Below are 112,978 nucleotides of genomic sequence, written 5' to 3'. Positions count from 1 at the left end.
GGGAAGGCTGCATCAGTCTTCTCACCGCGGAGCAGGGCTTTCGCCAGATTCAGCTGCACGTCTTTGTCTTTGTCTTGCGGCACGTAAGCCTGGCTACCAGAACCTTCATCGCCTTCTTCAGCCTGAAGGTGACCACGAAGACCAGCTTCGCCTTTGGTTTCTGCACGGCCCTTCAGCTCATCTGGCAGTTCCTGCAAGGAGACGATGTCAGGGCGGATACCCTTCGCCTGAATGGAATTGCCGGAAGGCGTGTAGTAGCGTGCAGTTGTCAGGCGGATAGCACCATTTGCACCCAGTGGAATGATGGTCTGAACAGACCCCTTACCAAAGGAGCGGGTGCCCAGAATGGTCGCGCGGCGATGATCCTGCAGCGCACCAGCCACAATCTCGGAAGCTGAAGCAGAGCCACCGTTCACCAGAACGATCACAGGCGCACCTTCAGTCAGGTCACCATTGCGAGCGTTGTAGCGCTGGGTTTCTTCAGCATTACGGCCACGGGTGGAAACAATTTCACCACGGTTCAGGAACGCGTCAGAAACAGCAATCGCCTGATCCAGCAGACCACCCGGGTTGTTGCGCAGATCCAGCACAAAGCCCTTCAGGTTGTCCTCACCGATTTCAGCGGTCAGCTCATCAACAGCGGTTTCCAGACCGTCAAAGGTCTGCTCGTTGAACTGGGTGATGCGGATGTAACCGATGTCTTCTTCTTTGTTCCAGCGAACAGAGCGAATGCGGATCACATCACGGGTGATTGTAATATCGGTCGGCTCATTCAGGCCTTCACGACGTACGGTGATGGTAATGTCTGTATTAACCAGCCCGCGCATCTTCTCGACAGCTTCGTTCAAGGTAAGGCCCATAACCTGTTCCCCATCAAGATGGGTAATCAAGTCACCTGCCTGAACGCCAGCTTTAAATGCCGGAGTGTCATCAATTGGAGCGACAACCTTCACGAGGCCGTCTTCCATGGTCACTTCAATGCCAAGCCCGCCAAACTCACCGCGGGTCTGCACCTGCATATCGCGGAAGCTCTTTGGGGGCAGATAGCTGGAATGCGGATCAAGGCTTGTGAGCATGCCGTTGATGGCGGTTTCGATCAGTTTGGAGTCTGCTGGCTCCTCAACATAATCAGAGCGTACACGCTCAAACACATCGCCAAACAGATTAAGCTGATTGTACGTATCAGCAGACGCAGCTGAAGCTGGTTCAGTAAATCTGAATGGGGCCTGAGAGTATGTTACGACCGCCGTAGCCCCCATGACCACGCCAACCAGCAAAAGCGATGCTTTCCGTATCATCCGCGAACCTTTTCGTTTTCGGCGCGTGACCACCATGGGTTGGGGTCGATTGCAGTGCCGTCTTTCCTGAATTCTACATATAAAACCGGCTGGTCCAAACTAAAATTAAGGTTATTAGCGCTCGCAAGGCGCGTTTCTCCCATTTTAGCGATTGGCTCTCCAGCTAGAATAAACTGCCCTAACTCCACCATGACGTTGTCCAGACCGGACAAAAGCACATGGTATCCGCCGCCTGCATTAACAATTACCATCTGCCCGTATGAGCGGAAATCCCCTGCATACACCACCCAACCATCAGTGGGGGAGGTGACCTGGGCATTCGGGCGTGTCGCAATGGATTGGCCAGTGGTTACGTTACCAAATCCATCTGCAACCCCAAAGTCTTGCAGGAGCGTGCCGGAAACCGGATCAGGCAACAGCCCAAGGGTCTCCGAAAAAGCAACAGCCGGTTTCAACCGGCTCGGATCAGCAAACGGATCCCCGGAAGCAATCCGGTTCTGCCGCTCAATGTCCGCTAGCCGCGCTGCTTCTGCTGCCCGGCGGCTGCTTTCCACTTCTCGCTCAAGGTTAGCAAGCAACTCTTTCAAAGAGGTTGCCTTCTCGGCAAGTTCCCTGGCGCGAGCCTTCTCGGCTTCCAGCGCTGCAAGGCTTTCCTGCCGTGCTGCCTTCTTCTTTTCTAAAAGTAATTCAACACGATGGCGCTCCTCCGCCATCTGTATTGCACCACTTCGAACCCTGTTACGCTCTGCTTCAATTTTTGCTCGAAGCCGAGACAATTCTGCAAGATCACTTGCCAGTGCTTCCGCCTCAATCCGCACTTCCGGCATGATTGAGTTCAACAGGATCGCGCTGCGTACCGCGCCAAGAGCATCCTGAGGACGCACGACCATGGCTGGCGGCGGGCGATGCCCGATCCTTTGCAAAGCACTTAAAACTTCAGCTAAAACATCTTTACGTTCATTCAATGACGCACGTACAGATTGTTCATTTTTTCTGTGGCGACCCAGCCGGGCTTCGGTGGCTTCCAGCTGGTTTTCCAGCTTCTTCATGCGCTCACCGGTGCGGATCAACTCCCCGCTCAGGCTCTCACCATCGCGTTCTAGCGCACGAATAGACCGTTGAATTTCCTCCCGCTTCTCTTTGGAAAGCGAGATATTCTGGTTCAGATCACGAAGCTCTTTCTCCCGCGCCTGCTTCTGACGCAATGCCTCAGCAGCCGGATCCTCAGGATCAATCGCATCCTTCTCAATTTTAAAGGAGACATTCGTCAGTTTTTGCGCAGTACTTTGCAGCGGCAACGCGAAGGCAGCCACAAAAAACAAGGCAAAGCTTGTCAGCAATTGGAGGAGCAGATTTCCCCTAAAACGCAACAACTGAACTCCCAAAGTGCAGCGCCGAGCAAAACGCTGACTTTCTCAATACTATGGCGTATTCCCGAAAAGTGGTCCCGGCTTTCGGGTAAGAATACGCTTCAACAAAGTGTTAGAGCATGATGCGCGAGCGCAGCTTGCTCTAAACGTCGACGCAGGCCAATCCTGCAGAAAACAGGCACACGGCCTCAAAGTTAACGCCGAGGATAATGCTCCACACAGCGTTAAGGAAGTGTCAACCACGTTGCAGGCTTAGCGACTTCCAGTAAAAACATCAATATCCACGATGCGCAAACAGCCCAGCCCACTCGGAATGGGCAAGCAGAAAACACAGTTTGTCGAGGATCTTGGAGAAAGAAAGGCAACTCCACGCCAATCAGGCGCGGTGATAGGGATGTCCAGTTAAAATGGTAATGGCGCGGTAGATTTGTTCGCCGCACATGATGCGGACCAGCTGGTGGGGCCATGTCATGGAGCCGAGGGCCAGCTTCAGGTCTGCGCGTTGCAGCAGCGCCTGTCCGTGCCCGTCTGCACCACCGATGGCAAGAACCACATCGGAGATACCCTGATCAGCCCAGCCGCCAACCTTTTTGGCAAAGGCCTCACTGGAAAGTGCCTTGCCATGCTCATCCAGTGCGATAAGGATCGCGCCAGAAGGAAGCGCATTGAGCAGAAGTTGCGCCTCTTCGTCTTTTCTGTCTTGCGTGCGGGAAGCCCGGCTCTCTGAAAATTCAACCACGGACACAGAGGTGATGCCAACAGAACGGCCAGCTTTACGAGCTCGGTCCAGATAGCGTTCGTACATGTCCTTTTCCGCGCCAGCTTTCATTTTGCCAACGCAGGCAATCGTGACTTTCATAAAGTCTCCGGGTTTAGTTCAGAGTTGCCCGCAAGAAGATCTCATGCAGATGGTTCAACACCTGCATCAGCGGCAATTGTCCAGACTCCCTCATTCCCTGAAAGGGCAGAGAAACTGGATACTGCAATACTCAGTGCTTCAAAGAAGCACTGATACTATCCGATGAACTGCGTTGGTGCAGAGCTATCCGCAGACCACATCTTTTCTACATTGTAGAAACTGCGGACTTCTGGGCGGAAAATGTGAATGATTGCATCACCGATATCGATGAGCACCCAGTCACAATGCGGCATACCCTCTACGCGAGCGTTACCGTAGCCAGCATTTTTCAGATCACGGAGCAAGTGGTCAGCAACAGCGCCCACATGGCGGTGAGAGCGGCCAGAAGCCACAACCATGTGATCAGCCAATGCAGACTTGCCAGCAAGATCGAGTGATACGATGTCCTCAGCCTTGGAATCTTCCAGACTGTTGAGGATCAGTGCAAGCACATCCCCATCCTTGGTGGGATCGTGCGATTGAAGAGGAGCGATGGTGTCCGTCCCTTCATGTTGAGTTGTCATGGTCAGCTTAAGAGCCCTCGCCATGGTTAGAGAAAGCAGTAGTCTGCTGTTAGAGAAAGCTTGAAATGCACAAACTCAAGCCTTCCGTCAAGAAGAATACTCAGGTCCCTATGGCATTTTCAAGACACTAGTTTCCGCAAAAAGCGCAAAGTTACCCTGGGGTGTGTCCTCTATTCCTCAGTAGAGTGGAAGAGGTTTCGTCCAGAGGACCGCGTAAAATGGTCCAGCACGGGGCTTTGCACTCAGGCAGTTGGTCTGCACTTTTTTCTTTTAGTTGAGCAAAGGCATACCGTTGGCAAACTTGAGCGGAAAGCGACGAAAGGGTCGCTTTGGGCCGGTCAACAATTGCCACCGGCACCCCTTCTATAATGCTCTGCCAGTTTTGCCAATGGTGAAAATTGGAGAGATTGTCTGCACCCATCAGCCAGACAAACTTGAGATGCGGCCGCCGCACCTGCAGTTGCTGAACTGTGCTTGCAGTGTAGGAGGTGCCCAGCACTTTTTCAAAGGCAGTCACCTTCATCTGCGGGTGCCGCGCAAGGTCTTTAACCGCAGCAACGCGCTCTTCCAATGGTGCTAAATCACGATGAGATTTGAGCGGGTTGCCCGGAGTAACGAGCCACCAGACCTGATGCAGCTTCAATCGCCGCAGAGCAGTTTCCGCCACAAGCAAGTGGCCGGGATGCGGGGGATTGAACGATCCCCCAAACAAACCAATGCGATTTCCATCAGCCGCATAGGGAAGGCGCATCCAGTCCGGCTGCACGTTCCCCAACTTGCCCCAAAGCTTACCTTGGTTTTCTATCGCGTGCGGTTTGGTGTTCGTCATGGACGTGTTTGGCCGTTCCCGCGAACAACGTATTTGAAGCTGGTCAGCTGCTCGACGCCAACGGGACCGCGCGCATGCATGCGGCCTGTTGCTATGCCAATTTCAGCACCCATGCCAAACTCACCGCCATCCGCAAACTGTGTGGATGCATTGTGAAGAACAATTGCTGAGTCCACCTGAGCAAAGAATTTGCGGGCTGCGATCTGGTCTTCAGTGATGATGCAGTCGGTGTGGTTGGAGCCATAGGTGCCGATATGTTCAATCGCTTCTTCCAGACCACCAACAATCTTCACGGAGATGATTGCGTCCAGATACTCGGTTGACCAGTCGTCCTCTGTCGCCTCAGAAGCAGTTGGGCACAGCATCATGACTTCTTCATCGCCGCGGATCTGACAGCGCTTCTCCTGAAGCGCCGCTAGAATTGGCGGCAGAATGGTTGCTGCGACAGCTTCATCAACAAGAAGGGTCTCAGCAGCACCGCAGATACCTGTCCGACGCATCTTGGAATTGACGACAATGTCGATCGCCTTATCCAGATCAGCTTTTTTGTCGATGAAGATGTGAACCAGACCCTCAAGGTGCGCAAACACTGGCACGCGGGCTTCATCCTGAACGCGGGCAACAAGGCTCTTGCCACCACGTGGAATGATCACGTCCAGGTTTCCATCCAGACCCTTCAGCATCTCACCAACAGCCGCACGGTCTTTCACTGGAACAATCTGGATCGCATCAACTGGCAGTCCAGCATCCGCAAGGCCAGCCTGCAAGGCTTTGTAGATCGCAAGATTGGAGTTGATGGTGTCAGAGCCGCCACGCAGCACAACTGCATTGCCCGCCTTCAGGCACAGGGCACCTGCATCTGCTGTCACGTTTGGGCGGCTTTCGTAAATCACGCCAATCACACCAAGGGGCGTGCGCACGCGGGAAATGTCCAGGCCATTCGGGCGCTGCCACTCAGCAATGGTGGAGCCAACAGGATCGTCCAGATTTGCAATGTCTTCCAGCGCGCAGGCGATTGCCTCAATGCGTTCTTCATTCAGCGTACCGCGATCAATGAAGGAAGCCAGCTGGCCGTTGGCTTTCATGCTCTCCAGATCGACAGCATTCGCTTTCAGGATGTCCGGGGTCGCAGCGCGAACGGCAGCAGCCATCGCTTCCAGGCCTTTGTTCTTCTGGCTTGTGGGGGCAATTGCAAGAACACGTGCAGCAGCGCGTGCTTTCTTGCCAATGGTTGCCATCAGGTCGCGAACATCGGTGTTGTCCGCATTTGCCACTTCAGAAGTATTCAGCATCTGCAAAACCCTTAAGTCATCACTGGTTGAACTTGCTCAACCTAAACAGTTTCTATGAATTGTCCAAATCAGATGTAGAGAGCACAAGGTCGTCCGTATGGATCATCTCGGCACGTCCCGGGTAGCCAACAATAGCTTCAATTTCCTTGCTGTTGCGTCCAATGATGAGAGAGGCCTCACCATAATCGTAGGCAACAAGACCGCGTCCCACATCATGGCCGTCCGCATCAACAATGCGCACCGCATCACCACGGGTGAAAGTGCCGTCCACCTTGGTCACACCAGCGGGCAACAAGCTCTTGCCAGCCTTCACGGCCTTCAGTGCACCTGCATCCAGCTGGATAGTGCCATGCGGCTTCAGATGGCCGCTGATCCACGTTTTGCGAGCGCGGGATGGAGAAGATGGGGCAGGGAACCATGTGGCCCGTGCGCCGTTCTCAATCGCATCCAGCGGGTTCAGCGTCTTGCCGCTGGCAATGATCATTGTGGTGCCAGCGCTCTGCGCAATCTTGGCCGCGTCGATCTTGGTCTTCATGCCGCCGGATGAGAATGCGGAGCCAGGTGCACCAGCCATTGCCTCAATCTCTTGCGTTACCTGAGGAACCTCAGGCAGGAAGATCGCATTCGGATCAGTTTGCGGAGCGGCAGTATAAAGCCCATCCACGTCAGAAAGCAGCACCAGCAGGTCCGCACTCGCCATGGTCGCCACACGGGCGCCCAGACGGTCGTTGTCGCCATACCGGATTTCGGAGGTCGCGACGCTATCGTTCTCGTTGATGATCGGCACAGCACCCATCTTGAGCAGGGTGCTGATTGTCTCGCGCGCATTGAGATAACGGCGACGCTCTTCTGTGTCGCCAAGGGTCAGCAGAATCTGACCAGCCGTCAAACCACGCGCACCAAGAATTTCAGAGTAAGCCTGAGCAAGTGCAATCTGGCCCACAGAAGCGGCGGCCTGCGCCTGCTCCAGCTTCAAGGGGCCAGCGGGCAAACCAAGCACACCACGACCAAGAGCAATAGAACCGGAGGAGACCACCAGAACCTCTTTCCCAGCTTCGGAAAGAGCCTGCAGATCATCCGCCAGAGATTCTAGCCACTCCCGCTTCAACCGGCCATTCTCTACCAGCAGGGCAGAGCCGATTTTTACGGTGATGCGCTTATAGTCGCTCAGACTTCGGGCCATTATGGGCGCCACTCCTCGATTCCATCAGAAGGAACGGAATTAGCCTCTTCTTGCTTATCCTTGTCAATGGCACGAATGATCATTCGTTGCGCAGTGTCGATGTTCTCACCACTGGCCGAAGAAATAATCAATGGTTTCTGCCCGCAAGCCTCTTCCAGTGACTTAAAGCGCTCTTCACGCAGCTCATCAGTCAGCGCATCTGCTTTGGAAAGGCAAACAATTTCAGGCTTCTCGTCCAGGCCATGGCCATAAGCTTCCAGCTCACCACGAATGGTGCGGTATGCATCGCCCGGATCTTCCTCACCAGAACCATCCACCAGATGCAGAAGCACGCGGGTACGCTCTACGTGACCAAGGAAGCGGTCGCCCAGACCATGCCCTTCGTGTGCGCCACGGATAAGACCCGGAATGTCAGCCAGTACAAAGCCGCGACCGTCCAGCTCACAAACACCAAGGTTTGGATGCAGTGTGGTGAACGGATAGTCCGCAATCTTCGGGCGGGCTGCGGATACAGCAGAAAGGAAGGTAGACTTACCTGCGTTTGGCAGACCAACAAGGCCAGCATCCGCAATCAGCTTCAGGCGCAGCCAGATCCACTTCTCTTCGCCTTCCTGACCAGGGTTCGCGTGACGCGGTGCCTGGTTGGTAGAGGTTTTGAAGTGCGCGTTACCAAAGCCACCGTTACCGCCGCGCATCAGCAGCAGGCGCTGACCTTTTTCGGTCAGATCAGCAACAACGGTTTCGTTGTCTTCTTCCAAAATTTGGGTGCCCACTGGCACGCGCAGCACAACATCGTCGCCTTTAGCGCCGGTTCTGTTGCGGCCCATGCCATGCATGCCGATTTTCGCTTTGTAGTGCTGGGCATAGCGATAGTCGATCAGCGTGTTGAGGCCTTCAACGCACTCAACCCACACATCACCACCACGGCCACCATCACCACCGTCGGGACCACCTTCGGCAACATATTTCTCTCGGCGGAAGCTGACGCTACCCGCGCCACCATCGCCAGACTTTACAAAGATCTTTGCCTGATCGAGGAATTTCATTTTATTCTCTTTCGTCCACCTGTGACGTTCTTTGGAGGACGTCATAAAGCCCTATTGCGCTCCCGCCAAGGGTGGAACAGCAAATCTGGCTAATTTTGTTGCTTTGCGTACTCCCGAAAAGTGTTTCGCGGTTTTCGGACAAGAGTACGCAACTGATAAAGCGTACCCCCGAAAAGTGCTTCGCGGTTTTCGGACAAGAGTACGCAACTGATAAAGCGTACTCCCGAAAAGTGCTTCATGGCTTCTGGGTTACTGTACGCTGGATGTATAAAAGCGCGCGCTGAAACAGCCAAAAGGCTCGCGAACATCAGTTCACGAGCCTTCCGAAATGAAGATAAGCTGAGATGGGAGGGTTTTAGGCTGCAATCGCCTGCATGGATGCCCATCTGTCCCGGGTCAGTGTGACCGTCGTATAATCCATTTCGATGTCGCCGCGTGCGCGGTTCTTTTCTTTGGTCTCTCCGGTAACCTCAAACCCGTTCTTCTGAAGCACATTCAGAGACTTTGGGTTGATGGTGAACAGACCGGTGTTCATTGCACCTGCTTTCAGCTGGTTGAACACATAATCACAAACCAGATTGGTTGCTTCACTGGCATAGCCTTTGCCCCAGTGAGACTTCGCCAACCAGTAACCGAGGTGAGGCACTGTCGACACATTGCGAATGCCGATCACGCCGACCAGACCTTCACCATTGTCGATGACCCAGTTGATTTCTTCGCTATGCGGTGTGGTGCGGCAGTGGTCAAACCACCAGTCGCCATCATCCTTGGTGTAAGGATGCGGAACCACGGTCAGCATCTTGCTCACGTCGAAATCGTTCAGAAACTCGTTATGAATATCAAAATCACCCTCGCGAAAATCGCGTAGGATCAAGCGCTCGGATTGCAACTCCGGGAACATGACAAACTCTTCTTATTCTTCTTGGAGCGCTTGGCTTATTTTTGCTGGCGCTCTTAATTCAAGTACACGAAGATAGCGTCAAGCCCGTCAGTCCACATGCCTGCAACGCGCCGGTGCTATCCAAACCACGCTTTAAGTTCCTGAATTTCAAATCTCTGAGTGCGATGCGCAGCCAAAAAACTGGTGGATGATCAACCAGATGGACGAGGGAGCAAAAGGCTGTTGCCGCAACCTTGCTCAAGACCCTTATCCTGCCATCTGCTGAAAGTCGCGGAACGCATAAACTGTCGCGCCAGCCAGTACAGAATGAGCAAGACCCATCTTCAATCTCCTTGATCCAAAAAGAACCAGCAGGAAACTGAAGCTGATCAACACCTGCGTCTCGCTTCAAACTGAAGGAAACCGGCCAGGTAACAGTATCTTGGAGATTTCAAAATCCGAGAGGAACTTTAAAAGCTTGGGGGCGGTCAGTATCTCGGACAGAACCCGATTGCAAGCACTTAGAGCGTGTTTTTGGAAATTTTTTCACTGAGTGAGGATTATTTGAGAATGCCGATACGCATCCCTGCATCTCTCAAAGAAGAGAAACCGCCTACAGGCCTTGTGTGTGAAGATCAAGACCTTAGTGAAAACCCCAAAGAAAATCTTAGGAAAGAGTTCAGCACACCCACATTGTGCGTATGAAAAATGCGTGAGCTTCGCTCTTTATGAAATGCCGGGCTTTACTTGAGGGTAAATATATGGAATGCCCTCTGTACGTTAAGACTATCGACTCCCTGTCTCCTTATGGCGTCAGTGCACTCGATTTTGCCCTGACGCTAAAGCTGCTTGCATGTCGCAACAGCATATCCAACAGGAGATATCACGATGGCTAAAGGCACCGTGAAATGGTTCAACACCACCAAAGGTTTCGGTTTCATCGCACCTGAAGATGGAAGCAAAGACGTATTCGTTCACATCTCAGCTGTAGAGCGCTCCGGTCTTTCCACTCTGGCAGACGGCCAGGAAGTGACTTTTGAACTGGAAACAGGCCGCGACGGCCGCCAGAGCGCTGTAAACCTCGAAACCGTATAATTCGAGCGACACAGTTTCTAAAAAGAGAGCGTAGCAATACGCTCTCTTTTTTTGTTTGGAGTTCACTCCGAACTTTGGGCGCCGATCTTGAGAGCATCGATTGAGTTACTCATGGGATCCCAACCTGCCCACTTCGTTTCTTCTTGCCAATCCACTCAGAAGCTAGTGTAAGGTACGGTATCGTACTTGCCTGAGAGTTGGAAGCATTGCATGGAAACGGAAAAAAAGGTGTCACGTGGCGAGAAGCGCAGAAATGAGCTTCTGGAAATAGCAGCTGACACGATTATCGAACTTGGCTATGCCAACACCTCGATGGATGAGATCGTCAGGCGCGCCCGCGCCTCCAAAACCACGGTCTATAGACACTTCAAAAACAAAGAAGCAATGCTGGCAGAGATTGTCAGCAACCTGTCGGAAGGGCCAGTCCTCTCGATCAAGCCGTTGGATTCTCATGCCGACGGCGGATCTCTTCAGGAGCTGGAAGAGACACTCTTTGTCTTTGGCAAAGCAGTATTGACCTTAATCTATGACGACAGAACCTTAGGACTTTGGCGCATGCTCATCGGAGAGGGCAGTCGCGCGCAGCATATCACGAAGTCCTTCTTCCAGCTCGGCCCCAAGCGCGCAAGCTCCAGCATCGCACAGCAACTGCAACTCGCCAATGAGCTTGGAATTATCTCAGTTGAGCACGCTGAAAAGGCAGCGAGCATATTCATGGGCATGCTGCGCGAAGACACGCACCTTGCGTTGCTATTGGGCGTTCAGTCAGCACCGAGTGAAGAAGAAATTTCATCTCATGTTCGCCAATGCGTAGGCGACTTCATGAAAGCTCACAGGGCCTAGCTGCACCCACGTGGAGGCAGCTCGAAACCTGTGAAGCTTGACGAAAGCAATTTTTATCTGCTAAGTGTACGGTACGGTATCGTACACTTATGGAGGTAGAGATGCTTGACAATAACACTGTTGCACATTCCATCGTAACCCGCGCCGAGGCCATGCCAACGCCGCAGCACATCAGTCTGAACAAAATCAGGAAGTCAAAAGACGGTCTGGAGCTTGAGGTTGATTTGATCGCTGAGCTCACAGGCGATGGTCTGGTCAAGAGCGGCGTGGTGCAGCCCAACGTTCCCGGTTTCGGCGCTTTTGAACTCCTCTGCGATGAAGGCTCATCCATCGGTGGAGCAGACACCGCGCCCGCTCCGCTGTCTTATCTCGCAGCTGGTATAGGCTTCTGCCTGCTGACCCATGTGCATGGGCTGGCCCAGTCCCGGAAGCTGAACATCTCCTCCATTAAGCTGGAGCAGAAGATGAAGTTCCAATCCAAAATTCCGGGAATGACGGCGGAAGAAGGCTCGGAAATGCTCGGCGTCTCAAAAGGCATTGAGACCGTCATCATTATCGAGTCGCAAGAAGATCCATCGCTTATCGCTTTACTGGTGGAGGCAAGCGAGAAGGCATGCATGGCACTTCAAACCGTCGTAAATGCAATTCCGTCATCGACCACAATCATCAACAATGGCCAGAAACTCTGAGCCAGACCTGATGCGTAGGGCTGCCTGCAAAATGAAATAGCTTAAGAGGCAGCCCTCTACTCCAACTCACCTTCTGAATATTGAAGCAGAGAAGGGCGGGGGAAACACAATGATGTCCTCGAAAAATCCCACCTACTATCCCACCACGTTCCGTAACCCGCTGATGGCGACAATTGTCTGGGCCCAGCTCTTTGTTCTCTATTGCATCACGCTTCTGGCCTTCAGCACGCAGAATGAAAGTCATGTGCTTTGGGCTGATCCATTTATCAAGATCATACCAATCTATGCCTCAACCTGGCTCGTCATTCTCACGTCTCTGCTCTTGGGCTGGTATTGTTTTAAAAAGCTAGGCTGGGCAGGGTTGAAAACGCATACACCTGTCACTCAGATCATTGCTGGTGCAGGCACAGCTGTCATCGTGACCTGCATAATTTGGAGCATCTTCGGAAGCAAACTGCCGGACTTTGTTCCAGCCGAAGAAAGCTCACGCCCCGGTTTCCTCTTTGGTATGGTTGCCGGATACGGTGAAGAGCTGTTGTTCCGTATGCTGATCAGTGCGCCTGTCTTTTTCGGCATGTTCAGGCTGCTGGCAGGCGTAAAGCACAGCTATCGTGTATTTTGGTCTGCGTTAACTGCGGTTCTCATCGCCGCGATTGCCTTTGTTGTCTTTCACGAGCTAGGCGAAACAGATCACACATTGATGTGGAACTTGATAGCCACCCGCATGCTTGTGCCGGGGCTGATAATGGGAAGCCTGTTTTTCCTGCTCGGGCCGGGATTTGTCATTTTTATGCATGCCTCAATGCACATAATGATACCGCTGCTGTTTAACTGACTGTGCTCACGGGCAGGTATTCTATCGCGCGAGTGAAACGGCCTGTCGTGTACATGCTTTGATACGCGACAGGCCAATAGACAATCAAACAGCCACTGCCCGCATGGCTTCCCATAGATCGCGGGTGAGTTCTACATTGATCAGGGGGATGTCTTCCTCACCACGGGCGCGGCTTTTGTCAGGTTGGGTGCCGACGGTCTGGAAGCCGTTTTTGGCCAGCACGTTCAGTGAGCCATCATTTTCCTCAAAGGCGCCGGAGGTAACCTTGGTGGCCCCAAGCGTTTCAAAGCAGTAGTCGACAACAGCCTCGGTTGCTTCGCTCATGTAGCCTTTGCCCCAGAACGGTTGGCCCAGCCAGTAACCGATGCGTGGGTAACCATCTTCCGCAATGCGGATTCCGATAACACCCGCAAATCCGTGCTCAGATTCAATAACCCAGTTGGTCTCTTTAGTCAGAGGCGTCTCGCTGATGTGGTTGAGCCACCATTCGCCATCTGCCTTTGTGTAGGGGTAAGGAACCACAGTCAGCATTTTACTGACTTCAAAATTATTGATGTTCTCACAAATCGGCTCCAGATCATCCTGCCGAAACTGGCGAAGGGTGAGACGACTGGTGTTAAGTTCAGGAAACATTTTTTGTCCAATTTCTTGTATTTAGGAGCGCTCACCATTTGGTCTTAAACGCTCAGGAATTTCGTTGGTTGCTGATGTTCTCAGGCAATCGTAAGCCGTTCTGCCCACTGTTCTTTTGTCAAACTGAAAGAGATACTCGGCAGTGTTTCACCTTCGCGAGATCGTGGTGTAGAAAAGCCTCTACCGACTTCGCGAAAACCCAGCTTGTTCAGAACACGTAAGCTGGCAGGGTTTTCTTCTAGCGCGGAGGTATAGATCGTTGGCAAGTCGAGCGTTTCAAAGCCATATTTCACAACAGCTTCAGCGGCCTCACTCATATAGCCTTTGCCCCACAGATGCTCCGCAAGCCAGTACCCCAAAATAGGTTTACCGCTTTGCAGCTTCATCAGCGTGATCGCACCTGAAAAGCTCGCCGGCCCCTCAATAACCCAGGCAATCTTTTCAGTGAGCGGAGTGGTGCGGCAAAAGTTGATCCACCACTCTCCATCCTCTTTGGAATAAGGATAGGGCACCTCGGAAAGTGTTTTCACGACTGCAAAATTGTTGATGTGCGTACAAAGCGGCTCCAGATCTGTGTGCTTGAACTGGCGCAGTGTTAGCCTGTCTGTTTTAAGTTCAGGAAACATCTTAAATACTCATGTGCTCGCGTCTGTGCTGGTCAGACGAAGAAAGTCATCGCGGGTTATCTGAAGTTGGATCTCATCCAGCTCTGCATTGTCCCGTGCACGGCAAACATGTTTGGCCTCTCCGGTGATTTTGAAGCCGTACTTGGTCAGCACGCGTAAAGAGGCCGGGTTTTCCTTGAAAACACCGGTGCGCACCACATGAAGCTCTCGCTCTTCAAAGAGATAAGCAAGAACAGCCTGCAAGGCTTCACTCATCAGGCCTTTGCCCCAATGCTCTCGCCCAAGCCAGTATCCAACACTCGCAGCCCCTTGCAGTTCCTTGGCTTTAAACCCACCACAAAACTGCCCATCAAGCTCAATGGCCCACGTCACGTTTTCAGCAGAATTGTTCGCAAGCGCCTGCGCAATGTAATCCCGCCCATCCTCTTCAGAAAACGGATGCGGCTGACTGCTCAGTGATTTAGAGACCTCAAAGTCCCCCAAATAAGCACAGAGCCGCTCAAGATCTCCTGCCTGCATCTCCCTCAGCACAAGTCGGTCGCTGCGGAGCACTGGGAAGGTTGAAAGGGTGGTGTCTCGTGGGCTCATTGCAACAACCCTTTATCTTCAAAAGGCAAATCGACATCAATTGCTGTGCTGAACTGCTCAGATGAAATCATAAGAAATGCTTCCTCCAGCTCTTCACCACCCCGTGCATTGCAAGTGTTAGTGCGCAGCTTTTTGATAGTGAAACCAGCTTTCTGCAGCACTCGCAAAGAAGCAGGATTGCAGCAAAACGCTCCGGTTTGCAGTGTTTTAAGGCCTCGGTGCTGGAATAGATAAGTCAGCACCAAACGTATTGTCTCGCTCATGAAGCCTTTGCCCCAATGTGGCTTTCCGAGCCAATAGCCGATACCAGGATAGCTGTTCAGGTAGTTTGCTTTAAAATACCCGCAGAACTGCCCTTCATGCTCAATCGCCCAATGGATCTCGTCATTCAGATCACCGCTCAGCGCTCGCATAAGATACTGCTGCCCGTCCTCAAGGGAGAAGGGATGCGGCGGACTGCAAAGCATCTTCGCCACATCATAATCACCCAGATACTCAGTCAGTAGTTCCAAATCGGTTTCCCGCATCTCCCTCAGCACAAGTCGGTCGCTGCGGAGAACTGGGAAGGTGTTTTGGGTCTTCATGACGATCAGCTTTCTGCTTCTGCAAGATCCACGAAATCGGCGAGAGGCAAGGCAAGCCGGATATGAGGAACCATCGTATCACCACGTCCTTTGGAGGGGATAGATTCTTCTCCAATTTTGCTGAAGCCCATTTTATCCAACAAGTGAGAAGAGGCAGGATTGTCTGCAAAGACACCAGCCTCAAAGCGTGTCACAGCGCGGTGTTCAAACCCAAAACGCAAAACCGTACGCAGAGCTTCACCCATGTAGCCACGGCCCCAATAGGGTTCACCCATCCAATAACCGGTCCAGCCAGTGCCATCCTCAAACTTGGCCCAGATACAGCCAACCAAGCCAGTTCCATTATCAATCGCCCACAACACCACACTGGCAGGATCATTGGTCCGGCCACGACTGATATAGAACCTAGCAGTTTCCTCCGTAAATGGATGCGGCATGCCTGAAAGCATGCTCGCAATCGCGAAGGAGTTTGCCAGTTGAACAAGGCGATCGAGATCACCGTCGTCGATCATGCGCAATCGGAGACGGTCTGTTTTCAGCTCTGGAAAAACCACTTTATCTTATCCCCGCCACAGCAAGTTGTGGTTGCTCCACCGCCTGACCCAGATTGAGTTCGAAGTTCTGAGTCTCCACCTCGTCAGTTCCTCTGGAGACGCAGGAGTGCGTGCAAACGGATGTCGGAACGAAGCCATTTTTCAAAAGAACGCGAAATGACGCAGGATTCTCCAAAAAAACGCACGCATCAACGTTTTCGACGCTCCGCTCATTTTGCAGATAGTTTACAACGGCTTGCACCGCCTCACTCATGTAGCCCCGCCGCCAGTAGTATTTTCCAAGCGCATAGCCCAGAGACGCGGATTCTCCAATCCGGTGCGCACCAATGGACCCGATGAAGCCGGTACCATTGTCAATCGCCCAAACCACATCCGTCTTCAGATCAAAAGAATGGCTACGAGAGATAAACTCATGCGCCCACTCATCCGTGATCGGGTGCGGAAAACTGGCGGTCATCCGTGCCACGTCATAATCAGAGAACAGAAACCGCAGCCGAGGAAAATCGTCTGGCTGAAGTGCTCTTAAAATCAACCGGTTGGTCTGTAGTTCAGGGAAGATCATTGTGCTGCCTCCTGCACTCTGAGCTGTTGTGCTGCGATGAAATCACTAGGGGATATGCGGAACTCTACTGTGGGATAATTCCCGGCAAGACGGGCGCGGCTACGTCCCTCATTTCGCCCCGTATGGACAAAACCAAGCTTTCTCAGCAGGGCCTGTGAGCCAGCATTGTCACTGAAGGCATCCGCGCAAATGGAAGGGACTTCGCGCTCCAGCAAAAGGTAGTTGAGCGCTGCACTAACTGCCTCGTACATAACGCCTTTCTTCCATTTTTCTTCGGCGAGCCAAAAAGCGATATCCGGTGTCTGCTGCAGATAACCAACGCCCACTCCGCCAATCACGCCCCCCTGAAGCTCCACGGCCCAGTTCACAGCATGACCTAAATCACCGGGCATAAACCTTTGCAGAAACACCTCAGCGTCTGCCTTTGTGAAAGGGTGGGGCTGCGATGCCAGCATGCGCGTAATGTTCTGATTTTGCAGCAGTTCCACGAGGCGCGGCGCATCCGTCTCTCTCCATTCCCGCAGTGTCAGGCTTGCTGTTCTCAAACGAGGGAAAGTGGTCATTGTGCTGCCTCCTGCACTCTGAGCTGTTGTGCTGCAATGAAATCCAGCGGGGATATAGCGAACTCTTCTGTAGGATAATCTCCAGCCAGACGCGCCGCGCTGCTCCCCATTCCTTGCCCGGTATGAACAAATCCAAGCTTACGCATCAGCGCTTGCGAACCGATGTTATCGCTGAATGCATCCGCAACGATCTTGGGGAGTTCGCGTTCAAGAAGAAGGTAGCGCAAGGCTTCACTAACAGCCTCAAACATAATGCCTTTTCTCCAGTGCTCCTCAGCCAGCCACCATCCGATGCCAGGTGTGTCATTCAAAGGTCTGGCGCCAACGCCGCCGATCACCTCTCCCTGAAGTTCAACGGCCCAGTTCACAGCCTCGTTCAGATCACCGGGGATTGCCGTCTGCAGAAAAGCCTCTGCATCCGCTTTGGTAAAGGGATGTGGTTTCGAAGTCAGCATGCGCGTAATGCTATGATTTTGAAAGAGTTTCAGTGCACGCGGCGCATCCGTCTCTCTCCACTCCCGCAGTGTCAGGCTGGTCGTTCTTAAGCGAGGAAAAGTGGTCATAGCGCAGCTCCCATCATCACATGCGCATCACCATGCAATGCCTCAAACCGATCCCGCGGCAGATGCATGATGATATTCTCAACGTCTTGTTGCAGAGGTTTAGAGTAGCGAAGGCAAACACCAGCAGGCTCAAAGCCTAGCTTTTTCAAGGTCTTCTGAGAGGAGTAGTTCGTCGCAAATACACGAGCGGCAAACACATCACATGCCTCGCGCGAAAAGCCCCAGTGGAGCGCGGCAACACATGCTTCAACCATAAAGCCTTGCGCCTGAGCTTTCTGAGAAAGCCAGTACCCAATGGTTGGCAGCTCCGGGAACTCCTTGAGATCGCCGGGCTTTTCAATCTCAACGCCGCCAATGAGTTGGCCGTCAAGTTCGATGGCAAACGGAAATGGGTCCGTTTTTGGATTTGCTGCACTGGCCTTTTCGATAAAGGCTTCAGCCTCCATCATAATTGGAGGCCACGTTAACCCGGTAAGCCAACGTGCAATCTCATAATCAGAGTGGCCGATCTCCCAAAATCGGGCGAGATCGTCAGATTGGAATGGGCGCAGCTGCAGCCTTTGAGTATCTAAAGTTGTGGTGAGCATCGTAAAAGGCCTTGTAAATCAAACGCATATTTCTCTGGTCGTTATTTGAAATGGATAAGTGAAGGTAAAACGCAGCAGCCCCCGATGACCCGGAATGCAGACATAACGAATGCATCAGGATCAGAAGGATCGCTGGTTTGTGTGGTTGAAGGTATGCCGTTACAGGCAAACAACAATCACGCTGCCGGAAGCAGGTTGCTTTCGCTACAACCTGCTGATCTGGCATCACTTAACCAGCAGATCCCCATCGCGTATTCGCGATCCATTGGGTGCGGGTCAGTGTAAAGCGTGTGGCATCCACCACGGCCATAGCGCCGAGAGAATGCAGCTTTGTTGTTCCATCCTGCTTAAAGCCGCACTTGGTCAGCACGCGGTGCGAGGCAGGGTTGCTCACACGGCAAGAAGCGGAGAGCTCCTTAACGCCGTTGGCAAACGCGAATTCGATAACAGACTGAACTGCTTCTGTCGCATATCCCTGGTTCCAGAATGGCTCGCCTACCCAATAACCCAGGTGCACAGCACCAAAGTCTTCGGCAAGCGGATTGAAACCGATAGCGCCAATAAAGCGGCCAGTGTTCTTCATGCGGATCGCGAATGTCGCTTGAGACGGTAACTGAACTTCACACCGCTTTACGAGCGCTTTAGCGTCTTCGTACGTGAAAGGATGCGGCATGTTCGTCAGTTTCTCAGCGATCCGACGGTTGTTGGCCAAAAACAGGATGTCAGCCAAATCATCCTTGCGCGCTCGGTCGATGACGAGACGCGCGGTGTCCTGCGGCGACCCGGCCGCAAAGCAACTGCTTTCTTCTGGGATCTCTTCGTATTCAACTACCATGGTTCTTACTCCGGTCTTGCTGCCCGTCCCACAGGGCAAAGAAAAAGGGGAAGACGGTGTCCCATCTACCCCTTAATCTTGATCTTTTTGATCTTGACCGGATTTTCCTAAATCCGCCGGGGTCTTGATGAGACGCCGACGATTTGGATTTCCACGTCAGCGTTACTCAGCGGCGAGCGCCACTGGCATCACATTAATAAATGTTCGGCCGTTGCGTTTTTCTTCAAACGCAACTTTGCCTTCTACGGTCGCAAAGATAGTATGGTCTTTACCCATGCCTACACCTGCGCCTGGGTGCCACTTAGTGCCACGCTGACGTGCAATGATGTTGCCAGGTACGACAGCTTCGCCACCGTATTTTTTGATGCCAAGGCGGCGACCAGCTGAATCGCGACCGTTGCGGGATGAACCGCCAGCTTTTTTATGAGCCATAACGAAGTACTCCTCGTTTAATCTCTAGGATAGCAACTGCGCGAATTACTTCGCTGCGAGTTCCTTAGCCTGTTCAACCCAGTTATCGCGTTCAAAACGGCCTTTCAGACCAGCTTCTTCTTCAACGCGGGCGATATCTTCAGCGGAGAAAGCTGCGATCTGTGCGAAGGTGGAAACACCTGCTGCATTCAGCTTTTTCTCGATTGCTGGGCCAAGACCCTGCAACTTCTTCAGATCGTCGGAACCTTCAGCAGCTGGTGCAGCAGCAGCTTTCTTAGGAGCCGCAGCTTTTTTAGCTGGCTTCGCGCCACCGGTCAGGATGTCAGTGATTTTCACAGTAGTGAATGCCTGACGGTGACCGTTGCGACGACGGGAGTTCTGACGACGACGCTTTTTGAAGACGATGATCTTACGATCACGACCCTGCTCAACAACTTCAGCTACAACAGATGCGCCTTCAACGGTTGGTGCACCGATGGTGGTTTCAGCATCTGAACCAACCATGAGAACTTCGTCGAAAGTTACTGTTTCACCAGCTTCAGCAGAAACTTTTTCGATCTTCAGGAGATCGTCAGCAGCAACAGTGTACTGTTTACCGCCTGTTTTGATGACTGCGAACATGCGCATGTCCTTCTTATCTAAGCGCACCCTTCGGCGTCGCAGGTATCTGCGAACTTGTTCGACCGTTTCCCTAATTGCTCTGGGAACGTCCCTCTGTGGAGAGATCGACCGCAAACTCTGGAAAAACCAGAAGGCGATTTCGATGTCTTGCCTCGGACAGCGCGGAAAAGCGGGATTACCCGCAATTTATTGAGCTGCTGGAATATACGCAGGCATTCTGGAATGTCAACGCAGAATCTCGCCAAAAATATTAGAAATACGAGTGGTGAGATCTATGTCACATAAGATCAACTTTCAAAGAACGCTCTGGTGTCGGAGTGATTCGCGCTATGGTTGCGCAAACAGATTTATACCTACGATCTAATTGTTACGTCCAAATACCTATTCCGCTGCGTTTAAACGCCCATTCTACGATTGGTTTAAGGATCGATAAACCTTCGCCAGCCAACAATAGGGCAACGCGATTTGTGCATGTTCCATACAAGTGCCAGGGGGGGATTGGGCGCTCAATATGGAATGACTGTGACAATCTCGCGATCATTATCATCCAATGAATTAAACCGCATACGTGCGGGGGGCATAAAATGCGCATTCCAAAGTTCGCCTGGATATATTCCGTCGTAACGAGAGTTACGGCCCTTGGATTACTGCCGATACTTGTGCTGGGTGGGGCACTGATTTCCCTCTCCCAAATGAATAGTCAAAATGATGAGTTCCAAAAAAACACGCAGACCTACAATCAGCTGATGCAAAACGCTCAGGCGATTAGTGCTGCGGTTGACCGTATGCGCGCAATTGGGGGAGAGTTTTTGCTCCACCCGAAAGCTGAGGCCGCTGATATTGCTGCAGAGGCCCGCGAGCGCGTTGTTGTATTGGTTGAGGAAACACGCGAACTGAACGTTCCGGGCATCGAAGATGAGCTCTACGACAATCTGGAAGGCTATGCCTACGGGTTCTCAGAGACATTCGGCGCCGTTGTCGAAGCGACGCTGGAGCGTGGCACCAACTCTGACGGAGGTCTTATTTCAGTCCTCCAGGGTGCAAGCTCCACAATGCAGCTGGAAATCAACAAGGCGCGCCGTCAGCTGAACGTCAGCAAAGACACCCACCGTGTTGCAGGCTTGTTGAAAGATCTTCAGGCCATGGAGTGGACCATTGGCGTTGATGGCTACGAAATTGAAAAGAGCACCTTTAAGAGCCGCATCGAGCAGTTTGGCATGGTTATCCAAACCGCGAAGATGCCAGAAGAAACATCTGCCAAGGTCAATGAGCTCTGGGCTACTTACACTGAAACACTGGACGAAATCGAAACCCTGAATGCAGATATTCAGGAGGAGATGGTCTTCGCGCTGGAACAGCTGGATGAGATGATCCCGGCAGCACAGCAGCTCAATGACTTCGGTGTTGCAGGAGAACAAGAAGCAACAGCGCTGCACCATGAAGCTTCAGCTGCCAGCATGCAGCGCTTTTTGTTGCAGGCCGGCGCAATGGGCGTCATCGGTCTGATGATCGCTGGTTATATTGCGTGGCGCATCTCTCGTCCGCTGGCTAATCTGCATCAGGCCATGAGCGTGTTGGCAAAGGGTGATGTCTCAATCGATATCGAAGGCACCAATGGCCGCGACGAGTTCGCCAAGATGGCAAAGATCCTCGAAGTGTTCCGTGCCAATGCGATCGAACGCAATCAGCTCAACGATGAACGGGATGAAGACAACAACCGTCGTCAGGAGCGTGAGCAGAAAGTGGCCATGCTGGTGCGTGAGTTTGAAAGAGCAGCAACAGCTGCAGGCGATGGTTTCAACTCAGCAATCCAGTCATTGCACGAAGCTTCATTTGCATTGAACGTCACTGTAGAAAGCGTCTCCGACAAAGCTGGTAAGGCTGGTGAAGCCGTCAGCCATGCCTCTTCCTCTGTTGCAACAGTGGCATCCGCCAGTGAGGAAATGTCTCTCTCCATTAAGGAAGTGGCTTCCGAAGCCGTAAACTCCAAAGACGTTGCGGATGAAGTTGGTAGTCTTGTCATCAATACCTCCAAGACAATTCAGGAGCTTGCAGAGTCTGCATCTCGCATTGGTCAGGTCGTCAACCTCATTAAGGATATTGCCGACCAGACCAACCTCCTTGCACTCAACGCGACCATTGAAGCGGCTCGTGCAGGTGAAATGGGCAAAGGCTTCGCAGTTGTAGCATCTGAAGTGAAGCATCTAGCAAACCAAACCACCACTGCGACTGAGGAAATCTCTCAGCAGATCCATGCAATCCAGCAGGTGTCTACAGATGCGGTTGGTTCCATTGAAAAGGTAACCAGCATGATGGAAAAGCTGTCCACCAGCTCCTCTGCCGTAGCAGCAGCCGTGGAACAGCAATCTGTAACTGTGGGTGAAATTGCCCGCTCTGTCACAGACGCCTCTGATCAATCCCGCATTGGTGAGTCTGAAATGGTTGAAGTTGCCAACACCATCGAAAACTCCACCAAAACGGCTGAGGACATCAACAATCAGGCAGACAACATCTCTGAAGAAGCTGATCAGTTTAATCGCTCGATCAAAGCCTTCCTTGAGGATGTTCAGGCAGCCTAAGCCTCTTAAAATTTGCAATTATTTCAACGCAGTGGGCTCGCTCACTGCGTTTTTTAGTGCTTGAGTAAGGTCAGCTGTGAGTTATATGCGGCATAGAGGCCGCAGGGCTTGCCCAAGGGAAAGCTTCTTTATAAGGTCCGGCAATCCTCAGGCATGAGGATCAAGCGGGAGAGTTGCCGGAGTGGTCGAACGGGGCGGTCTCGAAAACCGTTGAGCACGCAAGTGTTCCGAGGGTTCGAATCCCTCACTCTCCGCCATTATCTCTTTGCCTTATCAGCCTTTTTTCCCAATAATCATCGACAGCCACTTCTCATCCTTACTGTAAGGCTTGTTGCTCAGTGTGATACGAACATCTTGTAGCTCTAAGCTGGGAACATCTTCGAGGATGGTTTTGAACCGGTCTTCGGTCATCATGGAGAAGCGGCGACCATCATCTCGTGAGATTTCGCCGTCCCCCAGCTTGAAGGATGCGAAGAGAGTACCGCCGTCTTTGAGTGCATTGCTGAGGTTGGTGAGTGCCAGAGGAAGTTCGGCATAGGGAACGTGCAGCAGAGAAGCGTAGGCCCAGATTGCATCGTAGATTGGGGGACTGTCGAACGCCTGAAATGTGTTCTGTTGAACCTCAATCCCTATGAGTTTGCTCGCAGATTTGGCCATCTCACTTGAGGCGTCAAAAGCATCCACTTCAAAACCCATCTGCTTGAAAGCGTGAGCATCACGGCCTGAGCCACAACCTGCATCAAGAACGCGGCCACCAGCAGGAACTCTACTCAGAAAACGCTGATAATGCTCAGTCATATCCAGATGCAAGGTGCGGGCGATGAAGCTCTCGGCATACTCCTCATAGTAAGCTTGTGTGGTCTCTTGCGTGTTTGACATGAGAATTCGTGTCCTCGCCTCAGCTTGCAGCAAATCAGATGCAGATTTTGAGATAGTTTCCCTGAAAACACCATCACTTTTGCGAAAGACCATTTGCAATTGAAGATCACACACCTAATGATCCTACAGGCTCTGGTAGTGTTGAGGCGCTATTAGATGTTTGAGAGCTTAGGAAATGTGGAGAATGCATAATGACCGTTGAAGCAGCTGAATCACAACAAGTTTTAGATGCTCCAAAGAAACTGGGACGTCGGTTGCGTCTGGGTATGATTGGTGGTGGTCAGGGCGCATTTATCGGTGCTGTTCACCGCATAGCGGCACGGTTGGATGACCGCTATGAGCTGGTTGCCGGCGCATTGTCTTCAGATCCTGAGCGGGCCAAAGCTTCGGCAGAAGAGCTCTTTATCGCACCAGACCGTGCTTACACTTCTTTCGAAGAAATGGCAGCAAAGGAGCCGCTTCGGGATGACTCGGTGGATGTGGTGGCGATTGTTACGCCAAACCACATGCATTACCCGGCTGCTTGCGCAATGCTGGAAGCTGGCATTCATGTGATCTGCGATAAGCCAATGACTACCACAAGCGAGGAGAGTGAAAAGCTTGTGCAGCTGGTTGAAGAAACCGGCAAGCTCTTCCTGCTTACGCATAACTATACCGGGTATCCAATGGTACGGCAGGCGAAAGCCATGGTGGAAGCAGGTGAACTTGGCAAAATTCGTCTGGTGCAGGTGGAGTATCCGCAGGATTGGCTGACTGAGCCGATCGAGCAGTCTGGTCAAAAGCAAGCGAGCTGGCGCACCGATCCAAAGCGCTCCGGTGCTGGTGGATGTATCGGAGATATTGGTACGCACGCCTACAATCTCGCGTCATTCGTTTCCGGAATGAAAGCCACGGAAGTGCTGGCCGAACTCACCAGTTTCGTTGAGGGCAGAGTGCTGGATGATGATGTCCAGATGCTGCTGCGCTATGAGAATGGTGCGAAAGGAATGCTCTGGGCTTCTCAGGTTGCTCCAGGAAATGAGAACGGCCTGAGACTGCGCGTTTATGGTGAAAAAGGCGGTCTCGAATGGGTGCAAGCGGATCCGAACCATCTGGTCTACTCACCCTATGGCAAATCAAGCTATCGCATTACCCGTGGTGGACCAGATGCAATCGATGCGGCGAACTCTGTCTCGCGTATTCCAGGTGGACACCCGGAAGGATATCTGGAAGCTTTCGCAACACTTTACAATGAGTTTGCAGATGTATTGAGTGCGCGGATTTTGGGTCAGCCAGAACCGGATTGCAGCAAACATCTGCCAACTGTTGCAGATGGCCTGGATGGATTGAAGTTCATCGAAACCGCCGTGAAAAGCTCTCAAAACGGCGGTTCCTGGCAAAAACTTTAGAAACAACGCCCCTCGCCACCTGTAAGCGGCGAGGGGCGTTTCTTTAGGCTTGGGAGCCTGCCGGTTTCATTGGGGCATCATCTTGCGATGCCATACCACCTGAGACTTCTTCTGTTGCCTCAGCTGAAAGCTCTTCTGGCAGAACAAGATTCAGCACAATCGCGATGAGTGCTGCTGGAAGCAAGCCGCTGGTCATCAAGATGCGCAGGGTGTCTGGAAGATATTGAACAGCTTTTGGATCCAGCTGCAATCCAAGACCGATGGAAAGCGAGATTGCAAAGATCACCATATTCCGTCGGTTCCAGTTCACGTCAGATAGCATAGAGACACCTGCCGCAACCACCATGCCAAACATGACGATCACACCGCCGCCGAGCACTTCAATCGGAATAGTGCGGATGATCGCGCCAACTTTTGGCACCAGCCCGCATAGGATCAGGAACAGAGCCCCAATCGTCACAACATGGCGGCTCATAACGCCAGTCATCGCGATCAGGCCAACGTTCTGACTGAAGGACGTGTTGGGCAAACCACCAAAAACACCGGCAATCGCAGTGCCAAAGCCATCTGCATAAGTTGCGCCCTGGATTTCTTTGTCAGAAGCTTCACGGCCTGCACCGCCTTTAGTGATGCCGGAAACGTCGCCAACAGTTTCAACGGCACTCACAAATGCCATCAGGCAGAAGCCGATGATTGCCGCAAGGCTGAAGTCGAAGCCGTAAATAAATGGCATTGGCAGAGCAAAAGAAGCGGACCGGCTCACACTTGCGGCGACACCGTCCACGGTTACCATGCCCACCATCATCGCATAAAGATATCCGGCAAGAATGCCGATCACGACGGCTGAGACAGCGAGTATCCCACGGGCATAGAACTTGAGGCCGAGCGTCACAAGTATAACAATCAGCGCAGCTGACCAGTTCAGCATGCTACCATACTCAGGCTTGCTAATCGCAGGTACACCGCCAGCCGCATACTGAATACCCACTTTAACCAGCGCCAGACCGATCATGGTCACTACAAGGCCGGTTACAAGTGGTGGCAATGCAAAACGAATGCGGCCAATGAACATGCCGAGAAATGCGTGAAACAACCCGCCAATCAGAACACCACCAAACAGTGCAGGCAGCGCTTCAACACCTTTGCCAGCCACAAGCGGGATCATAATTGGGATGAATGCAAAGCTGGTGCCTTGCACAATCGGCAGCCGTGCACCGACAGCGCCCATTCCGATGGTTTGAAAGAGTGTGGCGATCCCTGCGAAAAGCATGGACATCTGGATCATGTAAGTCATGTCCGGAAAGCCCTGTGCCCCCGCATCAGAGCCAAATCCAAAACCGGCAGCACCTGCAATGATGATAGCTGGCGTGACGTTAGAAACAAACATGGCAAGCACGTGCTGAATGCCAAGTGGAACCGCCCTGTGTAAGGCTGGCGTATAGTTGGGATCACGCAGTTGTTCTGGTGTCCCGATGGAATTGCTGGTCATTTAGTCCCCTCCTACTAATGACGCACAGTGTTATTCCGTTATCAGGTAGGCCTCCTTTAGCCAGTGTTCTTCTAGGTTGTTACCGTCCCCAATCCGATCGACAACGGCGAACAGTCCTGAACCTTTGATGGGGGTCAGGACGCCGTGCCATGTATTGCGTTTGATATTGATGGATTGGGTCGCAATCGCCATAAACGCGCGCGGGGTTGAAGGCCGTCCACCTTCATCCTCTGCAACGATGACGAGATATTCCGATTGCGCCATGGGAATGAAGCATTGTGATCCCAAGGGATGCCGCTCCAGCATAGTCAGTGTGTGAGGTAAGCTGCGAAGCTCAGCCTGAAACAGACTCACCCCCGCGCGTCCGCCAATAAACTCGACGCCCGCCAGATCAGTAAAGCGCTCACATCTGCCCTCATTGATCAGGATGGGCGATGTCATGCTGGCCTCAATCAGCTCGCCAAACGGAGCGAAAGTCTCAGCGGTGAGCTTCTCAATCCTGATTGCGCGCTCTGTGGTGACCTGATCACTCATGGCTGATCACCTCTGAAACGAACCAAGAGGAGCATGACGGTTCACGTCTTTGTAAAGCAGGTAACGGAAACGCCCTGGACCGCCAGCATAACAAGCCTGCGGGCAGAAAGCGCGCAGCCACATAAAGTCACCGGCCTCCACTTCAACCCAGTCATTGTTGAGACGGTAAACAGCCTTACCTTCTAATACATACAGGCCGTGCTCCATCACGTGGGTCTCTGCAAACGGGATACAGCCGCCGGGCTCGAAGTTGACGATGTTCACGTGCATATCGTGGCGCATGTCATTTGGGTCAACAAACCGGGTGGTGGTCCAAGCACCGTTGGTGTCCGGCATAGGAGCGACCACAGCGTTCTTCTCGTGCGTGAACAGCGCATCAGGTTTTGGAATGCCCTCAACCGCCTCGTAACGTTTGCGAACCCAATGAAACACGGCTGGCATAGAGCCGTTATTGCAAACTTCATAGTCTGCTCCAGCGGGCAGATAGGCATAACCGCCCTCTGTCAGCGTAAATGGCTCATTGCCGAGAGTGATTGTGATCTCACCCTGAACAACAAACATAACCCCTTGCGCCTCTGGATCTGGCTCAGGCTTGAGGGAGCCTCCATCTTGCTGAACTTCCATGATGTATTGAGAGAAGGTCTCAGCAAAGCCAGAGAGCGGGCGGGCTATGACCCAGGCACGTGTCTTTTCCCAGAAAGGCAGATTGGATGTCACGATATCGCGCATGACGCCTTTGGGAATGACAGCATACGCATTGGTGAACACCGCCCGGTCCGTCATGACTTGCGTTTGTGGTGGCAAGCCACCGGAGGGAGCATAGAATGATGAAGGTGACATACCTTCAGAAGGCGCATCAAAGACGCGAGGGGGCAGTGTTTGGGTACTCATAGTTTATGTTTGTTCCTTCTACGACGCTCTTGCACCGAAGAGGCGAAAGAGCGAAGCAACCCGAATTGATTGAATTCCTTGCCAGGGGGAGGTGCTCTCGTCGGATTAGGGACCGACGTAGCAATGTTTGAGACACTGGGCATATGTGCTGGCATAAACCGTGTCCTGAAAGCTCATCAGCTGGCAGGCCCACCAAACTCCTCCCAACTATAAGTTTAGCCTAATAAATGAATCGCATTATCAAATAAATTTTGAAAGTGTTTCGCGATTACCTAGAAAAAACAAAGACCTAAAGCTGCTCTGAAGGTGTAAATTTATCCGTTTTGCATATGAGCAGCGTATTGAGAACTCTTGTCTTTTAGGTACGCCTTCAACCGTGCACTCACAAATTTGAGAAACAGCCGGATCTTAGGATCTTGATAGCGTCGATGTGGGAACAGGCATGCTAGATGCACATTGGAAGGTGGTGTAGCTGTACAGATGGCAACAAGATCACCGCTGAGCAAATGGTCTACTACATCAAACAGTGGTGCGTTGATAATTCCATGATGCTCCAGTGCCCAGTTTACAAGCACATCGCCATCATCTGAGGTGAACGGACCTCCCACCGCAAAGCTTTGTTTGCCTTCTGAAGTTTGTAAGACCCAGCGGTTTTCGGAGGAACCGGGGAACTGCAGCAGCAAGCAGTCGTGCTTACCGTGCTGTAAGTCTGCCCCTTGCTTAGGCTCTCCACGACGGTCCAGATAAGCAGGCGAAGCACACAACACACGCGGGCAATCCAGCAGGTTTTTCAGCCGCATTTCAGAGTTTGGCAACTGTCCTAGAATGAATGCCAGATCCAGTCCTTCTCCAGTTATGTTGAGTGGGCGATCAGACAGCCTTAGGCGCACGTGGATCTCTGGATAGGCCTCATGAAATTCAGGAATAAGCGGTGCGATCAAACGTCGCCCTATGCCCAATGGTGCGGAAATGAAGATCGAGCCACGAGGAGTGTTTGTCACCTCATGGACAGCAGCTTCTGCCTCTTCCATCGCCTCCAGCATCTTGCGGGCGCCTGGGTAAAAAATGCTACCTTGTTCAGTGGGTTGGATCGTACGCGTGGTGCGGTTGAACAAGCGAATACCCAGATGCTTCTCAAGCTCTCCAATGCGTGATGAAGCCACTGCCGGAGACACATGCATATCCCGTGCCGCAGCTGACATGCTGCCAAGCTCAAACACACGCACGAACATCCTGACATTGTTGATGTAAGACATTGCTTTATCTTCGAAATCCCCGCCTCAAACAGAAACATATCAGCATCACAGTGTTCTGGATAGGCGTTTTTCGTTGTAGGCAGGGTAGAAATAAAACATAGTTTTACTCCAAGTTGTATTTCAATTTTACTCGTTTAGTCTTGTTCTTTCTAGTTGTTACTCTACTTTTGAGTGCTAATGCTCCTGAGATTCTATGTGGATTGTCTTACCTGCTAGAATTCAGGAACAAATACTATGCATTCACTTGAGGGTGTTACTCGCTCAGATCAATACAGAGCATTGGGGCTCAGTACCTTTGCTTTTACTGTCTGCTTTGCAGTTTGGACTATTTTCTCCATCATCGGCGTACGGATTAAAGGCGAATTAGGCCTGTCAGATACGCAATTCGGCCTGCTGGTCGCGACCCCGGTACTTACCGGCTCTGTCAGCCGTATTTTCCTAGGTGTCTGGACAGAACAGTTTGGCGGTCGAATTATGTTCCCGCTGCAGATGCTCATCACAGCTGTCTGTGTCTGGCTTCTCACCTCAGTACAAACCTATGAAGTCTTTCTTTTAGCCGCCTTGGGCCTCGGATTGGCCGGCGGCTCTTTTATTATCGGCGTCGCCTACGTCTCGCAGTGGTTTGAAAAAGAGAAGCAAGGCACCGCTCTTGGCATCTTCGGTGCTGGTAATGTCGGCGCTGCTGTCACAAATTTTGTGGCTCCCTTTCTCGTTGTCGCTGTTGGGTGGGAAGGTACTGCCCGCGTCTACGCCATCGTGTTGGCGATCACAGCAGTCCTTTTCTACCTGATCAGTAAGGATGATCCAGCACAACAAGAACGGAAGAAAGAAGGTAAGCAAGCCGTCTCAACAGCGGAGCAACTCGCACCGCTCAAGAACCTCCAAGTCTGGCGCTTTGCGACCTATTACTTCTTTGTCTTCGGTGCCTTCGTGGCACTCGCATCATTCTTGCCGAGATACTACACCGGCGCTTATGGACTGGAACTGACAACGGCTGGTGTGTTCGCCGGCCTTTATTCATTGCCAGGGTCTGTTTTCCGAGCACTAGGCGGCTGGATGTCTGACAAGTGGGGCGCCCGCTTTGTCATGTACCTCACCTTCATTGTCTCACTCATCTGCCTGTTCCTGCTCAGCTATCCAGAAACTTCTTATGTCGTCAGCGGCATCGAAGGCCCGATTGAGTTCACCTTCGGCCTCGGTGTCGGAGCATTTGTTTCTGTAACCGTTGTGCTGGGTTTCGTCATGAGCCTTGGCAAAGCGGCAGTCTACAAACACATCCCGGTTTACTACCCGTATCACGTTGGTGCGGTGGGTGGACTTGTTGGCATGATTGGCGGACTTGGTGGGTTTTTCCTCCCAATCGCCTTCGGCATCCTGCTGGATTGGACCGGCGTTTGGACAGCCCCCTTCATGCTTCTCTTCATCATCGTCGCCGTCTCAACAGTGTGGATGCATGTCGCCATCCGCAGAATGGAGCGCAAGCGTTATCCAGAATTACAAGAGGAAACCGATCTTTCTGATCTTCCGGAAGAGCCTGTCGAAGGCCCTGACGGACCAGCAGGTGCAGACAAATACCCATAACCAGCGAAGCCCTTTCTGGACAACGGTCTAGAGAGGGCATGTAGCCAAAAGGAATAAATGTATGTCTGATGATAAAACCCAAGCAGGGCACACACTCATTGATTGGAGGCCGGACGAACCGGATTTTTGGGAGACTAAAGGTAAAGCGATTGCCTCACGAAACCTTTGGATCTCAATTCCAGCTTTGCTGCTGGCGTTCTCTGTGTGGCTGGTATGGAGTGTTGTTGTTGCAAGACTTCCTGCGATTGGGTTTGATTACACAACAGACGAGCTTTTCCTTCTAGCAGCGTTGCCGGGCCTTTCTGGTGCAACGCTCAGGATCTTCTATTCCTTCATGGTGCCGATCTTCGGTGGCCGTCTCTGGACAACGCTGACCACCGCCTCGCTTCTCTTGCCCGCTTTGGGCATTGGCTACGCGGTTCAGGAACCTGAAACCCCTTATGCCATCTTCCTACTTCTGGCACTGCTGTGCGGTTTCGGGGGCGGTAACTTCGCGTCTTCTATGGCCAACATTGCTTTCTTCTATCCCAAGAAAGAGAAGGGCAATGCGCTCGCTCTCAACGCTGGCCTTGGGAACCTTGGTGTTTCCGTCATGCAGTTTGTCGTGCCGCTTGTCATCACCGCAGGTGTTTTTGGCGCGATTGGCGGGGCTCCCCAAGTCCTTGAGGATGGATCGCATCTCTGGATCCAGAACGCTGGTTTTATTTGGGTTCCTTTCCTTGTTCTGGCAACGTTGGCAGCATGGTTCGGCATGAATGATATCGCCGATGCAAAGGCGAGCTTCAAAGAGCAATCCATCATCTTCTCCAGAGCGCATAACTGGATCATGTGTATCCTCTATACGGGTACATTCGGCAGTTTTATCGGTTACTCCGCAGGCTTCCCACTACTGATGAAAACCCAGTTCCCGGAAGTGAATGCACTTTCCTATGCGTTCCTCGGTCCGCTTGTCGGCGCGTTGTCCCGTGCAGGCACTGGTTGGGTTTCAGATAAGTATGGCGGTGGCCGCGTAACTTTCTGGACCTTCCTGTTTATGGCAGTGGCCGTTGGCGGTGTGCTATTCTTCCTGTCGATCAAAACAGAGCCGGGTGCTTTCTGGGGCTTCTTTGCCTGCTTCATGGCGCTGTTCTTCCTGACAGGTGTCGGCAACGCTTCCACGTTCCAGATGATCCCAACCATCATGCGTCAACAGGTTGGCCTCTTGATGCCAGAGCTGGATGCAGCAGCTCACCTGCGTCAGTCAGAGCGAGAAAGCGCAGCAATCATCGCGTTTACCTCTGCCATCGCAGCCTACGGTGCCTTCTTCATCCCCAAAGCCTACGGCTCATCCATCGCCTACACCGGTGGTCCTGATGGCGCGCTTTGGGCCTTCGGCATCTTCTACGTGATCTGTCTGGTGATCACTTGGTTCTTCTACACCCGCAAGGGTGCATCCGTTCCGTGCTAAGCAAATAAAGTGAAGGGCATTCCTGATGTCTCTACTCCTCGATAAACTGAACTTTTTCGCAAAACAGGACACTGGTACCTTTGCAAACGGGCACGGTGTTACGACGAACGAGAACAGAAACTGGGAAGACAGCTATCGAAAGCGATGGCAGTACGACAAGATCGTGCGTTCAACCCACGGTGTGAACTGTACAGGGTCCTGCTCCTGGAAGATCTATGTGAAGGGCGGGATCATCACGTGGGAAACCCAGCAAACGGATTACCCGCGCACACGTCCAGATCTGCCAAACCATGAGCCGCGCGGTTGCTCCCGTGGTGCCAGTTACAGCTGGTACATCTACTCTGCAAACCGCGTAAAACATCCGCTCATACGCTCTCGCCTTATCAAGCTTTGGCGCAAGGAGCGTACGGTGAAATCACCTGTGGCAGCATGGACTGCCATTCAGGAAGACCCAGCTAAGCGTTCAGACTACATGAAGGTGCGCGGACACGGCGGGTTCGTGCGGGCCACGTGGGAAGAGGTCAACGAAATCATCGCGGCAGCAAATGCCTACACCGCGAAGAAATGGGGTCCTGACCGTGTTGTCGGCTTCTCGCCAATTCCGGCTATGTCCATGATTTCTTATGCAGCAGGCACCCGTTACCTGTCACTGCTCGGCGGCACATGCATGTCGTTCTATGACTGGTACTGCGATCTGCCTCCAGCCTCACCGCAAACCTGGGGTGAGCAAACGGATGTGCCAGAATCCGCAGATTGGTACAACGCTGGTTTCCTGATGCTGTGGGGCTCCAATGTTCCGCAGACCCGTACACCAGATGCGCACTTCTACACCGAGGTTCGCTACAAGGGCACCAAGTCAGTTGTGGTCTCTCCAGACTATTCAGAGGCTGCCAAGTTCTCTGACCTCTGGCTTCATCCAAAGCAGGGTACAGATGCAGCGCTGGCGATGGCCATGGGCCACGTCATTTTGCGGGAATATCATTTAGACAGGCAGGCGGATTACTTCGAAGAGTACTGCCGCAAATATTCCGATATGCCTCTGCTGGTTCGCCTCGTTAAAAAAGACGGCAAGTACATCCCGGAACGCCTCATCAGAGCTTCCGAGTTTGCTGACAAGCTGGGCGAAGAAAACAATCCGGAATGGAAGACCGTTGCCATCGATCGCAAGTCGAAGAAGGTTGTGGTCCCTCATGGCTCCATCGGCTTCCGCTGGGGCGAAAAAGGCAAATGGAATCTGGAAGAGAAGGACGGTGCAGGCAAAGACACGGATCTTGCTATGTCCTTCATTGAAAAAGCCGATCACGATGAGATCGCTGAAGTCGCCTTCCCATACTTTGGCAATCTCGAGCATGATCACTTTGAAGGCACCAACCATGACAGCGTTATGGTCCGCAAGGTTCCCGTTAAGAAGCTCAAACTGACAGAAGGCGAAACACTCGTCGCCTCTGTGTTTGATCTGTTCGTAGCAAACTACGGGCTGGACCGGGGCTTGGATGATCCAAACTCCGCTAAATCCTATGATGAAGAGTTGCCCTATACCCCTGCATGGGCAGAGAAGATCACAGGTGTTCCAAAAGATCACATCATCACAACTGCTCGGGAATTTGCGAGTAATGCGGAGAAGACCAACGGACGCTCCATGGTCATCCTCGGTGCCGGTCTGAACCATTGGTACCACATGGACATGAATTACCGCGGCATCATCAATCTGCTGGTGATGTGCGGCTGTGTTGGTCAATCCGGTGGTGGCTGGAGCCACTATGTGGGGCAGGAAAAACTCCGCCCACAAACCGGCTGGACAGCCCTTGCATTTGCTTTGGACTGGGCCCGCCCACCACGACATATGAACTCCACATCCTTCTTCTACGCGCATACAGATCAATGGCGCTATGAGACACTGAAGGTGGATGAGATCATCTCTCCAACTGCGCCTGAGGGAGATTGGAACGCATCTCTGATCGATTACAACATCCGTGCAGAACGGATGGGCTGGTTGCCATCAGCACCTCAACTCCAAACCAACTCACTTCAGGTCGCCAAAGACGCAGAAGCAAGCGGTAAGGACGCAAAAGACTACGTTGCTCAGGAACTGAAATCAGGCAGTCTGAAACTGTCCTGTGAAGACCCTGATAACCAAGCCAACTGGCCACGCAACCTGTTTGTCTGGCGCTCCAATTTGTTGGGCTCCTCCGGTAAAGGCCATGAGTACTTCCTTCGCCACCTGCTTGGTACCGAACATGGTGTACTGGGCAAGGATCTGGGCGAAGAAGGCCGTCAGCGCGCCAAGGAAGCTGTCTGGCACGACAACGCGCCAGAAGGAAAGCTCGACCTGCTGGTCACGCTAGACTTCCGCATGTCCACCACAGCGGTTTACTCCGATATCGTGCTGCCGACTGCAACATGGTATGAGAAAAACGACCTCAATACCTCAGACATGCACCCCTTCATTCATCCACTTTCCAGTGCAGCTGACCCTGCTTGGGAAGCGCGCAGTGACTGGGAAATCTTCAAGGGCATTGCCAAGTCATTCTCTGAGGTCTCTCAGGAAGTGCTCGGCAAGGAAAAGGACGTCGTGCTTGTCCCAATCCTGCATGACACAGCAGGCGAGATTGCCCAGCCATTTGACGTAGAGGACTGGAAGAAAGGCGATATCGAGCCGCAACCGGGCAAGACAATGCCAAACGTTGTGGTGATTGAGCGTGACTATCCAAATGTCTACAAGCGCTTCACAGCCCTTGGCCCGTTGATGGATAAGCTCGGCAATGGTGGTAAAGGCATCAGCTGGAACACCGAGCACGAAGTTGAACTCCTCAAGGGCCTCAATGGTGAGGTTCTGGAAGACGGCCCGACCAAAGGCTTCGCGAAGATAGAAACTGATATCGATGCAACAGAGGTTGTCCTGTCTCTGGCTCCGGAAACCAACGGTGAAGTTGCCGTGAAAGCATGGGCTGCGCTCTCCGAGTTCACTGGTAGAGACCACACCCATCTGGCTTTGCCGAAGGAAGAAGAGAAGATCCGCTTCCGCGATATCGTGGCTCAACCACGCAAGATCATCTCCTCCCCAACGTGGTCTGGCTTGGAATCCGAGCACGTCTGCTACAACGCAGGCTACACCAACGTGCATGAGCTGATCCCATGGCGCACCATCTCCGGTCGCCAGCAGCTCTATCAGGATCATCTCTGGATGCGTGCCTTTGGTGAAGGTTTCTGCGTGTACAGGCCGCCGATAGACACCAAAGGCATCAAGCCTGTCATCGACGATAAGTCACTGGGCAGAAAGCAACTGGTGCTCAACTTCATCACTCCGCACCAGAAGTGGGGCATCCACTCCACCTACACCGACAACCTGTTGATGCTCACGCTCAACCGCGGCGGACCTGTGGTCTGGATCTCTGAAGTTGATGCGCAGAAAGCTGATATTGAGGACAACGACTGGGTTGAAGTCTTCAATATCAACGGTGCGCTTGTCGCTCGTGCAGTGGTCTCCCAACGCATGAAGGAAGGCACGATCTACATGTATCACGCTCAGGAAAAGATCGTGAATACACCGGGATCGGAGCTCACCGGACAGCGCGGCGGTATTCATAACTCGGTCACCAGAGCCGTGACTAAGCCAACGCATATGATTGGCGGATACGCTCAGCAATCCTACGGCTTCAACTACTATGGAACGGTTGGCTCCAACCGCGATGAGTTCGTTGTGGTTCACAAACTGGAAGAAGTGAACTGGATGGAAGAACCACTGGATGACAGTGGTCAGGAGGCAGCAGAATGAAAGTCCGCGCACAAGTCGGAATGGTGCTGAATCTGGATAAATGCATTGGCTGCCACACCTGTTCAGTGACCTGTAAAAACGTTTGGACCAACCGTGAGGGTGTCGAGTACGCCTGGTTCAACAACGTTGAAACCAAACCCGGCATTGGCTATCCCAAAGACTGGGAGAACCAGAAACGCTGGAATGGTGGCTGGGTTCGCAAACGCAACGGCAAGATCCAACCCAAGATGGGTGCCAAATGGCGCATTCTGGCGAAGATCTTTGCCAACCCGGACCTGCCGGAAATCGATGACTATTATGAACCGTTTGATTACGACTACGAGCACTTACAGGGCGCACCTGAAAGTGCTCAGTTCCCAACGGCACGGCCTAAGTCTGCGATTACCGGTGAGCGGATTGAAAAGATCGAATGGGGACCTAACTGGGAAGAAATTCTCGGTGGCGAGTTCTCCAAACGCTCCAAGGATTACAATTTCGAAGGCGTCGAGAAGGAAATCTACGGCGAGTTTGAAAACACCTTCATGATGTACCTGCCACGCCTGTGTGAGCACTGCCTCAATCCAACATGCGTTGCTGCGTGCCCATCCGGTGCGATCTACAAGCGTGAAGATGATGGCATCGTCTTGATTGATCAAGAAAAATGCCGTGGTTGGCGCATGTGCGTCTCTGGTTGCCCCTATAAGAAGATCTACTTCAACTGGTCCTCTGGCAAATCAGAAAAATGCATCTTCTGCTATCCCCGCATCGAGTCCGGGCAGCCAACTGTCTGTTCAGAAACCTGCGTGGGCCGCATCCGTTATCTAGGAGTGATCCTTTACGATGCGGATAAGATTGAGGAAGCAGCCTCCACCAAGGATGAGAAGGATCTTTATGAAGAGCAACTCAAGGTCTTCCTTGATCCTCATGATCCAAAGGTGATCGAGCAGGCTCGCAAGGATGGAGTTCCTGAAGACTGGCTTAAGGCTGCTAAGGCGTCGCCAATCTACAAGATGGCTATCGACTGGAAAGTGGCGTTCCCGCTCCATCCGGAATACCGCACGCTTCCAATGGTCTGGTACATCCCACCTCTCTCTCCAATCCAGAATGCCGCTGAAGCTGGCAAGATTGGATGGGACGGTGAGCTGCCAGATGTCCGGAGTATGCGCATCCCTGTTCGATACCTCTCCAACCTGCTCACTGCAGGCAAGGACCAGCCTATCGTCTCTGCACTGGAACGCATGCTCGCCATGCGCTCTTACATGAGGTCCAAGAGCATCGACGGCGTGGTCAATGAGGAGATCGCAAAACAAGTTGGTCTTACACCTGAACTCATTGAGGACATGTACAAGATCATGGCGATCGCCAACTACGAAGATCGCTTCGTCATCCCAACCACGCACAGAGAAATCTCTGAGGATGCCTACGATGTTCGCGGCTCCTGTGGCTTCTCCTTCGGTAATGGTTGCTCCGGTGGCCGCGATGGAACAGACCTGTTCGGCGGCTCTCGTAAGAAGGCAGTCGAAACTCCAACTGATGTGTTTAAGGAGATGCGCGGATGATTGTCTCCTTAAAAATCCTCTCGCTCCTGCTCAACTACCCAACGCAGGAGCTGCTGGATGATCTGCCAGCACTGAAGGAGGCGGTGAATTCAGACCGCCTGCTCTCGGCAAAAGGCCAGAAGATGATCTGCAATCTATGCGATGATCTGGCCGACAAAGATCTGTACGAGGTGCAGGAACGCTATGTGTTCCAGTTTGACCGAACACGTTCCCACTCCCTCCACCTGTTCGAACACGTGCATGGTGAAAGCAGGGATCGCGGTCAGGCACTTGTAGACCTGCGGGAAATGTACCTGAAGAACGGATTTGCGGTAGAAACTACAGAACTACCAGACTTCATCCCACTCTTCCTGGAGTACCTCGCACATCAGCCCTTCACAGAGGCACAAGAACTGCTTGGTCAGACAGCCCATATCTTCGAGGCGCTCCGATTACGCCTCAAAAAGAAGGGTTCAATCTACGCCAACGCGTTTGCAGCTGTTGCTGAAATCAGCAAGGCACAGCCATCAAAAGAGCTCCTCTCCAACATCCTTGCTGAGCCGGATGATGATCCAAACGACCTCGAAGCGATGGATCGCATTTGGCAGGAAGAAGTCGTCAAGTTTGGCGGCAATGCAGGGGAAGGCAGCTGTGGCCCTGACCGGTTGAGAATGCAAATGAGAGCCGCGGACAGACGCCCGCCCGACGCAACCCCACAGAACATCCAGGGGGATCACTAGACATGTCTGGCTTCTTCAACACGTTGTTCTTCGGAATTTACCCGTACATCGCCCTCTCGGTTTTGATTGTTGGGACAATCATCCGATACGACAGAGAACCCTACAGCTGGCGGGCAGGCTCCAGCCAGCTGCTCCGCCGCAAACAACTGGTCTGGGGTTCTGTGCTCTTCCATGTGGGTGTGATCATCATCTTCCTGGGCCACCTCTTCGGCCTTCTAACCCCCATTGCGATCTTTGATGCGCTTGGGATTGGACATGGAACCAAACAGGTACTGGCGGTTGTCGTCGGCGGTATTGCTGGGCTCATGGCGATTGTCGGCGCAGGAATGCTTATTCATCGCAGGCTCTATGATGAGCGGGTGAGGGCAGCTTCCAGCGCCATGGACACCTTCATTATCTGCCTCCTTGCGTTCCAGCTTCTGCTCGGCCTGGCAACTATCCCGATTTCGCTTCAGCATCTGGATGGGGAAGAAATGGTTAAGTTCATGAGTTGGGCACTGGGCATCTTCACCTTCAATGGTGAGGCCGCGACCTATGTCTCTGATGTCTCATGGATCTTCAAGCTACATCTCTTCTTCGGCTTGACGATCCTGCTCATCTTCCCGTTCACACGTCTGGTGCACATGCTCAGCGTGCCGGCAAGATACCTGTGGCGTCCCGGTTATCAGATCGTACGTGAGCGCAATTCCACCAACTCACGTCATCCGGCAGAGTGAGGTGAAATGGCCAATCTCTATACAAACCCGAACCTGAGTGAAGGTGCTCAGGCAGGCATGGACCTGCCGAGCACCAAAGTGCCACCAAAGAGCAAACCGATCATCACTGATGTGGTGGTCAATGGTGTTCAGATACCGGAGAAGGATATTCTGGCCGAAGCTCAGAACCATCCCGCCGAAAACCCCGGTCAGGCCGTTCAAGCAGCTGCAAGAGCTCTTGTGGTCCGAGAGCTCCTGTTGCAGCAGGCACGGGCTTTAAACATCATCCCGGCACCAGAGCAGCATGACGACGGCAGCGAAACCGAAGAAGACGCGGCCATCAGAGAGCTGATTGAGCAGGAAGTAGATGTTCCGTCTGCTTCTCAGGATGAGTGCCAGCGCTATTATGAGAACTACAAGGCCCGTTTCAGTTCAGAGCCGATTTATGAAGCCAGCCATATTCTGTTTGCAGCAGGGCCGGACCAACTCACAGCCCGCAGCATCGCAAAAGCGCGCGCGCATGATGTGATCAAGCTGCTTCAGGACAAACCTGAATCCTTCGCCGATCTGGCAATGGAGTACTCCGCCTGTCCATCAAAGGAAACCGGCGGAAATCTGGGTCAGCTGACAAAAGGAAGCACTGTTCCTGAGTTCGAAGTAGCCCTTCAGTCGATGCAGGCCGGACAACTGTCAGAGCATCCAATCGAAACCAAGTTCGGCTATCATATCATTTTCCTGAACCGGAAAATTGACGGAAACACTCTGCCGTTTGAACATGTTGAGGAAACCATCAGAGCATGGTTGGAAGCTGCAAGTTGGTCCAAAGCAGTCTCTCAATACATCACAATTCTGGCAGGATCCGCAGAAATCAAAGGCATTGATTTACTTGGTACGGACAGTCCCTTAGTTCAGTAAAATTGTAAGTAAACTCTGAGAGTTACCTGCTCTTTTATCGATAAACTTGGATAATCCATGAGCCGTCGATCTCGGGTGTTTTCTCTCTGCTGAAATATGATTAGGGTTATTTTCGGAGTCCGTCCCGTGATGTTCTCGGGATCCTGTGTTCTGGAGAAAAACAATGTCGAAACTGAACTGGGGCTTTCTGGGAACAAGCTTCATCTCGCTTACCATGGCGGATGCAGTTCAAGCGGAAGGTTCTACGCGGATTCATTCCGTTGCAGGCCGCTCAGAAGTACCTCTGAAAGTGTTCGCAGAGAAGTACGATGTTGAGCATACTTTTGATGATTTCAATGAGCTGATTGAAGACGAAGCCGTTGATATCATTTACATCGCACTCCCTAATCACATTCATCATGAGTACGTGATCAAAGCGGCCAATGCAGGCAAGGCGATCCTCTGCGAAAAGTCACTTTCCGTGGATATGGAAAAGACAGATCAGGCGCTGAAAGCTGTTGCTGAAAATGGCGTCTTCTTCGTTGAAGGCCTGATGTACCTGAACCATCCGTTCGCTGCTGCTATTCGTGATGTGGTTGCCTCTGGTGAGCTGGGGGAAATCCAGTCCATCACTGCTCAGTACTGCGCTTCTATCGCTCAGTTCGTGAACCCGCACAGCAAGGGGGCATTATATAACCTCGGCTGCTATCCAACCTCGTTGATGCACTTGCTTCTGCAAACAGCGTTCCCGACCCATGTCTTTGAAAACTATAAGATCTCCGCGATGGGCCGTCGTGGTGCGGACGGGAATATCTGCGAGTCTGCAGCGACCTTGAGGTTGAACAACGGTGTTGTCTGTCAGCTCCACACCGCTGAAGACTACGGTCTGCATGCCGGTTTCACGGTATTGGGATCCAAAGCCAGCCTCGTGCTCAATTCCAACCCATGGCTGCCGGAAGCGGAGGGGAATAGTTTCACCGTCACCCCTTACGAAAAGCCCGGCGACACCCGCACCGTAACAGCGGAAGGCAATGCGTTCCTCTATCAGGTCAGAGCAATCCGCGAAGCGATCGAAGCTGGCAAGACCGCACTTGAAAGCCCGGCGCCAAGCATGGAAGACAGCCGTCAGATCATGCAGATCCTGACTGACTGGGAAGCCGCAACGGTGACCTCATGAGCTGGGCAAGCTCACAAAACTCGGGAAGTGCCACGGCACTTCTCCACGCCTTCGAGGCAGCCCAAAGCCATCATCCCCCACAACTATTCCCAAATTTCTTTCATGTATCTAAAAGGCGCGCTATGCTCGCTTGTTGAGCACTACACTCCAAATCCTGCATGAAATCAGAGCTCTACCTGCGTGCATTATAAGCACTTGGAGCAATCAATGGGCGCACTGCGCTATTTTTCAATCTATGGAAAATATTGCAAAATATTATTGATTGAAATTATTTGACCGAAAAGTAAAATTTCAAGATGTTGCTTCGATTCGAGTGTTTTATCGTCACTTGGCTCAATCCACAGCTATATAGTGGTTTAATAATATTTATGCGGTCGATAAATAACTGAATACCATAAGAAAAGTACTGTGTGTTCTGCATTGATTTACGTGCCGTCATGCAAAAAATACTTCTGAGGCATCTAGTCATTAGCCGCTTTGTCTCGTATACAGCCATTTTTAATGCCTTCGTCCTGATCAGGACATTTTCACTTTCACTACGAGATAGGGCAGATTGCGGCTGCAGTCTGATCTGCAGCCCTGCACAAATTATTGATTTCAGGGGGTGTGCATGTTTGCGACACGTTTGAACGGTTTTGTGAGACGCCATGTTCTTACAGCCGTGGCTGTTTTTGCGGCCGTAATCACGGTTTATTCTCCGGCAAAAGTTTTGGCTGCTGAACCTCTCAAGGTCGCAGCGATTTACACCGTTCCTGTTGAACAGCAATGGGTTGGCCGTATTCACAAGGCCCTCAACGCAGCTGCTGAGCGCGGTGATATCACCTATGTTTACTCCGAAAACACCGCCAACACAGACTATGAGCGCGTCATGCGTGAATACGCCGAAGCGGGTCATCAGCTCATCGTCGGCGAAGCATTCGCAGTAGAACGCGCAGCGCGCAATGTAGCAGCTGAATACCCTGAAACAGCCTTCCTCATGGGCTCTTCCTTCCCGGCTGCCGAACCAAACTTTGCTGTGTTCGACAACTTCATCCACGAGCCATCCTACCTCTCCGGTATGATCGCAGGCGCGAAGTCCAAGTCTGGCAAAATCGGCATGATCGGTGGCTTCGCCATTCCGGAAGTCAACCGCCTCATGCACGCATTCATGAATGGTGCTAAGGCAACCAATCCTGACGTGACCTTCACCGTCAACTTCATCAACTCCTGGTACGACCCGCCAAAAGCAAAAGAAACCGCTTATGCGATGATCGATGCTGGCGCTGATGTTTTGTATGCAGAACGCTTCGGCGTGTCTGATGCGGCGATGGAGAAAGGCATCTTCGCAATCGGCAATGTGATCGACACCGCTGCTGATTATCCAAACACCATCCTTGCCTCTGCCATCTGGCATATGGAGCCAACCGTTGATGCAGCGATCGCAGCTGTAAAGGCGAATAACTTCAAGGCTGAAGACTACGGCAAGTTCTCCTTCATGGGCCATGGTGGTGGTTCACTGGTGGTTGATGAAGCGCTGGTGGATGCGGACCTGCTGGGCAAGGTCAAAGCTGTTGAAGCGAGCATTCTGGATGGGTCTTTCACCGTTGAAATCAACGACGAAGAGCCAAAGTCCTCCAATTAATGCAGGTCGGGCCGGGGGATAACCTGGCCCGTCTTCTCCGTCTGCCGCGCGCATAACCTCTTCAGTCCAAGGGTATCCCATGCCAGAAACTAAGAGTGAGCATCCGCTTTTATCTCTTCAAAACATAACCAAGATCTTTGGTGATCTGGTTGCCAACGGCAACGTCAATCTGGACCTGCATGCAGGGGAAATAGTCGCGTTGCTGGGTGAGAACGGAGCGGGCAAAACCACGCTCATGAATATCCTGTTCGGTCATTATGTGGCTGATGAAGGACGTGTCATGGTACGCCACTCCTCTGGTATTCTGGTAGATCTGGAGCCCGGTGCCCCTCAGGCAGCCCTTGAAGCGGGGATAGGTATGGTTCACCAGCACTTCACGCTGGCTGAGAACCTGACGGGCCTTGAGAACATCGTTCTGGGCACGGAGAGCCTGTTTGCACGCCGCTTCAGCCGCTCCAAAGCGCGGGCAAAACTACAGGATCTGATGCAGAGTTCTGGCCTCGAAGTCGATCTGGATCTGCGCGTTTCAAAGTTAGCAGTTGGGGAAAGACAGCGCGTTGAAATCCTCAAAGCGCTCTACCGCGATGCCCGTATTCTGGTGCTGGATGAACCCACTGCAGTTCTCACACCGCAGGAATCCGATAGTCTTTTCAAAACCCTGAAGCTGCTTGCAGCCAAAGGCATGGCAATTATCTTCATCTCCCACAAGATGGCAGAGGTGCTGGGCGCATCTGACCGTGTTGCGGTATTGAGAGGGGGTAAGATTGTTGCGGACCTTCCAACATCGCAGTGTGATCGCCATCAGCTGGCTGAGGTGATGGTCGGGCATTCAGTCCAATCCACAGAACGCAAACCCGGCTATCCGGAAGACGAAACGCTGATTTTTGCTGGTGTCAGCGCCGGTGAGGGGCGCGAGCAGATCGAGAACGTCAATCTCACCCTCCGAAAAGGGGAAATCATCGGCCTGGCAGGTGTCTCTGGCAACGGCCAAAGCACACTCGCAAAGGTCATCTCCGGGTTGGAAACGCCAACCGCTGGCAATGTCCAGCTCAACGGCAAACTGCTCAAGGCCAGTGCCGCCGCTGCAATCAAATCCGGCGTAGCTCGCATCCCAGAGGATCGCCACCATGACGGCATCGTGGGTGCCATGTCGGTGGAGGAAAACCTCGTGCTGGAGGAAATCCGCAAGCCTGCCTACCAGCGCTTCGGCCTTCTCCGCTTCAACGAAATTCGCAAGCGTGCTCAAGAGGCTATCAAAGCCTATGATATCCGCTGCTCCGGCCCGCTTGCCGTCTCCCGCCTGCTTTCCGGCGGGAACATCCAAAAGATCGTCCTCGCCAGAACGCTGGACCAGCAACCCGATATCGTGCTTGCCGCGCAGCCGTCCCGAGGGCTGGATGTAGGTGCAACGGCTGACGTGCACCGCCGCCTTCAGGAGGCGCGGGACAGAGGCGCAGGCGTCCTTCTCATCTCTGAGGATCTGGACGAGCTCTTCCAGTTATCCGACAGGATCGCCGTGATCCACCGCGGGCATATCTCTGAGCCAGTAGAGACGGAAAAGCTGGATAAGAAACAGGTCGGCCTGATGATGGCAGGACATTCCGCAAAAGGGGAACAAGCAGCATGATCCGGTTTGAACCTCGCAGCAATGTTTCTGCGCTCTTTGCTTTTGCCCTGCCAATTATCGCAGGAATCACCGCGCTTGTGCTTGCGGCGATCCCCATTGCAGCCGCAGGGGGAGAAGTTTTTGCCGCCTACGGGCACATCTTCAAAGGTGCATTCGGCTCAAAGTTCGCATTGTCTGAGCTTCTGGCCCGTGCCACCCCGCTCATATTCACCGGCCTTGCTGTTAGCGTCGCCTTCAGAGCCAAACTCTGGAACATCGGCGCAGAAGGCCAGCTCTATGTCGGCGCACTCGCTGCTGTCGCAGTTGGCTCTGGTGCCATCTCAGCCCCTGCCTACATCATGATCCCGCTGATCATGCTGGCGGGTATGATTGCGGGCGGCACACTGATGCTCGTCCCGACACTGCTGAAAACTAAGCTAGGAGCAGATGAAGTCGTCACCACTTTGCTGCTCAACTTCGTGATTTTGCTGTTTGTGCAGATGATGCTGGAAGGCCCGATGAAAGACCCAATGGGCATGGGCTGGCCGCAATCAGAACCAATGACCAGCGCCGCCACACTGCCCAAGATGTTCCCTCGCATGCGCATCCACTGGGGCCTTGTCATCGCTCTTGTTTCCGCGCTTGTAATCTACATCATGATGAAGCGCAGCGTTTGGGGTTTTGAAATCCGCGCAACGGGTGAAAACTTCTCCGCCGCAAAACACGCAGGCATTCCTGTCACCTCCACCTTCATCAAGGTGGGTTTGATCTCCGGCGCGCTCGCAGGCCTTGCTGGTGTCAGCGAAGTCGCTGGCCTGAAAGGGTATCTGACCTCCGATATCTCTCCGGGCTTCGGCTACACCGGTGTTGTGGTCGCTATGCTCGCGGGTCTCTCACCCGTTGGTGTGGTTGTGGCTGCTGTCTTCATCGCCGCAGTCTTTGTAGGAGCAGACAGTATGAGCCGCGCCATGGGCGTTTCCAGCTACATTGCGGATCTCGTGGTTGCCATGTCCCTGATTTGTGTGTTGATCTCCAGCCTTTTCGTGCGCTTCAAAATCCGCTTTGTGCAGCCGAAGAAGACACCACTTGCAGCCAAAGGGGAGGCATAAGCCATGGAATATATTGATATTCTTCTCTCCGCCAACTTCTGGGCTGCTGCCATCCGCATCGCCACTCCGCTCATCTTCGGTGTGCTCGGCGCGTTGGTCTGCGAGCGGGCAGGGGTATTGAACCTCGGTATTGAGGGCATCTTCGTGGTTGGGGCCATGTGCGGCTGGATGGCCGTCTGGCTTGGTGCTGGCCTCTGGGGCGGTGTTCTCATCGCGGCGCTGGCAGGTGCGTTCTTTGGTCTGCTCCACGGCATCCTTACGGTGCCACTGGGTCTGTCGCAGCACGTCTCCGGCCTCGGCATAACCATGTTTGCCACATCGGTCAGCTACTTCACTTATCGTACAGCGCTGCCAAAAGTCTCCAGCCCTCCGCGTATTGAAGCGTTCCAACCGCTTGATATTCCGGTGCTGTCTGACCTGCCATTCATCGGCCCGGCTTTGTTCCAGCAAACTTCCATGACCTTCCTGGCGCTCGCTATGGTCCTGCTGGTCAGCTACGTGCTCTATCGCACCCCACTTGGCCTTGCGATCCGTGCAGTGGGCGACAATCCATCCGCTGTTGAAGCACAGGGCCTCTCTGTCTTCGCTCTGCGTATCGGCGCAATCATGGCCGGGTCTGCACTCATGGCACTGGGCGGCGCTTTCCTCACCATGTCCGCCTTCGATGCCTTCTTCTTCGGCATGATCAACGGACGCGGCTGGATCTGCATTGCTCTGGTGGTGTTTGCAAGTTGGAGACCGGGTAAGGCTTTGCTAGGGGCACTGCTGTTTGGCGCTTTTGATGCCTTCCAGATCCGCCTGCAAAATGAGGTTGGTGCGGTGATCCCCTCTCAGGTCTTCCTGATGATCCCGTACCTGCTTTCCATCGTGGCGCTGGTGCTTGTAGCCCGCAAAGCAGACTACCCACGCGCACTTCTGCAACCTTATTTCCGTGGTCAGCGTTAAGCTAATAAGTAAGAAAGGCAACACTCATGTCTCTGGATTTACTCGTAAAAAACGCAGTCCTGACCACAGGCGAAACAGGTGTCGATATTGCAGTGAAAACTGGCAAAATCACCGCGATTGAAGAAGACATCACCGCAGAAGCAGAACGCGTGATCGATGCTCAGGGTCAGCTGGTTTCAGCACCATTCGTTGATCCTCACTTCCATATGGACGCCACCCTTTCTCTTGGTCTGCCAAGAATGAATGAGAGTGGCACACTGCTGGAAGGCATCAGCCTCTGGGGAGAGCTGAAGCCACTACTTACCATTGATGCGGTTGTCGAACGAGCACTGCGCTATTGCGATCTGGCAGTCTCTCAGGGCCTGCTGGCCATCAGAACCCACGTGGATGTTTGTGATGATCGTCTGTTGGGTGTGGAAGCCCTGCTGGATGTAAAGCAACGCATTGCGCCTTATATCGATTTGCAGCTGGTCGCCTTCCCGCAAGATGGCTTCTACCGCTCCCCAACCGCAGAAAACAACCTGCTCCGTGCGCTGGACATGGGCGTGGATGTGGTCGGCGGCATCCCACACTTTGAGCGCACCATGGAAGATGGCGCCTGCTCTGTAAAGGCCCTCATGGAAATCGCAGCAAAGCGCGGCCTGCGGGTAGACATGCACTGCGATGAATCCGACGACCCGCTCTCCCGCCACATCGAAACGCTGGCTTACGAGACCCAGCGCTTAGGGTTACAGGGCAGGGTAACCGGATCACACCTCACCTCCATGCATTCCATGGACAATTACTACGTCTCCAAGCTGCTGCCTCTGATGGCAGAAGCGGATGTCTGTGCCATCGCTAACCCCCTGATCAACATCATGCTTCAGGGCCGCCACGACACCTATCCAAAACGCCGTGGCCAAACCCGCGTGCGTGAGATGCGCGACTACGGCATCACCGTCGGTTTCGGTCATGATTGTGTGATGGATCCATGGTACTCGCTGGGCAACGCAGACATGCTGGAAGTCGCAGGCATGGGCCTGCATGTAGGCCAACTCTCAAGTCGTGATGACATCCGCTATTGCTATGAGGCCGTCACCACCAACTCCGCAAAGATCATGGGGCTGGAAGGATACGGCGTTAAAGTCGGCGGCAACGCAGACTTCGTGCTGCTGCAGGCCGAAGACGCAATCGAAGCGATCCGCATGAAGGCCACCCGCCTTGCAGTGGTCCGCCGTGGCAAAGTCATCGCCGAAACCGCCCCGCGCATCGCCACCCTCTCTCTGGAAGGCCGCCCAAAAACTGTGAATGCCGCGGATTACTCTCCAAATGGCAACGCCCAAAACGGGGACAACACCCGCCAAACCACTCTTGCGTTATAATGTGCATTGGTTTGCGTTAATTGCGTTTTTCCTGCGTTCCTCCGTCCTGCAGCACTCTGCGGGGCGGAAAAACTCCCACCAAAATAAGTTATCCCCCTCTGCGCCACAGCTGGTTATGATGAACTTCTCTGATCGAGCAGGAGGGATGAGCGGTGGAACGCATTCCGGCGGAGAAGTGGTATCGCACCACGAAACTGGCAGATGACATTACGCTGATTGATGAGCCCTACATCAAGCAGTTCTACCGCTGCAACATCTGGCATGTGCGCGGTCGCCATAAGGACCTGCTGGTGGACAGCGGCATGGGCGTTGTCAGTCTGCGGGAGCATGTGGCACTGACCTCCGAAAAGTCCGTGATGGCCGTTGCTAGCCACACCCACTTTGACCATATCGGCTGCCAACACGAATTTCCGAACCGTCTGGTCCATAAGGCAGAGGCCGATCTGCTCGCCCACCCAACCCGTCAGAACACGCTGGTCGAAGGATGTGTTGCGGATGATATCTTCGATGCCCTCCCGCCAGAACCCTACAAGTCCTCCGCATATGCCGTTGAACCAGCACCGGCCAGCCACCTGCTGGAAGACGGTGAAGTGCTCTCCACCGGTGATCGTCACTTCGAGGTCATCCATACACCCGGCCACTCACCGGGTGGCATCGCTTTGTGGGAGAAGGCAACCGAAACCCTGATCGCCGGAGACATCGTCTACGATGGGCCGCTGGTGACAGATTGCTACCACTCCAACATGGCAGACTACATCGCCAGCATGAAGCGCTTGGCCGACCTCCCGGTCCGCACCATCCACGGTGGGCACTTTCCCAGCTTCGACGGCAAACGCCTGCACGAGATCATAGATGCCTTCCTGAAGGAGCACGACAAATAACGCTAACTGCGTATTTGCACTTACGAAATCCAGTCATTTCCTGTGACGGTCAGAACAGTCACCCGCAAAACCATTACCTACTCTGAAAGGCGGGAGGGCAGATTGCCCGGGCCGCTGACACCATGGGAGTTGGACAATGACAGCGATTGGTTTGAACAGTTTCGTCTCTACCGCACACAGCATTCCGCAGGATGGCAAGCTTACGGTTGCTGAGGGGCAGGTGAAGGCCCACTCCAGCACCGCAATCGCAGGCAGGCTCGTCACCTGGGTCAAACAGCAAGCGGCAGGAGAAGCCCAGAAGCAGGAAGATCAGGGCGCCTTCCGTCTGGCACTCACCAACCACTACGGCAAAACGCTGGGCGAGAAAGCCTATGAAGCGGCATGCAGGGCTTGCGACCAAAATGACGGCAACAGCCACAGCCTGACGGCCAAACAGGTGCTGGAAGGCGTCACCTTTGCAGAGCGCCGGGTGCTGAGCGATGAAAGCTCCGCAGTGCGTACCAAAGCGCTCTCTGAAGATGTAAAGCGCAACTCGATCAACGGACTGGTACAGAACAAAGAGCATCAGACCATTCCATCTTTCCAAAGCGAGATCATTGAGACCCCGGAGAGCAACACCGAACTCTTCGCCGCCCGCGCCGATAGCAAGTACACAGAGCGAAACCCCTTCCATGTGGAACGGGAGCTGATGGCCCGTCTCAGCACGGAGATTGCCAAGAAGTATGATCCTCTCATAGCAGAGGAAGCCACCTCCAAGGCATGGAGCAAGGAGCTGCTGCAAGGCATCTACCGCGATGTGCTGCATGATCAACGGCCCGTAGAAAAGGGAGAGGCTCTGAAAATCTCAGAGGTGCCTCACCCAATGAAGATCGCAGTTGAACGCTTCGAAAAACAGGTCTGGAACTACGCTGAGCAAAACTTCCTGCGCTCCCTGCCGGAAAATGCAGAGGACGCCATCCACGACCTGAACCGTCAGCTGACCTGGCAGAACTTCCCCGCGCTGGCCGAGCAACATGGCGTGACGGGTGTCAGTTGGGCGAATGAAACGACAGGCACCTACTTCGCAGCCAACATCCCCCCAATCCGGGACCTCGCGATCGAAAGGCTGATTGAAAAGCGGGAGGATGAGACGTTCCTGAGCACCATCACGGTGGAGAGCTTCAATGATATCATTGAGGATGCGTTGAGCGAGCTGAAATCACCGCAGCAAAAACACGCCAGCCCACCAGCTGGCGACACCACCAGCGACACTACAAAGCACGTACGCTGGGTTTAAGGGGCCTCCTTCGGCACCCATGAGATGATATAGCGCGGCAAATCCGGAAATGGCTCTTTGCCGCGCATCTCTGGCGCAAGCTGCTCAAACCGCCCCGCCTTGCCAAGCGCCTCACACCCGCATTCCCAGTTCGCCAGCCAAATCCCCAACGCCACCATGGCGTAGTACCGCGACTGCGTCGCCGCACAAAAATCTACCCGCTGTATCTTCGCATTCTCAGCCAACACAACAGCGCGCGTTGGCTGTGCGTTGTAGGAAGACGGCGACCACTGGCACACCTCATAACACCGTCCAAACTCTCGATAAGGCCGCGCGTTCGTGTTCAGCGGTTTGGCAAAGCCAGTGTCCGCATAAAACAGCTTCTGCACATCCAACCGATGCTGCTGTGTTTTCAGGATGAGGCGGATGGCCAAAGGGATGTAACGGGACCGATACCCAAATGCACAAACGCAGATGATGTGGTCCTTCTCAGGATCAAACCGCGCACCCAGGTGCTTGATGATACTCTTATGGTCAGCGCCCGGCCCAATCCAGCACGTCGCCAGCCCTTGCCGCGTGGCTTCAATCACCACCTTCTGCAAACTGCGCCCCACATCCACCACAGCCATCTCGTGATACTCACGCGGTGCAATGGCCACCAGAAACTCGCGCGTTCCAACCGCAGGCCAAACAACCAGCGGATTGTCGACATACTCAAAGCGAATGGGGGAGGGGCTCAAGCAGTTCTCTGGCCTGCTGTTCTGCTCTGCCAGAGAAAGCACCATCTGCCGATGCTCTTCGCTCATCAACCGCTTCTGAAAAGACCGGCACGAAACCCGCGCCCGCATCACCTCAAACGCATCCAAATGCTCAAGGCTGGTCGGCAGCGGCTCTTCCGGGTGATAGCCATACCGAACCGTCACCACATCGAAGATCAGATTGAGAAACAACAGCGCTGCAAGAACAAGTGGCAGGTCCACCAGCACAAGCGGCCAGCACCCAATCAGTGCGCCAAGTCCTGCGAGCACCAGCAACAGCAGTACGACCACCAGATTGGGCAGATACTGCAGCCAGCTGGTCCATTGCAGCCACATCTTCACCCGCCACCACCACCGGGATTCAAACCAGGCCTCATTTGGCGTGTGCTTTTCTTGAGGAGGCGTTTCGCTCATACACATGTTCCGCATTCAGGCCAGACCATGCCAGCCCGGCTCACTGCGGAACATCTTAAGCGAGCCGTGTTCCTGAAACGTAACTACACCTCAAGAACACGAAGAAGGGTGAAGATCAGCCAACCGCCTTGGCTGTTTTGGCAGGGCGATAGAGGAACCGGTTGAACGCATCCTCTGGCATCATCTGGATCAGACGACCAATCAGCGCCATCGCCGCAACGCAGAACACAAAACGACCAACCAGTGCGCCGGACCAGTGTGCACCAAACGCCATCATCACCAGCGGATCTTCAATCAAGCCGTGACAGATGCCCATGAAGGAGAGGGACAGCACCACATCGCGCGAAGAAAGCTTACCTTCCTGCGCTTCTTTGATGATGAGGCCACCGCCATAGGAAAGCCCAAGCAACACACCCACCATGGTGATTGGCGTTGCCGCCTTGCTGATGCCCATAATGCGCAGCAAAGGCGAGAGCAGCCAGCCAATCAGGTCCGTCACCTTCAACAGCTCAAGCAGTTTCAGGAAGATGATCAACCCCAGAATGATCCAGAACATGCTGAAGAGCAGGGAAGCACTGGAGTAGCTCCACTCCAGCCAGGTCTCTTCAATGGTTGGCGTATAAGGCAGCCAAGAAAGCTCAATCGGCTGCTGCAGCCAACCACCTGCAGAATAAAACAGATTCAGCACTATGCCGTAGGCAATGCCCACCACAAACCGCAGACCGGAGGAAAAAATAAAGCTTATCCCAGCACGGCGGGAAATGCTCTGTTCCAATGGCAGGGCATGGGCGATCAAAACAACGGAAAGCAGCACCGTTACATCAGCCACACTCAGCGCTACCAGCGGCAAAATGCTGATCATTACGGCCACAGCGGAATAAGTGCCCACCAACAAACCAACGGCCAGCACAAGACCGGTTGCAGCTGGCAATCCCATCAGGCCCATCAGTGGTTCCAGTGCCACGCCCAGATAATCAACCAGCCCAAACTCCATGCCAATGCGCACGAAGATCATCACTGGAACCATGGTCTTGACCATAATCCAGAACAAGCCAACGGAGTCTTTCGCGATCTTCTGACAAGCAGCGATGTAGCTATTCATTTTGACAAACCAAATCTGCGCATGCGCTTTGTGTTGCTCAAAGCGCTCTAAGGAATGGGGATGGGAAAATCAAAAGGGGCAGGCCCTTGCTGTAATGCCCTGCAAAACTACTAGGATATTTCAGGTTTTGAGGAAATAGTATTTTACTCAACCCTCCCACTTTAAATTCTCAAAGGAATGAGTGTGCTTGGCTGAAGGTCTTCGAAGGTCTTGATGCCGCGACAGGAGTAAATGCGCACATCGCACCGCTTGCTTTTGTCATCTCCGGTTCTGTTTTGCTTAACTAACGGAAGACCTCTTTCTTTTGGGCCTGCTTGTTTTGCATTAGCGTTTTGCCAGAGCAAAAACAGGTGACAGAAATGGCCGGAAAAACCCTGAAAACCTTCAAGAACCTTGCTGAATTTCGCAGTGGTTTCTCTGATCTTAAGCAGAAGATGGACCACAAACACAGTATTAGCCGGGTGGATATAACCAACTTCGACAAAGAACTGGGCAGCAAGACCTTCCTCGACAAAAAGTACGAAGCAGCTGTCGAAGACTCACCGAAGGTCTCCAAGGTTTCAGAAGCACACGGAAAGCTCACGCGCCTCAAAAACTCTCTGGAACGTGAAAGCAGCGGCTTTGATGATCTGGATAAGCTCTACAACAAGCTGGTCGCCCAGATGAATGAAGCGCGCAAGAGAAACAAGGGCGATGTTCAAAAGCTCAATAACGATCCGGACTATGAAGCCGCTGAACAAAACCTGCTAAAGCTGGCCCCTCATTGGAAAAAAGCCAGCAAAAAGCGGGATGACTTCCGAAAAGCCGAACGCGAACTCGCCGCCCTCGACAAAAAGCTCACGGAAATCAAAGCGGAAGCCTCAAAGAAATGCCCTATAGAGGTCAAACGAGACGCCAAAAAACTCCAACTGCTCATCGCTGGCGATAAGGTCGTCGAGTACGCGATGAAGTTTACTAAGTAGCTTTGCCTCTGGCTCCACTCACTGAGTTACTTCAGCACTGGCCGCAAAAACTGGCGGTCATAGCGGCGGATGCATTGTGTCTCTTCAGCATAGGCAAAGGCCTTCTGGCAGTCTTCATCCTTCATGCTATCCTTGCGATACTGCTCGTAGGCTGCAAGGGATGGAAACGAGAACAGAGCCAGCGCCAGATCATTTGCGCTCTCATGAGGCAGAAAATATCCATGATGCTGCCCGCCAAACTTCTCCACCAGCGGAATCCAAAGCTTGGCATAATGCTCAAACTCAGCAACCTTCCCCGGCTCCAACTCATAATGCACATAACAGGTAATCACAGCAGCACAGCCTTTTCGAAAATGTGAGGTCACACGGAAAGAGTTAGGTGTAGTTCAGAGAGGTTACAGCAGCAAGGTTGCATTTAAGGTAGATGCTCACATCATATCCACGTTTTGCGCGCTGTTTTTGCCTCCCTGACAGAGTTGTGATTGAGGTGTCAGGGTCGCTGTGATGAACAGAACAGGAGTGCTTCTGACTTAACGTTAGCCTGATCCCATTGCAAACAGAGACCAGCAGAATGGGATGAGCACTATGACTTCAGTAAGCTTGAGTAACTTCCAGACCATCGCGACCAATACAGCCTCCTCACAAAAGCTGACAGTCGAAGGCGGAGACGTACTCCCCCGTCTGGCAAGCACGTCAGTTAAGGGGCGGTTTGTGTCCTGGCTTGCTCTGCAGGGCAACCTGGATTCTCAAAAAGCAGCAGATCAGGGAGCGTTCCGGACTGCCCTTCAGGACAAGTATGGTGCAACCCTTGGAACACAAGCCTACGAAAAGGCCTGCAACGCCTGCGGTTTCACAGCTGGCCAAAACCACAGCCTCACGTCAAGGCAGGTCATAACCGGTGTTCACTACGCAGATGAAAAGTTGAACAGCGATCCACTCGCCGTGTTAATTTCCGAGCACGAAGTGACAGCTGCAAAATATGCAGCGTCCAGTTCTAACGGCACTGGGCTAGATGAGGACACGGCCGCGTTTGTTGCAAAAGTCGACGCGAAAGCAGCAATACCAGAAAACCATGACGTGGCCTCTGTGCTTCCGGAAAACTTGCTGACAGGAAACTTCTCTGTCCCTGACAATGAGATCAGGCAGGCCGCCGTGGATACCCTCGATGTGATCACGCAGTTTATCTCAGAAAAGTACACGCCTGAAATTGCAGAGACCGTGGAAGGCCGAATTGTGGAAGCAGGATTGTTTGATGAGCTTCTTGCTGAACAGGTTGATCCAAACAACAGCGTTCAACTGCGCGAGACCATCAGCATCTTCATTGATGCAATCTGGGAAGAAGCGCAAAGAGTTCACATTGAGACGCTCCTGTAATTGATCAGGAGCCGCGCTGAACCTTAACCGTCGGCCTTTGCTCAGTCCAAAAGCCAACAAGGCAAAAAAGAAGCGCCTGCTAGGTGGGCAGGCGCTTACAAACCCCGGGCAAGGGAAAGTTTAATGATGACCGCTGCTCTTACTCGGCAGCTTGTTTTACTTCCAGAAGACCAAAGAGATTGCGTGGATCAGCTGGTTCAGCGATCATCTCAAGGTCCTGGGTTGTTTCGTCCTGCTTCACCAGATCGTAGATGTAACGCAGGCCGGAAAAGTCCTCGATGGCAAAGCCAACGGAGTCGAACAGCGTGATATCGCGCTCGCTCGTACGGCCTTCCGCACCGCCGGTGATTACTTCCCAAAGCTCAACGACCGGATAGTCGTCGTCCAGCTGCTGGATCTCGCCTTCGATGCGGGTCTGTTCCGGGAACTCCACGAAGATCTTGGAACGCAGCAGAATGTCCTTGTGTAGCTCGGTCTTGCCAGGACAATCGCCACCAATCGCGTTGATGTGCACGCCGGAGCCAACCATGTTGTCGGTCAGGATCGTGGCTTTCTGCTTGTCCGCGGTCACGGTGGTGATGATGTCCGCACCGGTGATCGCCTCTTCAGAGCTGCGGCAGATGGTGATGGTGAAACCCTTGCCATCAAGGTTCGCCGCACACTTCTCCGTCGCTTCCGCATCCGTATCGTAAAGGCGCAGATTGGTAATGCCCATCACGGCTTTGAACGCCAGCGCTTGAAACTCAGACTGAGCGCCATTGCCGATGATCGCCATGGTCTTGGAATCCGGACGTGCCAGATGCTTCGCCGCCATCACTGAGGTCGCAGCTGTTCGCAGAGCCGTCAGAACCGTCATCTCGGAAAGGAAGAACGGATAGCCCGTATCCACATCTGCCAGCATGCCAAAAGCTGTGACAGTCTGCTTGCCTTCCTTGGTGTTTTTCGGATGACCGTTCACATACTTGAAGCTGTAAAGCTCCCCATCACTGGTCGGCATCAGTTCAATCACGCCAACTTTGGAGTGGCTTGCAACACGAGGTGTTTTGTCAAACAGCGGCCAGCGGCGATAATCCTGCTCCACATACTCGGTCATGCCCTTCAGGACATTCTCGACACCGTGTTTGTTGACCAAATCCAAAATTTTAGAAACGCTTACGAACTGGACCATATGGGGATACCTATCTTTTATTATGTGACTGAGATCAGGCGCGGTTTGGGTGGTCCAGCACCTGCTTGCCAAACAAGCTGCACACCAGATCCGTCATCAGGGTTGCTGTGCGTCCGCGGACGTCCAGGAACGGGTTCAGTTCCACCAGATCAACCGAAGTCACCAGCTGGCTGTCACAGAGCATCTCCATGATCAGATGCGCTTCACGGAAGGTCGCGCCACCAGGAACCGTCGTGCCCACCGCAGGGGCGATATCCGGATCGAGGAAGTCCACGTCAAAGCTCACATGCAGACGGCCCTTGGCTGCCTTCACACGCTCCAGGAACTCATTGATTGGCTTGACCACACCGTTCTCATCGATCCGGCGCATGTCGTAGGTCTCAATACCGGTTTTCTGCAAGGCAGCCCGCTCTGCATTGTCGACGGACCGCAAACCCATCATGCAGATATTTTCTGGCTTAATCGCTGTCTTCAGTTCCGGATAATACCCCTCAAAACCGGGAAGACCGCAGAAATAAGCCACGGGCGTGCCATGCAGATTACCGCTACTGGTGGTGCTCAGATTATGGAGATCCGGGTGCGCATCCAGCCAAAGCACAAACTGCTCTTCTTCAGCTTCTGCCGCCGCATGGGCAATACCGCTGACGGTGCCTGCCGCCATGGAGTGATCACCACCAAGGAAAACCGGCAGATGCCCTTCACGCATTTCATGCAGAGCCACATCATGCAGCTTAGTTGTCCAGCTGATTGTCTCACTCAAATGGTGGATAGCGCTGTTGGAATGAACCCGATCAGGACTTGCCTCTGGTAAAATGTTGCCCCGGTCTATAACGGAGTAGCCCAGTGCCTCAAGGGAGCCTTGCAGTCCGGCAGTTCGCAGAGCATCCGGGCCCATCACGCAGCCCTGAATGTTGGTTCCTGTCTGTACAGGTGCACCTACGAGCACAACGGTATTCTTCATTCCCACTTCCCGTTTAATTCCAATATGGGGTATTATCCTTGTGGAAGTGGCGGTAAAAAGCTGGCATTGTGATCAAAATGGTGGTCGCATTGGCCAGAATGGTAAGTAAGGTTACGCACTTTGGATGATATAGATCAAAAAATCATCGCGATACTACGTAGGAATGCGCGGGCGAGTGTTTCTGATCTAGCCCTTGAGCTGAAGATATCTCGCTCAACGGTGCGCGCACGCATGGAGCGTTTGAAATCAGCTGGTGATATCCTCGGCTACACAGTCGTGCTGCGGGGAGATGTCTTTGAACAACCTGTTCGTGGCATAATGATGATCAAGATCGAGGGCAAAGGCACCCAGCGCATCGTCAACCAGCTCAACAAGATGACCGAGGTCTCCGCTCTGCACACCACAAACGGCAAGTGGGATCTGATCCTGGAGCTGGGCACGGACACGCTGGTGCACTTTGATGATGTACTGCGTCGCATCCGCCTGATTGACGGCATCTCAGCCAGTGAAACCAACCTTCTCCTCTCCACAAAACGCACCAGCGAAGCTCGCCGTAACGTTCTGCTGGATTAGAGGGACAACAGGAAACCACCAGTGCATCTGATGCGCACTGGTGGCGACATTTATGCGTCAGGCTTCCGCGTGGAAGCCGCTCATGACAACTTTGCCAAGAGCTTCACCGGATTGCAGCCTGTCATGGGCTTTGGAGACGTCCAACACGCTGAACTCCGTCTCATCCAGCAGCGGAGCGATTTTGCCCTCATCCACCAGCTTGGCAATCTGCTCCAAAATCTCACCATGCACGCGGCGGTTCTTGCCCGTCACCATCGGAATTAGCATCAGAACACTGTGGAAGCTCAACCCCTTCAATGCCACTTGCAACACATCAGCAATCGGCAGGATTGTAGCAACAGCGCCGTTCATGCGAGCCGCTTCAAAGCTCTTTTGAATGTGTTCACCAGCGATGGTATCAAACACCGCATCAAACCCTTCGCCGCCGGTGTGCTGACCAACATACTCCGCAACGGATGTCTCCTCTGCATTCACCACATGATCTGCGCCTAGCTTTTCAGCGGCTGCGAGATTTTTGGCAAGGGATGTGGTCGTCACCTCCGCTCCCAGCGCTTTTGCCAGCTGAACGGCGATATGACCAACTCCACCTGTCGCGCCGTGAACCAACACCTTGTCATCGGCGGATATCTTCAGCTTCTGCACCAGTGCTTCCCAAGCTGTGATAGAAACCAGCGGAAGCGCTGCTGCCTGTCTCATGGTCAATGAGTTGGGTTTGTGAGCCATTAGGTCCGCATCAACCAGCATGTACTCACTTAAAGCGCCATTGATGCCAGCCACACCACCCGCGCAGCCATACACGCGGTCACCAACCTTGAAGCGTGTAACGTCTTCGCCAACTTCCTCAACAATGCCAGCAACATCGCCATGCAGAACCTGCGGGAGGTTTTCCGACCACGGTGTTTCAGTGGACCGTAGCATTGTGTCCAACGGGTTCACGCTCGTTGCGCAAACTTTCACAACAACATGCCCGGCAGTGGCTATTGGTTTTTCCAGTTCAGCCAGCTCAAACACATCGCTTGCGCCCAGACCGTTCAAAATCATCGCTTTCATGAGAAGCCTCACTCGTTATGGGTGAGGCGACCTTATTTTTGCGGCTGATGCAGAACAATGCGGCTGTAAACAAATCATTTTTGCGTATAAGGCAATAATGATTGCCTGAGACAGGAGGAAGCCACCATGATGAAGCGCATTGCCTACTTCAACGCCGTCATGGAGGAGCAAAGCATAACGGAAGCCAGTCGCCGCTTTGATTTGCAGCCATCCTCCATCTCCCGCCAGATAGCCAGCCTTGAAGAAGAACTCGGCGTGCGTCTCCTCAACCGAAATACAAGAAAGGTCTCTCCCACCGAGGCAGGCCTGCGGTTTTACAGCTACTCCCGGCAGATCCTCTCAGACCTTGATGAAGCCAAACGCGCAATCAGTGACTTGCAGCAGGAGCCTCAAGGCACGCTCACCATCAGCTCCACCGTCGGCTTTGGCGAAACCGTTATCTTGCCGCTGGTTCCGGCCTTTATGGCGGAGTATCCGAAACTGAAGATCAAAGTTGAGCTGACCGAGCGGGTCGTGGACCTGATTGAGGAAGGTGTTGATGTGGCAATCCGCAGTGGAACTCTGGCAGATTCCTCTCTTATTGCCCGTCACCTTTTGCCAAACAACTTCATCATTTGCGCCAGCCCGACCTATCTGAAACAAGCAGGGACTCCCGAAACTCCACAGGATCTGACCGAACATCGCGCGATCAAATACGGCTATGCAGGCTGGGCCAATTGGTTCCAAATCTCAGATAAAATTGAGAGACTTACCTTAAGTGACACTCTGGAAACAAACAGCGTCAACGGGCAGAAGCAACTGATCCTGAACCACGGAGGACTGGCCCTCATTCCACACTGGGCCGTGCGCCGGGAACTGGCGGCAGGGGAGTTGGTTCAGGTGCTACCAGACCTAACCTTCAGCCCCCACGGCCAGCAGACATCTACCTATGCTATTTATCTGAAACGGGAACTCATCTTGCCCAAAATCAAAGTCTTCATGGACTACATCACCAAAAGCATCAGGACTGCGAGTTAACCCGCAATTGACAAGAGAACGATGTTCACTTAAATGGTGCCGCAACGAAATTGCGAGGGCCAGATGGACTTCATTCACTACACGCTGCAATGGTGCAAAGGCGAAATTCTGGAAGCATCGATCTTTGGCACCGCAGGCTTAGTCATCTTGCTCTCCGGCATTGCTTTCGGCTGGTTTGGCTCCACACCAAGCGCCAAGGCTATGATGATCCCACTCATCGTGCTGGGCACCATTGGCTTCACAACGGGCATCTTTGGAGTGGTCAACAACACTCAGCGCATAACCACGTTCGCAGAGCAGTACCACGAAGACCCTGCTGGCTTCATCGCTGAAGAAAAGCAGCGAGTGGAAGGGTTTGAGAAGATCTTCCGCATCACATACCCCCTCGCGATCGCATTCGCTCTGGGCGGCCTCGCCTTGTTCTTCCTGTTCAGCAATGCCCACGCCAACGCCATCGGCGTGACCTTGCTGATGCTTGCCACACAAGGCCTCATCGTTGATATGTTCGCCGCCGAACGAGGTGAAATCTACTATAAACGCATCCTAGAGGCTCAAGCCGCTAGTGAGCAAACAGCTCCTTGATCAACCCGCGCAGCCATTCATGAGCTGGGTCGTGATGCTGCCTTGCATGCCAGTGTAATCCAACTTCATGCCCTTTCAGCTCAAAAGGCAGGCTGAAACTGGTGAGCTCAAACCGCTTCAGATAGTCCAGCGTTATGAGGCGCGGCAAGGTCGCAATGAATGATGAGCCTTCAAGAACATGAGGTATCGTGTGGACGTGAGAGCTGCGCAACACCACCTTGCGCTTCTTGCCAAGCTTGGACAAAGCAACATCCACGGTGCTTCTACCATACCCCTCCAGCGAAAACAGCAGGTGCTCACGCTGGCAATACTCCTCCAGTGACATCTGGCTACTCTCAGGCCCGCAATGTGCTGAAGCAACGCCCACATAATCGTCGGAATACAGAGGTTCATAGGAAAGGTTAGCGACGTCTTGCTTTGGGGCAAGAACCAGATCCACTTGCCCCGTACTGAGGTGCTCGCTCACATGGGCACGCTGTATCTGTGAGGTGGTGATGCTGACACCAGGTGCCTGCTCAGCCAGCGCCTTTAAAAGACGCGGCAAAACCAGCATGCCATTATAGTCGCTGATGGAGATGCGAAAATCCCGCGTAAGTCCTGCGGGATCAAAGCTCTCGCGACTTTCAAAACTGCGCAGCATTTCCAGCGCATCCAGAACACGACCAGCCAACTGCTCTGCCAGATCTGTCGGCACCATGCCGTCCGCAGTGCGAATGAAAAGAGGATCCTGAAAAGCATCCCGCAAACGACGCAGCGCATTGCTGACAGCAGGCTGCGTCAGGTTCAGCCGCTTGCTCGCCCGTGTCAGATTGCGTTCTGAGTAAACCGCTTCAAACACCAGAAGCAGGTTGAGATCCATACTGCTTAAATTCATGAAGTGAATAATAGACCATAATGAAAATAAACTTCAATGAGTGCGGGCAGAACGATACCTTCTGGGGATGGAAGAACGAGCAAAGAGGCATCGCAATGCATGAGATAAGCCACGGCCAATGTTCCTGCGGTGGAACGCACGTGCAGCTGAAACTGCAGAAGCCTCTCAGTGAGTACGCACCTCGCCGATGCTCTTGCGACTACTGCACCCAACACGATGGCATCTATCTGTCTCACCCCAAAGGGGAGCTTCTCATCGAAGCATCGCAGCCACTCACTGAAGAAAAGCAGGGAAGCCGACAAGCAACCATCCTGTTCTGCCCAGCTTGCAACGATATGATTGCCGTCACCTGCCAGATAAACGACCAACTCAAAGGTGCTGTCCGCGCCCCACTCCTCAAAGACTACCCAGTCTTGCCCCCAGCACAACCAGTCTCCCCAGCCTCACTCTCTCCAGAAGAAAGACTAAACCGCTGGGACCAGGTCTGGATGTCGGTTGATCTGAAAGTGGTGCAATGACGGAAACTGAGTTTGTGTTAGACGATCAAACTTTAACCTTGGCATCTGTGGAGCCAAAGGTGACGTCACACCCACATCTGGGAATACAGCTTACATTTGCTGAAAATGACACTGCCGAGGCATTTCTAAGCTTTCTCGAAGCAAGATATTTAGTGCTCTACAAGCTAGCCTCAGATGAAGCTGGAAACCCGCAGCTCACCTTCGGCAAAGCAGCCTCAGCCGAAAATGTCACCCTGCTGTATCACGTTTTCGCAGCTGAAAGTGGCCTAAAGAGCGGCGCCAGCTGAATATGCAAGCTGCTGCAGCCTGAGCCAGCCTGACAAAAAGAAAAAGAGCCCTGAGCGCGTCTTGGAGGACGCTCAGGGCTCTTGAGTTTACAAATACCTTGGCTTGATGGGGGCGAGTGCCTTACGCTTCTACTGGCGTAAGTGCTTGTTGTTGTTGCTTTCTCAATTTTGCCAAGTGGTAAATGTTGATGAACACGCACATGCCGTTGAGCAAAACAACCGGGTAAGCATCAACTGCAACACCATAGATGGTGAACAGGATACAACCGATCATGTTGATCACACGAAGCCACAGGACGTTGCCCATCAGGAGGGAAGTCATCACGGTGATTGAGGCCAGATAGCCTACAAGTTCCATATTCATTATGCGTCAGCCATATCAGGTGTTGTTGCATAAGCAGTTTCCAGAGCGAGCTCCATCATCTGGTTGAAGCTGGTCTGGCGTTCTTCAGAGGAAGTCTCTTCTGCAGTGATCAGGTGATCAGAAACGGTCAGCACGCAAAGTGCTTTCACGCGGAACTCTGCAGCAATCGCAAACAGAGCCGCAGCTTCCATTTCCACTGCCAGAACGCCCATTTTCTGCATGGCTGGCAGCAGAGCTGGATTGGAACCGTAGAACAGGTCACCAGAGAGAATGTTGCCGAAGCGCGGCGAGAGGTCGAGCCCTTTCGCAGCTTCAGAACAGGCCTTCAGCAGTTCAAAATCCGGTGCAGCAGCATAGTCATAGCCTGCAAAGCGATCACGGATCATCGCGGAGTTGGTGCTGGCGCTGGTCGCAACGATCAGATCGCGCAGTTTCAGCTCTTCATCAACACCACCGCAGCTGCCGACGCGGATGAGCTGCTTGACGCCGTAAAAGTTGATCAGCTCATGTGCATAGATCGAGATGGATGGCATACCCATACCATGCGCCATAACGGAAAGTGGTTTACCCTTGTATTCACCAGTAAAACCAAGCACGTTACGCACGTTAGTAACTTCGCGTACATTTTCCAGATAGGTTTCTGCAATATACTTTGCGCGAAGCGGATCACCCGGCATGAGGACTGTTTCAGCAAAGTCTCCAGTCTGGGCGTTGATATGCGGTGTCATCAAGATTCTCCTATGCAGCTTGCAAGGAGAAAGGTAGAAATATCTCCGATTCAAAAACAGGACAATTGTCCGCATCTCTGAATTAAATAATGCAAAAATGACAATTAAATCGCTCGCTGAAATTGGACATAAGGAAGTCTTGGAATGGATCAAATCTGGCCCGTTCCTTTTGCGCCATATGGAGCCGGGAGAATACCTCCTCCGGCAAGGCCAGACCCTTGAGCACCTCTATTGGATAGACGACGGATATTGCACGGTCAGTTACACCGCAGCTAATGGGCGACGCTTCAGTCATGGCCGTTTCAATATAGAGGATCGCCTCTACGGAGAGATTGAATTCCTCACCGGCAAGCCGATCCAGTTCGATATCCGCTGCGATGGTCCGGTGAGCGTCCGCGTTATCCCGATTGCTGAGCTGGAAGCGTTACTGGTTCAGCACCCGCATGTGGGCATCTGGCTCAGCCAATGTCTGGCAGACACCTATCAGGGCGTGATGGATCGGGTCACATCGCATTTCATGTACCCGCTGGCCTACAACATCGCCAAAGACCTGATGCTCCGCGAGCTGGGCAACAAGCCCCCAATCCAGTTTGAGCGTGTTTTCCGGGAGGCTGAGCGCTTCGGTTGCTCAGAACGCGTCTATCGCCGTGCCGTCAGCCAACTGATCGAACTGGGCCTCGTCGAAAAACGAGGCCGCGAACTCAAAGTCGCCAACAAAGATAAGCTACAACGCTACCTCTCCGATGAAGAAGAGCGGTAATCAAACCGCCTTTGGCTCCTGCGCCACAAGCAAAAGCACCTCATGCGGTGAGCTCATTACGCCGTGGTGCTCCTCCAGACATTTATTGATCTCAGCACGCAGCTGAGTCTGTTGTGCCTCCGTCGCCTCATTGCCGGGAGGGTAGGACGTCAGGGTTGCGAACACGGTCTCAGCGTCATCAATCTCGTAGATGTCTTTATAGGTCAGCAGGGTGATTGAGTTGAAACGCTGCTGCAGCTGGCCGGCAACGTCAGCAGGTGGTGCTATCACAGTGGAGGGGTCAACTGGAGCCACATCAAACACGCGGCTGTTGATCTCATAAATCTGCTTCAGGTTGGAGGGGCTGTTAAGCGAGATGACAAGCTGCCCATCTGGTTTCAGGATACGCTGCATTTCATCCATGGCTTTATCGGGATCCGACAGGTGATAGATCATGTGCATCGCCATCACCACATCGCAGGAAGCATCCTCAAACGGGATTGCCTCAGCCTTTTCAACGTAACCGGAAACACGCTGCACGGCAGAAAGCGCTTCCAGCGTTCCTTTGGCCTCAGCCACCATCTGCGCGGATTGATCGAGCAATGAAACATCCAGCCCTTTTGGCAACACATGTTGATTGGCTGTCCAGAACCAGCCCGTGCCACACCCGATGTCTGCGATCTTGATGTTTTCGCGAAATCCCATATGTTTGTAAGCCCACTCAAACCAGTTTTTATTGGCATAACGCCGGTGCAGGTTTGCGCGGGTTCTAAGATTTGAGCTGGTCTTGTATTGCTGAGTAACATCGACAGACATGAGCGATCCAATCTTTGCAATAGGCATCAGGAAATCAGAAGGGCGCAGCAAGTTGTTGCCCTACAAGCTCTATTTTCCTCGCAATACAAGCCGCATTCAAATGAAAATCCGTAATCTTTGGCTGGGCACGACTGATTAACACTAACGCCAGCAATTCGCCTTGCTTGCGAGATGCCCTACCATCTCACCATTGCCCACGAACCACACCGTGATAATATGTGCGCGCTGCATTTCCTGATCGTAGGGAGGCATCATGTCTGGCGCATCAAGACGGGACTTTTTCAAAGCTGCCATGGCAGCAGGTGTTGGCGGAGCAGTGGCGACACAAGCCTCCGCAGCTGAGTATCCATCAGGACCATTCTGGAACAACGTTCCCGAACCAGACCTGGCAAACAAAGAACTCCCGAGATTCAAGTTTGAGCTGGAGAAAACCACCGGACGCGTCGATGGCGGCAGCTTTGGCAAAGAGGCCACTGTAGAACAGTTCCCCATCTCAACTGGCATTGCCGGTGTGTCCATGAAGCTGGAACCGGGAGTTGCCCGCGAACTGCACTGGCACGCAACTGCCGCAGAGTGGGCCTTCGTCATGGATGGCCGCTGCCGAACCACAGTCATCAATCCCAACGGTCAATCTGCAACGGATGATTTTGAACCTGGTGACGTCTGGTACTTTCCAAGAGGCCACGGGCATTCCATCCAATGCCTGGGGGATGAACCCTGCCACTTCATTCTGATCTTTGATAACGGCTACTTCTCAGAGTTCGGCACCTTCAGCATCACCGACTGGTTGGGCCATACACCGAAGAACCTGCTGGCAAAGAACCTTGGGATGCCAGAAAGCGCGTTCGACAACTTCCCCAAATCAGAAGCCTACTTTGTCAACGGCGTCATCCCTCCGGAGCAACCAACACTTCCGCATCAGGGGGAGTTCAATCCCACTCCGGAAGCGCACAAATACAGCCTCCTGAAACAAGAGCCCAAGGTAACGCGCAAGGGTGGACGTATATGGCGTGTCAGCCAGAATGAGTTCCCCATTGCAACAACCATCACCGGCCTTGTTTTGGAGCTTGATCCAGGTGCGCTAAGAGAACTTCACTGGCACCCCAATGCGGATGAATGGCAGTATGTGATGGAAGGCAGCATCAGCGTCACCATGTTCGGTGCCAAAGGCCGCTATGCCATTGAAACTCTGAGTAAAGGAGATGTCGGCTATATCCCGCAAGGCTACGGCCACTCCATTGAAAACACAGGAACAGAAAAGGCGCGCATTCTGATTGCCTTTAACACCGGTGAGTATCAGGCCATCGACCTGTCAGAATGGCTTGCCAGCAATCCGGATTACCTGCTGACAGCGCACTTCAATCAGCAATCCAGAGCTGTCAGACAGTTTCCGAAACGAGATGTTTTCATCGCCACTAAGGAGGGATAAGCATAGAGCCAAAGAGATCAAGTTTTGGGAGTAAATCTGTTTGCTCCCCCATTGATCTGATGGCAAATTGCTGAAGGCGGACCACGAAGCGAACAAGGGAGGGAAGGTGTGCAGCAAAATCAAACCAGCACGTCTTTGCCTGAAACGCTCGCTCAGGTCTGGCATCATTCCGGACAACTGGGCGTCTCCGGCCCGATTCTGCCAGATGGCTGCCGGGATCTGATTGTCACAGAAGTGGAAGGCTCTCGCCCCGTTTGGCAAGTCTCTGAGCTGTTTGACGAACCCCACCAAACCGATCGCATCACTGTAAACCGCATGATCGGTTTCCGCCTCAAGCCGGGCACACAGGTCAATGAGCCAGCATTGCTCGCTGAGCTCAAGGGACTAGGCTCATGGGATGAAGCAACCATCTATCATCTGCTCGCAGACCACACCCGTCTCAACACGCGTGTGTCTGAAGCACTGGGCTGTATTGCGGAGGAGCAAGTATCCATTGCCGCCTCCGCAGGAGCGTTGGGGGTGACGCTCAAAACGTTGCAGCGCACCTTGGCGCGCCACACCAACCGTTCACCAGTCTACTGGCGTCAGCTTGCCCGCATCCGCAAAGCTGCCCGCCGTATTGAAGCCGCCGATAGTTGGGCCGATTTTGCCCTCGACAACGGCTTCTCTGATCAGGCGCACATGAGCCGTGAGTTCCAACGCTGGTTCGGCGTCTCGCCCATGCAATTCGCCGCAAACACAAGCTTTAAGCAACAAGCCCAATCCGTCGCCTTTGGCTAAATTTAGGCCGGAGCCGTCACCGGCGAACAAATCTCGATCAGGAACCCGTTCATGTCTTTCACATAGGAGGTCGTTTGCCCCCACGGCTCTTCCTTCACGTCCTGCACAAGTTCAGCACCTGCGGACAACGCTTTTGCAAGGCCGCCAGCCACATCCTCAGTCTGGAAGGCAACCTCAAAGCACGGATTACTCGCATCTGCATGCGAAGGATTTTTGCCAAGGCTTTCCATCAGCTTGAAGGAGGAGAACGACAGAGTTGTCTCTCCGGTTTTCACCTCACAATAATCACCTTCTTCGGTGATCAGACCGGGCTCCACATCAAAGGCTTTGCAATAAAAGTCGATAGTCTCGCGTGGGTTCTCAACGTACATGATGACGTATTTCAAGTGCATGGAATCTCTCCTGTTTTCCTGAGAAGAAACCTAACTAGCCACAACCCACGCGTATTGAAAAAAAGCGACACTTTCAGAAGGAGCTCTCTGATCACTCGTGGATGCAAATACGAGGGAATCTGTTAGGCTCCCTCAGGTTCCTGCCAGCGAGCGAGGCATGCTTCATGCGCAATTTCCGCAAAGTCCTGTACGTTCTGATCACCTGCTTCATCAGCGGCTATGGCGCTTACTTCGCCTACACTGCGTTTTATGAAGGCACCCTGTTCAACGTCATCGCAGGCTTGCTGATTAGCGCAGTCGGCATCGTAGGGCTCTACGGCACATTTCGCGGCAAAACGCAGGACAACAATGAGGGGAGGGGATGATGAGCGATCTATCTGAATACAAGGCCAAATCAGGCCGTTTTGAGCCGGTTTGGACAATTGAAATCCAAACACTGCCGGAAGACACGGACCGCATCCTGGATGCCGTCATGCAAGTGCACCCGCTCAGCTTTGGCCGCTACCAACGCAACGCAAGCATCTCCGCAATCGGCAAGGAAACCTCTCAGCCAGAACCAAACTCCACCACCACAACCCACGTAGATGGTTTCGAAGCAGGGATGACAGAGACCTACCCCATGGTGGAGCTCAAAATCTCCATTGAGCGTGACCTGCAAATCCTCGAAAAAGTCATGGACGCCATCCTCCACGTCCACCACTACGAAGAACCCGTCATCTTCCTCCGCGAAGACTGGGCCAGCCGCGCCGCTTACAACCCCAACAGCACCAACCCAAACCGCTGGTGGAACAACGGCAAAGGCATGCCGGAGAAGGTGGGGTGAGGAGCGTGGAAAGCGTAGATAGCTTGCGCTTCACAATACCCTGCTTGAAACGTCCTCACCACACGACAGTGAATCGCGAAAAGGTTGCATGTAAGCGATTGAATAACCTGTGCGAGAGGTGCGATTTGGGCTTGATGCTAGTGGAGATGAGCTTAAGCTTTTTTGTGAGCTCTATGCATCACGATGGTAACTGTACGGAGGTTAGAGACCCTACAGATTGCCTGACATGAGCGTGAACTCCTATTCCTATCTCTTGGGCACCAGAGCCCGGAGGAATATGAAACAGCAAACTAGCTTGATAAGGTGCCCACTTTTAGGGCCTCGTATAGCTTTGATTGCAAGCTTATACAAAGCAGTGGAACGCTGAAACAAGCACTCAGCTATGTCCTCTGAAAGAAACACCAATAATTGGAGGTGTTCGAAAATGAGTAAGTACGAAGATACCATCAAACTTATTGAAACGCGTTGCGGAAACGACAAGGAAGTGATTATTGCCCTCGCGACAATATCCTTATCTGAAAAGGAAGTCGGCAAACCCCGCCCTTCAACCCGCATGGTTTGCGCCTACTATGAAAATGGCGTGTTTTATGTTTCTACTGACGCAAGAAAAAACAAAACCTTGCAAATAGAGAAGAACAACGAAGTTTCTGTTTGCGGTATGGAAGGTTTTTCTTTTCAGGGAACTGCTGAGAATCTCGGGTGGGTGAAAGCTGATAGGAACTCGGAAATTAGAGCGAAGTTCAAAAATATCTTCAAATGGTTTGATGAAGAAGGTGATGAGGAAAACCCTAACTCAATCGTACTGCGTATTACCCTTTCAGAAGGTACTATCCTCGATGGTGAGCAGGCCTACGGCATTGATCTGATCAACAAGGTCGTCCATTAGAGATTATCGCGTGAAGTAACTGCAATCTTATGTTTTCTGTGTCTGGAGTTGGTTCTCTATACGCAACCGTCGCTTATGGGCGGGAGGGCGGTGAATACAATACCCTTTGCGGGGGAATAAACCCGCCTGTCTCTGTCAGGTTTCGAACCTCCCGCTCGCCAGTGGGTTGTCGAAAGCTTTCTGTCGAGTGGTTTGTTCAACAAGCCAACAGAGAAGGCTTAATGATGACCAAAACTGAAGATGAGAAAAGTGCCCATATGTCCCTTCGCAATGAAGTGGATAAGCTTCAATTTTCATCCAGCCACCTCAAAAATCTGGTTTATTCAATGAGCGTGGTGATGAGTGAGCGCATGGAGCACACGCAGGAATATGAAGCGTTGCTGACGCTGTTTGATACTGTGCGCAGCCACATAGAAGATGTGCAGGGAAGTAGCGAGAAGATTTCGGAGTTGCTCGATCCTTGCACGCTGAACCTCACCAAAACCTAACAAGCATAGAGAGTGAGCAGAGGCATAACCTCTGCTGAACTTGCCTGAGAGGCAATGTGCTTCTCAGGCTTTTTCGAAGCGGTGTGCTTAGAACTGGACCGGCACAGTCTCGCCAGTAGAAATCTTACACTGGCCAACGCCGCCATCCGCAAACCCGAGGCTTGGGTTGCTTAGGGTGATCTGACACTGCATGGAACGAGCAGCGCTGAACAGCACGCCTTTGGCTTTGGAGCTGTAGGTGGTGGAAGAGCTGGAGGTGAAGAAGTCATCGTCGTCATCTTCATAGAAGAAACCGTCTTCAACGCTCTCGGTCTGCTTCTTCTCAGTCACCAGCTTACCGGTGAAGAACTCACCGCTGGAAAGTGTCGCCACAACAGAGGCTGCGCCATTGTCGAGAAACTCTTCGGTCACCTGAAACGTCACGCTCTGAGAGTTCTTGCCATCCTTGCTGACAACACGGCCTTGCCCCGTCGTGGTCGACTGACAGCCCACCAAAGCTGAAAATGCAGCAACGCACACACCGATTTTTAGAATAGTCTTCATTGTAATTCACCAATCCCGAATAATTGAATGTCGGGTTCGGCTGTCAGAAAATGAGTTCAAGCACCACAGTCACCACAGCCAAAAGCCCCTGAACCGGCTGTAGGTCAGGGGCTATGAGACCAGCAATCACAAAAAGCACAGTAACGAAAAGATTTCGCTCTCTAGAACTCCACTGGGAACGTGCCGCCATTGGAAAGCTTACACTGCCCGACACCACCGTCAGAGAAGCCACCGGCTGGGTTGGAAAGCGTCACGACACAGCGCATGCTGCGCTTGGCACTGAACAGCACACCACGCGCATAAGGGCTGTAAGTGGTCGAGAAGGTTGAGACAAGGAACGGCCCGTCATCAAATCCGTCAAAATCATCGAAGTCGTCGAAATCATCAAAGCCGCCGAAGTCGCTCTCACCAACGTTGGTGGTCTCGCTCTTCGCTGTAACGAGCTTGCCCGTAAACACTTCGCCATCAGGCAGAGTGGCAGTCGTCGCTGCGCCACCACCGCCAAAGAAGTTCTCGGTCACTTCAAACTGAACGTCTTTACCACCCAGGCGACCCTGACCAGGCGTCGTTGTCTGACATCCCGCCAAACCAGCAATGGCAATCAGGCACAGGCCTGTCGTGAAATAGCGTCTCATTCTGCGTTCCAATCCCGAATTAAAATGCAAGAGCGTCGGGCCAGAATTGCAGACAATGGTTTCCAAACGTCTTCAAACACTGCTTCCAGCACAACTTGAAATGCCGCTGAAATCCGGGACTGAAGGCGCTATTTCTTCTTGCCGTGGCGTACAGCTCCCCGCCGCTTGAAGATGCCTTTGCGTTGTTTGGTGACTTGTTGTTTGAGGATCCGCTCCATGCTGGCAATCAGGCTGCGCAGAAAGCCGAACTGAACCTCAGCTTCGGTGATCTTTCCGTTTTTCAGGAAGCTCTCGATTTTGTAAGCGGCCTCGCTAGCAGTCTCGTTGTGATCAACGAAGATAGCCATGTCATCATCGTCCTGAATGACACTGCGCTGACCGAAGAGCTGGTTGATGGTGTCTGCCAGCTCCTCAACCTTGATCTGATAGGCCTCAAGCGTTGCAGCAGTGCGCTGGCCGCGCTCAAAGGCAGCCCGCACATTTTCCATGGCTGCCTCCACCTTATCAAAGGCACTCTTGGCATCTCGCCCGCCCAGCTGAGCTTCGGCATCTTGCAGATAGGTTTCAACCTCTTTGACGAGGCCGTTGAACTCAGCGAGGTCCTCTTTGTTTTTGAAGAGGTCTTTGCGTTTTCCGAAGGACTTAAGCTGCCGATAGGTTTGCTCAATGCCAATCGCAATGCGCTCATCCTCATCAATCTCGGGTGTCTGGTTCTCAGCAGAAGGCAGCGGAGCTTCTTTGAGCATCTCTTCCAGATTTGCCACGCACTCATCAAATTTAGCAAACTGGTTCTCAACTTCCTTGCCATTCTCGGCCTTCAGGTTGTCCAGCATCACCTGAGCGCAAACGAGAGCCATCGCGTGTTGCTTGGCGAAGCGCTCCAGCAAAGCTTCATTCCCATCAAAGCGGTATTGCTGGGCAAACAGCTGTGAGAGCTTAGATTGCTTGTCAGAAACCTGAATGATCAGATCAGACCGCAACATATCGCGATTTTCGCAGGTCTCAGCATAGGCTTCTTCCAAAGCCTGCTTATCATCCTCCAGCTTATCGAGCAGGGTCTTGGCGTGCTCCGCGATCTGGTCCTTGATGGCTTTATGCAGATTGCGCAGCGTCTCTTGCGCTCTGTTGTGGGCATTATCAAACTGCGCCAGGTCCACACTCCAGTCATCAAACTCTGCCCGCTTCTGATAGATGCCGGAAATCAGCGTATCGTAATAAGTCGCCCCCTCGGAGAGGCCATTCAGCAGAGAGGTCAGGATCTGCCGGCTGTTGTCCTGAATGGTCTGCATGACACTCAGAACCTGCTTGGCTGCTGAGGCCGAGGCACGAGCTCCTTCCAGATCACCTGCTGTCAGAGCAGCGCTAGCTTCTTCCTGCTGCTGCATCGCTGAGGCGTAGGCTTCCTCCAGATCTTTCACATACTCGTCGACGCAATGAGGCCGGGCCTGACTGAAGATCGTGTTGATCGCAGTTCGGATCTGATCAAGCTGCTGCCCCAACTCCTTTTGCTCAGCCGCTTTAGGATCAACAGCTTCCGCTTGTACCTCTTGCTCCTGAACAGGCGCCTCAGTGACTTTGGGATCAGCCTTTGCTTTCTTTTTCTTCGGCGGTTTCTGAGTGACACACCGTTCTAGATTGGCCAGCGCAACTTTCAGATTGCTCAGGATCGCGCGAGCATCCTTCACTCTACCTTCCGCAATCAGGCCCTCTACCTGAAAGGCGAAATCTGTGGCGATGCTGTTGTAACTGAGGAAGTCATTTTTATGATCCGGGTTTTGCAGCGCCATGCCTTGCTCATAAACCGCAGTAATCCGGTCTTTGGCAGCTTCAACATCAGCAAGGAACCCTTCCACCTTTGCTGCTGTATCGGCCCCGCGTTCATAGGCAATTTCTATGGAATCGAGCGTAACACGCGCGTTATCCAGCGCATCCTCTGCATTCGCAAACCGCTTTCTCGCCAGCTGATCCTCGGCCTGAGAAACATAATCAGCAGCCTTGTCAAAAAGGTGCGCGTAGATCTTGAGCTCTTCATTGTCCCTGAAGACGCTGCGCATCTTATCATAGTCCTGAACATCAGCCCGCACACGCGCAATGGCCTTCTCCAGCATCTCACGCGCTTCGTCTTCCGTTGCCGCACTGCTGACCTGAGGCATCCAGAGCAGGCTCTTCGCCTCCTTCTCTAGTCTCTTCAAACCATTGCGGGAGTTGCCAACGGCCTGATCCGCTTCCTCAACCCGCTGGCCTTGCATGCACACTTCAGCATAATCAATCAGTGCCGACACTTCTGCGCATACCGCATCAAACCGGCCAAGTTGTTTTCCGCCAAACTTCTCATCAGCCTGCGCATACTTTTCAAAGTCCCGACGCTTGTCAGCCAACGGCTCCAGCGATCTTCGCAGGTCCCGAATTTGCTCTGCAAGAACCTCAAGCGCACTTTCTGCCTCCGCAATGTAATCCTTCATGTCCTCAGCAGCATCACGCACATCATGAATGCTGGCCTGTGCCGAAAATCCGTTCCGCGCCAGCAAAGCCGCTTGCGCTCCAAGGATCGCAGTCTGCGCAGACTGATAAGCCGCTTCAAAGGAGGGGTAGTTGATGCCATGATTCTTGACCAGATCACGCTGGCCGTTGAGCTCGTCGACGATTTTCTCCTGCCTTGAAACATCATCAGCAAGCTGCTGAAGGAAAGTCTCATCCACATCGTCAGATGGCGCAAACTCGCTCTCCGCGGCGGCTGTACGCGCCAGCAACAAAACCTGCTGCATTTGAGAAATGGCCTTGTCCGCTTTCGTCAATGCGGCCTCACAATCCCGGCCACGCTTGCCAAGAACAGCATCATTGGCCTTCTTGGCCTCAACGACGGCTTCATCATGGGCCTTGTTGAATGCACCCAGCTGATCCGGCGTGTCATCCAGCGTAATGCTCTGCTCACTCAGATCCTTGATTGTACGCTCTGCAATTGAAACCTTGAGCAACAGCTCGGTGCTACTCGCATCCGCATATCGCTTCGTACTGTCAGTCGCTTCCTTCAGCTGTGCCAGCTTTTCTTTCGCCACATCCAGAGTGCGATTGACCTCGGACACCACGTAGCCAGAAATGGCGCGGTTCATCTCAGTGAAGTTGTCCAGCGCTGCACTGTAGGCACTATCAACTGCGGAAAGGTCTACGTTCCAGTTTGTCAAAGGCGCGCGTTCTTTGTGGAGCTCTTCAACACGCTGCTGATATCGCGCGGCGGTCTTCTTCAGGTCTTCCAGCTCCTCAACGGCTGTTCCCTGACCTTTCTGATAGGCAGCTTGCATGGTCTTCAGGTAATGATCGGCTTTATCCAGATGCCCCTTGATCGCTGCAAGATCATGAAAACCATCCTGATCTTTCTGGCCAGAAACTTCAGTTGCCAAAGCAATTTGCTCTTCACCAAGCGCCTTGGCGGCTTCAAACAGATCCTGAGTTTCATCCTCTTCGGTGAACACCCTACTGCGTTTGCCCGCAACCTCGATAGATTTTCTGATACGCTTCAGGCGCTTATAGAGGCTACTCAGTTCCGCATCATGTGCCTTCTTCCGGGCTTCCAGTTCAGAAACGGGCTCTTCGATAGCATCTTCCGTGTTACCTGGAGAAGAGGTGTTAAGCTCCACATCATCCAGCGGAACTTCCTCAAGCTCTTCATCTTCATGAGGGTCGCCTTCCACTAACGGGAACTTCCACTGCAAGTGCCGGTAGACCTTTTGTGCCCATTGATGCTGTTCGGGTGTGAGCTTATTTTCTGGCATCGGAAACTCCGCAGTGAATGAGATCGACTGGCTGTAATTTAGTCTCGGATGCTCTGGAAATGACGTAGATTCAGGCGTTCACGTAGGGATTTGAAAGAACTGGTGAAGAGAGACTTGTACCCGCGGGCAGACATTAAAATAAAAGTGAGAGTTACTTGCCTTCTTTGGGTATCTCACCTAGTAAAGCCTCGTTATTTTGCGAGTAAGGCTGCCAGATGTCTGAGAAACAACCCATTATCGTTATCGACCGTGAAACCGGCAAAGAGTTTGAAGAAACGGTTCTGGGAGAAAAGTGGATCCGCTGGGCCTATCAGGATTCCAGCTCCAGCCTGATCGAAAAACTGCTGTTTCGCTCCGCAGCCCTCAGCAAGGCGATGGGCTGGTACTACGACAGCTCGCTCTCAACCGGCAAAATCCAAAGCGCTATTGATGAGCTCAACATTGACACCGCTGAATTCGCGGATCCGCAGGCAAGCTTTGCGTCCTTCAATGAGTTCTTCATTCGCCATCTGAAAGAAGATGCCCGCCCGTATGACAGCGATGCAAACAGCATCGTCAGCCCGGCGGATGGGCGTGTTCTGGTGTTCCCAAAGCTGGATGAAGACACCTTCGTTCCGGTCAAAGGTCACCCGTTCTCCATCCGCAAAATGCTGCCGGGTATCTCAGAGCGCTACATCGGCGGTGCATTGGCAATCGTACGCCTTTGTCCTGCAGACTATCACCGCTACCACTTCCCGTGCTCTGGTGAGATCGTAGATGCGAAAGATCTGCAAGGGGCCTATCACTCTGTGAACCCAATCGCATTGGGCGCAGGGCCTGATGTGTTTGGCGAAAACAAGCGCAGCTACACCCTCATTGAAACCGAAGCTGCAGGTACCATGTGCTACGTGGAGGTCGGTGCGTTTGGTGTCGGCAGTATCGTAAACACCAAAACCTCTGGCCGCGTCGAAAAAATGGACGAGAAGGGCTACTTCAAGTTCGGTGGCTCAACTGTTGTTGTCGTGTTTGAGCCGGGTAAAGTGAACTTCAGCGAAGATCTCGTCGCCAACAGTGCGGCAGGCAAGGAAACACTGGTCAAAGTAGGCCAGCCCTTCGCAACGGTTGCCTGAGAAAATCTCCAGATCGCCTAGCATAAGTTGTATTTATCCTGAGTAACTCTTCGTCCAGACTGTTGGCTTCGCTAACAGACTGGACGGGACCATGCCATCATCACTTATCACTCAGGAGCATATCGATACCTATCAGCGCGAAGGCGTCGTTCTGATCAAGGGCCTCTTCAAAGATCATATTGATCTGATCCGGGCTGGTATCGAGCGAAATATGACTGAGCCGGGTGAGTATGCAGCGGAAAACCTGAAAGAAGGCGAGGGCGGTCGCTTCTTCGATGACTACTGCAACTGGCAGCGCATTCCTGAGTTCGTTGAGGTGGTGAACAACTCACCAGCAGCAGAAGTCGCCGCCGACCTGATGCAATCCCAAACAGTCCAGATGTTCCACGACCACGTGCTTGTAAAAGAGCCGGGGACTTCTAAAGCCACACCATGGCATCAGGACGGTCCCTACTATTTCGTGGAAGGGCAGCAGACCGTCAGCTTCTGGTCCCCAATGGACCCGGTCACCGATGCCACCTTGCGCAGCGTTGCAGGCTCTCACCTCTGGGAAAAGCCAGTATTGCCAATCCGTTGGCTCTCAGAAGAAAACTTCTACGGTGACAGCAACGAGTACATGCCAATCCCGGACCCGGATGCAGAAGGCATGCCGATCCGTGAGTGGGAGATGGAACCGGGCGATGCTGTCGCGTTCAACTACTACACACTGCATGGAGCCCGCGGTAACACAACAGAACAGCGCCGCCGCGCGTTCTCGCTGCGCCTGTTAGGTGACGACGTACGCTACATCGAACGTCCGGGCCGGACATCTCCCCCATTCCCGGGCCATGATATGAAGCCGGGTCAGGTCCTGCGTGAGGACTGGTTCCCAATCATCTACAAGCGCTAACCGTTGAATGTGGGAGTGCGGTCAGAGAACCGCACTCCCCAAGCTTTAGCTCTTACCAGCATTCAGAGCATCAGGCTTGAACTCTAAGACCCAGCAGGTCTTCAGATGACCTTTCCTGAAGATGTTTCTGGTTTCGCTGTGATACTGAACTTCACGCAACTCCAGAAAATCAGGCAGCTCTTCCTGAGCATCTCTGTCTTTTGCCAGCAACTCACCCCACGCACGGGCCAGTTTGCTTGGTTTCTCGACAATTTCCTTACCCAAGCTGGTCTCACCCGTTGGCTTCAGGATCAACTGCCCCCGATTTTCCGGCTGCAGCAAGGCCCGCAGGGAGCCAGTTAAGCCCGGAAACTCATCACGAGGCTGCTGAGCGGTTGCTTCAGCTTCCGGATCTTCAACAGCGATGGTTGTTGCCGTTGGCTTGGCTGGCTCAGGATCTGTCTTCTGCTTAACTGAGATCAGATACTCACTCTTCTTGCCACCTTCAGGCCGTGTAACGGAAACATCAAACAGAGCTGCCCATGGTTGTTCTGAAACCCATTTCTGGATTTTGCTCAGGCTGCCGCCAGACTTTCCAATCCGCGCATGCACTTCATCGCGTACGTGCTCCATCAGCTTATCTAAAGCGAAGTGCGCTTTGCCAAAGCTCATTAGCAAGCCATTGCCTTTAGTGCTCAGGAACGTATCCAACCGCTCTCTCATTTCAGTGAGCTTGCCGGTTTGCTCAGTCTGATTAGCCTTCAACTCGTTCATGTTGATGGTCATCGCGGCCAAATTCTTTGCTGCTGCTTGCGGTAAACCTCTCATTCTGCTGATCTCAGAGAGGGTATGAGAGGCAGGCTTGTACTCAACCACCCATGCAGGCTCCAGCATGTCGTTCTCGATCAGGAAACCTTCGATCTTATGATAACGAACCTGCTTCAGAACGAAGTAATCCGGCAGCATCTTGGAGATGTCGTCGCCCCGCTGTTGGGCCGCAACCAGAGTGCTGCCCCACGCCAAAGCCAGATCACTTGGCTTCTCAACGATCTCCAGATCATCAACGCCCTCTTCGCCTGTTGGCGTCAGCTTCAATGCCTCCATCATCTCCTTCGAGCGCAAACCGTTCAGAACCAGTTGAGGGTTGTCGCGCAAGGCGCTCTTGGTCAAACCTTCCTGCGGCCCGACATCAGTGTTGTCATAAAACGTGCTGTTGCCGACTGTTCTCGCAGCAGGGTCATGACGCAGATTTGTGCCGATGTCGTAGTAGCCACCATCTTTGCGGATAGAGACCGAAATCAGGGAGGCCCATGGCTGCTTGGCAATCCATGCCTCTGCTTTCCTGATGCTGTTGTGCTTGGCCAGATGCTGCTCTGTCAGATGAGAAGCCACCTCCTGCAAGCTGGCCAGAGCATACTGAGCACGGCCATTTTCATGCGACAGGCTTGCTGTGCTGGCAAAGATCGCATCGCCAAAGCTCATCGCTGCAAGTGCGTCATTGCTGGCGTTTAACGCCTGCGCCATTTGCTCAGAAGTCGCGAGCCGGAAGGCAATGGCTTCCTTCTCCATCTTATCCAGATACTGAATATCCTGTTCAGTCACAGCATTTGAGCGCGCACTTTGCACTGCCTCGATCACGCCTTTGCTGAACGCGTTCTGACGGATCAGCGCATTTGCATCACCAACGACATCTTTGTTCAGAGCCTTCAGGTTCTGGCTCAGGAAAACCAGCAGCTCTTTGTGATTGCTGGATAAATCCTCAGGGGCTGCCAGTGCCGCGATTTTCAGGAAGGCAAGAAAACGTGGATCATGAGCAGCGTCTTCAAAGATTTGCTTGGCCAAGGCGCGCGCGTCATTGTCCAGTCCACTTCTGAACTGCATCCGCAAAAACGTGTCAGCTTTATCCTGCTCCATGCCCAGCAAACCGCGAATACGGCGCTGCCAGGCTGCAGCCTCAGGCCCTTCATGGGCGGTGCCTGTCGGATCATTGATGAAAGCTGTTTTCTTCTCCTGATAAGCGTTGAACTGTGCTTCCAGTTCCGTGCTCACAGCCAGATCCAGCTCCTGCATAGCCAGCATGGCCGGATGTGGCTTCACTTCCAGCGGTTCACTGCGCGGTTGTGGAGCAAATGGCTGTTCTGCTGTTTCCAGCTTTGTCGGAGTGCTGACCTGTGATGGTCCAGCGACAGCGGAAGCACCGTTGCTCTCTGGCTGCGGTGTTTCAACAATCACATATTCGCTCAAATCCGGATCAGAGGTCATCTGATCAAGCGTTCTGGTATGAGCAGTAAGCAGGGATTCTGCCTTTGTAGGGGTAGGTTTAGCACTCGCCTGAGTTGACGCCGTGCCATGCCCCATCAGTTTTTCCTGAGGCAGCCGATATCCTTCATACCGCGCTTTTTTCTGCGCGCGTGACATGCCATCCGTTGGATGGGTGGGCTCACCCTCTGGCTTATGGTGTTTGTGATAGGCAAGTGGACGCAACTGCGGGTCTCTTGCACCCGCTTTGGCCGGACGGCTGTGCTTTGTGGATGTGCCATTCAGCTCATCCAGTTGATCCAGCAGGCGATGCACATTTTTCGGCTCGGCATGGCCCAGCTTGTGCCCTTTATGCGAGCTGGTTGTTTTCTTCGGTGTTGCCCCTTGTTGATCCGGATTGATCTGAGGCTGCGAAACTTTTGAATGAATAGGAGAACGGCCCATGGGACACCTCATAAACTTCGGGTGCTGGCCTCCAGTTGATCAGGAGTGCCAGTGCACCAAAACCAAAACAGTAAATTCCATTGAGTTTTCAGAGTGATCACGACCCGAGGATCACCATGTCCGATCCGAACTTTGGAAGCGGAACATGAATCTCGTCGATCACATCGTCTTCGGCAGATGGCTGCGCACGCTCCAGCTGCGCATTCGCGTCCAGCAGCAAATCAAATGCTGTGCGCATAAGCTCAACACCGCCATTAACGGACACTTCAGTCCAATGCGAAACGCGCTGGCCGGTAATCGAAGCGATAATGTGCGGTTGGGTAAAGGCGTTGCCGTTGCTCTTCAAAAGCATCAGCGCCTGCTCAGCAGAAAGGTCCACTTTGCGCAAGCCGCTCGTCAGCGCCATCATGATGAAGTCCGCATGATGTTGGCATAAAATCAGATGGCTGCGCTCATCAACGCAGAAGAAATAGGCACCATTACACGGCTCTGGCAGGTCCAGATCAAAACTGGATGAAAACGCCCGAACCAACTCGTCAAAGGCAGTCGTCTCAGTCATGGCATACTCCTCACCATGAATAGAAGAGACCTTGGAATGAAGATCTCAATGTAGACGAGAGTGACACTTCTACAGATGCTCTACTGTGCTGATCGGAACAGTTACTTTCAGAAAATGCAGAAAAGAGCTTCAGCGGGAAAATGTGAAGCAAAATCTAGGTTAAATTACTTATTTTCACCTATCGCTTTCGCGGGAACGGTGTATGCTGCCAAGCCTAGACTCAATAAGTCCCGCCAGTTTTACTCAGCCATTTCAGCATCGATGATTTCGTTCAAGCATATGTATTTGAAGGCCTTACCGCTCTTTCTCACCGGTAGTGCCGCTTTGTTCACCAACTGGACAGACACCTACGTCTCCAGCTTCTTCGGTGCTCCCGCCGTCGCCGCAGTGGGTATCTGTGGCATGATGTTTTTTGTGCTGTTCTCATTTTCAAACGGCTTCTCGATTGCCATCCAGTCTTTCACTGCAGGCTTTCTGACCAGTCGAAAAAACAACGAAGTGTTGGATGCGTTCGTTGTCTGTCTGGTGTTGGGAGTGAGCCTGGCGCTCATTTTGACAACAGCTTCGATCTATTTCCTTGAAGACATCCTCATGTTCATGAACCCGGATGCAGAGGTCCGCACAGCCGCGAGGCAGTATCTGGAGTATCTCCTGTATGCGACACCGTTCTACTACGTGTGCAGCTCAGCCCGTGGCCTGCTTATTTCGGTGGGCAAAGCATGGGTTGTCTCCTACATCGGCATAGGCACGCAGGTGGTCAACGCAGTCGCGACTGTCGTGCTGGCATTCGGTTGGGCTGGAGCTCCGAACCTTGGCGTATCTGGCATTGGTTTCGGCACGTTCGTCGCATTTGCGCTAGCCTCAGTGTTTTATGTGCTGGTGGCTCTGCAAGCGATCACTCGCCAGAAACTAAGGGTTGGGGTGCTGTCTTTCCCTTTGATTATGGAGATCGTTGGCAAAGCATTCCTGTCTGCCTCTCAAAGCACGATCTATGCTCTGGGGATCTTCACAAGCTATTGGATCGTCGGGCATCTGAGTGTGCTGGCTCTGGCCGTTTATCAGGTGATCACCCAGGCAACCCTCATCCCGATTTACGCAGCCAATGCCTTGGGAAGTGTCGCGATCAGTCAGGTCGGCCAAGCCGTCGGTGCTAAAGACCAATCCGGAGCGCAACAGGTCGGCATGAAAATGATCTCCGGCGCTGCCTATCCGATCGTGATCTATGCCTTGCTCGTCATATTGATTTCAGAGGACCTCCTGATCCTCTTGCTGGGAGAAGCTTTGGATGAGCCGCAACTCATCATGGTTTTCACTTTCTCCTGCTTAATCCTGCCGCTCAACATCGCAGGGGCCGTGGCAAACTATGTCCTTCAAGGTGCTCAGCTGTTTGGTCGTGTTTGGACAGTTTCTGCCATCACTCAATGGCTCGTATTCCTGCCGCTTGCTTATGTCTTCGGCGTCTTGATGAACTACAGTCTGGCAGGCGTCATCTTCGCCGACTTCATCTATCGCAGCAGCTTGTTCTTTGTGCAGTACAGCTTCTGGAAGAGTTACTCGGAGCCTGCGCTTGCTAATCCCTGAAACATAACAAAACCGCAGGCTCACAATGACGCCTGCGGTTCTTTAGAAGAGGGAGGTTGGGTAAAGCCATGCGTTATGCTGGTGCCATCTCGGCCTCTGGTTTGTGCAGGCTCACAACAATCGCAACTGCAATACCGTTTGCCCAGTAATAGGCGGCATCCACTCCGGTAAAGCCGAAGAGGAAAGGTGCGAACAGGAAGAGCGCACCAACTGCGCCATCAACGGCCAGATGGAAGTTGTAAGGCAGTACGCGGAGCACACCGAACTGGTGATCCGTTAGCAACGTTAAAATCAACGCAGCAGTGCCAGTTCCAACGGAGAGCCAAAGCGCAAACGGATTGGTAGCACCGAGCCCCAGAATGAAGGGCAGTCCGATCAAGGCAAATGCGACGGGATAATCCAGGTAAGCATGGATGCTTTTTGTGACGAAACGGAGGGACATGACTGAGTTCCTTTTTGACTGTGTAGGTCTTTCGTTTTGGGCACAGTCAGATTAGGAGGAGCCCTCATTTTGCTCAATTTCAGGTCGTTCAAAGGAATGTGCAGATCGTTCAGAATGGAGCAATGATGAGTACAATTGAGCGGAATATGGTCAATGAGTAGCGCGATACGCCGCTGGAGTTAACCCTACCTCTTTCTTGAAGACCCGTGTAAATGCAGATTCAGAGGCATATCCGGCAAGTGCAGCCACTTCTGAAACGCTCATGTTATCATCCACCAAGCCTTGCTGCGCAATCTGCATTCGCCAGCTTGTCAGATACTGCATCGGCGTCTGCCCCATCTTGCTGGAAAACTGCGTCGCAAACCCGGTTCTGGAAAGGCCAGCTTCTCGCGCAAGCCCCTCCACACTCCACTCGCGTGCAGGTGATTTATGGAAGGCCGCCAAAGCCCTGCTGAGCTGCGGATCAGCAAAGCCAGCAAGGCCAATATGTTTCTCACCTTCCTGCTCAATGAAGCTGCGCAGAGCCTGAGCAAACAAAACTTCCGTCATTTTCAACGCGATGAGATCACCCCCCATCCGCGTTCCGTTGGTCTCATCTCCAATCAAACGCAGAGTAGCTTCCATCCAGCGCCCGGCAGCTTCTCCGTAATTGGCAATGTGGATGTAATCCGGCAACTGATCAAAGATCAGATGATGCGCATTTCTGGCAAGTGAGATATGGCCGCAGATCAGCTGAGTTTCCCGCTCATCCTGCTCCCCGCCATAAACCAGAACACCTTCGCCGCTGTATCCGGAAAGCTCCAGCACGCGATCCAGTGGCAGGATGACTTCCTCTTCAGAGCGACCACAATAGATATCGTGCGCAGCGCCATGGGGAACAATCAGCAAGTCGCCCTGAGCCAGCAGAACCTTCTCGCCAGTCTCTTTCACGCGCACCATGCAATCACCGCGATGCGCAAAGTGAAAGCGCGCGACATTCTCATAGGAAGGCACAGCAACGCCCCACGGCACCGTAAAGGATGTGCGGAAGTAGAGCGTGCCTTTCACATCAAGGCGGGTAAGGATGTCACTAAGCGTATCAAGCATACGCTCACTATGAGCGCGAAAAGCTCATTCGTCCATAAGCCTGAACGATCTGAGAGATAATATGAACGCTACGGCCTAAACCGCATCAATAAAGATCGCGCGGAAGTCGTTTACATTCGTCAGAGTAGGGCCGGTTATGATGCTGTCACCAATGGCTTCAAAGAACCCATGTCCATCATTGTTGGCAAGGGAAAGCCTCGGATTGATCTCCTTTCCCCATGCACGCTCCGGGGTAGTTGGATCACAATACGCTCCTGCGATCTCCTCAATCCCGTCTACACCATCCGTGTCTCCGGCAAGCGCATAGACGCCTTTCTGCCCATCCAGCGCAACAGCCAATGACAGCAGAAACTCCACATTCCGCCCACCTCGGCCTTTGCCCTTGATGGTAACTGTTGTCTCACCACCGGAAAGCAACAGGCATGGCGCTTTGAACGGCTGTCCGCGAGCAGCGACCTGCTTGGCAATGCCCGCCATCACCACCCCCACATCAGAGGCTTCACCTTCAATGCTGTCACCCAGTATGTAAGTTGAAATACCTTGCTTTTCAGCGAGAGCAGCAGCTGCCTCCAACGCAATCTGAGGCGTTGCAATCATGTGTGTTTCAACATTGGCAAGGCGTGGATCAGCTGCATCTGGTGTTTCTCCAGCACCCGTTTCAAGGATTTCCAGCGCCCGTGCTGGCAGCTTGATCTTATAACGCTCCACAATCGCCAGAGCATCCGCACAAGTCGTCGGATCTACTACCGTTGGCCCCGATGCAATGTTGATTGGGTCATCACCGGGTACATCAGAGATCAACAGGTTGATCACCTTTGCTGGATGACACGCCGCAGCCAGACGCCCCCCTTTGATCTGGGAGAGATGTCGGCGCACGCAGTTCATCTCGCTGATAGTCGCTCCACACCGCAAAAGTTCTTTATTGATGGACTGCTTGTCTTCAAGCGAAAGCCCATCAAACGGCAGAGGCAACAAGGAAGAACCACCACCTGAGATAAGGCAAAGAACGGTGTCGTCAGCTGAGAGATCAGAGACAAGCTCCAGCATACGCTCTGCGCCATTCAGCCCAGCTTGATCAGGCACCGGATGCGCTGCTTCGATGATCTCGATGGACTGACAGGGAACGTTGTATCCGTAGCGCGTTATCACAAGTCCGCTGAGGTCTCCGTCCCAGTTGTCTTCCACTGTACGCGCCATGGCTGCGGAGGCTTTACCTGCGCCAATGACGATGAGACGACCTTTGGGGTGAGCCGGCAAGAAATTAGGGATGCATTTTTCTGGTTGCGCCGATTCAATGGCCGCATAAAACAGGTCACTCAGAAAACGCTTAGGATCAGCCACCATCGCTGCCCACCCCCGATTGCTACCGAAAAGTTTCGGTTATCTTTTTGAATTTCTTTGTATTTTCTAGCTTTAACCAGATGTGATTTCCAGCAAAAAACAACGGGCTCCGCTCTCAACTGAGAAACCGGAACCCGTCATTTTTCGAAACTTGGTCGAAACCTGAAAAACTACAGCGAGTTATCTCAGCAGGAAGCCGTTACCAACAGGGTCATCATTTTCCCGCCAGAAGGTCGCTTCACCGCTGTAATGCGCTTTGCCAGCCACCTGAGCAACGATGGCATCATGTGGGCCGCACTTGGTGTCTGCGTAATAAGTGCCTTCAAAGCTGGTCGCGATCAGACTTTCAAACCGACGGGTTTGGCCTTTGCTGATCAGGCCCTTTGCAGCTTGCGCAGCCAAACGAGCAGTCACACCAGAACCTGTCGGGCTACGATCCACTTGACTGTCCGCAAACACACAAATGTTGGCAGTCGGATCCGCGCTGTAAGCGTCATTCCCATCAGTCAGAATGGTGCCATAGAGGAATGCAAGATCCGCATCATCAGGGTGCTGAAGGGTAACAGCTGCACGGATCGCATCGCTCACGGCATTGGCCGCATCAACAAGGTCTCTTGTCCGTGATTTCTGAACATCCAGACCAAACGCGGAAGCTGGTGCTAACCCGTAAAACGCGCCGCCGTAAGAGACATCGACAGTCAGCTCGCCCAACCCTTTCACATCTACGGTTACATCCCGTGAATGCAGGAAGGCCGGAACGGAATGGAAGGACACTGCACCTGTCACGCCATTCTCAACTTCAACGGACGCAACCACCAGACCGCATGGGCATTCAATGCGTACTTCGGTGACAGGTGACTTCGCCTCAACCAGCCCATGATCGATCGCATAACGACCCAGAGCGATCACTGCATGGCCACACATGGTGCTGTAGCCTTCGTTATGCATGAACAGCACGCCAAAGTGAGCGTCCGGATGGGAAGGCTCAACAAGGATCGCGCCATACATGTCAAAATGACCGCGAGGCTCAAACATCAGAAAATGCCGAAGATGATCCAGATTGTCTCGGGTAAATCTGCGCTTCGCCAGAATGCTCTCGCCGGGGATCTCTGGGTAGCCGCCAGTCACAATACGAAGTGGCTCACCACCAGTATGCATGTCGACAACACTTATTTTCTGTTGCTTATCCATGTTCTCCCCCGCAACTAGTCGGAATGCCTTATTTCCGAACTGATTGTCTTTGAATAGAGCTCCTGCTGCGCACTCCGTTTGGTTGGCTGCAACCAGACAACAAGAATGCGCTCAGGTACAAGTTGAGCACCTTCATAGCCTGCGTGGGGGACACGCTCAATACACTGTGAAATATTACTGCTCAAGTGATTTGGAGTTTTTCTTAAGATGTTGGTGGCTCTGGGTGTTTATGGCGGCTTGTTTGCATTCTCTTTTCTGGCTGCAACCCTCGCTCCGGGCTCTTCAGAAGCTGCCCTCAGTGGCCTGTTGCTGGCCGGAGGATGGGATCCGGTGATCCTGATTGCCTCGGCATCCTTGGGCAATGTGGCAGGCTCTGTCTTCAACTGGTACTGTGGTCGCTTTCTGTCGCATTACAAAGAGCGTTCCTGGTTCCCAGTCAAAGAGCATCAATACAAGAAGGCAGTGCGCTGGTTTAGGCGCTACGGTCAGGCCTCAATGCTGCTCGCCTGGGTGCCGATTATTGGTGATCCACTCACCGTCATTGCTGGCACGCTACGCATGAAATTTATGAATTTTCTGGTACTGGTCGCGATCGGCAAGACCGCCAGATATCTGTTTGTGTATTACGCAGTCACGGTTTGGCAGGGATAAACTGTTGATCCCGCTCGATATGCAATAATCACTTTTGATTAGAGTGAATCACGGAACTCTATGGTTTCTATAGATAAAATTGATATTATGTGTGCAATGCAATTTTCCATTACTTAGCGGAAATATCGACAACTCAAAGGGGGGATGGTAGAGAAAAACGATCTTTACTCGAACCCATATTTTGGTAATGCCTTCGTCCACGTCTAACGTCTCTATCGCCTATCGAAAACTGAAGCAGGCTATTCTTGAGAACCGGCTCGGCCCCGGCACTCAGGTGCTTGAACAGGAAGCTGCTACCCAGTTGGAAATGAGCCGCACCCCGGTGCGGGAGGCCATGCTGATGTTGCAGAAGGATGGGCTCGTTGAAATGCGCCCCCGTCAGGGCATGCGCGTTCTTCCAATCACGGTTGGCGATATTTCGGAGATCTATGAGATCCTTGAGGTTGTTGAAGGCCTCGCGATCCGAAAACTCGCCGAAAAGCCGATCAATGAAAAAGAGGCACGCGCTCTGGAAGACTCTGTCACGCTGATGGATCTTTCATTGGAGCGGGGAGACCTCAGCGTCTGGGCTGCGGCGGACAAGAAGTTTCACGAAGACATCGTCAAGTTCAGCGGCAATGTGCATTTGGAGACGGTTTTTCTTCAGCTATGGGATCGCTCCCAGCGCGCACGAAACATGCTCCTGAAGGCACATGGCGCGCCTGTAAACTCCGCTCAGGAGCATTGGGAACTGTTAAAGTTCATCAAAGAGGGAAAAGCAGCTGAGGCTGTCGAGTTTCAGAAAAGCCTGCGTGCGGAAGCGGCAGAGCAAATCTGCAAAATGATCTTTGATGTTATGGGCGGAATGGTGCCCTCATAAAAAAGCGGAGCCAAAGCCCCGCTTCTCTGCAAAATCTGATCTGAACTTAATCAGCCTGCCAGAGGTGGCCCGGCTTGCCGGTGACGTAACCGTTCGCCAGTGCTCCTGGCAGCGGCAGTCCCTGCAAACGTGCCTCTGCTTCAGCGCTCTCAATCTTGCCATCAACCAGATCACGATAGATCTCAATCACCGCAATCATGTCGATGTCCTGCGGGGACAGACGCAAACGACCAATGCCTTTGGTCAGCAGTTCATCACGGTTCATCGTGATCGCTTGCACGCTGTGAGACAAAGTCTGAATACCGTTTGCTGCAAGGAACTTCTGATCATCCAGAGTTGTCACGTCCATGCCATCCGGATCACGATCACAGATGAACTGGCAGTTATCCTTATGCAGCTTGTGCGCACGTGCGTGGTAGCAGCGGCCAGAAACAGCCAGTGGCAGACGGCCAAATGCAAACAGCTCAATCGTCAGATCCGGCAGGGCCTGTGCAATCGCCTCTACGGACTTCATCGGCAACTCAACAGGTGGACAGAATGTTTCCATGCCCAGATTCATCAGAACCTTCGCAGTCTGCTCATTATAGATGTTGAGGAACGGACCACCCACAAACGGCTGGCCAGAGCGCTTGTGTACACCAGCAATGTCGTTTGCTTCGACCAGTTCACCATCTTCAGAAAGCGCGCTAATGGATTTGCGGTCACGAACAGTCACCGGCAGAGCGATGGTAGAGAACACAACGGTCTTGCCTGCATTGGCAAGACGCTCATAAATCTCTGGCCACACCTTGTCGTTAAACGGCATGCGTTTACCGCAAATCACTTCGCCGATGTAAACGCGCTCAACAGGAGCTTCGTCCGCAATGCGGGCGTAGAAATCAACGAGCTTCTCGTTGGACCAGTTGAAGAAGTTAGGACCTAAGGAAAGTTCAATCTTGCTCATGTTCTGTCCTTATCTCCAGATCTTCTTATAAGCGCCGGTGGTTTCACGCCCACCTTCAGTCATCGCGCTCAACATGGCGGATACTTCTTCTTCTGCATTGCCGCCTGCATCCATAGCGTCGACTGCCGCACGGAAGGCCTTCACCACCTGAGAGATATAGGCTTTACCGCGTTGACGACCTTCAATCTTACAAGCAGTCACCCCGGCTTTCTGAAGGCGCGGCAACAAGCTTGCTGCATTCAGGCTGACAGGATCTTCAAACAAGTAAGAGGTCTCGCCCTCTGCCTTGAAGCGACCCTTACAAAGAGTTGGGTAGCCAGCTGTCTCGCCTTCACCAAAGCCATCAATGGTAAACCCACCCAGACGCGCGTAGAGATTGCTTCCATCTTCATCGTAGGAAACATCGCCAGGAGGGGAGCACACGCCGGTCAGGTTCGGAGACTTACCAGTGGCGTAAGAAGAAAGCGCACAGCGCCCCTCTGTCATCACGCAGAGGCCACCAAAAACAAAGACTTCGGTTTCAACCGTGATCTCTTTGTTGAGTTTGACGATCTCCTCAACAGACATCACACGCGGAAGAACCACACGCTGAACACCAAAGGTATCCTGATAGAAGCTGATGGACTCAGGCGTTGCAGCCGCCGCCTGAACGGAAAGGTGCAAACGCAGGTCCGGGTGCTTTTCTTTAGCGTAGTCAAGCACAGCAATGTCTGCCGCGATGATCGCATCAGCACCAGAAGCTGCAACAGCATCTACGGCGCGCTTCCAGATATGCGTATCGCCTGCGCGGGCAAACGTGTTCACAGCCACAAGAACATGCGAGCCATGTTTGTGAGCAAGACGGACACCGGCATTCAGCTCTTTTTCAGAGAAGTTCAGGCCGGGGAAGTTACGTGCGTTGGTTTCGTTGCGCAGACCGCAGTAAATGCTGTGTGCGCCCGCTTCTGCGGCGGCTTTAAGAGCAGCTGGTGTACCGGCTGGGCAAACAAGCTCCAGCGACGGATTATTATCGTTGCGCTGTCCAAGCATAAAACACCTTCCAGAAAATAACAGAGTGAACCACTTGGTTCGCGCAGGGCGCTCCCACCCTGCAGCGGCAATCAGGAAGTGGCAGTTGGTGCGTCGAGTAGTCGGCGCAGATGATCTAATGTCTTGTTGGTTGCCCCATCCACGACCTCACGCGGACGACCATTGAAGCCCAGGAACTCAGCAGGTGAGAGATCGGCTTCTTCCATGGTGTTGCGAAGCGCAAGCACAGCGTCCGTATCGCCCTCAATCACCAGATCGCGGGTGAAAAACACAGCATCACCATCATAGGTGCCATCAACCAGCCCAAGCAGAACGATGAGCGGTCCGGAGATGCGTGCTGCACCTTCAGGAGCATCTTTCCGCTTGAACATCTCAACAGTCGCGTGCTCTCCGTTTGGAATAAGGCGGAACACGTGCGGGATATCAATCGGATCAATGATGAAGTGCGAGCGTTTGTAGGTATCCAGACGCTCAAAGAGATCTGGACGTGTGCGGGCAAGCCGGCGCACTGCCTTGGTCAGAGCAAAGCCAAGCGGAGGAACCGGCAAGATGCCGAGAGCTTTTTGCAGGGCAGGAGGAAACAGGCCTCGGTCCGGTTTAAAGAACATACTTTAATCTCCACTGATCAGTATCCTCTCCTATTAATCCTAGCGGCACTCATCATTGATGGAGGTCAAGGAACTGAAAGGCTACTGCCTTCAAATCTGTGTTAACCCGGTGGACAGATCCTAAGTTGGCCGCGGTAATCTGGTAGCGACCCTTTGATCTGGTAATGGAATGTATTGGCGTACAGAAAAGAAGTTCGAGACACTCTCCAGCTTTCTCAATGTTTTAGAAGCACAGCAGGAGCTTGTAAAAGTAAAGGCTCCGGTCTCGGCTCAGTTCGAAGCCACTGAAATCCATCGTCAGGTGATTGAGCAGGGCGGTCCGGTTCTTCAGTTCGACAATGCACTCACATGTTCAGGAACTCAGAGCAGCATGCCACTGCTTACAAATGTGTTCGGCACGCGCGAACGCGTCGCTCTTGGCCTTGGCTGCGCGCCCGATGAGCTGCCTGCCTTGGGCGAGCTGCTGGCCTACCTGCGCTCACCACAACCACCAAAAGGCCTGAAAGGCTTCATCGACGCCTTACCTGTCGCAAAAGCGGCATGGGCCGCCAGACCGAAACGCCTAAGATCCTCTCCGCTGATTGATATGCCGGTGGATCTAGAGCAGCTGCCGGTCCAGATGTGCTGGCCAAATGATGCAGGGCCATTGATCACGTGGGGTATCGTCATCACCCGCCCTCCGGGGAAAGACGATCCTTCTCAATACAATCTCGGCATTTACCGCGCTCAGGTCATTGGCAAGGACAAAGCCATCCTGCGCTGGCTTGCCATGCGTGGCGGAGCAGCACATCACCGCCTCTGGCAGGCGCGTGGTGAGCGCATGCCTGTCGCTGTGGTCATTGGCGCTGATCCAGCCACAATCCTGTCTGCCGTGATCCCAACACCATCGGACGTCAGTGAGTTGATGATCTCTGGTGTGTTATCTGGCGGCAGACCGGAGCTGATCCCCTGCAAGCACGTAGACCTGCACGTGCCAGCATCCTCTGAGATCGTTCTGGAAGGCTTCGCTGAGCCAACCGAAACAGCCGAAGAAGGCCCGTTTGGCGACCACACCGGCTATTACAACGACCCTGACCAGTTCCCAGTATTTAAAGTATCGGGTATCCGTGCCCGCAAGGACCCAGTTTACATGAGCACCTTCACCGGCAGAGCGCCCGACGAACCAGCTGTTCTCTCAGAGACCATGAATGATGTCTTCTTGCCGCTCCTCAAGCAGCAGATCCCGGAGGTCGTCGATCTGTGGTTGCCACCAGAAGCCTGCTCCTATCGGATTGCAGTTCTCAAGATCAAGAAGAGCTATCCGGGTCAAGCACGCCGCGTCATGATGGGCATGTGGTCTCTGCTGCCTCAGTTTACCATGACAAAGCTGATCATCACGGTTGATGAAGACATTGACTGCAGAAGCTGGAGCGATGTGATGTGGGCTGTCGCCACGCGCATGGATCCATCTCGTGACCTTGTCGTTCTGGATCGTACCCCAGTTGATACGCTGGACTTCGCATCCGGTATGGAAGGGCTGGGCGGAAAGCTTGGCATCGACGCGACGACCAAGATCGGTTCTGAAACACGCACCGACTGGCCGGAAGTCATGCGCATGCCAGAAGAGCTAACCAAGAAGGTTGAAGACCGCTGGGATGAACTGTTCCCCGGTGGTCTGCCGAAAAAACAGAACAAAGATCAGCCAAACGATGCTATCTCTCCAGCAGAGAAAACAGGTTCTTCTGAGGGAAGCGAGTAATCTGCATGGCCAAGCGCATCATTGTTGGAGTTTCTGGAGCATCTGGAGCTCAACTTGCTCTGAAGACACTGGAAATTCTGCAGGTATTGGGTGTTGAAACACACCTCGTGCATTCCAAAGGTGCGGTTGCCTCTGTCCAGCATGAGCTTGGCGATGATGGTGTTGAGCAGTTGCGCGCGCTGGCTTCCGTCACATACGCGCCCGATGAGATGACTGCCTCAATCGCCAGTGGATCATTCCACACCGATGGCATGATCATCACGCCTTGTTCCATGCGTACTTTGTCTGGTGTGGCCTATTCGTTCTCTGACAACTTGCTGACCCGGGCAGCAGACGTGGTTCTGAAAGAACGTCGCAAGCTGGTTCTCGTGCCTCGTGAGACACCGTTGCATGAGGGTCATCTGGAAGCGATGCTCAAGGTGACTCGGATGGGTGGAATTATCACACCACCAGTGCCTCCATTTTATGCAGATATGCAAAACAAAGAGGATATGCTCAAAGAAATTGCTGCCCGTGGGATTAATACACTAGGAATTGACCCGGGTGTGAACATGACTAAGTGGCAATAGACTTATCCTAGGTTACTTTATTGTAATCTTATGAAAATTCACCGCCCACTTTGCGGCTTAAGTTTACAGCTGACAGCTACCTTCACTTCAGAATTGAATAGGTAATTTCTATTCAATTTTAATAGAAAAATACTAAAGGTGAAGATAATGTCCCTGTGTTTCAAGCGCCCCCTCTGGTTTGGCCTCTTTGTGTTTTCGGCTCTTTTCCTAGTGTTAGCGCTGGGTCAGAAAGCGAACGCAACCTCCATCACTCTGGATACCACTGACACCGAGCTTTGCGAAGTTCAGGTCACTATCGGACCGGAAGCTCCAAACGGACCCATCCATAGATTCACTGATATCGATACCGATGATCGCTATACCTTCCAGACGAACAAACTCTGCAATCGTCGTTCTGTAGGTGGCGAAGCATGCACAGGTGAGTACACCGAGTGGGCATGCTGTGAAGCAAAAGATGGTGAGGACATCACCTGCAGAGTGCCTTAAAACAGGTCTCCCAGCTCGACTGCACAAAAAACGACCTTCTCTAAGTCGGCACAATTTGCCAACATAGTTCCTGCGACGAGTATTTTATGTCGAGGAATAAATGAAAACGATTGGCTTATTGGGAGGAATGAGCTGGGAGAGCACTGCTACTTATTATAGGCTGATAAATCAGCAAACACGTATGCGGCTCGGCGGGCTTCACTCTGCTGAGCTGTTATTGTGGTCCTTCGATTTTTCTCAGATCGAATTGCTTCTTGCTCGCGGTGAGTGGGAAGAAGCGGGCAGCTTGCTAAAACAGGCGGCACACAAGTTAGAAAGTGCCGGTGCTGATTGCATTGTGATCTGTGCGAACACAATGCACAAAGTCGCCTCCTACATCCAGGATGGTTTGACGATCCCATTCATTCATATTGCTGAAACAACTGCGACTGCCATTCAAAAGGTGAAACGCAGAAAACCACTTTTGCTTGCAACACGTTATGTGATGGAACATGATTTTTATATAAAGCGATTAGAGGAACTCCATGGAATGTCGGTTGTCGTCCCTGACAATGGAGGGCAAGCCGTCGTCCATGACATTGCATATAATGAGTTGTGTCGGGGGCAGATTAACGAGGATTCTCGCCGCACTCTTTTGCAGATTGTAAGGAAGGCTCAGGATCAGGGCGCAGACAGCGTCATTCTGGGCTGTACGGAACTTGGGCTGTTGGTGGGACAGGAGGATATTTCCGCTCCGGTCATTGATAGCACCACAGAACATGTACGCGGAATTTTGGATTTTGCATTGAAAAAAGAAAGTGAATTTGAAGATCTAATCTAATCAGCGGGAATTTGCCCGCTTCAGGAGGGAAAATAATGAAAAAACTATGGGTCTCTGCCTTATTGGCAGCAGGGCTGGCTCTACCTGCTCAGGCGCAGGAGGCAGCAGACAGCGTCGCGCCGGAAATGGCAAGCGGCATCTCCGACAAGCAAATGGTGACTGCGCAAAAGTTTATGGTAGTCGCCGCAAACCCCCATGCATCTCAGGCTGGTTTTGATGTCCTGAAAGCAGGCGGTAACGCCATCGACGCAATGGTTGCCGTACAGCTGATGTTGGGATTGGTTGAACCTCAGTCTTCCGGTATCGGCGGTGGCGCTTTTCTCGTCTACTACGATGCTGAAACAGGCAAGCTGACCACATTTGACGGTCGTGAAACCGCTCCAGCCTCTGCAACGCCAGAACTGTTCCAGAACGAAAACGGCGAACCGCTCAAGTTCTATGATGCTGTTGTAGGTGGTCTGTCAGTCGGAACACCAGGCACCGTCAAACTGCTCTATGATACCCACGCAAAGCTGGGATCATTGCCTTGGGCGGACTTGGTGGCACCTGCGATCAAGCTGGCAGCGGACGGCTTTGAGGTCTCTCCACGTCTGAACGCTTTGATCACCAAGGATCAGGAGCGTCTCTCTCGCTTCGAGACAACAAAAAACTACTTCCTGCCAGACGGAAAACCTCTTCCGGTTGGACATCTTCTTAAAAACCCTGAGTATGCAGCCACGCTGACAGCAATCTCCAAAGATGGTGCAGATGGCTTCTACTCGGGCGCGATTGCAAAAGCGATTGTGGAGACAGTCCAGTCTGCCAAAGGCAATCCAGGCAAGCTCGCCCTTGAAGATCTTGCAAACTACAAGATCAAAGAGCGCGCTGCTGTTTGTGCAGAGTATCGGGCTTATGAAGTCTGCGGTATGGGCCCTCCATCATCAGGTGCTCTGACTGTTGGTCAAATCCTTGGTCAGCTCAACAGCTACGACCTGCCGTCCATGAACTCTGGCGACCCGAATGCATGGCGTCTGATTGGCGATGCATCACGTCTCGCGTTTGCGGACCGTGGTCGTTACATGGCAGATAGCGATTACGTGCCAATGCCAACCAAAGGCCTTGTGGCACCAGCTTATCTGAAAGAGCGTGCTGAGCTTCTGAGCGGCGATAAAGCACTGTCCAAAGAACAGGTCGTACCGGGCAACCCAACCTGGGATCACGCCATGCTGTTGGCTGATGATGAAAGCATTGAGCTGCCATCCACCAGCCACTTCTCCATTGTGGATGCGAATGGCAATGCTGTTTCCATGACAACCACCATTGAGAACGGCTTTGGCTCTCGCCTGATGACCAACGGCTTCCTGCTCAATAACGAGCTGACAGACTTCTCATTCCGCACTCACCGTGATGGCGTGCCGATTGCAAACCGTGTTGAACCGGGCAAACGTCCACGTTCTTCCATGGCACCAACAATCGTCATGAAGGATGACAAGCCGTTCGTTGTTGTTGGGTCTCCGGGCGGTAGCCGCATCATTGGTTATGTGGCAACAACACTGGTCGCAAATCTGGACTGGGGCATGAACATTCAGGAAGCGATTTCCATGCCGCATCTGGTCAACCGCTTTGGCACCTATGACCTTGAAAAAGGCACCGCTGCTGAAAAGCTGCAACCAGCTCTGGATGCAATGGGCTACAAAACCAACATTCGTGATCTCAACTCCGGTCTGCACGGAATTGTGATTACAGCTGATGGCCTGCAAGGTGGGGTCGACCCACGCCGCGAAGGCCTTGCTCTGGGTGAATAAATCCCAGAACTGACATTCTTGAGGCTCGGGTGATCTGTGCAATTGTCACCCGAGCCTTAGGGCTCTGCTAAGCGTATACCAAAGTGCGCTCTTAAGCGGTTTCTCACCGTCGTGGTAGCTAGAAGCTCTCGCAAGTGGCTGCGCCCAATGGCACCGGCCCCCAGAGGTGCCGGTGGCCAATGACGGAGCTAACACAAAATCACTCTCATGATGACTGTATGCCTTCGGTAACTCACCGATGGGTGCTCTTGGCTGCCATGAGCTTCATCCTCGGCTTAACATTGCTGGATGAGACGGTCGTCAGTTTAGCGCTGCCAACCATCTCCGAAGAGTTTGGCATGACGCTCACTCAGGCGCACTGGGTGGTAAACTCCTATCTGCTGATGTTTGCGGCACTGGTTGCGCTGGGCGGTAAGCTGGCAGATCTGGTGAATATCAACTATCTGATCCTGTCGGGCATGATCATCTTCGGTTTGGCCTCACTGGCCTGTGGTTTTGCGCCAAACGGAAGCTTTCTGGTTGGCGCACGTGTGGTGCAGGGCATTGGCGCCGCGATCATGTTTCCTCTTCCGATCGTTGCGATCTCTCGTATTTTCCCACCTGAACGACGAGGATTTGCGCTGGGCATCTTTGGATCCATCGCAACCATCTTTCTCTCTTCAGGGCCGTTGGTCAGTGGGTACTTCACGAGCTACTTCTCATGGCGTTGGATCTTCTGGATCAACCCACCGTTTGTCCTGATTGTCTGCTTGGTGATTGCCCTTGCTCCACTGAAAGGCCGGGTCGCTCATGGACCAGATCGAGATATCTCGAACTATTCCTTCGACTGGCTGGGCTTCATCACGCTGCTTGTCGGGCTGTTCTTCTTCGTCCTGGCCATCATGCAAGCGCCGGAGTGGGGCTGGTCCTCAAGAGATATCCTGCTGTCTTTCATCATCGGAGTGACTGCGCTGACGATCTTCGTCTGGAATGAACTCCGCAGAAAAGCACCACTCATACAGGTGCGGTTCTTCAGAAAACCGTCCTTCGCTGTGGCAGCCTTTGTTGTTTTTCAGGCGCAGTACTCCAAAATCGTGATGTTCATTTTTGGAGCGCTGTATTTTCAGGATAAACTCGGCTTTGCCCCATTCTTCGCAGGCCTTGCATTGATGTCCGCAGTCGTGATGAATGCTGCAACAGCAGGCTTAAGCGGCGTTTGCGTTGACAAATTCGGAGTTCGCACGCCAGCAATGTGTGGGCTCTTTGTGCTCTCCAGCGCCACCCTCTGGCTAACCGCCTTCATTGCACAGGACGACTACTGGCTGCTGTTGCCTGCGCTTCTTGCATGGGGCGCTGCGATGCCATTGTTGTTTCTGCCTTCTATGAAGTCATCCGTGGACTCGGTGGAGCTGACAAAAAAGGGGCAGGCGAGTGGGGTGATGATCACCTCTCAGATGTTGGGCGGAACAATCGGCATGTCCATCTCCAGCTCAATATTCCTGTTCACGCAAAGCTACGAGTTCGTATTCGGCACCGCAGCAGCTGTGACACTGCTTTGCTACTTGCTGTGTTATTTCCACTTCGGGAAGGGCCTTGAAACTGCCGATACAAGCAGTCGGGACTGATCATTCAACCAGTCCCACTCAATGCTTAAGCTGCTTGAGAGTACACGCGCTTGCCATCAACATAAGTCGCTGCAATAGCGCGGTCATCACCAAGGATCATCTGGATAAACAGCTGCTCAATCACGTTGTTGGCATAAGCCATCCGATGTCGGATAAGCGGGGTTGAAAGCGGATCAATAATCGCAAAGTCAGCTTCCATACCCACTTTGATGTTACCAATCCGGTTTTCCTGATAGAGCGCCTTCGCTGAACCAACGGTTGCCAGATAATACGCTTGCACCGGATGCAGTGAGTATCCCTGCAGCTGAGCCACCTCATAGGCTGTCCGCATGGTGGTCAGCATGGAGAAGCTGGAGCCACCACCCACATCCGTTGCCAGTCCAACGCTGATCGGTTCGTGCGTAAAGTGCGAGCCGCGCACATCAAACAAGCCGGAACCGATGAAGGTGTTTGAGGTTGGGCAGTGAGCGATCGACGTTCCTGTCTCGTGAATGAGCGATTTCTCGCGGTCATTCAGGTAAATGCCGTGCCCAAGGATGCAGCCTTTGCCAAGCAATCCAAAGTGCTCATAAACACCAACATAATCAGGATGCTCAGGATAAAGCTCACCAACCCATTCCAGCTCCTGACGGTTTTCAGAGGTATGGGTTTGCAATAGCACCTCAGGATGTTCTTTCCAGAGAGCCCCGGTTGCTTCCATCTGCTCTGGCGTGGAGGTAGGCGCAAATCGTGGAGTGATGGAGTAAAGCGCACGGCCTTGCCCATGCCACTTCTCCAGCAATGCCTTGGATTGGTCATAGCCAGTCTGGGCTGTATCACGCAGGTTTTCCGGCGCATTGCGGTCCATCATCACTTTACCGGCGGCAATCCGCATGTTGTAACGCGCCGCCTGCTCAAACAGAGCATCGACGGATTCAGGGTGAATGGTGCAGTAAACAGAAGCGCTGGTGATGCCATTGGCAAAGCTCTGCTGCAAATAAACATCTGCAGCACGCCGTGCATAATCAATGTCGCCAAACTTGGATTCAGCTGGGAAAGTATAGGTGTTCAGCCACTCAATCAGCTGTGCGCCATATGAGGCGATCACCTCAGTCTGCGGATAGTGAACGTGGCAATCCACGAAACCCGGCAGAATGAATTGGCCGCTGTGGTCATGAACCATCGCATCATCCGGCAGTGTCTTCAGCAGCTCTGCTGCATCGCCCACTGCGGTTATCTTGCCGTTTTCAGTTACGACAAGTCCATCAGACCAGTCAGTCAGAGCCTCTGCCGGATTATCGCAGAACGGATCGCCGCTAAATTGAAACACATGGCCGCGAAGCGCTGTAATCGTCCGTACAGTCTCTTGCATCAGATCTTCCTCGGGAATTGAACCAAACAGCCATAACTAACGTAATTTCCAGCATGGAGCGAGGGAAAATACGTAGTTACCCGGGAGAGATCTGAGAACAACGTGATGCGAGTAAGAGATCAGTTCTCTTCTACTGCTGCTTCATTGAGTTCAACGTCAATCATCAGGTCAGCCGCAATTCCTTCAAGTGCCTCAGACACTTCCGTCGGAGACAGATGCGGCGGAATGATAATGCGGGCATTTGCGCGGAACATCAGATCACCACTCATGGAACCCGGCTCAACCAGAGATTCCAGAGTTTCAATGCTCACATGCAAATCTGCCAGTACGCTGGATACGCGGCTGATCATGCCGGGTTGATCTTGCCCCAGAATATGAAGAAGCGCATGAGCACCAGCCGGAGCATCGCCCGTGTTGTGCTCGTGAATGCCGATGGTTAGACCCAGCGTTTCAAGCTTGATCAAAGCTGCTGAGAGATCCGCTGCCTGTGCTTTGTCAACATGCACACGAACAATCCCTGCAAACTGACCTCCCAAACGTGAAAGGGAACTATCGATCCAGTTTGCCTTGTGATCAGCAACCACCTTGGAGATTTCACCAACCAGACCTGGGCGGTCATCAGCAACGACGGTGAGGACAAGCTCTTTTTTCATAACGCATTCTCCACAAAAGCGACCCTCTTAATAGGCTGGGGCCTGTCTATAATAGCAATGCCAGATGCAGGTGTAAGTCAAACACTTCGATCAAGTTCCCCGTAATTTTGCACCTAAGAAAACCTCTGGTATCGACCAATTGCGCAAATTATCAGCTTGCTATCTCCAGGGGGGGCAACTAGCGTGCTCCACGTAAAACTATGGACGGCGTCCCGTGACGGACTGAAATGGATTTCGGGGGCGGTCGACCCACATCGGGGACCAGAATCGAAGCTGTCTGACGAAGTAATGTGTGAAGCTGCGGACCTCTGGTGCGCGGCCGATGTTCTATTTCGTCGGTCCATCTATTGTCTTTGCGACGTCTCCTTAAATGACAGCGGAACCCCCTGTTGCCTTTGGCAATGGAAGGCACTGCTGCATGTTGGAGATAGAACATGTCTTATTATTTGAAGCCTGTGCTCCTTGCCGGAGTAATGGGTCTTTCCTCGTCTGCTGCCTTTGCACATGCCGGCCATTTGGGCGAGCTCGCAGGCCACAGCCACTGGATTGGTATCGCTGCTGTCACCGGTGCAGCAATCATCGCCGGATTAGCAGCCAAAGCCAAAAAGCGATCCGCATCTGCTGAAGAAACCACGCCAGATGCCGCCGAGACCGATGGCGGTCTCACTCCAGAAAGCGCAGAAGCAGAGCCAGCATAATGACGAAAAAAACAGAAGAAAAACTCGGCGTCATGATCTGCGGACATGGCAGTCGAAACAGAGGTGCAGTCGCCGAATTTGCACGCCTTGCAGAAGGTATTCGTGAAAGATTTCCTGAGTTGCCAGTGGACTATGGCTATCTGGAGTTTGCGAACCCAGTGATCCATTCAGGTCTCGACAACTTGAGGGAGCAGGGCTGCACGCGCATTCTGGCTGTTCCGGGCATGCTGTTTGCTGCAGGGCACGCGAAGAATGATATTCCTTCCGTGCTCAACACCTATCAGGCCAAGCATCCTGAAGTGTCTATCGAGTATGGCCGCGAACTCGCCGTCGACACCCGCATGGTACAGGCCGCAGGCGCTCGCATTCAGGAAGCCATTGATGCTGCAGATCCTGAAGTGAAGCCGGAAGAAACCTTGCTGATGGTTGTCGGTCGCGGCGCATCAGATCCGGACGCAAACTCTAATGTCGCCAAGATCACCCGCATGCTGTGGGAAGGCTTCGGCTTTGGCTGGGCAGAAACTTGCTACTCTGGCGTAACTTTCCCGTTGGTTGAGCCGGGTCTGGAGCATGCCGTCAAGCTTGGCTACAAGCGCATCATCGTGTTCCCATACTTCCTGTTCACCGGTGTATTGGTTCAGCGCATCTACAACTTCACCGATGACGTTGCCGCGCGCCATCCAGATATCGAGTTCATCAAGGCTGGCTATCTCAACGACCACCCGAAGGTCATCGACACAATGCAGGAGCGTGTCACTGAGATCCTTGAAGGCTCCAACAACATGAATTGCCAGCTCTGCAAATACAGAGAGCAGGTGCTTGGATTTGAGGCGGAGATCGGCCTGCCGCAGGAAAGCCACCACCACCACGTGGAAGGCTTGGGTGATGAGGCTGAGTGCAAGCTATGCGATGTGACGTGCACAGGTGAGTGTGACAGCAAAGGCGCGCACTCCCATGATCATGCGCACAGCCATTCTCACGACCATAGCCACGGGCATGGACACCATCACCACCACCATCATGGTGATGACCACGGGCATGATCACCATCATCATCCGTATCCACATGCAGATCACCCTCTTGGGCCAAAATCCATGCTGAAGGATGATGCCTGAGTATGGGCCAGAACATGAATGATGAAGTTCTGGCACCCTACGATTACATTAAGGATCCTGCCGAAATCTATCGGCAGTCCTTTTCCATCGTACGGGGGGAGGCTGAACTTGAAAGCCTGCCAGAAAACCTGAGGCCTATCGCAGTTCGCCTGATCCACTCCTGTGGGATGACCGACATCCCGCAGGACCTGGCGTATTCTGAAGATGTTGTCGCAAAGGCCAATGAAGCTTTGCGTAATGGCGCTTCTGTTCTGACAGATGTGGAGATGGTTGCTCACGGGGTGATCCGTAAGTATCTGCCAGCAAGCAATCAGGTCATCTGTACTCTGAATGAGCCAGAGGTTCCTGAACTGGCAAGACAGCTTGACACAACAAGATCAGCCGCTGCCGTTGAACTCTGGAAATCGCATTTGGATGGTGCAGTGGTTGCCATCGGCAATGCGCCGACGGCTCTGTTCCATCTGCTGGAGATGATAGCAAGAGGCGCTCCCAAACCGGCAGCAATTCTCGGCTTTCCGGTTGGCTTTGTTGGTGCAGCGGAGTCCAAACAGGCACTGGCGGAAAGCGCCCTCGGCATACCGTTTCTCACCCTATTGGGGCGTAGAGGTGGCTCCGCAATTGCAGCCGCGGCAGTCAATGCGATGGCGGCAGGTCTGCCCGAAGAAAAGAGCCCGGAGGCATCAAAATGAGCAGTCAAACTGCACCTTGGCTCACAATCATTGGTATTGGTGAGGATGGTTTTGATGGCCTGTCCCCCGCAGCCCAATCAGCCCTGCAATCAGCATCTCTGATCTACGGTGGAGCCAGACATCTGGAGCTTCTGAAGGGAGCTGCTCAGGATATCTCCTGTGAGATGAAGGCATGGCCATCTCCCCTCACAAAGGGCATTGAAGAGCTTGCATCATACCGCGGTCAGAACACGGTTGTCCTCGCGACGGGAGATCCACAATGGTTCGGTATCGGAGCAACGCTGCATCGCCAGTTCAGTGCTGAGGAAATTGAGGTCATCCCGCATCTCTCAGCCTTCTCGTTGGCGGCAAGCCGCTTGGGGTGGTCTCTGCAAAATGTAGAAACACTCAGCCTGCATGGACGGCCTTTGGATACCTTGCGCGGTTTCCTTTATCCGGGTGCACGGATCATCGCGCTCACATCAAACGGTGCAGCACCGGGAGAGATTGCCGACCTTCTCGCAGATGAAGGCTACGGCGCCAGCTCGCTCACTGTTCTTGAGCATCTCGGTGGCCCTCAGGAGAAAGTAAGCTCCTGCGAAGCTGAAGAGTACAACGGTGAAGCCGCAGAGCTGAACACCGTCGCAATTGAAGCCAAGCCGATCCCCAACACCCCTGTTTTGTCACGCACACCTGGCCTGCCGGATTCTGCATTCCGGCACGATGGCAAGATGACCAAGCAGGAAGTACGCGCAGTCACGCTTGCCAAACTTGCTCCCATTCCGGGCCAGCTCCTGTGGGATATCGGCGCAGGCAGCGGTTCCATCGGCATTGAGTGGCTGCGTGCAGCAAAAGATACAAAGGCAGTTGCCATCGAACCGCTGGAAAAGCGAAGTGTCTTCATTCGTGGCAACGCCGCCGCTCTGGGCACGCCTCAACTCAAGCTCGTTGAGGGCAAAGCCCCTGAGGCACTTGATAATTTGCCGCAGCCAAATGCAATTTTTGTTGGAGGTGGCCTCACGTCAGCAGGTATACTCAAAACATGCTTTGACGCACTGCCATCAGGAGGTCGCTTGGTTGCCAACGCTGTCACTCTGGAAGGAGAGCAGGTGTTGGCCGAGGGTTGGAAAAAGTTCGGTGGAGAACTGTGCCGGATTGCAATCTCCAGAGCGGATCCCATCGGCGGTCTCACGGGCTGGCGTCCTTTGATGCCGGTGACACAATGGAGCTTGGTGAAGTCATGACTGGTACGCTTTATGGCGTTGGTCTTGGACCAGGAGATCCTGAGCTTTTGACATTGAAAGCTCACCGGCTCATTTGCTCCGCAAAAACCATCGCTTATCCCGCAGCCGTTGGAGTGCCAAGCTTCGCCCGCCAAATAGCCGCGCTGTATATCCAAGAGGGAACCTCTGAGATCCCGATTGAAATGCCTATGAAGGTCAACCGGTTTCCGGCCAAGGAAATCTATGACCAAGCGGCAGAATCAATCTCGGTTAAGCTGCAAGCTGGTGAGGATGTCGTCGTCCTGTGTGAAGGCGATCCATTCCTTTATGGCTCCTTCATGTACCTCTATGAGCGTTTGAGGGGAGACTTCGCCTGCGAAATCGTACCGGGCGTTTCATCCGTGAATGCCTGTGCGGCTGCTTTGGGAAGACCGCTTGCAGCCCGCAATGAGGTGCTCACCATCATTCCGGGCCCGTTGGAAGATGAGCAGCTCGAACAGCGGATTATGCAGTCAGACGCCTTCGTCATCATGAAGGTCGGACGCCATCTGCCACGCGTGAAAGCTCTGCTCGAAAAACTGGGATTACTTGGTGCTGCCGGATACGTTGAACGTGCGACCCTGCCGGAAATGGTGGTGTCCCGCTTGGCGGACTATCCAAACGAAACAGCACCGTATTTTTCAATGATAATTGTCTATAAGGGAGAAGAGGCATGGACGTTGCACCCGCAATCGTTGTGATCAGCCCGGTCGCTTTAAAAACGGCTCAGAAGCTCTCCACTGTTCTGGATGAAAGCCTCATTCACGGCTTTGCACGGCGTGGCTCAAAGCCCAACGTCGATTATCATCTGTCCTTCTCGGAACCAATGGACCATCTGCGGTCCTTGTTCCAGTCAGGTACACCAATCATCGGCATCTGTGCTGCCGGAATTCTCATCCGCGCCCTTGCGCCAGTCCTGGCTGAAAAGCGCAATGAGCCCCCGGTAATCGCAGTATCTGAAGACGGCTCAAGCGTTGTGCCATTGTTAGGCGGCCACCGCGGAGCAAATGCCCTTGCTCACGAGATTGCGGAGATTTTGAAAGGTCACGCCGCAATCACCACAGCAGGCGATAATGTCTTTGGCGTTGCGCTGGATGATCCCCCAGAGGGCTGGACACTCGCCAATCCAACAGACGCCAAGTCTGTAATGGCTCACATGCTGGCGGGTGATACCGTGAAGCTTTCAGGGCAAGCGGATTGGCTGGAAGCTGCAACCCTTCCTGTCGCAGATGATGCAGATCTGGAGATTGTTGCCACAGAAGAACCTCAGGATGGACATCACGGCAAGCTGGTGTTCCACCCGCAAACACATGTGGTAGGCCTCGGCTGCTCACGAGGGTGTTCGCTGGAAGAGCTTGATGATCTTCTCCAGAAGGGATTGGAACAAGCGAACATCTCAATCGGCGCCGTTGCTGCCTTTGCCAGTATCGACTTGAAGGCCGATGAAGTGGCGATGAACAAACTCGCCGCCCGCTACAACAAGCCTTTCCGCCTATTCACAGCTGAGGAACTCAACGAACACAAAGAGCGCCTGCAAAATCCATCGGATTTGGTTTTTGCTGAAGTCGGCTGCTATGGCGTCAGTGAAGGTTCTGCATTAGCCGGTGTAGGATCATCTGGCATACTCGTGTTGGAAAAACAGAAAACAGCCAACGCCACAGTCGCTATTGCCAAAGCGTCAGTTCCTATCAATCACGAGAAGATTGGCCGGGCTCGAGGCCGCCTGCACGTGATCGGCATCGGTCCGGGGCAAGAAGCATGGCGCACGCCGGAAGCGTCCAGCTGGTTGGCTGAAGCGGATGAAGTGGTTGGTTACGGTCTCTATCTGGATCTGGTTTCCTCACTCATCAGAGGCAAGCAACGCCATGCTTTCCCTCTGGGTGCCGAAGAAGAACGCGTCCGTTTTGCGCTCGAAAGAGCGGGACAGGGCCACAACGTAGCGCTGGTTTGTTCTGGAGACTCAGGTGTTTATGCCATGGGGGCTTTGGTCTTCGAATTGCTCGACCGCCCGCAGGAAAACGGCGGTGTCAGCGATGCGGCTCGCCGCGTTGAAGTCGCCTCGGCACCGGGTATTTCAGCCATGATTGCTCTCAGCAACCGCATTGGTGCTCCGCTCGGTCATGACTTCTGCGCCATCTCCCTGTCAGATCTTCTGACTCCATGGGAGACAATCCAGCAGCGCCTGGAAGGAGCTGCAATCGGTGACTTCGTGATTGGTTTCTACAATCCGGTCTCCAAACGCCGCCGCACGCAGCTGGCTTGGGCACGTGAAAAGCTGCTTGAACATCGCCCTGAAAACACGCCTGTCATTCTTGGCTCAAACATCGGGCGAGAGGATGAGGCTATCTCCACGACCACCCTGAAAGATCTCAGGGTCGATGATGTGGACATGCTGACCACCGTAATTGTGGGATGCAGCCAGACCCGCTTGGGCGGGGACGGCCAGTCTCTGCACTTCGTCTACACACCGCGTGGCTATGCCAAGAAGATCGACGCACCGACAAAAGAAACGGAGACTGCAGCGTGACGGTTCATTTTATTGGGGCAGGGCCGGGTGATCCTGAGCTGATCACTGTGCGGGCGCTGAGGCTTATCGAAACCTGCAAAGTCTGTCTCTACGCCGGTTCACTGGTGCCACCTGCAATTGTCGAAGCTGCGCCTGATGATGCGCTCGTCATGGATACAGCTTCCATGACCTTGGATGAGATCATCGACGAGATCGCGAAGGCTCACGAAAAAGGGCTGGATGTTGCTCGTGTTCACTCCGGCGATCCATCCATATACGGCGCAACTGCAGAACAAATGCGTCGCTTGGATGAGCTGGGCATTGAGTACGATGTGACCCCCGGCGTCCCTGCGTTCGCAGCAGCAGCGGCTGCGTTGAAAACGGAACTGACGATTCCGGAAATCGCGCAGAGCATCATCATCACCCGAACTTCAATGCAATCCTCTGGCATGCCAGAGGGTGAGGATCTGGAAACCTTGGGGCGTTCTGGAGCAACTCTGGCAATTCACTTATCTGTCAGAAACTTGGGCGAGATCTATCGCAAGCTCTCACCGCTTTACGGTGAGGATTGCCCGGTAATCATCGCTTATCGCGTGGGCTGGCCGGATGAGGCATTCATTCATGGAACCCTGGCAGATATCCGTGAGAAGGCAAAAGCCGCGAAGATTACCAGAACTGCGCTCATCTTCGTTGGCCCGGCTTTGAAAGCTGGCAAGGAGTTTCGTGACAGCGCGCTCTATGATGCCAACCACGTGCATGTTCTGAGGCCGAAAAAGAAGGCAAAAGCGATAGCCTGATCTACTCAATCAGAAAGAAGCGGACCACCATTCTTCGCTTCTTTCAGCTACCACATGAGCAAATGATCCCATCACACGGCCATTGATGTGGCCCAGAGGATCAAGCTCATGATGCTCAGCATCCTGTGCAGCAAAGAGGGACGGGGCTTCAGACTTAACAGTCAATGTTGAGTAATGAAACTCGTGAGCTCCCAAAGGCTTGAGCCAAGGAAAGCCAGACGCACCAGCAGCTTCAGTCGTCTTGAGTTTGCGATAACCAAGGTGCAGCTTTCGGTTTGCAAAGCTGGTTTCGATAGGCAGAAGACCAAGCATCTCGTGGGACTGGCCACTCTTATCCGTCAAAGCGTCGCCCAGCACCATATACCCGCCGCACTCACCATAAATCAGCTTGCCTGCATCGGCTGCCGTTTTCATTCCACTCTTGAAGCCATTGGAATGAGAGAGCTTTTCAGCATGAAGCTCAGGGTAACCGCCACTCAAGAACACTGCGTCTGCGTCAGTGGATGGGCCTTCATCGGCCAATGGAGAGAAGAAGGAGAGGGTAACGCCTTGTTTTTGCCAGTCACTCAGCAGGTGCTCATAGCTGAACGCAAAAGCAATATCCTTAGCAATCGCAATATGTTGTCCAAGTGGTGGTAGATGCGAGATGCCTGTGAGCTCTTTGTTCTCTCTTGCGGGAATAGCAAGCACCTTCGTCAATCGCATCAGTGCTGGCACATCGACACTTTCAGCCGCGACCTCACCTGCCGCATTCAAAAACTCTTCCAGATCCTCACGTTCACTCGCCTGCACAAGGCCAAGGTGCCTCTCTGGCAAAGCCAGCTTTTCTGAGCGATAAAAAGCCCCCAACACGATCACATTCAACTGCTCCAGCGCATGCCGCAATATCCGCTCATGCCGCTCTGACCCGACGCGATTGAGAATAACACCTGCGATGTGGCAGTGCGGATGATAAGTCAGGAAGCCATGGACTAAGGCCGCTACTGATTGCGCCTGAGACTTGCAGTCCACCACGAGAATAACAGGCAAGCCCAGATGCACGGCAAGTTCAGCAACAGAGCCAGATCCATCCGCTGCTCCGTCAAACAAGCCCATCGCCCCTTCAATGACAACGATATCGCTGTGTTTTTCCTGCTCTGTGGCGTTGAGAGAGAGTTGAGCCAATGACATGGCCCAGGCATCGTAGTTCAGGCAAGGACGACCGGAAGCAGCACTATGGAAAGCCGGATCAATATAATCTGGCCCGGATTTGCCGGAGGAGATCCGAACCCCGGTATCACGAAGAGCACGCAGCAACGCCAGTGTAATGGTTGTTTTGCCAGACCCTGAAGACGGCGCTGCAATGACGAAACCCTTCGCGATGGTCATAGGGCAGGTTCCTCTTCCTTTTGAGAGGTGCGAGCCAAAGCTGGCTCAATCCAGTTCAATTGCTCTCGCAAATTTACGACATCACCCACAACGACAATAGCAGGTGGCTTCAATCCGCTTTTCGCAATGTCATCAGCGCAGGAACCAAGCGTTGTTTCCAATACCTGTTGATGCTGTTGCGTGGCGTTGCAAATCACTGCAACAGGCTCGGCAGCGCTTCGTCCGCCATTCATCAGCTTCTCTGTAATCAGCGAAATATGCTTCATCGCCATGTACATCACGATCACGGGTGATCCTTTGGCAAGAGCATCCCAGTCCAGTTGGTCTGGCGCAACCCCATTCTGATCATGACCTGTGAGGAACGTAACCGCTTGATTAACCCCGCGATGGGTCGCTGGAATACCTGCATAGGCCAGCCCACCAACACCTGCCGTAATGCCGGGTATGATACGGAAAGGAACTCCGGCTTCCACCAGCGCAAGCGCCTCTTCACCACCGCGACCAAACACAAACGGATCACCGCCTTTAAGCCGCAACACACGCCTGCCAGATTTTGCCAGTTCCACCAGCTTAATCGAGATGCTGGACTGCTTGGGGGAGGGTTTCCCGCCGCGCTTTCCCGCATAAATGATTTCAGTCTCATTCCCGGCCAATTGAAGAATGCGTTCATCCACCAGCGCGTCATAAACAATCACGTCAGCTTGCTGCAGACCATTCAATGCATGGAGGCTCAGGAGGCCGGGATCACCGGGCCCGGCACCCGCAAGCCAAACCCATCCGGATTCAAGAACTGGAAATTCAAATTGGGGGAGGGAGATATCGATCAAGCGGCTCTCGCATATTATGTGATTTTGCGTAGCAATTTAATTGGAAACCAATTGGAAGTCCAAAGCCTTCTGCTTGGTATCTTCCGCTAAATCTGTATAGTCGCCACATGGCTGAAACCGGGCAGAAAAAACTGAGAACAGGGTGGACAACAGGCGCCTGCGCAACAGCCGCAGCCAAGGCAGCCTATGCTGCTTTGTTGTCGGGTGAGTTCCCTGATCCGGTCACCATTACGCTGCCTCGCGGAGAGCAACCTGCCTTCGCTCTGGCTTTCGAAAAGCTGGAAGAAAACGCAGCAACAGCAGCCATCATCAAAGACGCTGGAGACGACCCGGATGTCACGCACGGAGCCTGCATTCAGGCCGCTGTTAGGCACAACGCCCAAGCCAACGGAATCCGTTTCCTTGCCGGTGCAGGTGTCGGCACAGTCACAAAGCCGGGCTTACCAATCCCGGTCGGTGAACCAGCGATCAATCCTGTCCCCCGCCAGATGATCACCAGTGAACTGCAAAAACTTGCGGATGCTCATGGAGTTGCAGTGGCTGTTGATGTTGAGATTTCGATCCAGAATGGTGAGGAACTTGCGCAAAAAACCATGAACCCGCGGCTTGGCATTGTCGGCGGCCTCTCGGTTCTTGGAACGACAGGCATCGTCCGTCCCTTCTCCTGCGCAGCCTGGATCGCCTCAATCCATCGCGGAGTTGATGTTGCACGTGCCACTGGCCTCACCCATGTTGCCGCTGCAACAGGTGCCACATCTGAAGATGTCCTGCGCGCATACTATCCAAACCTACCGGAGCAAGCCTATCTCGACATGGGAGATTTCGCTGGCGGCCTCTTGAAGTACCTTCGCGCGCACCCGGTCTCCAAACTGACGATTTCCGGCGGCATAGCAAAGCTGACAAAGCTCGCCCAAGGCGCCATGGACCTGCACTCAGCCCGTTCTGCAGTGGACTTCGAGGCTCTGGCAGATGTGCTGAAGCAAGCAGGTGCGTCAGAGGCACTCCTCAAAGAAACCAGAGAAGCAAAACTCGTCTCATACGTGGCACAACAAGCAACAAAAGAGGGGCTTCAAATCGGAGAAGCCATAGCTCTGCGTGCACAAAAAGCTGCTTTGAACATCCTCCGTGGAGCTCCAGTGAGTGTTGAGATTATCGTAGTTGATCGACAAGGTCAGGTTCAAGGCCACGCGCCAGCCAATGAAAACGTTCAATTGGAGCAGTCGTGATGCTCAAGAAGCCGAAAGTCCTCGTGCTGGCCGGCACAAAAGATGCGCGGAAACTGATTGAGGCTCTCGCTGCCACTTCAAAATATGAACTCATCGCCTCGCTTGCTGGCGTGACACGAAGCCCAGCAGATCTGATTGCACCAACCAGAACCGGGGGCTTCGGTGGCACAGAAGGATTGGTCGAGTATCTTCAATCTCAGAACATAGCAGCGGTAATCAACGCAACTCACCCTTACACCGCTCAGATGTCTCATAACGCAGCTGTAGCAACTACGCGTCTCTCTCTACCATTGATCCGCTTTGAGCGTGCGCCATGGAAGCAGGAAACAGACGATAACTGGCAGTTTGCTGAGACTATTGAAGCAGCTCTGAAGTTGGTGCCCCCAGATAAAAAAGTCTTCTTCGCAGCAAGTTCAAAAGTAGCTGCACCGCTTAAAAACCGTCCGGATCTTACCTTCATCATCCGCACTCTCAACATACCAACGCAAACCAACGCCTTAAAAAACGCAAACTACATCGAAGGCCTGCCAAACAGCGACTGGCAAGCAGAGGCTAAGCTATTTCAAGAGTTACAGGTCGATTGGCTCATCAGCAAAAATAGTGGTGGATCAGCATCTTATGGAAAAATTAAGGCTGCACGAGAGCTGGGCTTACCTGTCGCCGTGATCAAGCGCCCTGAGTACAATGGTGGCGTGAAGTGCTCTTCCATTGATGAAGCCCTGAATGCTCTGCCAATGTGTGTTGGCACAGAGCAGACAACCTCAGTCAGTTCTTAGGCTTCTGATAGGGCGCTGTCGTCATGCGCTCAATAATGCCGTCTTTTGCTATCAGCCAGTGATAAAATGCACCAAGCACATGCAAGGCAATAAGCCAAGCAAAAACAACGCCAACGGTGGCATGAAAGTCCAGAATACCCTCTGCATTCGGACGATCCTGTGGCACTAAGCTGGGCAGATCAAACAAGCCGAAGAATGGAATTGGCGCACCGTAAAGAGAAAGCCCAATCCATCCGAGAATGGGATTGACGATCAACACCAGATAAAGCAACCCATGCACCGACCGTGAAACGATCCGCAGTGCCGGCGAAAGGGAGGCAGGCGGTGGAGGCGCTGGTGTAATCCAGTGCTGCAACAGACGCAGAACCACCAGCAAAAACAACAGTATACCGATACTCTTGTGGTAGAAGTAGAGCGTGTTTTGCAGAGCGCCCGGCCCAAGATCGGTCATAACCAGACCCATCGGAACCATGATGAAAACCAGAATGGCGACGATCCAATGATAGGTCTTCGCCATGGCAGAATATCCGGCAACTTGATGGGCCATGTTCTGTTCTCCTGATAATCCCAGAGGTTCCTCAAGAGCCCCTGCAATCTCCTGATCGACAGATTAATCAAGGTTCGTTACCACTAGGCTAACCTTAGGTGAGGTGGGCTGTGAACTCGGTAAAACAAGGGGGCTTGATGGACAGAGGCCATACAACGCCGACACATCTGCAAGAACAAGCGAACGGCTCTCAGCTGACCTGTGAAAAGCCACAAGCTCAGTCGCCGGGTATCTTGTCTCCCGAAGAATGGCAGGAGGTTTTAGCCGCTTCCGTTGAAAGGCGCGCACCAGATCTGCAAGGCTACGGCAGCGTGTTCGCACCTTTATGTCAGGCCCAAAAACAGTTTGTTATCGGTCAGTTAGGTCAATCTATTGATGGCCGGATTGCTACTGTAACGGGCGACTCCAATTATGTGAGCTGCTCAGAGGCTCTGATCCACCTTCACAGATTGCGTGCCCTCTGCGATGCAGTGGTTGTTGGGGTCGGCACTGCTGTCGCAGACAACCCTCAGCTCACAGTCAGGCATGTCAGCGGACGTCATCCTGCCCGTATTGTCATCGACCCTTATGGCCGGATGCCAAGAGACAGCACTTTGTTTCAGGACAACAGCGCCCGCCGTATCGTGATCACACGAACGGATGCTCATGCCCGTTATCCGGAAGGTGTCGAATGTTTCCAACTTCAACCAGATGCAAAAGGACGCCTGTCATGCGCTGAAATCCGCTACGCCTTGCGAGAGTTCCGCTGCATTCTGGTGGAAGGCGGAGCGTGGACCCTCTCTCGCTTCATTGAGTTGAAAATGATCGATCGCCTGCACCTCATGATCGCCCCATTGATCATTGGATCCGGCCCACGTGGCCTGCAACTCCCAGCCATCGACTATCTGGCTCAGGCAATCCGACCTGACGTGACATGGCACCCGCTCGGCGTCGATATGCTTGCTGATCTAAGCCTAAGCAACTAACACCTGCTTTAAGCGGAAAAGCATTTCCTTTCGCCAGAAAGTGCACTTATAAACTTGCGTGAATCTCCGAATAAGGACGCACGCATGCCAGAGCTCATCAGACGCACCTCTCTTCTCGAAGTTAAAGGGCAGATTGAAGAAGTTGAGGTCCGTGTTATCCATGAAGATGGCCGGGAACACATCACGACTGATCCGGTTTGGGTTTATGGCGATTCCATCGCAGTGCTTGCGTATGACCCTACTGCGAAGACGGTGCTGTTGGTCAAACAGCTGCGTGTGGCACCTTACATCATGGAAGAAGAGATCATCCTGGAAGCCTGCGCTGGCGGGATTGAGATTAGCGACCTCTCCATTGAAGAAGCCTGCAAACGGGAAGCGCAAGAAGAGTTGGGCTGTCAGCTAACAAACCTGCAAAAAATCGCAAATGTCTTCATCAATCCAGCGCGTCTGGCAGAGCGAGCGCACTTCTTTTTAGCGGAATACACCTCCGGTGATTTCAACGTCGAAAGTCGAAATCTAGATGATGACGAAGATATTGAGGTTGTTGAACTGTCCTTTGAAGAACTGCGCAGTCTCTACGACAATCAGGAAATCCGCTGCCCGCGCCTCTTCATGTTGACACAAGCACTGCTTCTCAAAGGCATTGGAATCTAAAGCTCATCAACATAACCACTGCTTCTATGCTGTTAGAGCGGCGGAAGCCCTACAATATCAACGTGCCCAACTTGCAACTGCGATTTGCCTTTTCCGATAGCAGTCAGGCGATAGTCCAGCCAATCATCGACGATACTGTCAGGAACGCCGATCTCCCGCGCAGCCTCAGCCCATCCCTTAATCAACTCAAGTTGGAGTTCATCCTCTTCTGGCTTACAGATCCAGTCCGATCGTCCCGTGAAGCAAGTGTAGCCCGCCTTCAGCAACCGTTCGTGCGCATGGAAGCCACCCAGCGGCCCCAGTGCTGAGCCAAACCCTTTGTCAGTTGCCTGATGTTGGTTGAAGGCTCGCTGAATGAGCCGATCTGTCGGATGGTGTGGCTGGCTGAGCAATATCCCGTTGTAAGAAAGCCCCGCAAGAAACGGCAGTTTCAACTGCCGCATACGCGCCACGAAACTATCCAACCAATGCGCGCTTACCAGATCGAGGAAGGCTGAAGTGACAACGCCATGATGCCCCTCAAGAACTTTAAGAGAACCGGCGTCAGTCAGCTCACAGAGGTCTGTTTTGGTGCGGGTCTGAGGGAAAGGAGGAGGGGTATCCTTCGCAACCTTCAGCAGTTCAGGGTCGTTATCAATCAGCAACCAGACCTGTTCTCTGTTCGGCCCGATATGCTCAGCCAGATCCTGCAGAAAAGATCCAGTCCCCGCAGCAACATCAATCAGCTTGAGAGGCCCGTCCTTGGGGGCATGTTCCACCAACCAGTTGCAGAATTTCTGCATAATGTCTTTATTGCGTGCTCGCCGGTCAGCTTTGCGGCGCAGTGAGAGCCACTCAGAAGAAAATCCACTCAAAGGTGAGCCTCCAATGTGCCTGCAAATGCTTTGGCGCTGTCGTTCCAATCTGGCAGTGTATTCGCTGCAGCCAATGAGCCTTTGGAAAGCTTGGAACGCAACTCTTTGTTTGTAAGCAGGGCCTCGATTGCTTTGCTTAGAGCCACCGGATCACCTGCCCCAACATGAAAACCAGCTGTTGGCGGAACTGTAGACGCCACAGCTCCCTCGCCACTGGCAATAATCGGTAGACCAAAGCTCATCGCCTCCGCAAATGCCATTCCATACCCTTCGTAGTAGGTTGGAAGCACAAAGACATCGGCACTCTGGTAAAAGCCAGTCAGTTCAGCTTTCGGGATACCACCATGCACCCGAATACGGTCCACCAAGCCATACCGCTTGATCTGTGCGCGCACCTGGCTCGTGTATTCAGGGTCAAACTTCGTTTCTCCAATCAGATCCAGATGCCAGTCGAGATCTTTCAGCTGTCCCAGTGCCTCAACGAGATGAAGCTGCCCTTTGCGGGGAACGAGAGACCCGACACAAAGTAACTTGCTGGTTGCAATCGGTTCTTTCGCTGCTGAAACACTTACCGAAACATCTGGACGATCAACACCTGGCAAAACGATGCTGATCTTCTCTGCAAGAACACCCATCTCAGCAACGAGTGTTTTCTGAGTTGAAGGGCTGGTGACGATGATGTGCTCTGCAAACGTCAGCGCCTCTGTCTCTGTAATTCGCAGAGTTTTTGCCAGTTCAGGCTCAATCCCGCTTTCCAGAAACAGCGGATGGTGTACCAGAGCGATCAGAGTGGAGTGCTCAGCGATCTTGCAAGCAAGCTCTGGTGAACCACCCAAGGCCAGCCCATCCACGATGATCAGAGCCAAAGCCTCGATTTCGCCCAGAGCGTCCAACGCCAGCTTTTTGTCACCATCTGATGGAGCAGGATAATCCCCCTCAAGACTGATGAGTGAGACTTTCCAATCGTGCTTTTGCAGCCCGCGAATGATCTCCCGATCATAGCGATAACCACCAGTTGGCGTATTGAGATCTCCCGGAAACACGAAGTAGCAGGATTTTTGCTGTGTTGTTGTCGCTGTTTCAATGGATGGAAGCACGTTACTCATGAGCCTCGGATGCAGTTAGTGGCGCTTCATAAGAGGCGCGTGCATTTGGGT

Annotated in this window: 112 protein-coding genes, 1 tRNA gene and 1 pseudogene (2 of these 114 only partly in view); 57 read left to right on the top strand and 57 right to left on the bottom strand. The window is 53.0% G+C overall.

The window, feature by feature from the left end; translation table 11 throughout:
• From AC3CB2_RS09245 to AC3CB2_RS09205, 9 genes are all read right to left on the bottom strand, one after another.
• Positions 1-1,298, bottom strand: the 5' portion of a protein-coding gene (locus AC3CB2_RS09245; RefSeq protein WP_041767905.1) for a S41 family peptidase. It extends 37 nt beyond the left edge of the window; the window shows 1,298 of its 1,335 coding nt (coding positions 1-1,298); the start codon lies at positions 1,296-1,298; the stop codon falls past the left edge of the window.
• Positions 1,295-2,671 (bottom strand): murein hydrolase activator EnvC family protein, encoded by a 1,377-nt coding sequence (locus AC3CB2_RS09240; protein WP_208608928.1) that lies wholly within the window; start codon positions 2,669-2,671, stop codon positions 1,295-1,297. The genes AC3CB2_RS09245 and AC3CB2_RS09240 overlap by 4 nt, the downstream gene beginning before the upstream one ends.
• A gap of 373 nt (positions 2,672-3,044) precedes the next feature.
• On the bottom strand, positions 3,045-3,527 hold the full coding sequence (gene rlmH, locus AC3CB2_RS09235; RefSeq protein WP_008548248.1) for a 23S rRNA (pseudouridine(1915)-N(3))-methyltransferase RlmH: 483 nt from the start codon (positions 3,525-3,527) through the stop codon (positions 3,045-3,047).
• A gap of 155 nt (positions 3,528-3,682) precedes the next feature.
• Positions 3,683-4,090: a ribosome silencing factor gene (gene rsfS / locus AC3CB2_RS09230; RefSeq protein WP_014283579.1), complete on the bottom strand. Its 408-nt coding sequence runs from the start codon at positions 4,088-4,090 to the stop codon at positions 3,683-3,685.
• A 151-nt stretch (positions 4,091-4,241) separates the two neighbouring features.
• Positions 4,242-4,919, bottom strand: coding sequence for a nicotinate-nucleotide adenylyltransferase (locus AC3CB2_RS09225; protein ID WP_352932704.1), 678 nt, complete (start codon positions 4,917-4,919; stop codon positions 4,242-4,244).
• Positions 4,916-6,217 (bottom strand): glutamate-5-semialdehyde dehydrogenase, encoded by a 1,302-nt coding sequence (locus AC3CB2_RS09220; protein ID WP_425328944.1) that lies wholly within the window; start codon positions 6,215-6,217, stop codon positions 4,916-4,918. The genes AC3CB2_RS09225 and AC3CB2_RS09220 overlap by 4 nt, the downstream gene beginning before the upstream one ends.
• Before the next feature lie 46 nt (positions 6,218-6,263).
• Positions 6,264-7,394: a glutamate 5-kinase gene (proB, locus tag AC3CB2_RS09215; RefSeq protein WP_008548494.1), complete on the bottom strand. Its 1,131-nt coding sequence runs from the start codon at positions 7,392-7,394 to the stop codon at positions 6,264-6,266.
• Entirely contained in the window at positions 7,394-8,440 is a 1,047-nt protein-coding gene (obgE, locus tag AC3CB2_RS09210; RefSeq protein WP_008548573.1) for a GTPase ObgE, read from the bottom strand. The genes proB and obgE overlap by 1 nt, the downstream gene beginning before the upstream one ends.
• Positions 8,441-8,795: 355 nt before the next feature.
• Positions 8,796-9,341, bottom strand: coding sequence for a GNAT family N-acetyltransferase (locus tag AC3CB2_RS09205; RefSeq protein WP_008548525.1), 546 nt, complete (start codon positions 9,339-9,341; stop codon positions 8,796-8,798).
• A gap of 867 nt (positions 9,342-10,208) precedes the next feature.
• Here AC3CB2_RS09205 and AC3CB2_RS09200 point away from each other — a divergent pair.
• The 4 genes from AC3CB2_RS09200 (at position 10,209) to AC3CB2_RS09185 (ending at position 12,782) form a co-directional block, all read left to right on the top strand.
• The gene (locus tag AC3CB2_RS09200; protein WP_008548532.1) at positions 10,209-10,415 is read left to right on the top strand and encodes a cold-shock protein; all 207 of its coding nucleotides are present in this window, start codon (positions 10,209-10,211) and stop codon (positions 10,413-10,415) included.
• Positions 10,416-10,625: 210 nt separating this feature from the next.
• Positions 10,626-11,258 carry a TetR/AcrR family transcriptional regulator gene (locus AC3CB2_RS09195; protein ID WP_352932711.1) on the top strand — a complete coding sequence of 211 codons (633 nt, stop codon included), beginning with the start codon at positions 10,626-10,628 and terminating at the stop codon, positions 11,256-11,258.
• 101 nt (positions 11,259-11,359) lie between these two features.
• Positions 11,360-11,947: an OsmC-related (seleno)protein gene (locus AC3CB2_RS09190; protein WP_352932713.1), complete on the top strand. Its 588-nt coding sequence runs from the start codon at positions 11,360-11,362 to the stop codon at positions 11,945-11,947.
• 109 nt (positions 11,948-12,056) lie between these two features.
• Entirely contained in the window at positions 12,057-12,782 is a 726-nt protein-coding gene (locus AC3CB2_RS09185) for a hypothetical protein (protein WP_352932716.1), read from the top strand.
• An 84-nt stretch (positions 12,783-12,866) separates the two neighbouring features.
• On the opposite strand, the gene AC3CB2_RS09180 is transcribed toward AC3CB2_RS09185, so the two are convergent.
• From AC3CB2_RS09180 to rplU, 12 genes are all read right to left on the bottom strand, one after another.
• Positions 12,867-13,415 carry a GNAT family N-acetyltransferase gene (locus AC3CB2_RS09180; protein WP_352932718.1) on the bottom strand — a complete coding sequence of 183 codons (549 nt, stop codon included), beginning with the start codon at positions 13,413-13,415 and terminating at the stop codon, positions 12,867-12,869.
• 80 nt (positions 13,416-13,495) lie between these two features.
• Entirely contained in the window at positions 13,496-14,041 is a 546-nt protein-coding gene (locus tag AC3CB2_RS09175) for a GNAT family N-acetyltransferase (protein ID WP_352932720.1), read from the bottom strand.
• Positions 14,042-14,050: 9 nt separating this feature from the next.
• Positions 14,051-14,629, bottom strand: coding sequence for a GNAT family N-acetyltransferase (locus AC3CB2_RS09170; protein WP_352932722.1), 579 nt, complete (start codon positions 14,627-14,629; stop codon positions 14,051-14,053).
• Complete coding sequence (locus AC3CB2_RS09165; protein WP_352932725.1) at positions 14,626-15,213, bottom strand: GNAT family N-acetyltransferase; 588 nt, start codon at positions 15,211-15,213, stop codon at positions 14,626-14,628. The genes AC3CB2_RS09170 and AC3CB2_RS09165 overlap by 4 nt, the downstream gene beginning before the upstream one ends.
• 5 nt (positions 15,214-15,218) lie before the next feature.
• Positions 15,219-15,767 carry a GNAT family N-acetyltransferase gene (locus AC3CB2_RS09160; protein ID WP_352932728.1) on the bottom strand — a complete coding sequence of 183 codons (549 nt, stop codon included), beginning with the start codon at positions 15,765-15,767 and terminating at the stop codon, positions 15,219-15,221.
• Between the two features lies 1 nt (position 15,768).
• Complete coding sequence (locus AC3CB2_RS09155; RefSeq protein WP_352932730.1) at positions 15,769-16,329, bottom strand: GNAT family N-acetyltransferase; 561 nt, start codon at positions 16,327-16,329, stop codon at positions 15,769-15,771.
• Complete coding sequence (locus tag AC3CB2_RS09150; RefSeq protein WP_352932733.1) at positions 16,326-16,892, bottom strand: GNAT family N-acetyltransferase; 567 nt, start codon at positions 16,890-16,892, stop codon at positions 16,326-16,328. Before AC3CB2_RS09150 ends, AC3CB2_RS09155 begins: the two co-directional genes overlap by 4 nt.
• On the bottom strand, positions 16,889-17,455 hold the full coding sequence (locus AC3CB2_RS09145) for a GNAT family N-acetyltransferase (RefSeq protein ID WP_352932736.1): 567 nt from the start codon (positions 17,453-17,455) through the stop codon (positions 16,889-16,891). The genes AC3CB2_RS09150 and AC3CB2_RS09145 overlap by 4 nt, the downstream gene beginning before the upstream one ends.
• Positions 17,452-18,042, bottom strand: coding sequence for a GNAT family N-acetyltransferase (locus AC3CB2_RS09140; protein ID WP_352932739.1), 591 nt, complete (start codon positions 18,040-18,042; stop codon positions 17,452-17,454). The genes AC3CB2_RS09145 and AC3CB2_RS09140 overlap by 4 nt, the downstream gene beginning before the upstream one ends.
• A gap of 229 nt (positions 18,043-18,271) precedes the next feature.
• A complete protein-coding gene (locus AC3CB2_RS09135; protein WP_083416880.1) occupies positions 18,272-18,877 on the bottom strand; it encodes a GNAT family N-acetyltransferase in 606 nt (201 codons plus the stop codon).
• A 162-nt stretch (positions 18,878-19,039) separates the two neighbouring features.
• Positions 19,040-19,309, bottom strand: coding sequence for a 50S ribosomal protein L27 (gene rpmA, locus AC3CB2_RS09130; protein WP_008548714.1), 270 nt, complete (start codon positions 19,307-19,309; stop codon positions 19,040-19,042).
• A gap of 45 nt (positions 19,310-19,354) precedes the next feature.
• Positions 19,355-19,930 (bottom strand): 50S ribosomal protein L21, encoded by a 576-nt coding sequence (gene rplU / locus AC3CB2_RS09125; protein WP_054783078.1) that lies wholly within the window; start codon positions 19,928-19,930, stop codon positions 19,355-19,357.
• A 692-nt stretch (positions 19,931-20,622) separates the two neighbouring features.
• Between rplU and AC3CB2_RS09120 the strand changes: the two genes are divergently transcribed.
• Both AC3CB2_RS09120 and AC3CB2_RS09115 read left to right on the top strand, forming a co-directional pair.
• Positions 20,623-22,509, top strand: a complete 1,887-nt coding sequence (locus tag AC3CB2_RS09120; RefSeq protein WP_352932743.1) for a methyl-accepting chemotaxis protein — start codon at positions 20,623-20,625, stop codon at positions 22,507-22,509.
• A gap of 167 nt (positions 22,510-22,676) precedes the next feature.
• A tRNA-Ser gene (locus AC3CB2_RS09115) sits at positions 22,677-22,766 on the top strand.
• A 16-nt stretch (positions 22,767-22,782) separates the two neighbouring features.
• Here AC3CB2_RS09115 and AC3CB2_RS09110 read toward each other — a convergent pair.
• Positions 22,783-23,388, bottom strand: coding sequence for a class I SAM-dependent methyltransferase (locus AC3CB2_RS09110; RefSeq protein ID WP_352932745.1), 606 nt, complete (start codon positions 23,386-23,388; stop codon positions 22,783-22,785).
• Positions 23,389-23,579: 191 nt separating this feature from the next.
• Here AC3CB2_RS09110 and AC3CB2_RS09105 point away from each other — a divergent pair, with 191 nt between their 5' ends.
• Positions 23,580-24,776 (top strand): Gfo/Idh/MocA family protein, encoded by a 1,197-nt coding sequence (locus AC3CB2_RS09105; protein ID WP_352932747.1) that lies wholly within the window; start codon positions 23,580-23,582, stop codon positions 24,774-24,776.
• A gap of 43 nt (positions 24,777-24,819) precedes the next feature.
• Here the strand turns inward: AC3CB2_RS09105 and AC3CB2_RS09100 are convergent, their stop codons facing one another.
• From AC3CB2_RS09100 to AC3CB2_RS09085, 4 genes are all read right to left on the bottom strand, one after another.
• Positions 24,820-26,265 carry a uracil-xanthine permease family protein gene (locus AC3CB2_RS09100; protein WP_352932750.1) on the bottom strand — a complete coding sequence of 482 codons (1,446 nt, stop codon included), beginning with the start codon at positions 26,263-26,265 and terminating at the stop codon, positions 24,820-24,822.
• Between the two features lie 30 nt (positions 26,266-26,295).
• On the bottom strand, positions 26,296-26,799 hold the full coding sequence (locus AC3CB2_RS09095) for an ureidoglycolate lyase (protein ID WP_352932753.1): 504 nt from the start codon (positions 26,797-26,799) through the stop codon (positions 26,296-26,298).
• 6 nt (positions 26,800-26,805) lie between these two features.
• Positions 26,806-27,639 (bottom strand): bifunctional allantoicase/(S)-ureidoglycine aminohydrolase, encoded by an 834-nt coding sequence (locus AC3CB2_RS09090; protein WP_352933031.1) that lies wholly within the window; start codon positions 27,637-27,639, stop codon positions 26,806-26,808.
• Between the two features lie 365 nt (positions 27,640-28,004).
• Positions 28,005-28,946, bottom strand: a complete 942-nt coding sequence (locus tag AC3CB2_RS09085) for a LysR family transcriptional regulator (protein WP_352932755.1) — start codon at positions 28,944-28,946, stop codon at positions 28,005-28,007.
• A 234-nt stretch (positions 28,947-29,180) separates the two neighbouring features.
• Between AC3CB2_RS09085 and AC3CB2_RS09080 the strand changes: the two are divergent.
• The 14 genes and pseudogenes from AC3CB2_RS09080 (at position 29,181) to AC3CB2_RS09015 (ending at position 49,571) form a co-directional block, all read left to right on the top strand.
• A pseudogene (locus tag AC3CB2_RS09080) lies at positions 29,181-31,974 on the top strand (nitrate/nitrite transporter).
• Positions 31,975-31,999: 25 nt separating this feature from the next.
• Positions 32,000-35,749: a nitrate reductase subunit alpha gene (locus AC3CB2_RS09075; protein ID WP_352932758.1), complete on the top strand. Its 3,750-nt coding sequence runs from the start codon at positions 32,000-32,002 to the stop codon at positions 35,747-35,749.
• Entirely contained in the window at positions 35,746-37,287 is a 1,542-nt protein-coding gene (narH, locus tag AC3CB2_RS09070; RefSeq protein ID WP_352932761.1) for a nitrate reductase subunit beta, read from the top strand. Before AC3CB2_RS09075 ends, narH begins: the two co-directional genes overlap by 4 nt.
• Positions 37,284-38,006 carry a nitrate reductase molybdenum cofactor assembly chaperone gene (gene narJ, locus AC3CB2_RS09065; protein ID WP_352932763.1) on the top strand — a complete coding sequence of 241 codons (723 nt, stop codon included), beginning with the start codon at positions 37,284-37,286 and terminating at the stop codon, positions 38,004-38,006. The genes narH and narJ overlap by 4 nt, the downstream gene beginning before the upstream one ends.
• A gap of 2 nt (positions 38,007-38,008) precedes the next feature.
• On the top strand, positions 38,009-38,722 hold the full coding sequence (gene narI, locus AC3CB2_RS09060; protein WP_352932766.1) for a respiratory nitrate reductase subunit gamma: 714 nt from the start codon (positions 38,009-38,011) through the stop codon (positions 38,720-38,722).
• A gap of 6 nt (positions 38,723-38,728) precedes the next feature.
• Positions 38,729-39,616, top strand: a complete 888-nt coding sequence (locus AC3CB2_RS09055; RefSeq protein ID WP_352932768.1) for a peptidylprolyl isomerase — start codon at positions 38,729-38,731, stop codon at positions 39,614-39,616.
• Between the two features lie 163 nt (positions 39,617-39,779).
• Entirely contained in the window at positions 39,780-40,772 is a 993-nt protein-coding gene (locus AC3CB2_RS09050; RefSeq protein WP_352932771.1) for a Gfo/Idh/MocA family protein, read from the top strand.
• Between the two features lie 610 nt (positions 40,773-41,382).
• Positions 41,383-42,393, top strand: a complete 1,011-nt coding sequence (locus tag AC3CB2_RS09045) for a BMP family protein (protein ID WP_352932774.1) — start codon at positions 41,383-41,385, stop codon at positions 42,391-42,393.
• Positions 42,394-42,472: 79 nt separating this feature from the next.
• Positions 42,473-44,020: an ABC transporter ATP-binding protein gene (locus AC3CB2_RS09040; protein WP_352932777.1), complete on the top strand. Its 1,548-nt coding sequence runs from the start codon at positions 42,473-42,475 to the stop codon at positions 44,018-44,020.
• Positions 44,017-45,108, top strand: a complete 1,092-nt coding sequence (locus tag AC3CB2_RS09035) for an ABC transporter permease (RefSeq protein WP_352932780.1) — start codon at positions 44,017-44,019, stop codon at positions 45,106-45,108. The genes AC3CB2_RS09040 and AC3CB2_RS09035 overlap by 4 nt, the downstream gene beginning before the upstream one ends.
• A 3-nt stretch (positions 45,109-45,111) precedes the next feature.
• Positions 45,112-46,053: an ABC transporter permease gene (locus tag AC3CB2_RS09030; RefSeq protein ID WP_014283627.1), complete on the top strand. Its 942-nt coding sequence runs from the start codon at positions 45,112-45,114 to the stop codon at positions 46,051-46,053.
• A gap of 26 nt (positions 46,054-46,079) precedes the next feature.
• Positions 46,080-47,414, top strand: a complete 1,335-nt coding sequence (locus tag AC3CB2_RS09025) for an amidohydrolase family protein (RefSeq protein ID WP_352932783.1) — start codon at positions 46,080-46,082, stop codon at positions 47,412-47,414.
• Between the two features lie 152 nt (positions 47,415-47,566).
• A complete protein-coding gene (locus AC3CB2_RS09020; RefSeq protein ID WP_054783000.1) occupies positions 47,567-48,295 on the top strand; it encodes an MBL fold metallo-hydrolase in 729 nt (242 codons plus the stop codon).
• Between the two features lie 136 nt (positions 48,296-48,431).
• Complete coding sequence (locus AC3CB2_RS09015) at positions 48,432-49,571, top strand: hypothetical protein (RefSeq protein WP_352932786.1); 1,140 nt, start codon at positions 48,432-48,434, stop codon at positions 49,569-49,571.
• On the opposite strand, the gene AC3CB2_RS09010 is transcribed toward AC3CB2_RS09015, so the two are convergent.
• Both AC3CB2_RS09010 and AC3CB2_RS09005 read right to left on the bottom strand, forming a co-directional pair.
• A complete protein-coding gene (locus AC3CB2_RS09010) occupies positions 49,568-50,722 on the bottom strand; it encodes a nitroreductase family protein (RefSeq protein WP_352932788.1) in 1,155 nt (384 codons plus the stop codon). The two genes, AC3CB2_RS09015 and AC3CB2_RS09010, sit on opposite strands and share 4 nt — an antisense overlap.
• Positions 50,723-50,837: 115 nt before the next feature.
• A complete protein-coding gene (locus tag AC3CB2_RS09005) occupies positions 50,838-51,824 on the bottom strand; it encodes a nucleoside recognition protein (RefSeq protein ID WP_352932791.1) in 987 nt (328 codons plus the stop codon).
• 359 nt (positions 51,825-52,183) lie between these two features.
• On the opposite strand from AC3CB2_RS09005, the gene AC3CB2_RS09000 reads away from it, so the two are divergent.
• Positions 52,184-52,786, top strand: a complete 603-nt coding sequence (locus AC3CB2_RS09000; protein WP_352932794.1) for a hypothetical protein — start codon at positions 52,184-52,186, stop codon at positions 52,784-52,786.
• A gap of 26 nt (positions 52,787-52,812) precedes the next feature.
• On the opposite strand, the gene AC3CB2_RS08995 is transcribed toward AC3CB2_RS09000, so the two are convergent.
• The gene (locus tag AC3CB2_RS08995; protein ID WP_054783082.1) at positions 52,813-53,118 is read right to left on the bottom strand and encodes an NIPSNAP family protein; all 306 of its coding nucleotides are present in this window, start codon (positions 53,116-53,118) and stop codon (positions 52,813-52,815) included.
• Positions 53,119-53,371: 253 nt separating this feature from the next.
• On the opposite strand from AC3CB2_RS08995, the gene AC3CB2_RS08990 reads away from it, so the two are divergent.
• Entirely contained in the window at positions 53,372-54,160 is a 789-nt protein-coding gene (locus AC3CB2_RS08990; protein WP_352932797.1) for a hypothetical protein, read from the top strand.
• 139 nt (positions 54,161-54,299) lie between these two features.
• Here AC3CB2_RS08990 and ocd read toward each other — a convergent pair whose 3' ends face one another.
• Entirely contained in the window at positions 54,300-55,328 is a 1,029-nt protein-coding gene (gene ocd, locus AC3CB2_RS08985) for an ornithine cyclodeaminase (RefSeq protein WP_008548748.1), read from the bottom strand.
• A 34-nt stretch (positions 55,329-55,362) separates the two neighbouring features.
• The gene (gene rocF / locus AC3CB2_RS08980; RefSeq protein WP_352932801.1) at positions 55,363-56,289 is read right to left on the bottom strand and encodes an arginase; all 927 of its coding nucleotides are present in this window, start codon (positions 56,287-56,289) and stop codon (positions 55,363-55,365) included.
• Between the two features lie 120 nt (positions 56,290-56,409).
• On the opposite strand from rocF, the gene AC3CB2_RS08975 reads away from it, so the two are divergent.
• Positions 56,410-56,862: an Lrp/AsnC family transcriptional regulator gene (locus tag AC3CB2_RS08975; protein ID WP_008548611.1), complete on the top strand. Its 453-nt coding sequence runs from the start codon at positions 56,410-56,412 to the stop codon at positions 56,860-56,862.
• A gap of 57 nt (positions 56,863-56,919) precedes the next feature.
• Here AC3CB2_RS08975 and AC3CB2_RS08970 read toward each other — a convergent pair whose 3' ends face one another.
• Positions 56,920-57,912, bottom strand: a complete 993-nt coding sequence (locus AC3CB2_RS08970; RefSeq protein WP_352932804.1) for a zinc-dependent alcohol dehydrogenase family protein — start codon at positions 57,910-57,912, stop codon at positions 56,920-56,922.
• A gap of 126 nt (positions 57,913-58,038) precedes the next feature.
• On the opposite strand from AC3CB2_RS08970, the gene AC3CB2_RS08965 reads away from it, so the two are divergent.
• Together AC3CB2_RS08965 and AC3CB2_RS08960 are read left to right on the top strand one after the other, a co-directional pair.
• A complete protein-coding gene (locus tag AC3CB2_RS08965; protein WP_352932807.1) occupies positions 58,039-58,929 on the top strand; it encodes a LysR family transcriptional regulator in 891 nt (296 codons plus the stop codon).
• A 63-nt stretch (positions 58,930-58,992) separates the two neighbouring features.
• Positions 58,993-59,511, top strand: coding sequence for a hypothetical protein (locus tag AC3CB2_RS08960; RefSeq protein ID WP_352932810.1), 519 nt, complete (start codon positions 58,993-58,995; stop codon positions 59,509-59,511).
• Here AC3CB2_RS08960 and AC3CB2_RS08955 read toward each other — a convergent pair.
• Positions 59,489-60,370 carry a LysR family transcriptional regulator gene (locus AC3CB2_RS08955; RefSeq protein WP_352932813.1) on the bottom strand — a complete coding sequence of 294 codons (882 nt, stop codon included), beginning with the start codon at positions 60,368-60,370 and terminating at the stop codon, positions 59,489-59,491. The two genes, AC3CB2_RS08960 and AC3CB2_RS08955, sit on opposite strands and share 23 nt — an antisense overlap.
• A 110-nt stretch (positions 60,371-60,480) precedes the next feature.
• On the opposite strand from AC3CB2_RS08955, the gene AC3CB2_RS08950 reads away from it, so the two are divergent.
• Positions 60,481-60,903 (top strand): GFA family protein, encoded by a 423-nt coding sequence (locus tag AC3CB2_RS08950; protein WP_352932816.1) that lies wholly within the window; start codon positions 60,481-60,483, stop codon positions 60,901-60,903.
• Positions 60,900-61,190: a hypothetical protein gene (locus AC3CB2_RS08945; RefSeq protein WP_352932819.1), complete on the top strand. Its 291-nt coding sequence runs from the start codon at positions 60,900-60,902 to the stop codon at positions 61,188-61,190. Before AC3CB2_RS08950 ends, AC3CB2_RS08945 begins: the two co-directional genes overlap by 4 nt.
• 121 nt (positions 61,191-61,311) lie before the next feature.
• On the opposite strand, the gene AC3CB2_RS08940 is transcribed toward AC3CB2_RS08945, so the two are convergent.
• Both AC3CB2_RS08940 and deoD read right to left on the bottom strand, forming a co-directional pair.
• A complete protein-coding gene (locus tag AC3CB2_RS08940) occupies positions 61,312-61,554 on the bottom strand; it encodes a uroporphyrinogen decarboxylase (protein ID WP_352932822.1) in 243 nt (80 codons plus the stop codon).
• Positions 61,554-62,282 (bottom strand): purine-nucleoside phosphorylase, encoded by a 729-nt coding sequence (gene deoD, locus AC3CB2_RS08935; protein WP_352932825.1) that lies wholly within the window; start codon positions 62,280-62,282, stop codon positions 61,554-61,556. The genes AC3CB2_RS08940 and deoD overlap by 1 nt, the downstream gene beginning before the upstream one ends.
• A gap of 97 nt (positions 62,283-62,379) precedes the next feature.
• On the opposite strand from deoD, the gene AC3CB2_RS08930 reads away from it, so the two are divergent.
• Complete coding sequence (locus tag AC3CB2_RS08930; RefSeq protein WP_014283647.1) at positions 62,380-63,042, top strand: Crp/Fnr family transcriptional regulator; 663 nt, start codon at positions 62,380-62,382, stop codon at positions 63,040-63,042.
• On the opposite strand, the gene AC3CB2_RS08925 is transcribed toward AC3CB2_RS08930, so the two are convergent.
• Positions 63,043-63,864 (bottom strand): class I SAM-dependent methyltransferase, encoded by an 822-nt coding sequence (locus tag AC3CB2_RS08925; RefSeq protein WP_352932828.1) that lies wholly within the window; start codon positions 63,862-63,864, stop codon positions 63,043-63,045.
• A gap of 226 nt (positions 63,865-64,090) precedes the next feature.
• On the opposite strand from AC3CB2_RS08925, the gene AC3CB2_RS08920 reads away from it, so the two are divergent.
• Both AC3CB2_RS08920 and AC3CB2_RS08915 read left to right on the top strand, forming a co-directional pair.
• Positions 64,091-65,266 (top strand): cupin domain-containing protein, encoded by a 1,176-nt coding sequence (locus AC3CB2_RS08920; protein WP_352932831.1) that lies wholly within the window; start codon positions 64,091-64,093, stop codon positions 65,264-65,266.
• 108 nt (positions 65,267-65,374) lie between these two features.
• Entirely contained in the window at positions 65,375-66,046 is a 672-nt protein-coding gene (locus tag AC3CB2_RS08915; RefSeq protein WP_352932833.1) for a helix-turn-helix domain-containing protein, read from the top strand.
• A 2-nt stretch (positions 66,047-66,048) separates the two neighbouring features.
• On the opposite strand, the gene AC3CB2_RS08910 is transcribed toward AC3CB2_RS08915, so the two are convergent.
• Positions 66,049-66,438: a VOC family protein gene (locus tag AC3CB2_RS08910; protein WP_352932836.1), complete on the bottom strand. Its 390-nt coding sequence runs from the start codon at positions 66,436-66,438 to the stop codon at positions 66,049-66,051.
• 164 nt (positions 66,439-66,602) lie between these two features.
• On the opposite strand from AC3CB2_RS08910, the gene AC3CB2_RS08905 reads away from it, so the two are divergent.
• The 4 genes from AC3CB2_RS08905 to AC3CB2_RS08890 all read left to right on the top strand — a co-directional run bounded on the left by AC3CB2_RS08905 (position 66,603) and on the right by AC3CB2_RS08890 (position 68,635).
• Positions 66,603-66,803: a hypothetical protein gene (locus AC3CB2_RS08905; RefSeq protein ID WP_014283653.1), complete on the top strand. Its 201-nt coding sequence runs from the start codon at positions 66,603-66,605 to the stop codon at positions 66,801-66,803.
• Complete coding sequence (locus tag AC3CB2_RS08900; protein ID WP_352932839.1) at positions 66,803-67,261, top strand: hypothetical protein; 459 nt, start codon at positions 66,803-66,805, stop codon at positions 67,259-67,261. Before AC3CB2_RS08905 ends, AC3CB2_RS08900 begins: the two co-directional genes overlap by 1 nt.
• 424 nt (positions 67,262-67,685) lie before the next feature.
• Positions 67,686-68,147, top strand: a complete 462-nt coding sequence (locus AC3CB2_RS08895) for a pyridoxamine 5'-phosphate oxidase family protein (RefSeq protein ID WP_352932842.1) — start codon at positions 67,686-67,688, stop codon at positions 68,145-68,147.
• A gap of 221 nt (positions 68,148-68,368) precedes the next feature.
• Positions 68,369-68,635, top strand: coding sequence for a hypothetical protein (locus tag AC3CB2_RS08890; protein ID WP_352932844.1), 267 nt, complete (start codon positions 68,369-68,371; stop codon positions 68,633-68,635).
• An 87-nt stretch (positions 68,636-68,722) separates the two neighbouring features.
• Here the strand turns inward: AC3CB2_RS08890 and AC3CB2_RS08885 are convergent, their stop codons facing one another.
• From AC3CB2_RS08885 to AC3CB2_RS08875, 3 genes are all read right to left on the bottom strand, one after another.
• On the bottom strand, positions 68,723-69,178 hold the full coding sequence (locus AC3CB2_RS08885; protein ID WP_014283655.1) for a hypothetical protein: 456 nt from the start codon (positions 69,176-69,178) through the stop codon (positions 68,723-68,725).
• A 161-nt stretch (positions 69,179-69,339) separates the two neighbouring features.
• Positions 69,340-69,813 (bottom strand): hypothetical protein, encoded by a 474-nt coding sequence (locus AC3CB2_RS08880; protein WP_014283656.1) that lies wholly within the window; start codon positions 69,811-69,813, stop codon positions 69,340-69,342.
• Positions 69,814-69,941: 128 nt separating this feature from the next.
• Positions 69,942-73,583 (bottom strand): hypothetical protein, encoded by a 3,642-nt coding sequence (locus tag AC3CB2_RS08875; protein ID WP_352932848.1) that lies wholly within the window; start codon positions 73,581-73,583, stop codon positions 69,942-69,944.
• Between the two features lie 215 nt (positions 73,584-73,798).
• Between AC3CB2_RS08875 and asd the strand changes: the two genes are divergently transcribed.
• Both asd and AC3CB2_RS08865 read left to right on the top strand, forming a co-directional pair.
• Complete coding sequence (gene asd / locus AC3CB2_RS08870; protein ID WP_352932851.1) at positions 73,799-74,692, top strand: archaetidylserine decarboxylase; 894 nt, start codon at positions 73,799-73,801, stop codon at positions 74,690-74,692.
• 91 nt (positions 74,693-74,783) lie between these two features.
• A complete protein-coding gene (locus AC3CB2_RS08865; RefSeq protein ID WP_352932854.1) occupies positions 74,784-75,581 on the top strand; it encodes a phytanoyl-CoA dioxygenase family protein in 798 nt (265 codons plus the stop codon).
• 45 nt (positions 75,582-75,626) lie between these two features.
• Here AC3CB2_RS08865 and AC3CB2_RS08860 read toward each other — a convergent pair whose 3' ends face one another.
• On the bottom strand, positions 75,627-78,263 hold the full coding sequence (locus tag AC3CB2_RS08860) for a hypothetical protein (RefSeq protein WP_352932857.1): 2,637 nt from the start codon (positions 78,261-78,263) through the stop codon (positions 75,627-75,629).
• 97 nt (positions 78,264-78,360) lie between these two features.
• Positions 78,361-78,822 (bottom strand): type III secretion system chaperone family protein, encoded by a 462-nt coding sequence (locus tag AC3CB2_RS08855; protein WP_352932860.1) that lies wholly within the window; start codon positions 78,820-78,822, stop codon positions 78,361-78,363.
• Between the two features lie 261 nt (positions 78,823-79,083).
• Here AC3CB2_RS08855 and AC3CB2_RS08850 point away from each other — a divergent pair, with 261 nt between their 5' ends.
• Positions 79,084-80,403, top strand: coding sequence for an MATE family efflux transporter (locus AC3CB2_RS08850; RefSeq protein WP_352932863.1), 1,320 nt, complete (start codon positions 79,084-79,086; stop codon positions 80,401-80,403).
• A 73-nt stretch (positions 80,404-80,476) separates the two neighbouring features.
• On the opposite strand, the gene AC3CB2_RS08845 is transcribed toward AC3CB2_RS08850, so the two are convergent.
• The 4 genes from AC3CB2_RS08845 to AC3CB2_RS08830 form a co-directional block, all read right to left on the bottom strand.
• Positions 80,477-80,845 (bottom strand): hypothetical protein, encoded by a 369-nt coding sequence (locus AC3CB2_RS08845; RefSeq protein ID WP_352932866.1) that lies wholly within the window; start codon positions 80,843-80,845, stop codon positions 80,477-80,479.
• A gap of 150 nt (positions 80,846-80,995) precedes the next feature.
• Positions 80,996-81,931: an AraC family transcriptional regulator gene (locus AC3CB2_RS08840; RefSeq protein ID WP_352932869.1), complete on the bottom strand. Its 936-nt coding sequence runs from the start codon at positions 81,929-81,931 to the stop codon at positions 80,996-80,998.
• A gap of 75 nt (positions 81,932-82,006) precedes the next feature.
• Positions 82,007-83,275, bottom strand: coding sequence for a glycerate kinase type-2 family protein (locus AC3CB2_RS08835; protein WP_352932872.1), 1,269 nt, complete (start codon positions 83,273-83,275; stop codon positions 82,007-82,009).
• A gap of 177 nt (positions 83,276-83,452) precedes the next feature.
• Positions 83,453-84,463, bottom strand: a complete 1,011-nt coding sequence (locus tag AC3CB2_RS08830) for a proline racemase family protein (protein ID WP_352932875.1) — start codon at positions 84,461-84,463, stop codon at positions 83,453-83,455.
• Positions 84,464-84,670: 207 nt separating this feature from the next.
• On the opposite strand from AC3CB2_RS08830, the gene AC3CB2_RS08825 reads away from it, so the two are divergent.
• Entirely contained in the window at positions 84,671-85,114 is a 444-nt protein-coding gene (locus AC3CB2_RS08825; protein WP_352932878.1) for a YqaA family protein, read from the top strand.
• Positions 85,115-85,301: 187 nt separating this feature from the next.
• A complete protein-coding gene (locus AC3CB2_RS08820) occupies positions 85,302-85,973 on the top strand; it encodes a GntR family transcriptional regulator (RefSeq protein ID WP_008548542.1) in 672 nt (223 codons plus the stop codon).
• 46 nt (positions 85,974-86,019) lie between these two features.
• On the opposite strand, the gene ubiV is transcribed toward AC3CB2_RS08820, so the two are convergent.
• The 3 genes from ubiV to ubiT all read right to left on the bottom strand — a co-directional run bounded on the left by ubiV (position 86,020) and on the right by ubiT (position 88,553).
• Positions 86,020-86,916, bottom strand: a complete 897-nt coding sequence (gene ubiV, locus AC3CB2_RS08815; protein ID WP_054783023.1) for a ubiquinone anaerobic biosynthesis protein UbiV — start codon at positions 86,914-86,916, stop codon at positions 86,020-86,022.
• Positions 86,917-86,925: 9 nt separating this feature from the next.
• Positions 86,926-87,945 (bottom strand): ubiquinone anaerobic biosynthesis protein UbiU, encoded by a 1,020-nt coding sequence (gene ubiU, locus AC3CB2_RS08810; protein ID WP_008548238.1) that lies wholly within the window; start codon positions 87,943-87,945, stop codon positions 86,926-86,928.
• Between the two features lie 71 nt (positions 87,946-88,016).
• Positions 88,017-88,553: a ubiquinone anaerobic biosynthesis accessory factor UbiT gene (gene ubiT / locus AC3CB2_RS08805; RefSeq protein WP_014283670.1), complete on the bottom strand. Its 537-nt coding sequence runs from the start codon at positions 88,551-88,553 to the stop codon at positions 88,017-88,019.
• 169 nt (positions 88,554-88,722) lie between these two features.
• Between ubiT and AC3CB2_RS08800 the strand changes: the two genes are divergently transcribed.
• The 6 genes from AC3CB2_RS08800 to AC3CB2_RS08775 all read left to right on the top strand — a co-directional run bounded on the left by AC3CB2_RS08800 (position 88,723) and on the right by AC3CB2_RS08775 (position 95,554).
• Entirely contained in the window at positions 88,723-90,291 is a 1,569-nt protein-coding gene (locus AC3CB2_RS08800) for a UbiD family decarboxylase (protein WP_352932883.1), read from the top strand.
• Positions 90,292-90,296: 5 nt separating this feature from the next.
• Entirely contained in the window at positions 90,297-90,860 is a 564-nt protein-coding gene (locus tag AC3CB2_RS08795) for a UbiX family flavin prenyltransferase (RefSeq protein ID WP_352932886.1), read from the top strand.
• Positions 90,861-91,007: 147 nt separating this feature from the next.
• The gene (locus AC3CB2_RS08790; RefSeq protein ID WP_008548363.1) at positions 91,008-91,346 is read left to right on the top strand and encodes a hypothetical protein; all 339 of its coding nucleotides are present in this window, start codon (positions 91,008-91,010) and stop codon (positions 91,344-91,346) included.
• Positions 91,347-91,446: 100 nt separating this feature from the next.
• On the top strand, positions 91,447-92,166 hold the full coding sequence (locus AC3CB2_RS08785) for an aspartate/glutamate racemase family protein (protein WP_352932889.1): 720 nt from the start codon (positions 91,447-91,449) through the stop codon (positions 92,164-92,166).
• Between the two features lie 35 nt (positions 92,167-92,201).
• Positions 92,202-93,950 (top strand): gamma-glutamyltransferase, encoded by a 1,749-nt coding sequence (gene ggt / locus AC3CB2_RS08780; protein ID WP_352932892.1) that lies wholly within the window; start codon positions 92,202-92,204, stop codon positions 93,948-93,950.
• Between the two features lie 218 nt (positions 93,951-94,168).
• A complete protein-coding gene (locus tag AC3CB2_RS08775) occupies positions 94,169-95,554 on the top strand; it encodes an MFS transporter (RefSeq protein ID WP_352932895.1) in 1,386 nt (461 codons plus the stop codon).
• 25 nt (positions 95,555-95,579) lie between these two features.
• On the opposite strand, the gene guaD is transcribed toward AC3CB2_RS08775, so the two are convergent.
• The gene (guaD, locus tag AC3CB2_RS08770) at positions 95,580-96,905 is read right to left on the bottom strand and encodes a guanine deaminase (protein ID WP_352932898.1); all 1,326 of its coding nucleotides are present in this window, start codon (positions 96,903-96,905) and stop codon (positions 95,580-95,582) included.
• A 119-nt stretch (positions 96,906-97,024) separates the two neighbouring features.
• Positions 97,025-97,558, bottom strand: coding sequence for a glycine cleavage system transcriptional repressor (locus tag AC3CB2_RS08765; RefSeq protein WP_352932901.1), 534 nt, complete (start codon positions 97,556-97,558; stop codon positions 97,025-97,027).
• A gap of 434 nt (positions 97,559-97,992) precedes the next feature.
• Here AC3CB2_RS08765 and AC3CB2_RS08760 point away from each other — a divergent pair, with 434 nt between their 5' ends.
• Genes AC3CB2_RS08760 through cobM form a run of 7 tightly spaced genes read left to right on the top strand, consistent with a single transcriptional unit; the run spans position 97,993 to position 104,604 of the window.
• Positions 97,993-98,256 (top strand): DUF6732 family protein, encoded by a 264-nt coding sequence (locus AC3CB2_RS08760; RefSeq protein WP_008548751.1) that lies wholly within the window; start codon positions 97,993-97,995, stop codon positions 98,254-98,256.
• The gene (locus tag AC3CB2_RS08755) at positions 98,256-99,371 is read left to right on the top strand and encodes a sirohydrochlorin chelatase (protein ID WP_352932904.1); all 1,116 of its coding nucleotides are present in this window, start codon (positions 98,256-98,258) and stop codon (positions 99,369-99,371) included. The genes AC3CB2_RS08760 and AC3CB2_RS08755 overlap by 1 nt, the downstream gene beginning before the upstream one ends.
• A gap of 2 nt (positions 99,372-99,373) precedes the next feature.
• Positions 99,374-100,060, top strand: coding sequence for a precorrin-8X methylmutase (locus AC3CB2_RS08750; protein WP_352932907.1), 687 nt, complete (start codon positions 99,374-99,376; stop codon positions 100,058-100,060).
• Complete coding sequence (cbiE, locus tag AC3CB2_RS08745; RefSeq protein ID WP_352932910.1) at positions 100,057-101,283, top strand: precorrin-6y C5,15-methyltransferase (decarboxylating) subunit CbiE; 1,227 nt, start codon at positions 100,057-100,059, stop codon at positions 101,281-101,283. Before AC3CB2_RS08750 ends, cbiE begins: the two co-directional genes overlap by 4 nt.
• Positions 101,262-102,002, top strand: a complete 741-nt coding sequence (cobI, locus tag AC3CB2_RS08740) for a precorrin-2 C(20)-methyltransferase (RefSeq protein ID WP_352932913.1) — start codon at positions 101,262-101,264, stop codon at positions 102,000-102,002. The genes cbiE and cobI overlap by 22 nt, the downstream gene beginning before the upstream one ends.
• Positions 101,975-103,828, top strand: coding sequence for a precorrin-3B C(17)-methyltransferase (gene cobJ / locus AC3CB2_RS08735; protein WP_352932915.1), 1,854 nt, complete (start codon positions 101,975-101,977; stop codon positions 103,826-103,828). Before cobI ends, cobJ begins: the two co-directional genes overlap by 28 nt.
• On the top strand, positions 103,825-104,604 hold the full coding sequence (gene cobM, locus AC3CB2_RS08730) for a precorrin-4 C(11)-methyltransferase (protein ID WP_352932918.1): 780 nt from the start codon (positions 103,825-103,827) through the stop codon (positions 104,602-104,604). The genes cobJ and cobM overlap by 4 nt, the downstream gene beginning before the upstream one ends.
• Before the next feature lie 9 nt (positions 104,605-104,613).
• On the opposite strand, the gene AC3CB2_RS08725 is transcribed toward cobM, so the two are convergent.
• Both AC3CB2_RS08725 and cobA read right to left on the bottom strand, forming a co-directional pair.
• Positions 104,614-105,972: a cobyrinic acid a,c-diamide synthase CobB gene (locus AC3CB2_RS08725; RefSeq protein ID WP_352932921.1), complete on the bottom strand. Its 1,359-nt coding sequence runs from the start codon at positions 105,970-105,972 to the stop codon at positions 104,614-104,616.
• Complete coding sequence (cobA, locus tag AC3CB2_RS08720) at positions 105,969-106,799, bottom strand: uroporphyrinogen-III C-methyltransferase (RefSeq protein ID WP_352932924.1); 831 nt, start codon at positions 106,797-106,799, stop codon at positions 105,969-105,971. Before cobA ends, AC3CB2_RS08725 begins: the two co-directional genes overlap by 4 nt.
• Positions 106,800-106,906: 107 nt before the next feature.
• Here cobA and AC3CB2_RS08715 point away from each other — a divergent pair, with 107 nt between their 5' ends.
• Both AC3CB2_RS08715 and AC3CB2_RS08710 read left to right on the top strand, forming a co-directional pair.
• On the top strand, positions 106,907-108,025 hold the full coding sequence (locus AC3CB2_RS08715) for a cobalt-precorrin-5B (C(1))-methyltransferase (protein ID WP_352932927.1): 1,119 nt from the start codon (positions 106,907-106,909) through the stop codon (positions 108,023-108,025).
• Positions 108,025-108,801 carry a precorrin-6A/cobalt-precorrin-6A reductase gene (locus AC3CB2_RS08710; protein ID WP_352932930.1) on the top strand — a complete coding sequence of 259 codons (777 nt, stop codon included), beginning with the start codon at positions 108,025-108,027 and terminating at the stop codon, positions 108,799-108,801. The genes AC3CB2_RS08715 and AC3CB2_RS08710 overlap by 1 nt, the downstream gene beginning before the upstream one ends.
• Here the strand turns inward: AC3CB2_RS08710 and AC3CB2_RS08705 are convergent.
• Positions 108,791-109,348 carry a cytochrome b gene (locus AC3CB2_RS08705; RefSeq protein ID WP_008548704.1) on the bottom strand — a complete coding sequence of 186 codons (558 nt, stop codon included), beginning with the start codon at positions 109,346-109,348 and terminating at the stop codon, positions 108,791-108,793. The genes AC3CB2_RS08710 and AC3CB2_RS08705 overlap by 11 nt on opposite strands.
• Before the next feature lie 137 nt (positions 109,349-109,485).
• On the opposite strand from AC3CB2_RS08705, the gene AC3CB2_RS08700 reads away from it, so the two are divergent.
• The gene (locus AC3CB2_RS08700) at positions 109,486-110,313 is read left to right on the top strand and encodes a RibD family protein (RefSeq protein ID WP_352932933.1); all 828 of its coding nucleotides are present in this window, start codon (positions 109,486-109,488) and stop codon (positions 110,311-110,313) included.
• Between the two features lie 84 nt (positions 110,314-110,397).
• Positions 110,398-110,967: an NUDIX domain-containing protein gene (locus AC3CB2_RS08695; RefSeq protein WP_352932935.1), complete on the top strand. Its 570-nt coding sequence runs from the start codon at positions 110,398-110,400 to the stop codon at positions 110,965-110,967.
• Positions 110,968-110,999: 32 nt separating this feature from the next.
• Here the strand turns inward: AC3CB2_RS08695 and AC3CB2_RS08690 are convergent, their stop codons facing one another.
• The 3 genes in view from AC3CB2_RS08690 to AC3CB2_RS08680 are tightly spaced (each overlapping or abutting the next) and all read right to left on the bottom strand, a layout consistent with a single transcriptional unit that may run on beyond the window.
• Positions 111,000-111,821, bottom strand: a complete 822-nt coding sequence (locus AC3CB2_RS08690) for a glycosyl transferase family 1 (RefSeq protein WP_352932937.1) — start codon at positions 111,819-111,821, stop codon at positions 111,000-111,002.
• A complete protein-coding gene (locus tag AC3CB2_RS08685) occupies positions 111,818-112,927 on the bottom strand; it encodes a glycosyltransferase family 4 protein (RefSeq protein ID WP_352932940.1) in 1,110 nt (369 codons plus the stop codon). The genes AC3CB2_RS08690 and AC3CB2_RS08685 overlap by 4 nt, the downstream gene beginning before the upstream one ends.
• On the bottom strand, positions 112,920-112,978 hold the final stretch of the coding sequence (locus AC3CB2_RS08680) for a 6-pyruvoyl trahydropterin synthase family protein (protein WP_008548247.1). It continues 361 nt past the right edge of the window; only the last 59 of its 420 coding nucleotides appear in the window; its start codon lies beyond the right edge, outside the window — the gene reads right to left on this strand; its stop codon occupies positions 112,920-112,922. The genes AC3CB2_RS08685 and AC3CB2_RS08680 overlap by 8 nt, the downstream gene beginning before the upstream one ends.

This window comes from Pseudovibrio sp. SCP20 (genome assembly GCF_057774105.1).
The sequence above is the reverse complement of the archived record's forward strand: the minus strand, read 5'-3'. Positions and strand labels throughout refer to the sequence as shown.

Excerpts from the sequence above, each read along its gene's own strand:
- AC3CB2_RS08840 (WP_352932869.1), bottom strand. The coding sequence starts at position 81,931 with ATGCTTGATACGCTTAGTGACATCCTTACCCGCCTTGATGTGAAAGGC.
- AC3CB2_RS09185 (WP_352932716.1), top strand. The coding sequence starts at position 12,057 with ATGATGTCCTCGAAAAATCCCACCTACTATCCCACCACGTTCCGTAAC.
- AC3CB2_RS08880 (WP_014283656.1), bottom strand. The coding sequence starts at position 69,813 with ATGAGACGCTATTTCACGACAGGCCTGTGCCTGATTGCCATTGCTGGT.
- AC3CB2_RS09090 (WP_352933031.1), bottom strand. The coding sequence starts at position 27,639 with ATGTCACCTTCATCATTCTATGCTCCCTCCGGTGGCTTGCCACCACAA.
- AC3CB2_RS08820 (WP_008548542.1), top strand. The coding sequence starts at position 85,302 with ATGCCTTCGTCCACGTCTAACGTCTCTATCGCCTATCGAAAACTGAAG.
- AC3CB2_RS09100 (WP_352932750.1), bottom strand. The coding sequence starts at position 26,265 with ATGACCAGCAATTCCATCGGGACACCAGAACAACTGCGTGATCCCAAC.
- AC3CB2_RS08755 (WP_352932904.1), top strand. The coding sequence starts at position 98,256 with ATGACGAAAAAAACAGAAGAAAAACTCGGCGTCATGATCTGCGGACAT.
- AC3CB2_RS09135 (WP_083416880.1), bottom strand. The coding sequence starts at position 18,877 with ATGGTAGTTGAATACGAAGAGATCCCAGAAGAAAGCAGTTGCTTTGCG.
- rlmH (WP_008548248.1), bottom strand. The coding sequence starts at position 3,527 with ATGAAAGTCACGATTGCCTGCGTTGGCAAAATGAAAGCTGGCGCGGAA.
- obgE (WP_008548573.1), bottom strand. The coding sequence starts at position 8,440 with ATGAAATTCCTCGATCAGGCAAAGATCTTTGTAAAGTCTGGCGATGGT.
- ubiT (WP_014283670.1), bottom strand. The coding sequence starts at position 88,553 with ATGTTCTTTAAACCGGACCGAGGCCTGTTTCCTCCTGCCCTGCAAAAA.
- AC3CB2_RS08715 (WP_352932927.1), top strand. The coding sequence starts at position 106,907 with ATGGCTGAAACCGGGCAGAAAAAACTGAGAACAGGGTGGACAACAGGC.
- AC3CB2_RS09195 (WP_352932711.1), top strand. The coding sequence starts at position 10,626 with ATGGAAACGGAAAAAAAGGTGTCACGTGGCGAGAAGCGCAGAAATGAG.
- ocd (WP_008548748.1), bottom strand. The coding sequence starts at position 55,328 with ATGGTCCAGTTCGTAAGCGTTTCTAAAATTTTGGATTTGGTCAACAAA.
- AC3CB2_RS08790 (WP_008548363.1), top strand. The coding sequence starts at position 91,008 with ATGTCCCTGTGTTTCAAGCGCCCCCTCTGGTTTGGCCTCTTTGTGTTT.
- AC3CB2_RS08945 (WP_352932819.1), top strand. The coding sequence starts at position 60,900 with ATGACGGAAACTGAGTTTGTGTTAGACGATCAAACTTTAACCTTGGCA.
- AC3CB2_RS09110 (WP_352932745.1), bottom strand. The coding sequence starts at position 23,388 with ATGTCAAACACGCAAGAGACCACACAAGCTTACTATGAGGAGTATGCC.
- narI (WP_352932766.1), top strand. The coding sequence starts at position 38,009 with ATGTCTGGCTTCTTCAACACGTTGTTCTTCGGAATTTACCCGTACATC.
- AC3CB2_RS09075 (WP_352932758.1), top strand. The coding sequence starts at position 32,000 with ATGTCTCTACTCCTCGATAAACTGAACTTTTTCGCAAAACAGGACACT.
- guaD (WP_352932898.1), bottom strand. The coding sequence starts at position 96,905 with ATGCAAGAGACTGTACGGACGATTACAGCGCTTCGCGGCCATGTGTTT.
- rpmA (WP_008548714.1), bottom strand. The coding sequence starts at position 19,309 with ATGGCTCATAAAAAAGCTGGCGGTTCATCCCGCAACGGTCGCGATTCA.
- AC3CB2_RS08865 (WP_352932854.1), top strand. The coding sequence starts at position 74,784 with ATGCCATCATCACTTATCACTCAGGAGCATATCGATACCTATCAGCGC.
- rocF (WP_352932801.1), bottom strand. The coding sequence starts at position 56,289 with ATGAAGAATACCGTTGTGCTCGTAGGTGCACCTGTACAGACAGGAACC.
- AC3CB2_RS08750 (WP_352932907.1), top strand. The coding sequence starts at position 99,374 with ATGGGCCAGAACATGAATGATGAAGTTCTGGCACCCTACGATTACATT.
- AC3CB2_RS08970 (WP_352932804.1), bottom strand. The coding sequence starts at position 57,912 with ATGAAAGCGATGATTTTGAACGGTCTGGGCGCAAGCGATGTGTTTGAG.
- AC3CB2_RS08850 (WP_352932863.1), top strand. The coding sequence starts at position 79,084 with ATGATTTCGTTCAAGCATATGTATTTGAAGGCCTTACCGCTCTTTCTC.
- AC3CB2_RS09055 (WP_352932768.1), top strand. The coding sequence starts at position 38,729 with ATGGCCAATCTCTATACAAACCCGAACCTGAGTGAAGGTGCTCAGGCA.
- AC3CB2_RS09140 (WP_352932739.1), bottom strand. The coding sequence starts at position 18,042 with ATGCTCACCACAACTTTAGATACTCAAAGGCTGCAGCTGCGCCCATTC.
- AC3CB2_RS08905 (WP_014283653.1), top strand. The coding sequence starts at position 66,603 with ATGCGCAATTTCCGCAAAGTCCTGTACGTTCTGATCACCTGCTTCATC.
- AC3CB2_RS09200 (WP_008548532.1), top strand. The coding sequence starts at position 10,209 with ATGGCTAAAGGCACCGTGAAATGGTTCAACACCACCAAAGGTTTCGGT.
- AC3CB2_RS08710 (WP_352932930.1), top strand. The coding sequence starts at position 108,025 with ATGCTCAAGAAGCCGAAAGTCCTCGTGCTGGCCGGCACAAAAGATGCG.
- proB (WP_008548494.1), bottom strand. The coding sequence starts at position 7,394 with ATGGCCCGAAGTCTGAGCGACTATAAGCGCATCACCGTAAAAATCGGC.
- AC3CB2_RS08800 (WP_352932883.1), top strand. The coding sequence starts at position 88,723 with ATGTATTGGCGTACAGAAAAGAAGTTCGAGACACTCTCCAGCTTTCTC.
- AC3CB2_RS08960 (WP_352932810.1), top strand. The coding sequence starts at position 58,993 with ATGGACTTCATTCACTACACGCTGCAATGGTGCAAAGGCGAAATTCTG.
- AC3CB2_RS08700 (WP_352932933.1), top strand. The coding sequence starts at position 109,486 with ATGGACAGAGGCCATACAACGCCGACACATCTGCAAGAACAAGCGAAC.
- AC3CB2_RS08890 (WP_352932844.1), top strand. The coding sequence starts at position 68,369 with ATGATGACCAAAACTGAAGATGAGAAAAGTGCCCATATGTCCCTTCGC.
- AC3CB2_RS09145 (WP_352932736.1), bottom strand. The coding sequence starts at position 17,455 with ATGACCACTTTTCCTCGCTTAAGAACGACCAGCCTGACACTGCGGGAG.
- AC3CB2_RS08860 (WP_352932857.1), bottom strand. The coding sequence starts at position 78,263 with ATGGGCCGTTCTCCTATTCATTCAAAAGTTTCGCAGCCTCAGATCAAT.
- ubiU (WP_008548238.1), bottom strand. The coding sequence starts at position 87,945 with ATGCTTGGACAGCGCAACGATAATAATCCGTCGCTGGAGCTTGTTTGC.
- AC3CB2_RS09175 (WP_352932720.1), bottom strand. The coding sequence starts at position 14,041 with ATGTTTCCTGAACTTAAAACAGACAGGCTAACACTGCGCCAGTTCAAG.
- AC3CB2_RS08955 (WP_352932813.1), bottom strand. The coding sequence starts at position 60,370 with ATGGATCTCAACCTGCTTCTGGTGTTTGAAGCGGTTTACTCAGAACGC.
- AC3CB2_RS09010 (WP_352932788.1), bottom strand. The coding sequence starts at position 50,722 with ATGAGCGAAACGCCTCCTCAAGAAAAGCACACGCCAAATGAGGCCTGG.
- AC3CB2_RS09045 (WP_352932774.1), top strand. The coding sequence starts at position 41,383 with ATGTTTGCGACACGTTTGAACGGTTTTGTGAGACGCCATGTTCTTACA.
- AC3CB2_RS08795 (WP_352932886.1), top strand. The coding sequence starts at position 90,297 with ATGGCCAAGCGCATCATTGTTGGAGTTTCTGGAGCATCTGGAGCTCAA.
- cbiE (WP_352932910.1), top strand. The coding sequence starts at position 100,057 with ATGAGCAGTCAAACTGCACCTTGGCTCACAATCATTGGTATTGGTGAG.
- cobJ (WP_352932915.1), top strand. The coding sequence starts at position 101,975 with ATGGACGTTGCACCCGCAATCGTTGTGATCAGCCCGGTCGCTTTAAAA.
- AC3CB2_RS09050 (WP_352932771.1), top strand. The coding sequence starts at position 39,780 with ATGTCGAAACTGAACTGGGGCTTTCTGGGAACAAGCTTCATCTCGCTT.
- AC3CB2_RS09150 (WP_352932733.1), bottom strand. The coding sequence starts at position 16,892 with ATGACCACTTTCCCTCGTTTGAGAACAGCAAGCCTGACACTGCGGGAA.
- AC3CB2_RS09180 (WP_352932718.1), bottom strand. The coding sequence starts at position 13,415 with ATGTTTCCTGAACTTAACACCAGTCGTCTCACCCTTCGCCAGTTTCGG.
- AC3CB2_RS08685 (WP_352932940.1), bottom strand. The coding sequence starts at position 112,927 with ATGAGTAACGTGCTTCCATCCATTGAAACAGCGACAACAACACAGCAA.
- rplU (WP_054783078.1), bottom strand. The coding sequence starts at position 19,930 with ATGTTCGCAGTCATCAAAACAGGCGGTAAACAGTACACTGTTGCTGCT.
- AC3CB2_RS09105 (WP_352932747.1), top strand. The coding sequence starts at position 23,580 with ATGACCGTTGAAGCAGCTGAATCACAACAAGTTTTAGATGCTCCAAAG.
- AC3CB2_RS08695 (WP_352932935.1), top strand. The coding sequence starts at position 110,398 with ATGCCAGAGCTCATCAGACGCACCTCTCTTCTCGAAGTTAAAGGGCAG.
- AC3CB2_RS08855 (WP_352932860.1), bottom strand. The coding sequence starts at position 78,822 with ATGACTGAGACGACTGCCTTTGACGAGTTGGTTCGGGCGTTTTCATCC.
- AC3CB2_RS08835 (WP_352932872.1), bottom strand. The coding sequence starts at position 83,275 with ATGGTGGCTGATCCTAAGCGTTTTCTGAGTGACCTGTTTTATGCGGCC.
- AC3CB2_RS08950 (WP_352932816.1), top strand. The coding sequence starts at position 60,481 with ATGCATGAGATAAGCCACGGCCAATGTTCCTGCGGTGGAACGCACGTG.
- AC3CB2_RS09155 (WP_352932730.1), bottom strand. The coding sequence starts at position 16,329 with ATGATCTTCCCTGAACTACAGACCAACCGGTTGATTTTAAGAGCACTT.
- AC3CB2_RS09040 (WP_352932777.1), top strand. The coding sequence starts at position 42,473 with ATGCCAGAAACTAAGAGTGAGCATCCGCTTTTATCTCTTCAAAACATA.
- AC3CB2_RS09030 (WP_014283627.1), top strand. The coding sequence starts at position 45,112 with ATGGAATATATTGATATTCTTCTCTCCGCCAACTTCTGGGCTGCTGCC.
- AC3CB2_RS08930 (WP_014283647.1), top strand. The coding sequence starts at position 62,380 with ATGACAATTAAATCGCTCGCTGAAATTGGACATAAGGAAGTCTTGGAA.
- AC3CB2_RS08765 (WP_352932901.1), bottom strand. The coding sequence starts at position 97,558 with ATGAAAAAAGAGCTTGTCCTCACCGTCGTTGCTGATGACCGCCCAGGT.
- AC3CB2_RS08910 (WP_352932836.1), bottom strand. The coding sequence starts at position 66,438 with ATGCACTTGAAATACGTCATCATGTACGTTGAGAACCCACGCGAGACT.
- narJ (WP_352932763.1), top strand. The coding sequence starts at position 37,284 with ATGATTGTCTCCTTAAAAATCCTCTCGCTCCTGCTCAACTACCCAACG.
- AC3CB2_RS08775 (WP_352932895.1), top strand. The coding sequence starts at position 94,169 with ATGCCTTCGGTAACTCACCGATGGGTGCTCTTGGCTGCCATGAGCTTC.
- narH (WP_352932761.1), top strand. The coding sequence starts at position 35,746 with ATGAAAGTCCGCGCACAAGTCGGAATGGTGCTGAATCTGGATAAATGC.
- asd (WP_352932851.1), top strand. The coding sequence starts at position 73,799 with ATGTCTGAGAAACAACCCATTATCGTTATCGACCGTGAAACCGGCAAA.
- AC3CB2_RS08845 (WP_352932866.1), bottom strand. The coding sequence starts at position 80,845 with ATGTCCCTCCGTTTCGTCACAAAAAGCATCCATGCTTACCTGGATTAT.
- AC3CB2_RS08705 (WP_008548704.1), bottom strand. The coding sequence starts at position 109,348 with ATGGCCCATCAAGTTGCCGGATATTCTGCCATGGCGAAGACCTATCAT.
- AC3CB2_RS08965 (WP_352932807.1), top strand. The coding sequence starts at position 58,039 with ATGATGAAGCGCATTGCCTACTTCAACGCCGTCATGGAGGAGCAAAGC.
- AC3CB2_RS09190 (WP_352932713.1), top strand. The coding sequence starts at position 11,360 with ATGCTTGACAATAACACTGTTGCACATTCCATCGTAACCCGCGCCGAG.
- AC3CB2_RS08875 (WP_352932848.1), bottom strand. The coding sequence starts at position 73,583 with ATGCCAGAAAATAAGCTCACACCCGAACAGCATCAATGGGCACAAAAG.
- AC3CB2_RS09085 (WP_352932755.1), bottom strand. The coding sequence starts at position 28,946 with ATGTCTTACATCAACAATGTCAGGATGTTCGTGCGTGTGTTTGAGCTT.
- AC3CB2_RS08725 (WP_352932921.1), bottom strand. The coding sequence starts at position 105,972 with ATGACCATCGCGAAGGGTTTCGTCATTGCAGCGCCGTCTTCAGGGTCT.
- AC3CB2_RS09120 (WP_352932743.1), top strand. The coding sequence starts at position 20,623 with ATGAATAGTCAAAATGATGAGTTCCAAAAAAACACGCAGACCTACAAT.
- AC3CB2_RS08825 (WP_352932878.1), top strand. The coding sequence starts at position 84,671 with ATGTTGGTGGCTCTGGGTGTTTATGGCGGCTTGTTTGCATTCTCTTTT.
- rsfS (WP_014283579.1), bottom strand. The coding sequence starts at position 4,090 with ATGACAACTCAACATGAAGGGACGGACACCATCGCTCCTCTTCAATCG.
- AC3CB2_RS08895 (WP_352932842.1), top strand. The coding sequence starts at position 67,686 with ATGAGTAAGTACGAAGATACCATCAAACTTATTGAAACGCGTTGCGGA.
- AC3CB2_RS09005 (WP_352932791.1), bottom strand. The coding sequence starts at position 51,824 with ATGAATAGCTACATCGCTGCTTGTCAGAAGATCGCGAAAGACTCCGTT.
- deoD (WP_352932825.1), bottom strand. The coding sequence starts at position 62,282 with ATGACACCGCATATCAACGCCCAGACTGGAGACTTTGCTGAAACAGTC.
- cobI (WP_352932913.1), top strand. The coding sequence starts at position 101,262 with ATGGAGCTTGGTGAAGTCATGACTGGTACGCTTTATGGCGTTGGTCTT.
- AC3CB2_RS08760 (WP_008548751.1), top strand. The coding sequence starts at position 97,993 with ATGTCTTATTATTTGAAGCCTGTGCTCCTTGCCGGAGTAATGGGTCTT.
- AC3CB2_RS09205 (WP_008548525.1), bottom strand. The coding sequence starts at position 9,341 with ATGTTCCCGGAGTTGCAATCCGAGCGCTTGATCCTACGCGATTTTCGC.
- AC3CB2_RS08785 (WP_352932889.1), top strand. The coding sequence starts at position 91,447 with ATGAAAACGATTGGCTTATTGGGAGGAATGAGCTGGGAGAGCACTGCT.
- AC3CB2_RS08920 (WP_352932831.1), top strand. The coding sequence starts at position 64,091 with ATGTCTGGCGCATCAAGACGGGACTTTTTCAAAGCTGCCATGGCAGCA.
- ubiV (WP_054783023.1), bottom strand. The coding sequence starts at position 86,916 with ATGAGCAAGATTGAACTTTCCTTAGGTCCTAACTTCTTCAACTGGTCC.
- ggt (WP_352932892.1), top strand. The coding sequence starts at position 92,202 with ATGAAAAAACTATGGGTCTCTGCCTTATTGGCAGCAGGGCTGGCTCTA.
- AC3CB2_RS09035 (WP_352932780.1), top strand. The coding sequence starts at position 44,017 with ATGATCCGGTTTGAACCTCGCAGCAATGTTTCTGCGCTCTTTGCTTTT.
- AC3CB2_RS09000 (WP_352932794.1), top strand. The coding sequence starts at position 52,184 with ATGGCCGGAAAAACCCTGAAAACCTTCAAGAACCTTGCTGAATTTCGC.
- AC3CB2_RS09025 (WP_352932783.1), top strand. The coding sequence starts at position 46,080 with ATGTCTCTGGATTTACTCGTAAAAAACGCAGTCCTGACCACAGGCGAA.
- AC3CB2_RS09165 (WP_352932725.1), bottom strand. The coding sequence starts at position 15,213 with ATGAAGACCCAAAACACCTTCCCAGTTCTCCGCAGCGACCGACTTGTG.
- AC3CB2_RS08925 (WP_352932828.1), bottom strand. The coding sequence starts at position 63,864 with ATGCCTATTGCAAAGATTGGATCGCTCATGTCTGTCGATGTTACTCAG.
- AC3CB2_RS09170 (WP_352932722.1), bottom strand. The coding sequence starts at position 14,629 with ATGAGCCCACGAGACACCACCCTTTCAACCTTCCCAGTGCTCCGCAGC.
- AC3CB2_RS08885 (WP_014283655.1), bottom strand. The coding sequence starts at position 69,178 with ATGAAGACTATTCTAAAAATCGGTGTGTGCGTTGCTGCATTTTCAGCT.
- AC3CB2_RS08900 (WP_352932839.1), top strand. The coding sequence starts at position 66,803 with ATGAGCGATCTATCTGAATACAAGGCCAAATCAGGCCGTTTTGAGCCG.
- AC3CB2_RS08940 (WP_352932822.1), bottom strand. The coding sequence starts at position 61,554 with ATGAATATGGAACTTGTAGGCTATCTGGCCTCAATCACCGTGATGACT.
- AC3CB2_RS08990 (WP_352932797.1), top strand. The coding sequence starts at position 53,372 with ATGACTTCAGTAAGCTTGAGTAACTTCCAGACCATCGCGACCAATACA.
- AC3CB2_RS09095 (WP_352932753.1), bottom strand. The coding sequence starts at position 26,799 with ATGAGTGATCAGGTCACCACAGAGCGCGCAATCAGGATTGAGAAGCTC.
- AC3CB2_RS09225 (WP_352932704.1), bottom strand. The coding sequence starts at position 4,919 with ATGACGAACACCAAACCGCACGCGATAGAAAACCAAGGTAAGCTTTGG.
- AC3CB2_RS09015 (WP_352932786.1), top strand. The coding sequence starts at position 48,432 with ATGACAGCGATTGGTTTGAACAGTTTCGTCTCTACCGCACACAGCATT.
- AC3CB2_RS08830 (WP_352932875.1), bottom strand. The coding sequence starts at position 84,463 with ATGGATAAGCAACAGAAAATAAGTGTTGTCGACATGCATACTGGTGGT.